The organism is Kitasatospora sp. NPDC015120, from assembly GCF_043080305.1.
Taxonomy (GTDB): Bacteria; Actinomycetota; Actinomycetes; order Streptomycetales; family Streptomycetaceae; genus Kitasatospora.
This window is the reverse complement of the sequence record NZ_JBIBVJ010000004.1, coordinates 162,664-257,658: the sequence shown is the minus strand read 5'-3', so window position 1 is coordinate 257,658 and position 94,995 is coordinate 162,664. Positions and strand designations below refer to the sequence as shown.

Here is a 94,995-nt window from a genome sequence, read left to right as displayed (position 1 = left end):
GGGTTGCGGGGCCGGGGGGGGGGGGTCGGGGGCCCGTGGGGGGGCCCCCCCGGCCGGGGGGGGGGCCCCCCCCCCCCCCCGGCCCCCCCCCCCGGGGGGGCCCCCCCCCCGGGGGGGGGGGGGGGCAAACACCGCCCGCCCGCCACATGTTTCACCGGCGTGACTGTTTACGGTGCAACCACCTCGGGTGCCACGTCGGGTGTCGCGTCGGACGCGGGCCGCCGGGTCGACGTCCTGGTGATCGGCGCAGGCCAGGCGGGCCTGTCCGCCGCCTACCACCTGCGCCGCCGCGGCTTCGCGCCGTACCGCGCGGGCTCCGACGGCGGTTTCGTCGTCCTCGACGCCGACCGCGCCCCCGGCGGCGCCTGGGCGCACCGCGCACCCTCCCTGCGGATGGCCACCGTGCACGGCTTCCACGACCTGCCCGACTTCGAACTCCCCGAACCGGACCCGCAGGCCCCCGCACGCACGGTCGTCCCGGGGTACTTCGCGGCGTACGAGGCGAAGCACGCGCTCCCCGTCGTACGCCCCGTCAAGGTGCTGGCGGTGCGCTCCGCGTCCGCCCGGCCGGACGCCCGGCTGCTGGTGACCACCGACTCCGGCACCTGGTCCGCCCGGGCGCTGATCAACGCCACCGGCACCTGGACCCGCCCCTTCCTGCCCCACTACCCCGGCCGCTTCGCCGGGCGCCAGCTGCACTACGCCGCCTACCGGGGCCCGGAGGAGTTCACCGGCAAGCGGGTGCTGGTGGTCGGCGGCGGGGCCTCGGCGATCCAGGTGCTGTCCGAGGTCGCGGCGGTCGGCGAGACCGTCTGGGTCACCCGCACCCCGCCCGTCCTGCACGACGGACCGTTCACCCCCGAGTACGGGCGCGCCGTGGTCGCCAAGGTCGAGGAGCGGGTCCGCCGGGGGCTGCCGGTGCGCAGCGTGGTGAGCGTGACCGGGCTCGGCCCGTCGGTCGCCCTCCGCCGGGCCGAGGAGCTGGGCGCGCTGCACCGCCGCCCGATGTTCGACCGGCTCACCGAGCACGGTGTCGCCTGGGGCGACCAGGAGCTCGCCGTCGACGCGATCGTCTGGGCCACCGGGTTCCGCCCCGAGGTCGGCCACCTCGCCCCGCTCGGCCTGCGCTCCCCCGGCGGCGGGATCGCCCTCACCGGCACCCGGGCCACCGCCGACCCCCGGGTCCACCTGGTCGGCTACGGGCCGTCCGCCAGCACCGTCGGTGCCAACCGGGCCGGCCGCGCGGCGGTCAACGAGATCGTCGCGCTGCTCGGCGCCCCGGCCGGCGCCGAGGGCGCACCCGGCGCCCCGGCCGGGGCCGCCGTGCCGGTGCCGGCCGTCGCGCCCGGGTAGCCGGGCCGGTGGTCAGCGGTCGTAGTCGACCGTCACCCGGTCCGTCACCGGGCGGGCCTGGCAGGTGAGGACGTAGCCGGCCGCCAGCTCCTTCTCCTCCAGGGCGAAGTTGCGCCGCATCTCCACCTCGCCCTCGGTCACCAGGGCGCGGCAGGTGCCGCAGACCCCGCCCTTGCAGGCGAACGGCAGGTCGGGGCGGGAGCGCTGGGCGCCGTCCAGGATGGAGCGGTCGCACGGGAGGGTGAGGGTGCTGCCGCGCCCGTCCAGGACGACGGTGACCTCGCTGTGCGCGCCGCCGGCGTCGGCGGCCGGGGTGTCGTCCGCGCGCCCGGCGACCGGCTCGTCCTCGGCGTGGAACAGCTCCTGGTGCACCCGCTCCGCCGGGACGCCCAGCCCGGCGAGCAGTTCCTTCGCCCCGGCGACCATGCCGAACGGCCCGCAGAGCCACCAGTGGCCGACCGCCGCCGTGTCCACCAGCGCCGCCAGCAGCGCCGCGACCCGCTCCGGGTCCAGCCGGCCGCTGAGCAGTTCGGCGTCCCTGGTCTCCCGGGAGAGCACGTGGACCAGCTGGAAGCGGCCCAGGTAGCGGTCCTTCAGGTCGGCCAGCTCGTCGGCGAACATCACGGTGTCGCTGCGCCGGTTGCCGTAGAGCAGGGTGACCGTGGAGGTGCGGTCGGCGGCCAGCACGGAGGCCGCGATCGACACCATCGGGGTGATGCCGGAGCCGGCCGCCAGCAGCACGTGGTCGGCGGGTTCGGCGAGGTCCGGGGTGAACAGGCCGGACGGCGTCAGCACCTCCACCTCCTCCCCCAACCGGGCCTCGCGCACCAGCCAGCGGGAGAACAGCCCGCCCGGCACCTCGCGCACGGCGATCCGCAGCGGGCCGCCGACGGGGGCGCAGATCGAGTACGAGCGGCGCTCGTCGACGCCGTCCACCACCCTGCGCAGCGTCAGCGTCTGCCCCGGCCGGAACGCGAACGCCTCCGCGAGCCCGTCCGGTACGGCGAAGGTCACCGCGACGGCGTCCTCGCAGAGCCGTTCCAGGCCGGCGATCCGCAGCGCGTGGAAGGACGGGCGGCGGGCGGGGCGCACGGCGGGCGGCTCGACGGCCGGGGCGGCGGGAAGGTCCGCGGAGGGGAGGGCGGCCATTCAGATCTCCTTGACGCGTTCGAAGGGCTCGCGGCAGTCCCGGCAGCGCCACAGCGCCTTGCAGGCGGTGGAGCCGAAGCGGGACAGCTCCTCGGTGTCGGTGCCGCCGCACAGCGGACAGCCGACGGGCGCGGCGGCGCCGGCGGCGGGAGCGCCGGCGGCGGCCGCGAGCCGGGTCGGGCCGAGGCTCAGCGGGGTGCTCCCGCCGCCGGTGCCGCGGCCGGCGGCGGCACCGGGCCGGGGCGGGGCGATGCCGGCCTCGGCGAGCTTGCGCCGGCCCTCGGGGGTGATCAGGTCGGTCGACCAGGGCGGGTCGAGCCGCAGCCGGACCCGGACGTCCGCGAACCCGGCCGCGCGCAGCCGCCGGTCCACGTCGGCGGCCATCTCGGCGACCGCGGGGCAGCCCGAGTACGTCGGGGTGAGCCACGCGGTCACGGTGCCGCCGTCCTGCGCGACCTCGGCCAGCACGCCCAGGTCCGCCAGGGTCAGCATCGGCAGCTCCGGGTCCGGCACGGCCGCCGCCACCTCCCAGGCCGCCGTCCCGCCCGGTGCGCGCGTCCCGGCCACGGCCGTCACCACCTCGCGCCGGGGTGCGCGCGGGCCAGCACCTGCAGCTCGGCCAGCAGCGGGCCGAGCGCCTCGGTGTGCACCCCGTCCCGGCCGGCCCGGCCGCCGACGGCCGCCAGCCCCGGCACCTGCGGCACCGTCAGCCCGGCCTCCGCGCACACCGCCGCCACCGCGCGCAGCACCGGCTCGCGCAGCGTGCCGGGGTCCACCCCGGCCCGCAGCTCCACCGGGTGCGCGGTGAACAGCTCCTCCAGCAGCGGCCACACGGCCTCCAGCCCGGCCTGCATCCGCGCGGCCGAGTACGGCGTGCCGTCGCCGAGCCGCAGCGTCCACGCCGTGGCGTACTCGCGGTGGTACGCCAGCTCCTTCGCCCCGCGCGCCGCGACCGCCGCCAGCACCGGGTCGGCGTGCCCGGCCAGCGCCTCGTAGAGCGCGCCGCGGGCGGTGGCGAACAGCAGCAGCCGGGCGATCGCGTGCGCGAAGTCCCCGTTCGGCGCCTCGACCAGGCGGACGTTGCGGAACTCGTGCTCCTCGCGCCAGTACGCGAGGTCGTCCTCGGTGCGCCCGGAGCCGTCCGCCTGCCCGGCCCGGGTGAGCAGCTGACGGGCCTGGCCGAGCAGGTCGAGGCCGAGGTTGGCGAGCGCGACCTCCTCCTCCAGCTCCGGCGCGCGGGTACACCACTCGATCAGCCGCTGGGCGAGGACGAGCGCGTCGTCGCCCAGCATCAGGCAGTAGGCCGCGAGGTCGGCGCCGTCCAGGCCGGGCGGCACGGCGGTGTCCACGCCGAGCAGCGGGTCGGCGAAGCCCGTCCCGTACGCCCAGCGGCCCTCGCCCTCGGGCTCGGGGGACGCCTCGGCGAGGCTCAGGTACACGTGGTCGTCGGTCATGGTTCGGCTGCTCCCGGTCAGATGTGCGGGACATCCTCGGGGATGTCGTAGAAGGTCGGGTGGCGGTAGACCTTGTCGCCGCTGGGCGTGAAGAAGGGATCGCGCTCGTCCGGGGTGGAGGCGGTGATCGCGTCGGAGCGGACCACCCAGAGGCTGACGCCCTCGTTGCGGCGGGTGTAGAGGTCGCGGGCGGCGAGCAGGGCCATCCGGTCGTCGGCGGCGTGCAGCGAACCGACGTGCACGTGGTTCAGGCCGCGCCGGGGGCGCACGAACACCTCGTAGAGCGGCCAGCCGGCCTTGGACTCGGTCACTTCCCGTTCTCCTGTTCCGCGTGCTGTGCCGTGTTCCGCACCGCGTGCCGTGCCGCTTCCGTCCCCGCGCCGGCCTCGGCGCGGCGCTTCGCCGCGTACGCCGTGGCCGCCTCGCGCACCCACGCGCCGTCCTCGTGCGCGGCCCGGCGGCGTTCCATCCGCTGGGCGTTGCACGGGCCCTGGCCGTGGATCACCCGGGTCAGCTCCGACCAGTCCGGCTCGCCGAAGTCCCAGCCGCCGCGCTCCTCGTTCCGGCGCAGCTCCGGGTCGGGGAGCGTGACGCCGAGGTGCTCGGCCTGCGGGACGGTCATGTCGACGAAGCGCTGCCGCAGTTCGTCGTTGGTGTGCCGCTTGATCCGCCAGGCCGTCGAGCGGGCGGTGTTCGGCGAGTCGGCGTCCGGGGGGCCGAACATCATCAGCGAGGGCCACCACCAGCGGTCCACCGCGTCCTGGACCATCCGGCGCTGGGCGTCGGTGCCGCGCATCATCGTCATCAGCAGCTCGTAGCCCTGGCGCTGGTGGAACGACTCCTCCTTGCAGATCCGGACCATCGCACGCGCGTACGGGCCGTAGCTGCAGCGGCAGAGCGGGACCTGGTTGCAGATCGCGGCGCCGTCGACCAGCCAGCCGATCACCCCGACGTCGGCGAAGGTGAGGGTCGGGTAGTTGAAGATCGACGAGTACTTCTGGCGGCCGGTGATCAGCTTCTCGGTGAGCTCGGCGCGGTCCACCCCGAGGGTCTCGGCGGCGGCGTACAGGTACAGGCCGTGGCCGGCCTCGTCCTGGGCCTTGGCGAGGAGGATCGCCTTGCGGCGCAGGGACGGGGCGCGAGTGAGCCAGTTGCCCTCGGGCTGCATGCCGATGATCTCGGAATGCGCGTGCTGGGCGATCTGGCGGACCAGGGTGGCCCGGTAGGCGTCGGGCATCCAGTCGCGGGGCTCGATCCGCTGCTCCGCGGCGATGACGGCCTCGAACGTCTCCTCGGGCGACGCCCCGGGCCGCTCGGCCACCTCTGCTGTCACCACGGTCCCCTTTCGCTGACTCCGTCCCCGCGGGCCTGTCGGGCACCCGGCGGCGGCAACCGACCAACCGTTCGGTCGGTACTATTGTGCGCGGCGAGGGGGCGGCTGACAAGGGAGCACCGCCGGTGGCGGGCCCTGCGTTCGGGGGCGCGGGCCGCGGGGGTCCGGCCCCTTCGGCTCCGGCCGCGCGGTCGGGGCTCCGGGGTCCGGCCGTGCGGGCGGAAAACCGGTGGCCCGGGCCCGGCCGCGGCGCGAGACTTCCCGGCATGACACTGCACGCGGACGAGATCGCGGCCGACGAGGAGCTGGTCCGCTCCCTGTTGCGGGCGCAGCGGCCGGAGTGGGCCGGCCTCGCCCTGGCACCGGCGGGCGCGGGCACGGACAACACCATGTACCGGCTGGGCGACGAGCTGCTCGTCCGGCTGCCGCGCACCCCGGACGCCGCACGGTCGGTGCGGAAGGAGCAGGAGTGGCTCCCGCGGCTGGGCCCGCTGCTGGGCCGGACCACCGTCCCCACCCCCGTCCACAGCGGCGCTCCCACCACGGCCTTCCCGCTCGCCTGGTCGGTCCACCGCTGGATCGACGGCGCGGAGGCCGGGCCGGCGAGCGTCCGGGACTGGGCCGGGCTCGGCCGTGACCTCGCGGCGTTCGTCCGGGAGCTGCACGGCCTGGACCTGATGGGCGCGGTCCGCGCGGGCGACCTCGGCTGGTACCGCGGCGGTTCCCTGCGGGACTGCGTCGAGTGGGGCACCCGGTGCCTGGCGGACTGCCGTGCGCTGGCGGGTCCCGGCACGGAGCTCCCCGACGGGGGCGGCGGGCTCGACGTCGACACGCTGGAGCGGCTGTGGCGGGCCGGGCTCGCGCTGCCGGATCCGGCCGGGCCGCACGTCTGGCTCCACGGCGACCTCAAGCCCACCAACCTGCTGGTCCGGGACGGCGGGCTGCGGGCGGTCATCGACTTCGGCTGCCTGTCGGTCGGCCACCCGGACGCCGAACACTCGACCGTCTGGGACCTGCCGCCCGAGGCGCGCCGGGCCTACCGGGACGCGCTGGACCTCGACGAGGCCATCTGGACCCGCGCCCGCGCCTGGGCGATCGTGGTCGGCGTCAGCGGGATCTCGTACTACTGGCACACCTATCCGGCCTTCGTCGCGGAGTGCCTGGCGCGCCTGCGGGCGATCCTCGCCGACGCCGCCGGGCTCGGGTAGGCGGCACCGGAGCCCCGGTGACGTCCTGCACCTCACCGCCGCAGCGCTCGCCGACCCCGGCGCCGCCGTCCGCGCACCGCTCGCGCCCTGCCGGCAGCCCGGGCCGTGCGCGGGGACGCGCCCGTGCCCGCGGTGACCGGGCTCCGGCCGCTGCTCGCGGGCGCCGACGGACGGTGGGCGGTGGATCCCGGGATCCACCGCCCACCGTCACGACCCACCCGCGCTGTCCCGCTCAGCCCTCCGAGCGGTCGCGCAGCCGGGGGAGCGGGACGGCCAGGAGCGCCGCCAGCAGGGCGATCCGCGGTGCCAGCTGGTCGATCCGAATATGCTCGTGCCGGGCGTGCGCACCCCCGCCGACGGCGCCGAAGCCGTCGAGCGTGGGCAGTCCGCGGGAACCCGGCAGGTTGGTGTCGCCCGCGCCGCCCGCCGGACCGCCGTCCAGCTGCTGCCCCAGGACCGCCGCGAGGGACCGGACGTGGCGCAGCAACGGATTGGCGGAGCGTTCGGGCCAGGCCGGCCTGCTCGACAGCACCTCGGTGCGGACCCGCGCGCCGGGCCGGAGCGCGGTCAGCCGGGCGAGGTTGTCGAGGGTCCGGCGTTGCGCCTCGGTGGTGGCGAAGCGCAGGCCGAGTTCGGCCTCGGCCCGGCCGGCGACCACGTTGGCCCGGCTGCCGCCGCTGATCCGGCCCGCGTTGAGCTCGGTGCCGGGCAGGCTGACCAGTCCGCGGACGGCCACCAGTTGGTCGACGAGTTCGTCGACCGCCGAGACCCCCTCGGCGGCGTCGTTGCCCGCGTGCGCCTCACGGCCGGTGACGGTGAGCCGGACCCGGGTGGAACCGCGGCGGGCGGTCTTGAGCCGGCCGTCCGGGTGCGGGGGTTCCAGGCCCAGGACGGCGGCGGCCCCGCGCAGTTGGCGCTCGACGAGACGCCGGCCGTCCGGGCTGCCGACCTCCTCGTCGGAGACCACGACCAGGCGGACGGTGCGGTGCGGGCGTTGGCCGAGGTCGGCGAGGAGGGCGAACGCGCCTTCGAGGATGGCGAGTCCGCCCTTCATGTCGACCACGCCGGGCCCGCTGAGGGTGCCGTCGCGTTCGGTGACCGGCCAGTCGGCGAGGATGCCGGCCGGCCAGACGGTGTCGTGGTGGCCGACCACGAGCAGGTGCGGCAGGCTCTCGTCCCGGCCGTCCCACTGGAGGACCAGGTGGTCGCCGGCCGGACCGGGCTCGCGTTGGACGGTGGCCCCGGTGGCGCGGAAGCCGGCCGACAATTCCTCGGCGAGGGCGTCGAGTCGGGGGGCGTCGCCGCTGGGGGACTCGATCCTGGCCAGGTCCGCGCAGCGCCTGCGGACGGCTCCGGCGAGGGTGCGGGCCCGGGTGGTGAGGGCCTGGGGCAGACCGGGGAGCGCGGCGGTGGGGCCGGACTGGCCCTCGCTGTCGGGGACGGCCGGAGCGTGGGGGGCCGCCGCGGTGGGTGGTGCGGCGGCGGAGGCGGGGGCGGCCGGGGCGAGGGCGGTTCGGACGGTGCCTGCGGTCCTGGTGGTGCCGGGCACGGCCGCGACGGGGGCGGCGCCGGGGGCCCCGGACGGTTCGGCCGCGGTGACCGCAGTGGCGCCCGCGACTGCCGCGACTGCCGCCGCGGCGGGGCCGGCGGGGCCGGCGGACGGCACGGGGGCCGGGGACGCTGCCGGCGCTGCGGTGAGCGTGCCGGCGGTGGCGCCCTGAGCGGCGCCCTGGGTGGTGGCGGCGGCAACGGCGGCGGTCGCGGGGGCCGCCGGGGCGGCGGACGGGCGGACGGCTTGAGGACTCAACGCTCGCCTCCGCGGCCGCCGCCGGTATAGAGCGGCCGGGCGGGCCGGCCGGACCGGGGTGCCGGGCGGACGGCTCCGGCCGCGACGGCGGGACAGCGGCGGGGGCCCTCCGGTCCAAGTGCGCTGGAACGGCTGGGCGGCGTCTGTGGCATGTACGTCCTCCTCGCTCGATCCGGTGGCCCCGATCGTCCCGGGGCCTCCGTGGACGGCGGCTTCCCTCGCGGCGGGCGCAGAACAGCGCGCCACTGCAGGGAAGCCGAGATGTGAGCCTAGAAGAACCGTTCGGTTTCCTGCGAGGTGGCCCTGCTCCCAGCGTGCCGGGACCGGGATCCGCCCCGGCGCGCGGCCGCGGGCCGCGGTCGGCGCACGGCGTACGGATCCTGCCCTGCGCGCGGGCGCGGTCGCCGGATCGCGCCACTTCCACCATGGACCCGGGGCGGGGGTTCGGCAGCGCGGGGCGCCAAGGCGCGCCTTTTCCAAGCCAGATGGGTGATGGCGGGCCGGTGGCGAGTACCGCGTGGCGCGGAGCGGACGCCGCCGGAACGGGATGATTCCTCCTCGACCGGGGCGGGTGCGGAGGAACCCGGGCGGAGCGGGCAACGGCGAGGGCCGGGGGCCCTCGTGGCGGGCGACGGTCGGTCAGGCCGGATCGTCGACCACCCCCGCGTCCCGGGCGAGCAGCGCCGCCTGGACGCGGTTGCCGACGCCCAGTCCGGTGAGGATCCGGCTGACATGCGCCTTGACGGTGCTCTCGCGCATGCCGAGGGCGAGCGCGATCTCGGCGTTGGAACGGCCGACGGCGAGTTCGCGCAGCACATCGGTCTCGCGCGGGGTGAGCGCGGCCAGCCGGGCCCGGGCGTCGACCGCACGCGGTGCGCCGGTGCGGTGGTAGCGGTCGATGAGCCGGCGGGCGGCGGCCGGGTGGAGCATGCCCTGTCCGCCTGCCACGACATGGACGGCGCGGGCGATCTCGGCGGGCGGGGTGTCCTTGAGCAGGAAGCCGTCGGCGCCCGCGGCGAGGGCCCGGTAGACGTACTCGTCGAGGTCGAAGGTGGTGAGCGCGATGACCCGCGGGGCGTCGGGAAGCTCGCGCAGTCGGCGGGTCGCGGCGATGCCGTCGAGCCGGGGCATCCGGATGTCCATCAGCGCGACGTCGATGCGGTGCCGTCCGGCGAGTTCGACGGCCTCCAGGCCGTCGGCGGCCTCGGCGACGACCGTGAGCTCGGGGTCCTGGGCGAGCAGGTCGACGAGCCCGAGCCGGACCAGCGCGTCGTCGTCGACGACCATCGTGCGGATCACGTCGCCTCGCTCGGTGGATTCGGGCCCGGACGCGGAGCCGGAGCCGGCGTCGCGGGCGGGGGCGGTACCGGGGGCAGGGGCGGTACCGGGGGCGGGTCGGCCGGGACGGCGCCGGGGCCGGGTGCGGGCCCGGGGGGAGTCCGGGCGGGCGGACGGGCGGGCGGACGGGCGGGCGGACGGACCGGAGGCCGGGGCGGGGCGGGGAGGCGGGCGGCCAGGCGGAAGCCGCCGCTGCCGTCGGGGCCCGCGTCGAAGTGCCCGCCCAGCGCGCCGATCCGTTCACCGAGCCCGACCAGACCGTAGCCGCCGCCCGTACAGGCACCGGAGGGCGCCGGGTCGCCCGCGCCGTTGTGCACCTCGACGGTCGTCGCGGGCGCGCCGTACTGGACGCGGACCGTGACCTGCGCGGTGTGCGCGTACTTGCGGGCGTTGGTCAGCGCCTCCTGGACGACGCGGTGAACGGCCAGCCGGTGGGTGGTCGGAATGCTCTCCGGGTCTCCGGTGAGGGCGAGTTCGACGCGCTGTCCCACGTCGGTGGCCTCGCCGACCAGCTCGGCGAGGTCGCGCAGCGCGGGCGCGGCGACGGGCCTGGGGTCCGGGCGCCGGTCGGGCGGTGCGTCGCCGTCGTCGGCGCTCCGCGCGGGGTCGGGCCGGGCGGCGGCGGACGGGCGGACGGACGGAGCCGGTGAGCCGCGCCGGGCCGGCAGGTCGGGCGGGTCGGACGGATCGGGCTGGTCCGGCTGCTCCGGCGGGTCGGCGCGGAGCGCGCCGAGGACGTCCCGCAGGTCGTCGAGCGACCGGGCGGCCGTCGCCCGGAGCAGTTCGAGGCGGTGGGCGAGGCGCTCGGGGTCGTCCGCCACGGTGCCGGCGCGGGCCTGGTCGCGCAGCACGCCGGTGTGCAGCACCAGGAGACTCAGCCGGTGGGCGAGGACGTCGTGCATCTCACGGGCGATCCGGGCCCGTTCGGCCGCGCGGGCCTGCTCGGCACGCAGCTCGCGTTCGCGGCGCAGCGCGTCGACCTTGCCGTGCAGGGTGCGGATCAGCACGCGGCGGCCGTGCAGCCACAGGCCGAGGCAGACGGCGGCGGTGTCGACGAGGAGTTGGGAGCCGGTGATGCCGACCCAGTCGAGCACGGAGTCGGCCCGGACCGCGCTGAGCGCCGCCATCGCGGCCCCGGCGGCGAAGGCCGGCCCGATGCGGCCCGTCGCGGCCAGGTGGAAGACGCTGAACAGGCCGGGGAAGGCGCGGTTGAGCAGTCCGCTGACGAGGACGGGCAGCACCGCGGCGGCGACCGGGTGGCGGCGGGTGAGCAGCAGGGAGAGCGGGGCGAGGGCCGCGCCGACGATCCGCAGCGGGCGCAGCGGCAGGTCGTGGTCGAGCCACTGGAAGACGATCTCCTCGGCGACGAGCGCGAGGACGGTCACCAGCAGCAGGGTCTCGGTCAGCCGGTTGCGGCCGGGGGCGTACCAGCCGAACAGCGCGGCGCGCCCGGGCCGCGGCTCCTGCGGCGGACGGGACGGAAGGGACGGAAGAGGCAGGCGAAGCAGGCGAGGCAGGCGGGACGACGGGGACGAACGGGCCGGACGGGGCGTGCGGGTCAGCTGATCGGCGGCCATCCGGCTCCTCCCTCCTCGGCGGTTCCAGGGCCCTGATGCTACGACGCGGCGGCGGGCCGTGGCCCCTGACGATCGGCCGGTGGCACCCTCGACTTTCGTCGGGGGTGCGGGCGGTCGGTCGGCCGATCCGGGGCGGCCGGGGCGTCTCTAGCTTCGGTGTCATGACGACCGATCAGCTCCGCCCGGACCCCGCCCCCGGCCCCGGCCCCGCTCCGGGCCCCGACTCCCCCACGCCCTCCGGTGCCGTCCGCCCGGACGCCCCGCCCGTCGTTCCGGGCGGGCCCCGGGCGGACGGGGACGGCGGCGGCGAGGGCTGGTTCTTCCTCTCCGAGGCGCTGCGCACCTTCCGCCTGACGGGCGCGGTGGCGCCGAGCGGGGCGGATCTGGTGAACGCGCTGGTGGTCCCCGCGACGAGCCGCCCCGACCGGCCGATCTCGGTGCTGGAGGTGGGCGCCGGCACCGGGGCGGTGACGCGCCGGCTGGTGCGGGTGCTGCGGGCGGGCGACCGGCTGCACGCGGTGGAGGCCAACCCCCGGTTCGCCCAACGGCTGCGTGCGGATCCGGAGTTGGCGCGGCGCGGGCCGGAGCTGGGGCTTCGGGTGTCGGAGTGCCGGGTGCAGGACCTTCCGGAGGCCCGCGCGGCGGAGTCGGGCGGGCGAGGGGGCGACGGCGGGGCCGGGCCGGCCGCCGAGCGGTACGACGTGATCGTGTCGGGCCTGCCGTTCACCAACTTCGCACCGGCGGAGGTCCAGCGCATTCTCGACCTCTACCTGAGGCTGCTGGTGCCCGGCGGCGAGCTGACCTACTTCTCCTACCTGGGGACGTCGGCGGCGCGGCTGCTGACGTCCGGGCCGCGCCGGGGGGCGCAGCACCGGGCGGTCGTGCGGTTGCTGCGGCGGTTCGACCGGGAGTACGGGCTGGGGGGCCGGACGGCGTGGCGGAACGTTCCACCGGCGCGGGCGCACCTGCTGCGCGCACCCGGCGGCCGCCGGGACGCCGCGCCGGGCGGAGGCGGCCCGACGGGCGGGGAGGCGCCCGCCGCCCGATGATGGACCGGGGCCGCCGGCCGCGGCTCCGTGCCGACACAGCAGTGAGGGAGCCACGATGACGGTCACGATCCGTGATGCCGAGCAGGCCCGCCGGTTCGAGGCGCGGGTGGGCGACACCCTGGCCGGGTTCGCCGAGTACCTGCGCAGCGACGAGCTGGTGGTGTACCCGCACACGGTGGTCGAGCCGGCCTACGAGGGGCAGGGCATCGGGGGGACGCTCGCGCGGGCGGCGCTGGACGACGCGCGGGCCCGGGGGCTGGCGGTGCTGGCGACGTGCCCGTTCATCAAGGCGTGGATGGCCAGGCACCCCGAGTACCTCGACCTGGCGTACGAGAACCGGAGCCGGGTGAGCGACTGACGGCCGAGGCCCCGTGCCCACCCCGCTCCCCCGCGTCCCGAGGCGCCCCCGGCCCGGCCGTCCGGCGCGCCCGCGCTCAGCTCCGGGAGTGCCCGAACACGAGCCGGTAGAGGATCAGCAGCACCAGGGCGCCGCCGATCGCGGCCCCCCAGGTCGCCAGGTCGAAGAAGTGGGCCGTCACCGGGCGGTGCAGGATCTTCGCGGAGAGCCAGCCGCCGACGAACGAACCGGCGATGCCGATCAGGGTGGTCACCACCAGGCCGCCCGGGTCCCGGCCCGGCAGCAGCAGTTTGGCCAGGGCTCCGGCCACCAGGCCCAGCACGATCCATGCGACGAAGCTCATCCGTGTCCTCCCGCCCTTCGCACCGTACGGCGGCGCCGTGCACGCCGTACTGCCGGAAAGGACGCCGCGCCGCCGTCCGGCGGTTCCCGCCCGGGCAGCGGGAACGGTCGGCGCGGCGCCCTTCCGCGCCCTCGGCTACCCCGCGATACTGCGGCCATGCGCATCCTGATCGCCACCGCCGGCTCCCGGGGCGACGTCGCACCCTTCACCGGACTCGGCGCCCGCCTGAGCGCGGCCGGCCATCAGGTGGCCCTCGCCGCCCACACCGCCTTCGCCGACTCCGTGCGCGCCGCCGGTCTGGAATTCCGCCCGCTGCCCGTCGACCCGCGCACCGAACTCGCCTCCGCCCGCGGCCAGCAGCTCCTGCGCACCGGGACCGGGCCGCTCGGCCTCGTCCGACTGGCCCGGATGGCCGGCTCGTTCCTGCCCGCCCTCGGCTCCGGCATCGCCGCCGCGGCCGAACCCGGCGCCGACCTCCTGCTCACCACCAGCACCACGGCCCATCTGGGCGAGGTGGTCGCCGAGGCCGCCGGCATCCCCAGCATCACCCTCACCCTCCAACCCCTCCTCCCCACCCGGGCGTTCGCCCCGCCCGTCATCGGCGCCCGCTCACTCGGCGGCCCCGGCAACCTGCTCGCGGGCCGGGCCGTCCAGGCCGCCGCCGACCGCTTCGCCGCCCCGGCGGTGCGCGCGCTGCGGCGCCGACTCGGCCTGCCCCCGCGCCCCATGACCCGCGACCTCGGCAACCACCCGATCCTGAACGGCTATTCGCGTCACGTCGTCCCGCGCCCCGCCGACTGGCGCCCGTCCCACGAGGTCGCCGGCTACTGGTGGCCGCACCCCGACCCCGGCTGGCAGCCGCCGCAGCGCCTCCTCGACTTCCTGGCCGCCGGACCGCCGCCCGTCTACCTCGGCTTCGGCAGCCTCGTCGTCCCCGACCCCGAACGCCTCAGCGCCACCCTCCTCGCCGCCGTCCGCACCGCCCGGGTCCGCGCCGTCGTCCAGTCCGGCTGGAGCGGCCTCGCCGCACCCGACGGCGCCGACGACGTCCTCACCATCGGCGACGCCCCGCACGACTGGCTCTTCCCCCGCACCTCCGTCACCGTCCACCACGCGGGCGCCGGCACCACCGCCGCGACCCTGCGCGCCGGCACCCCCACCGTGCCCGTCCCCGCCCAGCTCGACGCCCCCTTCTGGTCCGACCGCCTCACCCGCCTCGGCACCTCCCCCGGCCCGGTCCCCCTCGCCCGCCTCACCCCCGCCCGGCTCGCCGCCGCCATCCGCCGGGCCCTCGACGACCCCCGCCACCGCACCCGCGCCCGGCTCCTCGCCGACGCCCTGGCGAAGGAGGACGGCGCCGCCGCCGTCCTCACCCGCATCGACCGCATCGCCGAACGGCCCGGCGGGCCCGGACAGCGGTGAGCCGCGGCCGGCGCCGGCTCCTCGGCGGCGCCGCCGCGACCGCTCCGGCGGCCGCCCTCCCCACCGCGGGCCGGGCCTTCGCCCGGGGCGCGGGCACGGACACGGACGCACGCGGCCTCACCGGCCGGCTGCGGGCCCTGGAGCGGGCGCACGGGGCACGGCTGGGGGTCCTCGCCCGCGACTACGCCCGCCCCGCCTTCGGGACCGCCCTCGACGCCGCCGGCCGCCGCCTGACCGGCTGGCTGCTGCACACCACGACGGGCGCCCACCGCCTGCGCGCCGGCCTGCCCGAGGACCGGGCCGTCGCGGAGAGGACCGGCACCGGGGCCACGGCACCACCAACGACGTCGGCCTCGCCACGCCCCCGGCCGTCCTCCGATCGCCGTCGCGGTCCTCTCCGCCCGGCACGACCCCGCCGCCGCACCCGACGAGCCCCCGCTCGCCGCAACGGCCGCCCTGCCGGCCTCCGCACTCACCTGACCCCGGGAACCGCCGGCCGGATCACCGGCCCTCGCGGGCGAGGCGGTAGGGCCCCAGGTAGTAGCAGAGCGCCGCGTGCGACGGGCCGTCGGGCACCCCGCCGCCGACCAGCAGCCCGACCACCTCGGCCTGCGGCAGCCACTCCACCCTGGCCGCCTCGGAGATGTCCTGCGGTTCGCCGACCCGGGTGCAGCCCGTGACGTGGTAGCTGCGGAAGCGGGCGTCGCCGAGGCCGGGCATGGCGTCGTACTCCGTCATCGGCACGACCTTCCCGGGCCGCCAGCCGGTCTCCTCCTCCACCTCGCGGGCGACGGCGGCGGCCGGTTCCTCCCCGGGATCGGCCCAGCCGGCCGGGACCTCCCAGCCCCACCGGCCGGTGATGAAGCGGTGGCGGTGGATCAGCAGGAAGCGCCCGTCCTCGTCGGTGACGACCGCCGTGGTGGAGGCGCGGGGCATGCGGACGACGTGGTGCTCGCTCCGGCCGGTGCCGGGAACGTCCACGTCGTCGAGCCACAGCTCGACCCAGGGCGAGCCGTACAGCTGCCGACGACCGTGGACCTGCCGTTCCGGTGGCGTCACCGGGCCCTCCTTGCCTGTGTGCCTGCCGCTGCCCCGACTCTCCCACGGGCCCGCTGTCGTGGGCGGGTGGTCGCCCTGGTTCCCGTGAACACGGAGCCGGCCGGTCCGTGTGACCCTCGCCGGGGCGCCGCCGGGGGGGTCAGCGGGCGGCCGGCAGGTGGGGGATGACGGAGGTGCCGTAGGCGTCGATGGTGGGTTCGACGGCGTCGTGCATGGCGTAGACGGCGAACTGGTCGACGCCGAGGGCGCGGAGTTGGTCGAGGCGGGCGAGGTGGGCGGCGCTGGGGCCGATGAGGCAGAAGCGGTCGACGATCTCGTCGGGGACGAAGGCGGTGTCGGGGTTCCCGGCGCGGCCGTGGTGGCTGTAGTCGTAGCCCTGACGGTCCTTGATGTAGGCGGTGAGGGCGTCGGGGACGAGCCCGGAGTGCTCGCCGTAGTGGCGCACCAGGTCGGCGACGTGGTTGCCGACCATGCCGCCGAACCAGCGGCACTGTTCGCGGGCGTGGGCGAGGGCGGCCGGGGAGTCGTCGGCGGTGACGTAGGCCGGGGCGGCGACGCAGATGGTGAGCGCGTCGGGGTCGCGGCCGGCGTCGGCGGCGGCGCGGCGGACGGCCTTGACCATGTACTCGGTGAGGAAGGGGTCGGCGAGCTGGAGGATGAAGCCGTCGGCCTGGCGGCCGGTCAGGGCGAGGGCCTTGGGGCCGTAGGCGCCCATCCAGACCGGCAGGGCGGCGCCCTCGCCGACCCAGGGCAGGCGCAGTTCGGTGCCGTCGACCTCGGCGGTGCGCCCCTCGGCCAGTTCCTTGATGGCGTGCATGGCGCGGGAGAGCCGCTCCAGGGTGGCGGGCTCGCGGCCGGCGACGCGCATGGCGGAGTCGCCGCGGCCGATGCCGCACACGGTGCGGTTTCCGTACATGTCGTTGAGGGTGGCGAACAGGGAGGCGGTGACCTCCCAGGTGCGGGTGGAGGGGTTGGTGACCATCGGGCCGACGGTGAGGGTGCTGGTCTCGGCGAGGATGCGGCTGTAGATGACGAAGGGCTCCTGCCACAGCACGCAGGAGTCGAAGGTCCAGCCGTGGCTGAAGCCGGCCCGCTCGGCGCGGACCATGCGCTCGACGAGCAGGCGGGCGGGCGGGTCGGTCTGCAGCACGAGGCCGATGTCCATGGTGGGCTCCGGGAGGGGCGGGGAGGCAGGGGTGGGAGGGCAGGGGCGGGGAGGCGGCGGAAGGGGCGGGCTCAGCCGAGGTACTGACAGGTGTCGCGGCGCAGGAAGGTGCCGTGGCCGGCCCGGCCGAGCCAGGTGCCGCGGTCCAGGACGACGGTGCCCCGGGACAGCACGGTGCGGGCGCGGCCGGTGAGGGTGCGCCCCTCGTACGCCGAGTAGTCGACGTTCATGTGGTGGGTGGCGGCGGAGACGGTCTGCACGGCGGTGGGGTCGTAGACGACCACGTCGGCGTCGGCGCCGGGGGCGAGGGTGCCCTTGCGCGGGTGCAGGCCGAACATCCGGGCCGGCGTGGTGCAGGCGAGTTCGATCCAGCGGCGGCGGCCGATCCGTCCGTCGACGACGGCCTGGTGGAGCAGGTCCATCCGGTTCTCCACGCCCGGCAGGCCGTTGGGGATCTTCGAGAAGTCGCCGCGGCCGAGCTCCTTCTGGCCGGTGAAGCAGAACGGGCAGTGGTCGGTGGAGACCACCTGGAGGTCGTTGGTGCGCAGGCCCCGCCAGAGCGCCGCCTGGTGCTCGCGGGGGCGCAGCGGGGTGCTGCACACGTACTTGGCGCCCTCGAAGCCGTCCTCGCCCTCCTCGGCGAGGTTGTCGGTGGACAGGAAGAGGTACTGCGGGCAGGTCTCGCCGAAGACGGGGTGGCCGTCGTCGCGGGCGCGGGCGAGTTCGGCGAGGGCGGAGGCGGCGGAGACGTGGACGACGTAGAGCGGGCTGCCCGCGACCTGGGCGAGCCTGATCGCCCGGTGGGTGGCCTCGGCCTCCAGCAGTTCGCGGCGGACCTCGCCGTGGTGGCGGGGCGCGGTGCGGCCGGCGGCGAGGGCCTGTTCGACGAGGACGTCGATGGCGATGCCGTTCTCGGCGTGCATCATGATCAGCCCGCCGTTGGCGGCGGCGCGCTGCATGGCGCGCAGGATGCGTCCGTCGTCGCTGTAGAACACGCCGGGGTAGGCCATGAACAGCTTGAAGGAGGTGGACTCGCCGGAGTCGACGAGGGTGTCCATCTCCTTGAGGACGGCGTCGGTGACGTCGGAGACGATGGTGTGGAAGGCGTAGTCGATCGCGCAGGCGCCCTCGGCCTTGGCGTGCCAGGCGTCCAGTCCCTCGCGCAGGCTGCCGCCGACGGGTTGGACGGCGAAGTCGACGATGGTGGTGGTGCCGCCCCAGGCGGCGGCGCGGGTGCCGGTCTCGAAGGTGTCCGAGGCGTGGGTGCCGCCGAACGGCAGCTCCATGTGGGTGTGGACGTCGACGCCGCCCGGGACGACGTAGTGGCCGGTCGCGTCGATGACGGTGTCGGCGCTCCAGGAGAGGGCGGCGTCGCTGCCGGTGGCGGCGAGGGCGGCGATCCGCTCGCCCTCGATGAGGACGTCGGCGTGCAGTTCCTCGGTGGCGGTGACGACGAGTCCGCCGCGCACGGCGGTGCGGCGGGGTGCGGTGGTGGTCACAGGGGGTTCGCCTCCGTCAGGCCTCGGTCAGCGGGCCGTAGGCCTCGGGGCGGCGGTCGCGGTAGAACGCCCACTGCCGGCGGACCTCCTCGATGAGCCCGAGGTCGAGGTCGCGGACGACGAGCTCCTCCTCCTTGTCGGAGGCGACGTCGCCGACGAACCGGCCGCGCGGGTCGACGAAGTAGGAGGTGCCGTAGAAGTCGTTGTCGCCGTACTCCTCGGTGCCGACCCGGTTGATGGCGGCCACGTAGTAGGCGTTGGCGACGGCGGCGGCCGGCTGTTCGAGCTGCCAGAGGTAGGCGGAGAGGCTGCGGCTGGTCGCGGAGGGGTTGTAGACGATCTCGGCACCGGCCAGGCCCAGGGCGCGCCAGCCCTCGGGGAAGTGCCGGTCGTAGCAGATGTAGACGCCGACCTTGCCGACGGCGGTGTCGAAGACCGGCCAGCCGAGGTTGCCGGGCTTGAAGTAGTACTTCTCCCAGAAGCCCTTGACCTGCGGGATGTGGTGCTTGCGGTACTTGCCGAGGTAGCTGCCGTCGGCGTCGATCACGGCCGCGGTGTTGTAGGAGACGCCGGGCTGTTCCTCCTCGTAGACGGGGACGACGAGGACGAGGCCGAGCTCGCGGGCCAGGTCGCGCATCCGGCGCACGGTGGGGCCGTCGGGGACGGGCTCGGCCCAGCGGTAGTGCTCGGGCTCCTGGACCTGGCAGAAGTAGGGGGCGTTGAAGACCTCCTGGAAGCCGAGGATCTTCGCGCCCCGGGCGGCGGCCTCGCGGGCGTACCGCTCGTGGAGGGCGATCATGCTCTCCTGGTCGCCGGTCCAGCGGGTCTGGACGAGGGCGGCACGGACGATCTGCGACATGGGTACCTCCGCAACTCCGCGGCCCGTCCCGGGGGCGGGCCCGCGGTCCGAGGGTCGGCGGGCGGTGCTGCCTGCGGTGGATGTCTTCGGGCGGTCCGCGCGTGGTCCGCCGGCGCGGCCGGTGCGCGGTCTACGTGCGTAGAGGGTGGCTGCCTCGACCGTAGGCCCGGCCTCGGTCGCCTGACAATACGTCGGACGCGACGCGCCCGCGGCGATCCCGGTGCGCTGACACGCGGGGTCCGGCAGGTGGGGTGAATCGATGGGATGAAACGGTCATCTACCCCGGACCCGCCCTTCTTACTCATTCGGGTGAATCCAGGAGCGGAACCGCGTGGTGCGGGGCAGGAAGCCGGTGACACGAGGCGGCTGCCGAGGGGGAGGTGGACGGATGGGCCTGGCCGAGGGGGCGCGGGGGCCGGTGCGGGTGCCCGCCTGGGGCGGAGTGCTGCTCGGGCTCGGGGTGCCGGTGCCGGCGGTGCTCGGCTGGCTGCTGTTCGCCCGCCGGACGCCCGCCGGCCAGGGCACCCTGGACGTCCGGCTCCAGCTGGCCGGCTCGCGGGCCGCCGCCGAGGCCGTGCTCGCCGGGCGGGCCCCGGCCTTCCGCGCCTCGCTGGAGGCCGACCTGTGGCTGATCGGCGGCCTCGCCGTCACGCTGGCGGCGGCCGGGCTGCTCGGGGGCTATGTGTTCACCCGGGCGCACTGGCGGCGGACGGCGCTGGTCGCGGGCCTGGCCGGAGTGCTGGCCGGCTGCTGCGACCTGGCCGAGGACGTCCTGCTGGACGCCGGTCTCGGCCTCGTCGGCCCGGGACCGGCGGGCGGGGACGCGCCGTTCGCCGCGGCGGCCGCGTTCGCCACCGTCAAATGGCTGCTGCTGCCGCCCGCGGGCGCGGTCGCGGTCGTCGTCTGCGCCGCCACCGTCCACCGGGCGGTGCGCGCGCTGCTGCCCCGGCCGGCGGAGGAGGAGGGCGGCGCGTGCGGGGCGGGCCCCGCACTGATCCCGCCGTGGCCGGTGGCGACGGCGCGGGGCGGGCGGTGGCCGCCCGGCCCCCGGGCCCACGGGCCGCTCACCCGGCACGCCCGCTGGCGCAACGCCGCCAAGGTGCCGCCCGGCCGCGAGCACGCCCGGCTCGGCTTCTGCGTCTCCGGCGGCGGCATCCGCTCGGCCTGCGTCACCCTCGGCGCCCTGCAGGCGCTGCGCCCCTGGCTGCAGCAGGCCCGCTACCTGGTCGCCGTCTCCGGCGGCGGGTACACCGTCGGCGCGATGCAGCTGGCGCTGAGTGACTCCGCGCCGGGCGGTCCGGTCCGGGCCCGCTCCGGGCTGAGCGCCGACACCGTGCTCGAACCGGGCTCACCCGAGGAGGACCACCTGCGCCGCCACTCCAAGTACCTGGCGGACGGTGCGGGCGAGTGGCTGGTGGCGCTCGGCACCCTGCTGCGAGGGCTGGTCGCGGCGCTCTCCCTGCTGCTCGCCGCCGTCCTGGTCCTGGGCTTGGGGCTGAGCCGCTGCTACCACCTCGTCCCGCTCGCCGACCTGGACGGCCCGCCCGCGGTGCGCGCCCCCGCCCTGATCGCCCTCGCCGGGCTGCTGGCGGCCGCCGCCACGGGGTGGCTGCTGTGGCTGCTCACCTTCTCCTGGCTCGGCTGGAACACCCTGCTGCCGCGCGTCCTGCGCCGCCTCTCGCACGGCGCGCTGGCGCTGGCCGCGCTGACCGCCCTCGGGGTGCTGGCCGTCCCCGGCCTGGCGTGGGGCGCGGTCGCGCTGCAACGGGCGCTCGCGGTCGGCGCCCGGCAGACCGGGGCCGGCATCAGCCTCACCGTGCTGCTCAGCTACCTGGCGCTGCTGCTGGGCATCCTGTGGCACGGGCGGCGCGCCATCGGGCAGGGCGCCGCCGTGCTCGGCGGGGTGCTGCGCGGGGTGCGGCACGGCGCCGGGGTGCGGCGTCCCGGTGGCCTCACCGGGCGGATCACCGAGTACCTGGTGCTCTGGTCGGCGCTGACCGCGCTCACCTCGGGCACGCTGCTGACCTTCGGCTGGGCGGTGGCGACCGGGCACGCCTGGCCGGACGCGGTCCAGGTGCTGCTGCCGCTGGTGCTGGTCACGGTGGGGCTCAACCTCGACCAGACCTGGATGGGCCTGCACCCCTTCTACCGGCGCCGGCTCGCCTCGGCCTTCGCCGTCCGCCGGGTCGTCGAGGGCGGGGACGAGGACGGGGACGGAGGCGGGGGCAGCAGCGAGGCGGCCGGCGGGGACGGTGCCGGGGACGGGGCCGGGGATGGGGCCGGGGATGGGGCCGGGGCCGGGGAGGTGCTGGCCCGGCCGTACCACTTCTTCCGCGAGCAGACCCGGCTCAGCCACTACGGCGCCCGGCGGCCGGACTTCCCCCAGGTGATCTTCGCGGCGGCGGCGAACCTCTCCGGCAGCGCACGAACGCCGCCCGGGCGGCGGGCGGTGTCGTTCACCTTCTCCCACGACTACGTGGGCGGGCCGGACGTCGGGTACGCGCGCACCGACCTGCTGGAGCGGCGCACCCGGCGGCACATCGCGCGGGACCTCACCGTGCAGTCCGCGATGGCCGTCTCCGGTGCGGCGTTCTCCTCCGCGATGGGCCGCCGCTCCCGCGCCTACCAGGGGCTGTTCGCGGTGACCAACGCCCGGCTGGGCACCTGGCTGCCCAACCCGGCGGCGCTCGCCCCGCTCTGGGCCGCCGAGCGGGACTGGCGCTACGCGCCGCAGCCGGCCGTCCGGCGGCTCTCCTACCAGTTGCGGGAGGCCTGCGGGCGGTACCCGATGGACGCGCGGTTCCTGCTCACCACCGACGGCGGGCACTACGAGAACCTCGGGCTGGTCGAGCTGCTGCGGCACGGCGTGCGGACGGCGGTGTGCATCGACGCGAGCGGCGACTCCGCCTTCGCGGGCGCGCTCGCGGCGGCGATCACCCTGGCGCGGGAGGAGCTGGGCATCGCCATCACGCTGCGCGAGCCGGAGCTGCTGGTCCCGGGCAGCGCCGGGAGCAGCGGCACCTCGGGCGGGAGCGGGCCCGGCGGGAGCGGCCGGCCGCCGTTGCGCGGGCTGGCGGCGCGGCTGGCCGAACGGCTCTCCGCCCGGGCGGTGGTGGTCGGGGACATCGTGTACCCGTGGCCGTTGGAGCTCGGGGAGGCCGACGGCCCGCCGGGATCGGCCCGGCACGGCACGCTGATCGTCGCCCAGGCCGTCCTCACCCCGGGCATGCCGTACGAGCTGCACGCGTACGCGGCGGCGGATCCGGCCTTCCCCAACGACGGGGCCGGCGACCAGTGGTTCGACCACCGGCAGTTCGACGCGTACCAGACGCTCGGCCGGTACCTGGGCGAGCAGGCCGCGCCGGCGGTCACGGCGGCGCTGGCGGGCCCGGGGGAGGTCCCGGCGGAGGTCGTGGTGGAGGCTTCGGCGCAGGCTCCGGCGGCAGCGCCGTCGGCGACGGCGGACCCGGCGGAACCGGCAGGAGCCGCGGACCCGGCGGAACCGGCAGGAGCCGCGGAACCGGCGGCCCCGGCGGAACCGGCAGCGGCGGGGGACCCGGCGGGAGCGGCCGCGGTCCCCCCGGACCCCAAGTCCAACGCCCGGCGCCCGGGCCGGCCGGGAACCGTCCCCGCGCCCGTCCCCGCGCCCGGGCGCGCGCCCGGCGTGGAACGCGGGGCCACCGCACCCGACCAGGGGCGCAACGGGCGGGGGCCCGACGGAAGGGGTGACGGGCAGGTGTGACGGTGTGCGCTTGACTCCCACCGCTTCCGTCAGGAAGGATCCGGCTCATGGACACCGGCACCACTCTGGTCTGCCGCCTGCACGTCGACCTCCGACGCCAGGCGAGTTCCATCTGTGCCTGTTGTTGATCTCCCCCTCCCCCGCCGGCCCCGCCCTGTGACGCCCCCCAGGGTTCGCGCCGGACAGCCACACCCGTCTTCCTGACGCGCCTTCGCGCCGCGTTCGCCCCGCGCGAGCGCACCGTCCGCCGACGCCCGACCGGCGCGGTGGTGCGGTCCGGCGCGTACGCCCCCACGCTCCCGTTCCCCTCCGCCTTCTTCCGAGGACACCCACATGAGCCTGGACCTCGCCTTCGACACCCCCGCCCCCGGCGCACCCGCCCCCGGCACGCCCGCCCCGGCCGGGGACACCCGCGCACCGCTCACCCCGAACACCCTGCGGACGATCGTCCGCGAGCTGGCCGAACAACCCGACCAGTGGATCCACCACGTGCGGCTCTCCACCGAGGAGCGCTGGTACCGGCGGCTGGCCGCCGACGAGGACCACGAGGTCTGGCTGATCAGCTGGCTGCCGGGCCAGTCCACCGGCTTCCACGACCACGGCGGCTCGCGCGGCGCGTTCACCGTGGCGCTGGGCGAACTGGAGGAACTGTCGCTGGGCGGCCCCGAGCAGGGCCTGCTGATCCGGCGGGTGCAGTCCGGCACCGTCCGCGCGTTCGGCCCCGAGTACGTGCATGACGTCCGCAACACCGCGTCCGGCCCGGCCGTCACGCTGCACGCCTACTCGCCGCCGCTGAGCTCGATGGCGCACTACGAACTGCGGGCCGGCGGACTGGTCCGCACCTCCGAGGAAGGACCCGACCAGTGGTGACCACGATCGACGACCTGCTCGCCCGCTCCCGCGAGGGCGTCCACCGGCCCGGCGCGGAGGAGGCGCACCGCGCCCAGCGCGACGGCGCCCTCCTGGTGGACATCCGCCCGGCGGCGCAGCGCGCGGCCGAGGGGGAGATCCCCGGCGCGCTGATCATCGAGCGCAACGTCCTGGAGTGGCGGCTGGATCCGGCGGGAGGCCACCGGATCCCCGAGGCCACCGGGTACGACCTGGAGGTGATCCTGGTCTGCTCGGAGGGGTACGCGTCGAGCCTGGCGGCGGCATCGCTGCGTGAGCTGGGACTGCACCGGGCGACCGACCTGGACGGCGGCTTCGTCGGCTGGGCGGCGGCCGGACTGCCGACCCGTCAGGGCGGCTGAGCGGACCGCGCCGTGAACCCGGCCGGTGGTCGGATCCGTGCGGGGCCGCGGTGCCCGGCGGATCCGACCACGGCTGGGAAATCAGGGACACAAGGGTCGTCAGGTCATAGGCTGATCAGAGTTTCCACCGCCGCCAGGGCGGGCAGCCACGCGAGCGACAGGCACACCGACCGAGACCGACAGACCGACAGACGACACCACAGGCGCCGCCGCCGGGGGCCGCCGGGACGAGGAAACACCCCGTGATCAGATTCGACGGCGCGGGCAAGCGCCACCCCGACGGCACGGTCGCCGTCGAGGGCCTCGACCTCGACGTCCCCACCGGCCGGACCACCGTGCTGGTCGGCCCGTCCGGCTGCGGGAAGACCACCCTGCTGCGGATGGTCAACCGCATGGTCGAGCCGACCTCGGGCCGGGTCCTGCTGGACGGCACCGACGTGGCGGCGCTGGATCCGGCCAAGCTGCGGCGCGGCATCGGGTACGTGATCCAGCAGGCCGGGCTGTTCCCGCACCGCCGGGTGATCGACAACGTCGCGACCGTCCCCTACCTGCTCGGCTGGGACCGCAAGAAGGCCCGCGCCCGGGCGGCCGAGCTGCTCGACCTGGTGGGGCTCGCCCCCGAGACCGCCAAGCGGTACCCGTTCCAGCTCTCCGGCGGCCAGCAGCAGCGGGTCGGCGTGGCGCGGGCCCTGGCCGCCGATCCGCCGGTCCTGCTGATGGACGAACCGTTCAGCGCCGTCGACCCGGTGGTGCGGGCCGGGCTCCAGGAGGAGTTGCTGCGCCTGCAGTCCGAACTGCACAAGACGGTGCTGTTCGTGACGCACGACATCGAGGAGGCCGTCCGGCTCGGTGACCAGGTGGTGGTGCTGCGCGAGCGGGGCCGGATCGCCCAGCTGGCGGACCCGCACACGCTGCTCACCGCGCCCGCCGACGCGGACGTCGCCGCCTTCCTCGGCCGTGACCGGGGCCTGCGCGGGCTCGGGCTGCGGCCGGCCGCGGCGGTCGCCGTGCAGCCGATACCGGTCGGGACCGGCGGGGCGCTCCTCGGCGGATGGGAACTCGTGCTGGACGACGAGCGCCGCCCGATCGGGTGGACCGACCGCGACGCGGCGGGGGCCGCCCTGCAGCCGGCGCCCGCGTTCCGGCCCGGGACGGACACGTTGCGCGCGGCGCTGGACGCCGCCGTGCTCTCCCCCGCCGGGATCGCCGTCGCCCTGGACGACGACGGCCGGGTGACCGGTACGGCCGACCGCGAAGCCGTCCTGGCAGCGCTCGCCGCGCCCCCGCCCCCCGCGCCCGTCGTCGCCCTGGTCCCCCCGGCGGACCGGGCCGGCGCGGACACCGCCGGCGCACCCGGCGGGGGCACACCCGGCCCGGACGCACCGATCACGGACGCACCGGGCCCGGGCGCCCCCGGCGCCGGTGAGCCCGAGAAGGACGGAGCCACCGGTGGACGATGAACCGATCGTCCGCTGGTACTGGATCGGCGACCACCTCGGCTACCTCGGTGACCTGCTCGCCGACCACGCCGCGATCGCGCTGCTCCCGGTCCTGATCGGCCTGCTGCTGGCGGTCCCGCTCGGCCTGGCCTGCACCCGCTACCCGCGCCTCTACCAGCCGCTCGCCGCCGTCTTCAACATCGTCTACGCCCTGCCCTCGCTGGCCGTCTTCGTGGTGCTCATCCCGTACACGGGGCTCGCCACCCAGGCCACCGTGATGATCCCGCTCACCTTCTACGCACTCGCCGTCCTGCTGCCCACCACCGTGGACGGACTGCGCGCCGTGCCCGACCCGGTGCGCCAGGCCGCGACCGCGATGGGGTACGGGCCGTGGCACCGGCTCGCCGCGGTGGAACTGCCCGCCGCCGTCCCCTATCTGGTGGCCGGTCTGCGGGTGGCCGCCGTCTCCAGCATCTCGCTGGCCTCGGTGGGCGCACTGGTCGGGCGCGGCGGACTCGGCTACCTGTTCGTCGACGGCTTCCAGCGCACCTTCCCGACCCCGATCGTGGCCGGAATCGTGCTGATCGCCGCGCTCGCCCTGGCCGTGGACCTGCTGCTGGTCGGCGCCCGCCGGCTGCTGGCCCCCTGGGCCGTGCGGGAGAGGGGGGCGGGCCGGTGAACTGGCTCACCTGGCTGGGGGACTTCTTCTCCGACCCGGACCGCCGCAGCGGCCCGAACTCGATCGTCAACCGGATCGCCGAGCACCTGCTGTTCTCCGGCGAGGCGCTGCTCTTCGCCGCGCTGCTGGCCGTTCCGCTCGGGCTGCTGATCGGCTACACCGGGCGCGGCGTCACCGCGGTGACCGCGCTGGCCGGCGCCGCCCGCGCGCTGCCGACGCTCGGGCTGGTGACGCTGGCGGTGCTGCTCGCCGGGGTCGGCGACACCGCCGTCCTGGTGCCGCTGGTCGCGCTGGCCGCGCCGCCGCTGCTGGTCGCCGCCGTCGAGGGGGTGCGCGGCACCGACCCGGACGTGCGGGACGCGGCGCGCGGCGTCGGGCTGACGCACCCGCAGGTGCTGTGGCAGGTCTGCGTGCCGTCCGCGCTGCCGACCCTGCTGGCCGGCTTCCGGACCGCGACCGTGCAGGTGATCGCGACGGCGACGGTGGCCGCGTACGTCGGGCTCGGCGGTCTGGGCCGGTACGTCGTCGACGGCCTGGCCACCCGGGACTACGCGATGACGGTCGGCGGCGCACTGCTGGTCGTGCTGCTCGCCGTCGGGGCCCAGGCCTTCTTCGCCCTGCTCGCCCGCTACGCGCTGCCGCCCGGGCTGCGCGCCCAGCAACTGGCCGCGGCCCGGCAGCCGACGTGACCGTTCCGGCCCGCCGGGCCCGCCGCCCCGCTCCCCTCGCTTCCTTCGACCCCTCCGTCCCCTTCGCTTCTCCGGCTCCTCTGTCTCCTTCGACTCCTTCGGCTCCTTCGACTCCTTCGACTCCTTCGACCGACCGTGACGTCCACCTCGAAAGGACACTCCTCACCATGTCGACATCCGTCTCCACGCCGCTGAGAACGGTGCGGGCCGGCCGCCGGGCCGCCTCGCTGGCCGCCCTCGCCGCGCTCGCCCTGACCGCGACCGCCTGCTCCTCCTCCGGCGGCGACCCGCTCGGCGGCAAGGACTCGGCGGCCCCGGCGCCCGGCGCCAGCACCTCCGCGGGTGCCCCGGCCGGCGGGACGGTCGTGGTCGGCTCGGCCAACTTCCCCGAGAACGTGCTGCTCGGCTCGATCTACTCGCAGGCGCTCAAGGCCAAGGGCGTGAAGGTCGAGGAGAAGTTCAACATCGGCAGCCGCGAGGTGCTCTACGGACAGCTGCTGAGCGGCAGCCTGTCCGTGCTGCCCGAGTACAACGGCTCGCTGCTCGCCTACCTCGGCGGCAAGTCCGCCGATCCGGGCACGAGCGCCGTCAACGCCGAGCTGGCCAAGACGCTGCCCGCCTCGCTCGCGGTCCTGGACTCCTCCCCCGCCGAGGACAAGGACACCTTGAGCGTCAGCCAGGAGACCGCCGACAAGTACGGGCTGAAGTCGATCGCCGACCTGGCCGGCAAGGCGGGCGAGTTGACCATCGGCGGGCCGCCGGAGTTCAAGTCGCGCCAGGAGCAGCCGCTCAAGGACGTCTACGGCGTGACGTTCAAGGAGTGGAAGTCGACCGGCGAGACCACCGCCAACGCCGTCAAGGACGGCTCGGTGCAGGTCGGCAACGTCTTCTCCACCGACCCGAAGATCACGCAGCTGAAGCTCGTCCCGCTGACCGATCCGAAGAACCTGTTCGCCGCCCAGAACGTCACGCCGCTGGTCAACAAGGCCGAGGTGGACGCGACGGCGACCGCCGCGCTCAACGCGGTGTCGGCCAAGCTGGACACGGCGGGGCTGCTGGCGCTGATGAAGAAGGTCGCGGTCGACAAGGAGGACCCGTCGGCGGTGGCCAAGGGCTGGCTGAAGAGCAACGGGCTCTCCTGACCACGCCGGACGCCGGGCCCGGGAGCCGATCCCGGGCCCGGCGGACCTTCCCTGGAACGGCGCGAACATGACAGTGTGACGGCATGCGCACTCGTCTTCTCGCCGCCACCCTCACGGCCCTGGCCACGGTGAGCCTCGCCGCGTGCTCCAGCTCCGGCTCGGGCTCCACCACCGCGGCCGGCACCACCCCGGCCGGAACCGCCACGGCCGGCCCCACCGAAGCCGCCGCGCCGGGCGCCCCCGCGCCGTCGGGGACGGCGGCCGCGCCGCCCGGCGCGACCGCCTCCGCCCCGGCAGCGGGCGCCCCCGACGCCCCGGTCGCGTCGGGCACGGTCCCGCCCCGCCCCGGCGGCACGGCCGGCGCGCCGGCCACCGCGCCCACGGCCGCGACCGTGCCCCCGGCGCCCCCCGCGACGGGGGCCACCGGCACCGCACCGGCGGCCGGCTCCCCCACCGACCCCCCGGCGCCGCCGAAGCCGGCGCCCCCCGCCGATGCCGGGCTGCCGCCCGAGCCGGCCGCGGACGTCACCGCGCAGTTGATCGCCGCACTGGAGGCGATCGACCCGGCGATCGTCGGCGGCAAGCCCGAACAGGCCGTCGACCGGGCCCGCAACCAGTGCCAGGCGATGTACCGGTTCCCCAAGGACCGGGCCAAGTTGGCCGACCTGGCCAACCAGCGCTTCACGGATCCCTCCCATCCCCAGGGTTTCGGACCGGAGAAGGCGGAGAAGATCCTGGACGCGCTGCGCACCACCCTCTGTCCGCCGGCCTGAGCCGCCGGCCCCCCGAACGGCCCGGTGTCCTGAGCTCCGGGCCACCGTGGCCGCGCGCGACGACCACCGCGCGGCCACGGCCCACCCCCTGGCTCAGACCAGGCTCCAGGCGGTGTCCTTGTCGTCGGACGAGATGAAGTCCACGGGTTCCTCCTTTCCGGGGGTCGACAGGCACGGGAACGCACGGCCAGGGAGCGCACCGTCATGGCGTCGCGGCGCCGGCCAGGGGCGGGCGCACGGGCGCGGTGGTGCGCCTTGCAGGCGCCCGGCGCACGGGCGTGCGGGAGTACGGGAGTACGGGAGTGAAGAGCCGTCCACGGCGGCGCACGCCCGGGAAGGCGGGCGCCCGCAGGCACGGGAGGGCGAAGGATCGGACGAACGGGCGAACGGACGAACGGACGCGGGAGCAGGAGCGGACGGGGCCGGTCCGGCCGTCGGCCGCCGGTGGCGGCGGGCCGGGACCCGGGTGCCGGGGGCTCACCGGTGCGGGCGGCAGCCGCCCTCTCTGTCGGACTTCCAGTCGAGGTCTCGCATGCCCCGATGATGTCGGAGCGGCCGACCGGGCCACAAGCGGATTTGCGGGCGGTTGACCCTCACTCGGCCAACCTCGAACGGGCTCCGGTTCGCTGACGAACTGTAAGGACTCTTGACAGACGAGTGGTCTAGTCCAACCATAGGCATGTCGATCCGACCGGGATGCACTGTGGGGGTGTGACCACCGGCGGCTGAGGCAACTGCCCTGCCATGCCCTGCTCCGCTCCGCCCCCAGGCCCCGTCACGGCGTACGCGCGTCCGCGCACGCCGTCCGTCCGTGCCGCGCGCCTGCGGGTCCCGCACGCCCCCGCGCCACCGTCCCGCCGCACGGCCCTCTCCCCTACGAGGGTTCCGCACGCCCCCGCACGCCCCCGCACGATCCGCAGCGCAGTTCCGCACGCTTCACCAACGCCCTGCCCCACCACGTCTGTTGGAGAATCCATGCGTCTACACAGAACAGTTCGGGCCGCCCTGACGGCCTGCGCCACGCTCGTCGCCTCGGCCGGCCTGGTCGCCGGCTCGGTGTCGGCCGGCGCAGCCCCGGTGAACCAGGTCACCGTCGAGGCCGCGGCCCCGGTCGCCGCCGCCCCGACCCCGATCCCCAGCCGGGTGTTCGCCCCCTACTTCGAGTCCTGGACCGGCGAGAGCCCCGCCGCGCTGTCCGCCCAGTCCGGGGCCAAGCACCTGACGATGGCGTTCCTGCAGACCGCCACCAAGGGCTCCTGCACGCCGTACTGGAACGGCGACACCTCGCTGCCGGTCGCGCAGTCGTCGTTCGGCGCCGACTTCGCCACCATCCGGGCCAACGGCGGCGACGTGATCCCGTCGTTCGGCGGCTACACCGCCGACACCACCGGCACCGAACTGGCCGACAGCTGCACCGACGTCAACCAGATCGCGGCCGCCTACCAGAAGCTGATCACCACCTACGACATCACCCGGATCGACCTCGACATCGAGGCCGACTCGCTGGACAACGCCGCGGGTGTCGACCGCCGCAACAAGGCGATCAAGCTGACCCAGGACTGGGCCGCCGCCAACGGCCGCCAGGTCCAGTTCGCCTACACGCTGCCGACCACGACCAGCGGCCTCGCCTCCAACGGCCTCGCGCTGCTGCGCAACGCCGTCACCAACAACGCGCGGGTCGACGTCGTCAACATCATGACGTTCGACTACTACGACAACGCCACGCACGACATGGCCGCCGACACCCAGACCGCGGCGACCGGCCTGTACAACCAGCTGGCCAAGCTCTACCCGACCAAGACCCCCTCGCAGCTCTGGGGCTCGATCGGCATCATCGAGATGCCCGGCATCGACGACTTCGGCCCGGCCGAGACCTTCACGCTGGCCAACGCGGCCACGGTCTACAACTGGGCGCTGTCCCGGGGCATCAGCACCCTGTCGTTCTGGGCGCTGCAGCGCGACACCGGCAAGTGCCCCGGCGTCGGCGGCCGCGACGACTGCTCCGGGATCCAGCAGAACACCTGGGACTTCAGCAAGATCTTCGCGCCCTTCACCAGCAGCATCCCGTCCACCAATGACTTCGCGCTCAGCCTGAACCCCGCCACCGGCACCGTGACGGCCGGTTCCTCCACCACCGCCACCGTGCTCACCGCCGAGGTGGCCCCGCCCGGCGGCTCCACCGGCACCGCGCCGAGCATCAACCTGAGCGTCAGCGGCGCGCCGGCCGGCGTCACCGCCACGGTCAACCCCGGGACGGTCCTGGCCGGTACGCCCGCGACGCTGACCGTCACCACCACGGCCGCCGCCGCCCCGGGCAGCTACCCGCTGGTCGTCACCGGCACCGCCGCCAGCGGCACCCGCACCGCCACCTACACGCTGAAGGTGACGAGCACCCAGCCCGGCAACGACTTCTCGGTCGCCGTGAGCCCGGCCGCCGGTTCGGTCACGGCCGGCTCCGCCGCCAGCGCCACCGTCAACACGGGTGTCGTCGCCGGCTCCGCGCAGAGCGTCGCCCTCAGCGTCAGCGGCGCGCCGGCGGGCGTCACCGCCACGGTCAACCCCGGCAGCGTCACCGCCGGTTCGCCCGCGACGCTGAACATCGCCACCGCGGCCACCACCACCCCGGGCAGCTACCCGCTCACCATCACCGGGACCGCCGCCTCCGGCAGCCACACCGCCACCTACACCCTGACCGTCACCGGGGTCACCCCGCCCGGCGGTCTGGTCAACGGCGGCCTGGAGACCGGCAGCCTGGGCCCGTGGACCTGCCAGGCCGGCGGCTCCGTGGTGAGCACCCCGGTCCACTCCGGCTCCTACGCGCTCCAGGCGGCGGCCACCGGCTCGCAGACCGGTGAGTGCGCCCAGACCGTGACGCTCGCGCCCAACAAGGCGTACACGCTGACCGGCTGGGTCCAGGGCAGCTACTCCTACATCGGCGTGAGCGGCGGCGCCACCGGCTCCGCGTGGACCAGCGGCTCCGGCTGGACCAAGCTCTCCGTCCCGTTCACCACCGGCGCCTCCGGCACGGTGACGGTCTACCTGCACGGCTGGTACGGCCAGGGCAACGTCTTCGGCGACGACTTCTCGATCGCCTGACGGCCGCAGGCCCCCGCTCCACTCCCCCGCCGGGGTGCCGCGACCCTCGGGTCGTGGCACCCCGGCGGGTCCCTTTCCGGCGGACCGCCGCACCCGCGCCGACGGTGCCGCCGCCGTCGACGCCGACCGCACCGCGACCGGTCACGCCGCGGCCTCACACCGCGGCGGGCTCCGGGGCGGACCGTCCCGGCCGCAGGAGCAGCAGGTAGGACGCCGCCGCGAGCAGCGAGCAGCCGAGCACGACGACCGCGAGCAGCACCGCCGAGGGGTTCCCGCCCAGGCTGCTGAGCGGGGCGACCACGGCGCCGCAGAGGAAGTTGGCGGTGCCGAGGAGGGCGGAGGCCGAGCCGGCGGTCTGCGGGGACACCACGCTCAGCGCCCGGGCGGCCGAGTTCGGCAGGACGATGCCGAGGCCCGCCATCATCACGAACAGCGAGGCGCAGACGGCGGCCAGCCCGAGGTCCCAGACGGCGGTGGCCAGGACCAGGAACGTCCCGGCGGCGATCAGGACCGCCAGGCCCGTCCGCATCAGGGTGGCGGCGGCGAAGCGGGGGGCGAGCACCCGTCCGTTCACCTGGGTGGCGGCGACGATGGCCACCGAGTTGAGCCCGAACAGCAGGCTGTAGGTCTGCGGGGACACGTGGTAGACGTGCTGCAGCACCACCGAGGAGCCGCTGATGTAGCCGAACAGCGCGCCGAAGGCGAAGGTGCTGGTCAGCAGCAGGCCGAGGAAGGGCACGTCACGCAGCAGCCCGCCCATCGTGCGCAGGGTGGCGGCCAGGCCGCCGCCGCGCCGGGCGGACGCCGGGAGGGTCTCGCGCAGCGCGCCGAAGGCCACCAGGGTGAGCAGCAGGCCGAGCGCGGCCAGGGCGCCGAAGGTGCCGCGCCAGGAGGTGACGCGCAGCAGTTGCGCGCCGAACAGCGGGGCGAGGATCGGGGCCAGACCGGATATCAGGGTGATCGAGGCGAGGAAGCGGATCATCGCGACGCCCTCGAAGCGGTCGCGGGCGACGGCGCGGCCGATGACCAGTCCGGCGGCGCCCGCGGCGCCCTGGACGAAGCGGGCGGCGATCAGCACCGGCAGGCTGGGTGCGACCACGCAGGCGACGCTGGCGAGGGTGTAGACGACGAGTCCGGCCAGCAGCGGCGGACGGCGGCCGAAGCGGTCGCTGAGCGGTCCGAAGAGCAGCTGGCCGGCGGCGACGCCGAACATCGAGAAGGTGAGGGTGAGCTGGACGGCGGCCGGTTCGGCGGCGAGGTCGTCGGCGATCGCGGGCAGGCCGGGCAGGTAGAGGTCGGTGGTGAGGGGGCCGAGGGCGACCAGGCCGCCGAGGACGCCGATGGTGGCGCGGCCGCCGGGGCCGCCGCCCGGCCGGGCCTTGGCGGGGCCGGGGCCGGCGGGGTCGGAGAGATCAGCGGGGCCGGAGAGGTCGGCGGGGCCGGAAGGTCCGGCGGCTTCGGCGGGGGCGAGGGAGTCGGTGCCGGTGAGGGAGTCGGCGGGAGTGGCGGAGGCGGCGGTCGACGTGTCACCGGCGGGGCCGGCGGTCGGACCAGGCATGGGGCTCCTCTCGGAACGGGCACGGCGTTCGTGCTCGCTCCGTCCTACCGCAGCTCCCGGGGCCGCCGACAGTCGGGGGTCGGCCGCCCTTGCGCCGCGGGGCGGGGCGGCCGGCCTCCGGTGACGCCGTCTCAGCGCGCGAGCCGCTCGGCCCGCAGGGCGGCCTGGACGGCGGCGCCGTCCTGCCAGGCGTAGAGCTGGTTGCCGGTCAGCGTGACGTGGTAGTGCCCGCAGGAGCCGGTGACCTTGTCGGTGACGCCCTCCGGGAACCAGCCCGCCCGCAGCGAGACCGGCGCGGGGTGGCTGCCCCTTCCGGGTTCGCCCGCCCGGCAGCCGGCGGGCAGCCGGCCCTCGGGGAGGGTGGCGGTCAGCAGGCGGTCGTCGCCGGTGGTGGACCTCAGGTAGCGGACGGAGGAGGCGTTGTCGGGCAGCCAGGCCGGGACGGCCTGCCCGTCGGCCTTGGCCGCGCTGCCGCTGGCGTAGCTGGACTGCTCCTGGTGCCGGCCGTCGTACCACTCGGCGACCCTCGGCCCCGCCACCACGGCGGCGACGGCGACGGCCATGCCGGTGCCCGCCACTCCGAGTGCGATCCTGCCCGCGATGCCGTTCATGCCCGACTGTCCTCTCCCGTGCGGTCCTGTGGTGCGGTGGTGCGGTGGTGCGTCCGGTGCCGGTCCCGCGGCTCCGCCCCGTACTCCCGGTGTGTTCCCATCCTGGCGCGCGCCGGGGTGCCGGATCGTCACCGGCAGGTCGCGACCTGCCGCCGTCCTTGGGGGGTGGGTCCTCCACCTTGAGGCGTATGCGCGCCCGGCCGGTGTCGGGGTTCCCCCTGGTCGAGCCTGGCCCGCCGGGGCCGGTGGCGCAGCCCGGCCGCACCCGCCCGGGTGCCGGCGGGTGCGGCGGCCACCCGGTCGCCGGATACTGCCGGCCCGGGGCGCCGGCGCCGGTGCAGGGGTGTCAGAGCGCCGCCGGGGCGGCGGCGGCGAGCGGGAAGGGCCGGCCGTCCAGCGTCCAGTGCGGGTCGATCGGGCGGCCGAGCGCGGCGTACACCTGGGCGGCGACGTCGGGGTGGCGGATCTCGCCGACGGGCGGGGCGGCCGGGATCCCGGGACCGGCGCAGGCGACCCAGGCGGTGCGCTCCTCGGGCGTGCGCCCGCCGTGGCCGCCGGTGTCGACGTGGCCGTGGTCGGTGACGACGATGACCGTCCACTCCTCCCCGGCGTACCCGGGCCGGGCGCGCAGCGCGTCCAGCAGGCGGCCGAGGCGCTCGTCGGCGGCCCGCATCGCGGCGCGGTACTCCTCGCCGCAGCCGAGGAAGTGGGCGGTCTCGTCGACGGCGCCGAGGTAGACGAAGGAGGCCTCGGGGTCGGCGTCGCGCAGCACGTGGACGGCCTCCCGGGTGACCTCCTCGTCGACGGCCTCCCAGGCCTCGGGGGTGTCCTCGGCGGGGGCGACGTAGCAGAGCCGGCCGGGGGCGCGGAACAGCGGTCCGCCGGACTCGCCGATGACCAGCGGGTCCCACCCGGCGGCGACGAAGGTGCGGCGCCCCTCGCCGCGGGCGAGGCGGGTGGTGAAGTCGGGGAAGACGTCGAGGCGGTTGCCGCCCAGGTGGTTGCCCCACACGCCGTGCTTGGCGGGCTCGACGCCGGTGACGATGGTGGCCCAGCAGGGGCCGGACATGGTGGGCGTGGAGTCCGCGACCGTCACGGGCGCGAGGAACCCGGCCGCGGCGACCTCCGCCAGCCTCGGCATCGGCACCCGCTCCAGCTGGTCGTACCGGACGCCGTCGATCCCGACGACGAGGACGCGGGGGCGCGGCAGCGGCGGTGTGGACATGAGGGGCGGTTCCTTTCACGGTGCGGGCGCCGGCCGCGCCCGCACCGGGGCGGGCGGCGGCGACCGCGCCATGCTTCACGCCCCGCCGGACCGCCGGGTGTCCTGGAGGGGACGGCCGGGTGGACGGGCGGCGTCCGGAATCCCCTCCTCCGCCCCGTGGCCCGCGGCGCAGCACCACGGCCGGCACCCGCGCCGGGCCGGCGGCGCAGCAGTGGGCGAACCACGGCGGGCCGGGCAAGGGCGCGGCCATGAACGGCCCGGCGGCGGCCCCGGGACCGGCGGGCTCAGCGGTAGGCGGACTCGCCGGTGATGGCCTCGCCGAGGACGAGGGTGTGGATCTCGCTGGTGCCTTCGTAGGTGAGCACCGACTCCAGGTTGTTGGCGTGCCGCAGGACCGGGTAGGCGGTGGTGATGCCGTTGGCGCCGAGCACGGTGCGGGCGCTGCGGGCGATCTCCAGGGCGGCGCGGACGTTGTTGAGCTTGCCGAAGCTGATGTGCGCCGGGCGGGCCGCGCCCTCGTCCTTGAGGCGGCCGATCCGCAGCGCGACCAGGTAGGCCTTCTCGACCTCCAGCATCATCTCGACCAGCTTCTGCTGGGTGAGCTGGAAGCCGGCGATCGGGCGCTCGAACTGGACGCGGCTCTTGGCGTAGTCGAGGGCGGCGGTGTAGCAGTCGCGGGCGGCGCCGACGGTGCCCCAGAGGATCCCGTAGCGGGCCTCGTTGAGGGAGGAGAGCGGTCCGCGCAGGCCGGTGACGCCGGGCAGGACGGCGTCGGCGGGCAGGACGACGTCGTCGAAGGCGAGCGAGCTGGTCACCGAGGCGCGCAGGGACAGCTTCCCGGGCACGTCGGTGGTGGTGAAGCCGGGAGTGCCGGGTTCGACCAGGAAGCCGCGCACGCCGTCCTCGGTCTGCGCCCAGACCACCGCGACGTCGCAGATGCCGCCGTTGGTGATCCACGTCTTGGAGCCGGACAGCACCCAGTCCGCGCCCTCGCCGGAGCCCTTGCGGCGCGCGCGGGTGCGCATGTTTGCGGGGTCGGAGCCGAAGTCCGGTTCGGTCAGGGCGAAGCAGCCGATCAGCTCGCCGGCGGCGAGGCCGGGCAGCCAGCGCTGCTTCTGCTCCTCGGAGCCGAAGGCGTGGATCGAGCGCATGGCGAGTGAGCCCTGGACGGAGACGAAGCTGCGCAGGCCGGAGTCGGCGGCCTCCAGCTCCATGCAGGCGACGCCGTAGGCGACGGCACCGGAGCCGGCGCAGCCGTAGCCGTCGAGGTGCATGCCGAGCAGGCCGAGGGCGCCGAGCTCGGGGGCGAGTTCGCGGGCCGGGAAGACGCCGCGCTCGAACCACTCGCCGATGTGCGGGCGGATCCGGTCGTCGGCGAACCTGCGGACGGTGTCGCGGACGAGGCGCTCCTCGTCGGTGAGCAGGTCACCGACGGCGAGCAGGTCGGCGGGGTCGATCCTGGTCGGCTTCGCCATGGAAGCTCCTTGTAGTCTCGGCGGGTGCGAACCGTCGCGGCGTTGAGTACCGGCGAGTATGGCGCACCCGGCCGACGCCGGACCGCGGACGAAGGAGTGACCATGTACACAGTCCGGCAGCTGACGGCACAGGAACTGCGCGGGTCGGCGCAGCGGCTGGGCGACCTGCTGGCGGACACCGTCGACACCGGCGCCTCGGTCGGCTTCCTCGCCCCGCTGGACCGCGTCGCGGCGGCCGGCTGGTGGCGGGCGCTGGCCCCGGACGTGGCGGCGGGGCGGCTGCTGGTCTGGGTGGCCGAACCCGGCCCGGCGGGCGGGGAGGGCGGGTCGGACCGGATCGCCGGGACGGTGCAGCTGCGTCCGGCGACGGCGGCCAACGGCCGGCACCGGGCGGACGTCGCCAAGCTGATGGTGCACCGGGCGGACCGGGGGCGCGGGCTGGCCGGGCGGCTGCTGGCGGCCCTGGAGTCGGCGGCCGTCGCACGCGGGCTGCGGACGCTGGTGCTGGACACCGAGACGGACAGCCCCGCCGAGCGGATGTACGCGGCGGCGGGCTGGACCAGGGTCGGCACGGTGCCGGACTTCGCGACCGATCCGGCGGGGGTCCCGCGCGGGACGACCGTCTTCTACAAGGCGCTGGACGGCGCGGGGGCCGCGTCGCCGCGCTGACGCCCCCGCGCAGGGCGGGGCGTGGAACGAACCGGAAGGGTGGTGGACCGTGGGCCGGTGGGCCGTGGTCGTGCAGGAGACCGAGGGCATCGGGGAGAACCGGATCTGGGGCCCCAAGGTGCTCGCCGAGGTCGAGGGCGCCCGGGAGGACGCGCTCGCCGAGCTGCGGCGGATCGTTCCCGGGTACACCCCGCAGCACCCGTTCAACGGGCGGCGGAGGCGGCTGCTGCGGAACGGCGACGACTATCTGCTGATCACCGAGGGGAGCATGCGGGACTACCACTGCGTGTTCACGGTGTGGGAGCTGCTGTGGGACAGCGAGCGGCCCGAGGTGCAGCGCGAGCGGCTCGCGGCGGCCGGGGGCGACGCCGGCTGAGCGGCGGAGCGCGGCCGCCCGGCGGGTGGTCAGGAGACGCCGCAGAGGCGCAGCAACGCGGTGGTCGCGGCGGCCGCGACCACCACCAGCGGGAACGGCGCGCGGCGCACCGCGAGCACGCCCGCGACCAGGACGCCGGCCGGGCGGGCCCATCCGGCGAAGCCGTGGCCCTGGGTGAGCGCGCCGGTGGCCACCAGGGCGACCAGCAGCACGGCGGCGGAGACGGTGAGCAGGTGGCGCAGGCGGTCGGAGACGGTGAGGCGGCCGCCGAGCAGCGGTCCGGCGACGCGGAAGGCGTAGGTTCCGGCGGCGAGCAGCAGGATGGCGGTCAGGGGCATCAGCGGACCTCCTCGGCGAGGCGCACGGCACGGTCGGGGGCGGCCCCGGCTTCCCCGTGGACGGTTCCGGGGGCCCCGGCGGCCGGGGCGTCCGGGGTGCCCGGGGTGCCCGGGCGGGCGGCGAACAGCAGCCCGGCGAGCGCGAGCAGCACGGGCAGGCCCGCCGGGACGTACGGGGTGGCGGCCACCGCGACGGCGGCGCCGGCCAGGGCGGCGGTGCGGGTGCGGCGCTCGCCGAGCGCGGGCAGCACGAGGGCGAGCAGTACGGCGGGGAACGCGGCGTCCAGGCCGAGGGCGTCGGTGTCGCCGATCAGTCCCCCCGCGGCGGCGCCGGCCACGACGGAGAGGTTCCAGATCACGAACAGGGCCAGGCCGCTGATCCAGTACGCGGCCCGGCGCCGTCGTGGCCCGGACTGCAGCAGGGTGAACGCCGCGGACTCGTCGGTCAGCAGCTGGGCGCCGAGCAGCCGGCGCCACCGGGGGCCGTCCAGGACGTCGGTGACGGTGAAGCCGAAGGGCAGCAGGCGGGCGTTGAGGACGAGACCGGTGACGACGGCGGCAAGCGGGCCGCCGCCGGAGAGCACGATGCCGACCGCGGCGAACTGCGAGCCTCCGGCGAAGACCAGCACGGACATGGCGACGGGCACCCAGAGCGGGAGGCCGCCGGAGACGGAGATCGCCCCGAACGAGGCGCCGACCAGGGCGTCCGCGAGGCAGACCAGGGCGATGTCGCGCAGGGTGGCGCGTTCGAGGGTTCGAAGGAGCGAACGCATGTCCAGTAGAATGAACGCCATCACGGCCGTTCGTCAAGGCGAACGCCTGGCAGTATGGAGCGAACGCGGATGAGTGGACACAACGGTGCGGGCCCCTCGGGGAGCGAGCTGATCGAGCTGATCGCGGCCTCGATCCGGCGCGAGCGCGAGCGCGCCGGACTGTCGATGGCCGAGCTGGCCCGGCGGGCGGGGATCGCCAAGTCGACGCTCTCGCAACTGGAATCGGGCGCCGGCAACCCGAGCGTCGAGACGCTCTGGGCGCTCGGCGTGGCCCTGGACGTGCCGTTCAGCCGACTGGTCGACCCGCCCCGTCCGGTGGTCCGGGTGGTGCGGGCCGGCGAGGGCCCCGTCACCCACTCCGAGCGGGCCGACTACGCCGCGACCCTGCTCGCCTCCTGCCCGCCGAACGCCCGGCGGGACATCTACCGGATCGACGCCGAGCCGGGCGAGACCCGGGCCTCCGACCCGCACATGCCGGGCACCGTGGAGCACGTGCTGCTCGGCGCCGGCCGGGCACTGGCCGGTCCGACGCAGGCGCCCGTCGAACTCGGCCCGGGCGACTACGTCAGCTATCCCGGCGACGTCCCGCACGTCTTCCGGGCCCTGGCGCCGGGCACCCTCGCGGTGATCGTGATGGAGCACGTCTGACGGGCCGCCGGGCGGGGGCGCCCGGCACCGGCACATTTCACCCGAACGGGTGCGGCTTGCCGGGCCGGCGGTGGGCTTCATAGGTTGATCGTGATCGCCACCCCCGGTCACCCCCGCGCACCCGCGCCCGCTCACCCCCGGAGGCCCCACCGTGCCCGCGCCCGCTCCCCTGGCCGTCGCCGTCGCCCAGCCCGCCTGCCACCCCTCGGGGCGGCCGGAGACCGTCGCGGTCAACGTCGAACGGCACGCCGCCGCGGTCCGGGCGGCCGGGGCGGTGCGCCTGGTGGTGTTCCCGGAGTTCTCGCTGACCGGCTACGACCTGGCCGCGCCCGCCGTCGACCCGTCCGACGAACGGCTCGCGCCCCTGGTCGCCGCCTGCGCCGCGACCGGCGCCACCGCCCTGGTCGGCGCGCCGGTGGCCGCGGCGGACGGCCGCGCGTGGATCGCCACGCTCGCCGTCACCGGCGCGGGCGCCTCGGTGGCCTGCCGCAAGACCCGCCTCTACGGGCGGGAGACCCAGCGCTTCACCCCCGCCGAGCAGCCGTCCGTCCTGGAGCTGGACGGCCGGCGGCTGGGCCTGGCGATCTGCGCGGACGCCGCCGACCCCGGGCACGCGCAGCAGCTGGTCGCGCTCGGCGCCGACGCCTATGTCGCCTCCACGCTGTACGGGGCGGGCGCCGAGGCCCTGGCCACCAAGGCGGCCCGCTACCCCGCGCGCGCGGCGGACAACGGCGTGTGGGTGGTGCTGGCCACCGCCGCCGGGCCGAGCGGCGAGTTCGCCGCGACCTCGGGCGGCTCGGGCGTCTGGGCGCCGGACGGCACCGAGGTCGCCAGGGCGGGCACGGCACCGGACGAGGTCGTGACCGCCGTCCTGGGCTGAGGGCCTGCACGCCGCTTCTCCCGGCCCGGGCGCCGGCCCGGAAATACCCGGGGCCCGCACGCGGCTGTGGTGTGCGGAAGCCGTACCCGGCCGGGCACGGGGCCCCGGGCCCGAAGGGGCCCCGTGCCGGCCGGGACCGTTCAGGAGGTGCAGCGCACGATGGGTGACGAGCAGATGACCGGCGACTACCGGATCGAGCACGACTCGATGGGCGAGGTCCGGGTGCCGGCCGGGGCGAAGTGGCAGGCGCAGACGCAGCGGGCGGTGGAGAACTTCCCGGTGTCCGGCCAGCGCCTGGAGCGGGCGCACATCGCCGCGCTGGCCCGGATCAAGGCCGCCGCCGCGCGGGTCAACGCCCGGCTCGGCGTGCTGGACGAGGAGACCGCCGCCGCGATCGCCGCCGCCGCCGAGGAGGTGGCGGCGGGGCGCTGGGACGCCGAGTTCCCGGTGGACGTCTTCCAGACCGGCTCGGGCACCTCGTCCAACATGAACACCAACGAGGTGATCGCCACCCTGGCCGGCGAACGCCTCGGCCGGCCGGTCCACCCCAACGACCACGTCAACGCGAGCCAGTCGTCCAACGACGTCTTCCCGTCCTCGATCCACATCGCCGCCACCGCCGCCGTCAGCCAGGAGCTGATCCCGGCGCTGGAGCACCTGGCGGAGGCACTGGAGCGCAAGGCGGCGGAGTTCGCGGACGTCGTCAAGGCGGGGCGCACCCATCTGATGGACGCCACGCCCGTCACCCTCGGCCAGGAGTTCGGCGGCTACGCGGCGCAGGTGCGGCACGGGCGGGAGCGGCTGCTCGCCACCCTCCCCCGGGTCGCCGAACTGCCGCTGGGCGGCACCGCGGTGGGCACCGGCATCAACACCCCGCCCGGGTTCGCGGCGGCGGTGATCGAGGAGGTCGCGCGCACCACCGGGCTGCCGCTGACGGAGGCCCGCGACCACTTCGAGGCGCAGGGCGCGCGGGACGGCCTGGTCGAGCTGAGCGGCCAGCTGCGCACCGTCGCCGTCGGGTTCACCAAGATCGCGAACGACCTGCGGTGGATGGGCTCGGGGCCGCGCACCGGTCTCGGCGAGCTGAACCTGCCGGACCTCCAGCCCGGCTCCTCGATCATGCCGGGCAAGGTGAACCCGGTGCTGCCCGAGGTGGTGCTGATGGTCGCCGCCCAGGTGATCGGCAACGACGCCACCGTCACGGTGGCCGGGGCGAGCGGCAACTTCGAGCTCAACGTGATGCTGCCGGTGATCGCCCGCAACGTCCTGGAGTCGGTCCGGCTGCTCGCCGCCGGCGCCCGGCTGCTGGCCGACCGCGCGGTGGACGGGATCACGGCCAACGCCGAGCGGGCCCGGGAGTACGCGGAGTCCTCGCCGTCGGTGGTGACGCCGCTGAACCGGTACATCGGGTACGAGGAGGCCGCCAAGGTCGCCAAGCAGGCGCTCGCCGAGCGCAAGACCATCCGTCAGGTGGTGCTGGAGCGCGGCTACGTCGAGCAGGGGCGGCTCACGCTGGAGCAGCTGGACGAGGCACTGGACGTGCTGCGGATGACCCGGCCGTAGCCGCCGGACGGGGTCGCGCGCCCGGGGCGCGGAGCGGCGCTGCCGCCCTCCGCGCCCCGGGTGTCGGGCTCGCGGTGACCGTCAGCCCCTGGCCCGGCCGGCCCGGCCGCGCCGCATCGCCGCCCCGTTCGACGTCATCGTCGCCATCGAGATGGCGGCGAGCCCCAGCAGGAACATGACGGCACCCGTGATCAGGCAGGTGACGATGTTCCGGCCGCGGTCCACCTCACCGGAGACGACCCACGGGGAGATGATCGTCCACGCGCCGAGCAGGGTCGCCGCCCAGGCCCGTGCGTGGGTGCGCTCGTACGCCGAGCCGTAGCCGGCCATCAGCACGCAGTAGGCGATGCCGACGATCAGGCAGGTGACGGTGAGCGTGGTGAACGCGGTGAAGCCGACGATCCACGGCGAGGCCGCCAGGAACAGGCCGGCCAGAACGGCCAGGGCCTCGACGGCCTGGGCCCGCGGGGTCAGGGTGACCCGCTCGTAGTGCTCCCGGAGTTCGACGATGTCCGGATGGTGCTCCATGCCCATCGGCGTTTGGGTCGACACCGATACCACCTCCTCGGTTGCGAACATGGAGGGCTCTAGCCCAGTACCATTCTGGCGCCCTTCAACCGTTTTGCACCTTTTGAGCTGGGCGATTACCCTTCCGCGCCCTGCCGCTGCGGCGGGTGAGCTCCGTCTCACCCCCGGCCGCCGCCCTTGCCTATGCAACTCGTTGCATAGCAGGATTCCGCCCATGGCACTGGAGCACGCGATCCTCGTCTCGCTGCTGGAACGGCCCGGTTCCGGCTACGAACTGGCCCGGCGCTTCGACCGGTCCATCGGCCGCTTCTGGACCGCCACCCACCAGCAGATCTACCGGGTGCTGCGGCGGATGGAGGCGGACGGCTGGGTCCGCGCCGAGGAGGTCGCCCAGGACGGCCGGCCGGACAAGAAGGTGTACTCGGCGGCCCCGCCCGGCCGGGCCGCGCTCGCCGCCTGGCTGCGCGAACCCGTCGAGCCGGAGACCGTCCGGCACGAGCTGGCCGTCCGGATCCGGGCGGCGGCCTTCGACGACCCGGCCGCGCTGATCCCCGAGGTCGAACGCCACCGGGAGGGCCACGCCGCCCTGCTCGCCCGTTATCTGCACGGCGAGCGGCGCGACTTCCCGGGCGCCGGCGGCCCGGCCGCGGCCCCGGACGCGCTCGACGCGCTCGACGCGCAGCAGCGCCTCCAGCACGTGGTGCTGCGCGGCGGCATCGAGTACGAGCGGATGACGATCGCCTGGCTCGACGACGTGCTCGCCACCCTGCGCGAGCTGGCCGGCGGCCCGGGCGCCCCCGGCCGCTGACCACCGCCCCACCCACCCACCCCACCCCTCACCCGCACCCTCGACCCCCGGGAGCCCGCGATGCTCTTCAACCCGCGCACCTACGACCCCGCACAGTTCGACGAGCCGACCCGGCGGCTGCTGCGCGCGACCGTCGACTGGTTCGAGTCGCGCGGGAAGAAGGCGCTGATCGACACCTACATCGACCGCACCTGGTACGCCGACTTCCTCGAATTCGCTGCCGGGGAAGGCCTGTTCGCCGAGTTCCTGACCCCCTCCGCCGCCGATCCGGCCAAGCGCTGGGACACCGCCCGGATCGCCGAGCTGAACGAGATCCTCGGCTTCTACGGCCTCGGCTACTGGTACACCTGGCAGGTCACCATCCTGGGCCTGGGCCCGGTGTGGCAGAGCGAGAACGAGGCCGTACGGGCGCGCGCCGCCCGGCTCCTGGCGGAGGGCCACGTCATGGCCTTCGGCCTCTCCGAGCGCGGCCACGGCGCCGACATCTACTCGACGGACATGATCCTCACCCCGGACGGCGAGGGCGGCTTCACCGCCACCGGCTCCAAGTACTACATCGGCAACGGCAACGTCGCCGGGCTGGTCTCGGTCTTCGGCCGCCGCTCGGACGTCGAGGGGCCGGAGGGCTACGTCTTCTTCGCCGCCGACAGCCGCCACGAGGCGTACCACCTGGTGAAGAACGTGGTGAACGCCCAGATGTACGTCAGCGAGTTCCGGCTGGAGGAGTACCCGGTCCGCGCCGAGGACGTGCTGCACACCGGCAGGGCGGCCTTCGACGCCGCGCTGAACACCGTGAACGTCGGCAAGTTCAACCTGTGCACCGCCTCGGTCGGCATCTGCGAGCACGCCATGTACGAGGCCGTGACGCACGCCCGCAACCGGGTGCTGTACGGCAAGCCGGTCACCGACTTCCCGCACGTGCGCCGCGAGCTGACCGACGCCTACGCACGGCTGGTGGCGATGAAGCTGTTCTCCGCGCGGGCGGTGGACTACTTCCGCACCGCCTCCCCCGAGGACCGCCGCTACCTGCTCTTCAACCCGATGACCAAGATGAAGGTCACCACCGAGGGCGAGAAGGTCATCGACCTCCTGTGGGACGTCATCGCGGCCAAGGGCTTCGAGGCGGACACCTACTTCGACAAGGCCGCCAAGGACATCCGCGGCCTGCCGAAGCTGGAGGGCACCGTCCACGTCAACCTGGCGCTGATCCTCAAGTTCATGGCGAACTACCTGTTCGACCCGGCCGAGTACGCCCCGGTGCCGACCCGGCAGGACGCCGCCGACGACGTCTTCCTGTTCCGGCAGGGCCCGGCCCGCGGGCTCGGCGCGATCCGCTTCCACGACTGGCGGGCCGCCTACGACGCCCACGGCCATCTGCCGAACGTCGCCCGGTTCCGCGAACAGGCCGACGGCTTCTGCGAGTTGCTGCTCAGCCACGCGCCGGGCGCGGAGCAGCAGGCGGACCTCGACTTCCTGCTGGAGATCGGCCAGCTGTTCGCACTGATCGTCTACGGGCAGCTGGTGCTGGAGCAGGCCGCGCTCACCGGGCTGGACGCGGACCTGCTGGACCAGGTCTTCGACGCGCTGGTGCGGGACTTCTCCGCGCACGCCACCGAGCTGCACGGCAAGGCGTCCACCAGTGAGGCCCAGGCGGCGTGGGCGCTGGCGCACGTGCGCCGCCCGGTCGCGGACGGCGCACGGGCGGCGAAGGTGTGGGGCATGGTCGAGGCGCTCTCCGGCGCGTACGAGATGGCCCCGTAGGCGGACCTCCGGGGGTGCCGGCCGCGCGGCGGACCGGCGCCCCCGGGGTCGCCCGGCGTTTCCGTCAGAAGGTGAGCTTCCAGCTGTCGATGTAGCCGGTGTCCTGCGGGCCCACGTCCTGGACCTTGAGCTTCCAGGTGCCGTCGGCCGGCACGGCGGAGGCGTTCACGGTGTACGTGGTCTGCACGTTCGCCGCGGAGTCGTTGCTGGAGGACTTGAGGCGGAAGGCGGTGCCGTTCGGCGCGACCAGGTCGATGACGAGGTCGCCGCGGAAGGTGTGCTTGATGTCCACGCCGACCTGGAGCGCGGCCGGGGCGTTGCCGGGGCGGCCGGTGACGGTGACGTCGGAGGTCACCGCCGAGCCGTAGTCGGGGATCTGGACGTCGGCCGTGTTCTCGAAGACGGTGCCGGTGGGCGGGGTGGTGCTGCCGGCGGCGAGGGTCCAGATCGCGTACGCGATGGCGTCGCTCATCCGGTCCAGCGCGGTGTCGTTGATGTTGGCGCTGGTGTCGCAGGAGGAGTGGTAGCAGCGGTCGAAGGGCTGGCCCGCCGTTCCGCCCCACTTGGCGGCCTGGGCGCTGGTCTTGGTGTAGTCGGCGCCGCTGAACAGGCCGCCGACGCGGATGCCGGCGTTCTGGAACGGGGCGTGGTCGGAGCGGCCGTCGCCCTCGAAGTCCTGCTCGGTGCTGATGCCGAGGCCGGCGAAGTAGTCGCGGAACAGGGCGTCGAGCGCGCTGTCGTAGCGGTAGGTGAAGTAGCCGGGGTTGGGCGAGCCGATCATGTCGAAGTTGAGGTAGGTCTCGATCTTCGCCCGCTCGGTGGCACCGAGGCCGTTGACGTAGTTCTTGGAGCCGACCATGCCGTACTCCTCGGCGCCCCACCAGCCGAACCGCAGGTGCTTGGCGGGCTTGAGGCCGGCCCGCGAGACGGCGAGCGCGGTCTCCAGGACGCCGGCCGAGCCGGAGCCGTTGTCGTTGATGCCCGGGCCGCCGCTGACGGAGTCGAGGTGGGCACCGGCCATCACCACGTGCGAGGTGTCGCCGCCCGGCCAGTCGGCGATCAGGTTGTAGCCGGTCGAGCCGTTGTAGCTGAAGGTCAGCAGGGTGGTGGTGTAGCCGGCCGCGTCCAGCTTGCCCTTCACGTAGTCGATCGAGGCCTTGTAGCCGGTGCGGCCGTGGGCGCGGTTGCCGCCGTTGGCGGTGGCTATCGACTGGAGCTGGGCCAGGTGCGCCTTGACGTTGGCGACCGGGATGTCGGGGGCGGCGGCCACCGCCGGCGCGGCGGGGGCGGCGGGCGCGGGGGCCGCCGAGGCGGCGGGGACGAGGAAGGCGGCCGCGAGGGTGACGGCGGCAGCGGCGGACAGGGCGGTTCGGCGCAGGCGGGATCGCCGCGGGGCGCGCTCGGTCAATGGGGGCTCCGGTATCCGGTGGGGCAGAACGGAAGCGCGCCACCTCGCGGGCGGCGGAGGGGTACTGAGGGGGTGTGGGGCCGCCGGCCGCGCGGAAAAGTTGACGCGACCATGATGATTGGGCGAAGCGAGGTCCCCGTCAAGGGGCGGCGGGGCGGCGGCGGCCGATATCCGTCGGCCGCCGGGGGTCAGGCCTCGGCGGTCAGGCGTCGACCGGCGGGAGCTCGGGAGTGCGCGGCAGCACGGCCCGGACGACGGCGCCGCCGTCGTGGTCGGCCGCCTCGAACCGGCCGCCCAGCTCCTCGGCCCGCTCGGCCATCGACCGCAGCCCGACGCCCGAACCGGCCCGCCGCACGGCCCCCGCCCCTTCCCCGCCGCCCGCGTGGAAGCCGCGGCCGTCGTCCCGGATCTCCAGCACCACCGCCTCCGGACGCACCCGCAGCGTCAGCCGGGCCCGCCCCGCCCCCGAGTGGCGCAGCACGTTGTGCAGCGCCTCGCCGCTGATCCGCAGCGCCGCCACCTCGACGGCCGCCGGCAACGCGGGCGGCGGGTCCGGATCCAGCACCAGCGAGATCCTCACCCGCGCCCCGTCCAGCTCCCCGACCAGCCGCCGCAGCGCCACCGCGAGCCCCTCCCCCGCCAGCGCGGCGGGCGCCAGCCCCTCGGTGATCCGGCGCAGTTCGTCGATCGCCTGCCCGATCCCGGCCGACACCGCGAGCAGCGAGCGCGCCGCCGGGGAGTCCTCGGGCACGGCGGCCCGCGCGGTGTCGACGCCGAGCCGCAGGCCCGACAGGGTCGGCCCGAGGCCGTCGTGCAGATCGTGCCGCAGGCGCCGGCGCTCCTCCTCCCGGGCGAGCACGATCTGCCGCCGCCCGCGCTGGAGTTCCTCGTACATCCGCAGCGAGGCGATCGCGGGCGCGGCCTGGTCGGCGAGGAAGCGCAGCACCTCGTGGTCCTGGGCGTCGAGTTCGGGCTGACCGGTGCGCGGCGGCGCGTAGAGGTCCCCGATCACCGTGCCCTCGTAGCTGAGCGGGAAGACCTGGCTGGCGGGCCCGAGGGTGCCGACGGAGGCGAGTTCGTGCGGGCCGGTGCGGGTGTGCAGCACGACCCGGGCGCCGGGCAGGCCGAGGGCGGTGACCACGGTGTCGCAGAGCAGGGGCGGCGCGTCGGCGGGGCTGACGGCGCGGCTCAGCCGTTCCGCGAGCGCCCGCACCACCTGGTAGGGGCGGGCGCGGTCGCCGTAGTAGAAGCGGTCGACGGCCCGCACCACCCAGCGGGTGGTGGGCCCGAGCAGGCCGCCGATGGCCAGCGCCGCGGCGGCGAGCAGTTGCGCGGGGGCGCTGCTGGCCTGCGGCACGGCGCGGCGCAGCAGCAGTACGACGCCGAGGTAGCCGGCGATCAGCAGGGCGGTGAGGGCGAGGACGCTGAGCATCCGGCGGGTCGCCCGGTCGAGGTAGCGGGAGCGGTCGCGGGTGAAGGCGTAGCCGACCGCCCCGAGCATCCACAGCGCGGAGCCGGCGAAGTAGGCGACCGCCGCGACGCTCTCCGAGCTGCCGAGCCGCAGCGCGATGTTGGTGGTGACCAGCCAGACCAGGTAGGGCACCAGGACGGCGGTCACGCTGCGGTGCGGCCGGGCGGAGCGCCGCCAGCGGACGGCGGCGACGGCCAGGCTGGCGGCGACCAGTCCCCAGGCGACCAGGGTGGCGTGCCATTCGTCCAGCGGCAGGCCTCGCCCGGGCGGCAGCAGGACGTCGCCGTGGTAGGGCAGCGGGCTGCGCAGGCGGACGGCGCACGCGTGCACGGCGCTCCACAGCGCGACGGCCGCGACGAAGGCCCGGCCCGCTCCGCCGGGCAGCCGCCCCTCGGGCAGCCAGAGCGGGAGGGCGAGCGAGACGAAGATGAACAGGGCGACGGAGGCCAGCAGCAGGGCCGCGCCGAGGGCCTCGGCCACCGGTCCGGCGTCGGTGACCGCGGCGGCGAGGAGGGCGAAGCGGGACAGGCAGCCGCCGAGCCCGGCGGCGAGCAGGCAGCGGCCGAGGCTGCGGCCGGCGGGCGCTCCGGCGGCGGGGGCCGGGGCGGTGCCGTCGGGGGCGGGGGCGGCGCGGTGGGCGAGGATGAGCAGCCCGGAGAGCGCGAAGGCGAAGCCCAGGAGGACGGTCTCGCCGTCGTGGAGGTAGAACGGGGCGGTCCACGGGGCGTTGGGGTGGGTGACGGCGAGCAGGACCCAGCCGAGCCCGCTGAGCAGGGTCGCGACGCAGACCCAGGCCGCCGGGCCGAGGACGGCGTGCCGGGGTGCGGCCGGGTGCGGCGCCGGGGGCGCCGTGGTGGCGGACGAGCCCGCCGGGCCGTGCGGGCGGGCGGGCGTGGTGACCGGGCCCGCGGTGTGCCGGGCCACGGCGGTGGCCGGGGTCGCGGCCGGTTCGCTCATGATGAGGGCCTCCTCCCCCGCATCCTGCGGGTCCCGTCGTCCCGGCGGCGCGGGACGACGGTCCGGTCCCGGCCCCGGCCCGGCCAGCCCGGGGGTGGCGGCGGCGCGCCCGCGGGGCGGCTCAGCCGTCGCCGAGTCCCATGTCGCGGGCCCGGGCGACGGCCTCGGCACGGGTCGCGACGTGCAGCTTCTCGAAGATGTGGGTGACGTGGTTGCGGACCGTCTTCTCCGCGACCACCAGCTCCCGGGCGATCCGGCGGTTGTCCAGTCCGCGCGCCACCAGGTCGAGGACCTCGGCCTCGCGGGCGGTGAGCGCCGGGAAGAGCTGGCCGGCCTCCCGCACCCGGGCCCCGGCGAGCAGGGTGGTGATCCGCTCGGCGACGTCCGCGCCGAACACCGCTCCGCCCGCCGCGACGGTGCGCACCGCGTGCAGCACCTCCTCGCGGCCCGCGCCCTTGACCAGGTAGCCGCGGGCCCCGGCCTGGAGGGCGGCGAGCAGGCTGCCGTCGTCGTCCGCCATGGTGAGCATCAGCACCGGCGGGGCCGGCTGGTCGGCGGAGAGCCGGCGGGTGGCCTCCAGCCCGGAGCCGTCCGGCAGCGAGAGGTCCATCACGACCATGTCCGGGTGGTGGCGGGCGACCGCCTCCGGTACGTCGCCGGCGCGTTCGGCCTCGGCGACGACGACGATGCCCTCGGCGCTCTCCAGGGCGGCCTTCAGGCCTTCGCGGAACAGCGGGTGGTCGTCGACGATCAGGACCCGGACCGGCGCGGGCGCCCGTTCCTCGTCCGCCCGGCCCTCCGGCTGCCGCGGTTCTTCGGCTGGCTGGTTTTCCTCCACGTGGCCGACACTACCAGCGATATCTTCGCAACTTTGCGTGACGACGGTGACGGCGGGTGCCCGTCCGGCGGACGGGCCGTCGCCGGGGGGCGCCCCCCGGCCGGGGCGGACGAGACCACGGCCCCATGCGCCCGGGACGGCGGGCGGCCGACACTGGAGCAAAGCGCGCCCGGCCCCGCGACCGGCCGTCGGTGGCCCGTTCCCCACCCGTCCCTAGGCGGTGCCATGACCACGGTGATCCCCTCCCGCCCCCGGCCGCACACCCGGGCCGGGGCTCCGCCACGCCGGACGCCCGCCCAGCGCCGGCTCACCGGCGCCGCCGCGCTCACCGTGCTCTGCCTGGCGGTCGCCACCCTCTGGATCTGCTACGTCCTGGTGCACCTCGGCGACTCCGGGGTGGAGGGCCCGCGGGACCAGCTCGCGATCCTGGTCTACGCCCTGCCGACGGCGGCGGCGGGCATGCTGCTGCACGCCCACCGGCCCGGAAATCCGCTCGGTTGGGTGATGCTCCTCTACGCGCTGACGTCCATGCTGCCGAGCGCCGTCGCCGCACCCGTCTCGGTGCAGGTCACCGATCCCGGGCTGGTGGGCGCCGCCGCGGTGGTGCGCGCGGTCTGCGACACCGTCAGCGTGACCCTGTTCTACGTGCTGCCGCTCTGGCTGCCGGCCGCCCGGCTGACCACCCGCCGGTGGTGGTGGTACATCGGTGCCGTCACCCTCTGGGTGATCCCGGACACGATGTCCTTCCTGGACCGCCCGACCGTCTACGGCCGGCCCAACCCGCTCGCCGGCAGCGCGCCCGCGGACTTCTTCGGCTCCGTGGCCGACCGGGTCGGCGGCCTCTACGACGCCACCAACTACCTGCTGATCGGGATCGCCGCCACCGTGCTGCTGGTGCGGCTGCTGCGGCGCAGCGCGCCCCGGCGGCGCGCGCACCTGGCCGGGATGCTGGGCGCCTACCTGCTCTGGGCGGGCATGCAGGAGTACTACGAGCGCCGCTACGCGTACGAGTACTGGCTGAGCTACTCGCTGTTCACGGCGGCCGGCGCGGTGTGGGCGGTGGCCGTCGCCTTCCTGGTGGTCCGGGACGGCGGGTGGCGGCTGGACCGGGCGGCCCGCTCCGTCCTGACCGGGCTGCTGCTCGCCACCGGGCTCACCGTGCTGTTCGTGGCGTGCGCGGCGGTGCTGTCCGCGTGGCTGGTGCCCGGACGGGGCGCCGCCGCGCTGCTGCTGATCGCGCTGGTCTTCGCACTGGGCGCGGGCCTGCCGCGGGCCGCCCGGTGGGCGGTGGGCCTGGTGGACCGGCTCTACTACGGCGACCGCGCCCAGCCCTACCAGGTGCTGCGGACGCTGGCCGGGCAGGTCCGGCAGGTGGTCGAGCCGCAACGGCTGCCGGCCGCGCTGTGCACGGCCGTCGCGGAGGAGCTCAGGCTGCCGGGCGTGGCGCTGGCCGTCTCCACCCGGGCCGGGCGCCGGCCGCTCGCGGCGGTGGGGCGGCTGGACGGGCCGGTGCGCGGCTTCGAGCTGGTCCACCACGGGGTGGTGATCGGGGAGTTGACGGTGGGGCTGCGGGCGGGCGAGGAGCAGCTGGAGCCGAGCGACGCCGACATCCTGCGCTCGCTGGCCGACCAGGCCTCGCCGGCCGTCGCCTCGCTGCGGCTGGCGGAGGACCTCCAGGCCAGCCGCGAGCAGATCGTCGCCGCGCGCGAGGAGGAGCGGCGCTGCCTGCGGCGGGACATCCACGACGGGCTCGGCCCGGCGCTGGCCGGGCTGCGGCTGCGGGTCGACAACGCGGCCTCGGCGGCCGGGGCGACGGCGGACGCGGGGGCTGCGGGGACGGCCGGGACGGCGGGCGGGACGGGCCCGGCGGCGGGGACGGCGGCGGGCGGCGGGACGGCGGCGGGCGGCGGGACGGGCACCGGTGAGGACGCCGGGGTCGCGGCCGCGGAGATCGCGCGGACGCTGCAGGGCATCTCGGGCGACCTCGCGATGACGATCAAGGAGGTGCGGCGGATCACCGACCGGCTCGGGCCCGCGCCGCTCGGCGAGTTCGGCCTCACCCGGGCCGTGCAGCACCTGGCCGCCTCGTTCAGCACCGACGGGCTCGCCGTCACGGCCACCCTGGACCCGGACCCGCTGCCGGACCTGCCCGCCGCCGTGGAGGTGGCCGCGTACCGGATCACCGCCGAGGCGCTCAACAACGTGCTGCGGCACGCCGACGCCCGGCACGCCCGGGTGACGATGCGGGTGGACGACGCGGACCTGACGCTGACCGTCCAGGACGACGGGATCGGCCTCGGCGTCCCGCAGCCGCCCGAGGAGGGCTCCCCGGCTCCGCCGGGGTCCGCGGGCACGGACCTGGCGCGGCCGGGGCCGTCCGGCGGGGTCGGGCTGCGGTCGATGGCGGACCGGGCGGCCGAGATCGGCGGACACTGCACCATCGCCCGGCTCACGCAGCAGAGCGGGACCCAGGTGCTGGCCGTCCTCCCCCGGCACCCCTCGCAGCGGCGCGCCCCCGCTTCCTGAGGAACGGCGCACCACGCCCCCCGCCCCCGCTCCCGGTACGACCGGGAGCGGGGGCGGGGGGTCGGGGGGTGGCTCGGGCAGGGGCTGCGGCGAAGCGGTCACGGGTGACCGGGTCAGCAGTCCTTCTGGCCCGGCTTGCAGTGGCGCTCGGGTTCCGCGGCGGAACCCGCCTTCGCGGCGGCCGGCTTGGCCGCCGCGCCGACGACGGCGCTCCTGATGACCGCGGTCGCCGCGGCGACGCCGACGAGGGCGGACGCGACGCCGAGCGTCTTCGAGGTCGTGTTCGTTGCCATGGGATGGGTGCTCCAGATTCTTCGGCTCCGGGCGGTCGAGCCGGTCAACCGCTCCGCACTCCACTCTGGTCGGCGCCGCGCCCCGGGCACATGGGCCCGCCGTCCCGTTCCGGTCCCAGAACGGGACGGCGGGCGGGACGGCGGGCCATCGGCGCAGCTCAGGGCAGCATCAGCACCGGCTTCACCACCTCCCCGGCCTCCGCCGCCGCGGCCGCCTCCTCGACCGCCGCGAACGGGAACGTCCGCACCAGCCGGTCCACCGGCAGCCGTCCCGCCCGGAACAGGTCCACCAGCACCGGCAGGAACCGCTGCGGCACGCTCGCCCCCTGGTTCACCCCGATGATCCTGGGCGCCCGGGCGAGCAGCCCGGGGGCGTCCAGGCCCACCTCGCTGCCGGCCGGCGGCGCGCCCACCACCCCGCAGGTCCCGCCGACCGCCAGCGCCTCCACGGCCTGGCGCAGCGCGCGGACGCTGCCGCTGGTCTCCAGGGTGTGCTGTGCGCCGCGCCCGCCGGTGAGGTCGCGGAGCGCCGCCACCGGGTCCGCGGCGCCCGCGTCGACCACGTCGGTGGCACCGAGCTCCCGGGCCAGGGCGAGCCGCTCGGGGCGCAGGTCGACGGCGACGATCCGCACCACCGGGGTCGACCGGGCCGCCAGGACGGCGGCCAGTCCCACCGCGCCCGCGCCGAACACCGCCAGGGTGTCGCCGGGTTCGGGCCGCAGCACGTGGAGGACGGCGCCCGCGCCGGTCTGCACGCCGCAGCCGAGCGGCGCCAGCACCTCGAACGGCACCGGCGGGCCGGTGACGGGCACGGCGTTGCGCTCGTCGGCGAGGGCGTGCGCCGCGAAGGAGGACTGGCCGAAGAAGTGGCCGTGCAGCGCGGTGCCGCGGTGGCGGCCCGTGCCGTGCACGGTGGCGCTGCCGTCCAGCCGGGAGCCGCCGGACAGGTTCAGCGCGGCCCAGTGGTCGCAGCGCACCGGCAGCCCGGCCCGGCAGGGCGGACAGGCGCCGCAGGAGTCGAAGGTCAGCACGACGCGGTCGCCGGGCCGCAGCCGGGTGACGGCGGCGCCGACCGCCTCGACGGTGCCCGCGCCCTCGTGGCCGAGGACGGCGGGCAGCGGTGCGGGCGTGCGGCCGGCCCGCACGCTCAGGTCGGTGTGGCAGATGCCGACGGCGCGGATCCGGACCAGCACCTCGTCCGCGCGGGGGCCGTCCAGCCGGACGGTCTCCGGGCGGAACGGCCCACCGGTCTCCCGCACCACGGCGGCGGTGGTCCCGATCATGACGGACCGGCCCCGTCCGGCGGCGCGCCGGCGCCGTCCCACGGCCCCTGGGGCGTGAACAGCCGGTCCGGGGTGGAGCGTTCGTAGGGCATGCCGGGCGGCATCGCGAGCACCTCCAGCTGCAGCCCCCAGGGCGCGCGGACGTACACCCAGCGGTCGCCGTCGATCGGTCCGCCGTCGGTGATCGTCTGCGGCTCGCCCAGCACCTCGACGCCGGGCCGGCGCCGCAAATGGGCGACGGCGCGGTCCACGTCGTCGACGGCGATCGCGAGGTGGTGGCCGCCCCAGTCGCTGTTGGCGGGCTGCTCGCGGCGCTGGCCCGGGGCGGTGTACTGGAACAGCTCCAGGTTGCTGACCGGGCCCAGGCGCAGCATCGCGATGTACGCCACCGCCGAGCGGTGGACGCCGAGTTGGCGGCTCATCCAGTCCTCGTCCCCGGGCGGCGCGGCGACCGGCCCGAGGCGGTAGAGCAGGCGGGCGCCGAGCACCTCGGTGAAGAACGCCACCGCCTGGTCGAGGTCGGGGACGGTGTAGGCGACGTGGTGCACGGCGCGCGCGCCGGGAATGCCGGTCATCGGGCGCTCCTTCCGGGAGGTGCTGGGGCTTCGGAGGTTTCCGGGGCTTCCGGGGTTTCCAGGGCGTCGGGTGCCCCCGGGCGCGGGGCCCGTTCGTGGGAGGCGTCGCGCTGGTTGGCGATCGCGCTCATCAGGCTGAGGCCGCCGTCGACGGTGAGCGACACGCCGGTGGTGTACCCGGCGTCCGGGCCGGTCAGGTGGACGATGGCCGCCGCGACCTCGGCCGCCCGGCCGGGCCGGCCCACCGGGATGGCGGGCCGGGCGAGTGCGCCGAGGTCGCGGCCGTCCAGGGCGCGGTCGTCCAGGACGCCGTTCATCCGGGTGGCGGTCTCGCCGGGGCTGACCGCGTTGACGGTGATCCCGTACGGCGCCAGCTCCAGGGCCATCACCCGGGTGAGCGCGCCGAGCGCGCCCTTGGCCGCGCAGTAGGCGGAGCCGCCCAGGATCGGGGTGAACTCGTGGACGGAGGTGACGTTGACGATCCGCCCGCCGCGCCCCTGGCCGACCATCCGGCGGGCGGCCGCCTGGGCGCAGGCGAAGGGGCCGGTGAGGTCCACCGCGAGGATCCGCCGCCAGTCGTCCAGATTCTCCTCCAGGAGCGGTGAACGGTGGTTGATCCCGGCCGAGTTGACCAGGATGTCGATGCCGCCCAGCCGTTCGGCGGCGCCGTGCACGGCCCGCGCCGCGCCCGCCGGGTCGGCGAGGTCCAGCGGCAGCAGCACGGTCCGCCCGCCCGCCAGTTCGGCGGTCCGGCGGGCGGCGGCCAGGTCGGTGCGGTAGCCGATCGCCACCGCGTGCCCGGCCCGGGCCAGGGCGACGGCGGTGGCCCGGCCGATGCCGGAGCTGGCCCCGGTGACGACGGCCACCGTGGGCGTCCGCGCGCCGCCGTCGAGGTGGCGGTGGTGCGGCCCGGGGATGCTCATCGGGGCACCTCCGCCGCGGCGGCGGGGCGGACCTGGTAGCCGGCCCGGGCGAGGCTCGGCGCGCCCAGGTAGCCGTAGAGGGCGGCGGTGGGACCGGCCGGGCCGGTGCGGAAGCCGTGCCACTCGCCGGCCGGGACGAACACCAGGTCCCCGGCGCGGACCGGGATCCCGGTGGTCTCCGTGAGGTGGGTGCCGCCGCCGGTGAGGACGAGGAAGAACTCGTCGGCGTGCGGGTGCCGGTGCAGGTCGTGGCTGCCCCCGGCGCCGAACCGCGAGGCGGCGACGGTGAGCCGCAGGGCGCCGACCGTCTCGTCGGTGGCGAGCCAGTGCACCGCCATGCCGGCCGAGCCGGCGACCGGTGTGCTCCCGGCGCCGGCACGGGCGTGGGTGCGGGTGTCGGCGTCGGTGTGGTGGTGGGTGCGGGTGTCGCTGCTGCGGGCGGCGGGCACCGCCGGGGCGGGCGGGTCCGGGGCGTCGCCGGGGGAGCGGGGGCCGGGCCCCGGCGGCGCGAGCGGGACGGGGTGGGGGCGCGGCGCGGGCCGGTCGCCCGGCACCGCGAGCGGCCGGACGGTCAGCACGGCGGCGGGCGCGCCGGGCAGGGCGGTGAGTCCGCAGACGCTGCCGGGCGGGTGGTAGAGGCCCTCGCCCGGGCCGAGCACGCGCCCGGCCGAGCGGATCCCGCCGGAGAGCACCAGCGTCACGGATTCGCCCACCCGGGAGGGGTGGTGCTCGACGCGGACACCGGGCGGCAGGGTCTCGACGGTCAGCCCGCCGTGCACGGACGGCAGGTGCTGCGGGTCGATCAGCCGCCGGAACGCGGGGGCCGTCCGGGGGACGGCGGCGGGTACGAGGATCACGCGGGATCTCCTTCGGGGGGAGGGGTGGGCGCCGCGTCGCCGACGCGGCCGAAGTCGAGGAGCACCTTGGGCGGGCCGCTGCGGCCGCCCGCCAGCAGCCGGAACGCCTCCGGCCCGGCGGCCGGCGGCAGCACGGCGGCGATCAGCGGCTCGGCCGCCAGCACGCCGTCCCGGAGCAGCCGCAGGGTGCGGTCGTAGTGGTCCAGACCGTGCCGGACGCCGATCACCTCCAGCCCGCGCAGGGCGAGCCGGCCCGGATCGAAGTCCGGGCACGGGCCGCCGCCCACGCCGATCACGGCGAGCCGGCCGCCCGGTTCGAGCAGGTCGAGACCGAGCGCGAACGCCGGGGCCGCGCCCGACGCCTCGACCGCGAGCGAGTAGCGGTCGGTGCCGGCGGCGCGCGCCTGCTCGGGGCTCAGCGCGCGGCGCGCGCCGCAGCGCAGCGCGAGCCGCCGCCCGGCCGGGTCGATGCCCACCGCGTCCACCGACTCGCCCAGCCGGGCGGCGAGTTGGACGGCGAGCAGGCCGATGGTGCCGGTGCCGAGGACGACCACCCGGTCACCGAGCCGGCATCCGGACCGTTCCAGTCCGGCCACCACGGTCACCGCCGGTTCGGTCAGCACGGCGGCCCGGTCCGGCAGCCGGCCGGGAATCCGGGACAGCGCGCGTTCCGGCAGCACCACGTACTCGGCGGCGGCGCCCTGGCGGCCGTAGAGGCCGACCTCGGTGAGGCGCTCGCACAGCGGTCGGCGCCCGCGCCGGCACATCCGGCACAGGCCGCAGTGCACCATGGTCTGGCCCACCACCCGGTCGCCGGGCACGAACTCGGTGACCTCGCGGCCGATTTCGGCGACCGTTCCGCACCATTCGTGCCCCGGGACGAGCGGGAAGCGGGCCCGCCCGTCGCGCAGGTAGGCGGCGGTGCCGTGGAGGAGTTCGAGGTCGGTGCCGCAGAGGCCGACCAGGGAGGTGCGCACGGTGACGGCGTCCGGCCCGGGCGGCGCCGGCCGGGGCACCCGGGCGAGCACGACCCGGTGCGGCGCCTCGAACCGCAGCGCCGCCATGGTGGCGGCGCTGCGGTCCGGGGCACCGGCGGCCCCCGCCGTGCGGGCGGGGGCCTCGGTGCGGGCCGCGGCTGCCGTCTCGGCGGGGCCGGTCACGGCCGGCTCCGCCGTTCGGCGCGCCGCCGGGCCAGGGAGCGCCTGGTCGCGGTGGTGCGGCGGGGCGCGGCCAGGGCGAGGCAGAGCACCTCGGCGCCGAGCGGACCGGCCTCCAGGAGCAGTTCCCGGCCCCGGGTCGCCAGCAGCAGATCGCCGTCGGCGGCCAGGTGGTCCGGCTCGTCGGCGGTCCGGCCGACGAGCAGGGAGCCGCGCACCACGAACAGGACGGTCTCGGTGTCGGGCCGACCCGGCAGCAGGTGGTGGGCACCGGGGCTCAGCCGCAGGTGGTCGAAGCTCTCGCAGGCACTGGCGAGCATGGAGCGGCGCGCCAGGCAGCGCAGGCGCACGCGCTCGCCGTTCGGGCCGAGGATGACGGCGGCCGAGGCCGTGGCGGTGGTGACGATCACCTTGGCTCGCCTCCCTTCGGGCTCGGAGGGGTGTCGGGGTGGTCGGGGTGGCCGGCGGCGGGGCGTCCGGTCGTCGGGCGTCCGGTCGTGGGGCGTCCGGTCGTGGGGCGTTCGGCATCGGGATGGCCGGTGTCGGGGTGGCCGGCGTCGGGGTGGTCGGTCTCCGGTCGTCCGGCGGCCGGGCGGCCGTCCGCCGGGCGTTCGGTGCTCGGCCGGTCCGCCGCCGGGTGGGCCAGGGCCCGGCCCGGGTGGCCGGCCACGGCGAGCACCGCGTGGAAGTACTCCAGACCGGCGGTGCCGGCCGTGAGCACGGTGCGCGCGCCGAGCGGCAGGGTCACGGCGGTGCCCTCGACCAGCGGGATCCCGGAGTCGGCGGCCGCCGACGGCTCACTCCCGGCGTCGGCCCCGGGCCCGGCCCCGGCCTCGGGCACCGTGGCGGTGCCCGAGCCGGCCGTGATGTACAGGGCGCGTTCGACGCCCTCGGCGGTGACCTCGACGCTGCGGCCGGGATCGAGCCACTGCAGTCCGACGGCGCGCAGCGGTCCGGTCAGCACCCGGCTGGGGTCGACGGCGCCGCGGCGGCGGAGGTCGGTGATGACGGTGCCCGGCATGACGGGAGCTCCTTCTGTGTCCTGCGGTCCGTACTGGACCGTTTCCGATCTCCACGATGTGGCGCCTGTCGTCCCGGTCGCACGGGAGCCGGGTCCTGTCCCGCTCCCGGCCTGCGCCCGGCCCGCTCCCGGCCTGCGCCCGGGCCCCGGTCCCCGCGTCCTCACGACGTGCCCGGGACCGGTCCGGCGCCCCGGAGCGCGACGGCCCGGGCGGGCTCCGCGACGGCGGTGCGGCTGCGCGGGACGCCCGCCCCCGCACCGTCGGCCAGGCCGTCGACCGCGGCCCTCAGCACCGTGCCGTCCACCGGGGTCAGCAGCCTGCCACCGGCGCAGTACGGGCGGCCGGGCTCGGCGAGGAGCAGCAGCCCGGGCGCGCTCGCGACGGCGAGCGCGGCGGTCAGCCGGTCCGGGTCGACCCCGCCGGGCAGGGCGGTCGCCGAACCGTTGCGGGCCAGCAGCTCCCGGTGGGCCCAGCCCGTGGCGCCGTCCGCCAGCCCGAGCCGCGCCGCCACCCGGGCGGCGAGCAGCAGGCCCAGCGCCTCGGCGTCGCCGGGCGCGAGGTCGGGACCGGCGGCGGCCCGCACGGCACCGGCGAGGCCGCGGCCGTAGCCGAGGGCCAGCGCGGGGCCGGTCTCCTCGGGGTCGAAGCAGACCAGGGCGGCCCGCGCGTCGGCGCACAGGGCGAGCAGGGCGGTGAGCGTCGGCTCGTCGTACCGCGCCCCGGGGTGGAGGAGGGCGGCGAGCACCGGGTAGTGGGCCGGGCAGACAGCGAGCACGTGGCGCACGACGGCGACCATCCCGGCGCGGGTCCACGCGGCGGGACGCTCCGCGAGGACGTCGGCCCGCACCCAGGCCAGCGCGGCGGCCGGGACCGGCCGGTGCAGGGCCGCCGCCGGACCGCACGCGGCGGCCAGGTCGGTGGGCACCCGCACGTCCGCCGGGTACCCACAGGCGCGTTCACCGCCGACGGCGACCACGACGGCCCCGGCGGGGGCGGCGGGCAGCGGTCCGTCGCGCAGGTCGTGCACGGTGGTGGGCGCCAGGCCGGCGGCGAGCGCGCGGACCCGGCCCAGCGGACCGGCGGGCGCCGTACCGTCCGTCACCACGACGAACCGGCCGGCCCCGAACCCGTCGAGCCGCGCCCCGAGTTCGGCCCACGACGCCTCGCCGCTGCGCACCGCCAGCGAGACCTGTGCGGCACCGGCCTGGATGCGGCGATCGAGCCGGACGCCTCGACGCATGGCGGCCTCCTCCCGTCCGGACGACTCCGGACTGCGGCCTCCACGCTGCGCCACCCACCGCCCCGCCCACCTGAGCCCCCGGCCCCCACCACGCCCCGCTCCCCCGCCCGGGACGCCCGGGGGCAGGCCCTGGGGCATCCCGGGCGGCCCCCGGCCTCCGGCCCGGGCCGGTTGGCCGACCCCCGCACCCGGGGCGGCTCCCCGGGCCCCCACCCCTGGACCGGGCGACGCCCGGACCGGAAGCCGGCCCCGACCCACACCCCACGAAGCGCCGTCGGCGAGCACCAACCACCCACCCGCTCCTCCACACGAGCCCGCGCGATCCGTCCCCGCCCCCCAGGACGCCCGACTCCCCGCCGCCCACCCCCTGGACCGGGCGACGCCCAGGCCCGGGGCCGACCCCAGCCCACACCCCACGGACACCGTCGATGGACGCCGACCACCCACCCGGGCGGGTCACCCTCCGGCACAGGCCCGCACGATCCGTCCCGACCCGCACCCCGGAGCGCCCGATGCCCCACCGCCCACCCCCTGGACCGGGCGACGCCCAGGCCCGGGGCCGACCCCAGCCGCACCCCGCGAACACCATCGGCGAACGCCAACCACCCACCCGGGCCCGGGCCACCCGCCCCTCAGCACGAACCCGGACGGCCCGTCCCGGCCCGCGCCGGGGCCGGTCCCGGGACGGCCGCCGACCCGCCGCCACCCCCGCCGAGCACCGTGCCCCGGCCGAGCTGCGGCCGGCGTTCCGGCAGGGCGGCGCTCACCTCGTCCGGCAGGACGGTGAGGCAGAGCAGTTCCGCGCCGAGCGGGCCGCCGTGCAGGTGGACGGACTCGCCGTGCGGGGCGAGCAGGAGGGTGCCGCGGTCGAGCAGCCGCAGCGGGTGGTCCGGGCAGTCGACCAGGACGACGGGGCCGCGCAGCACGTACCAGGCCGCCTCGGTGGAGTCGCGGCCGGTGAGGTCGTAGCAGGCGCCCGGCCCGAGGCCGATGTGCTCGAAGGCCTCGCACTCGCTGTGCAGCATGCCGCGGCGGGCGAGGCAGCGGGTGCGGATCCGCTGGGCGCCGGGGCCGAGGAGCAGGCGGGGCGCGGCCGTCCGGGTGACGATCATCGCCGCCCCCCGCTCGTCGGCACGACTTCCGCGTGCAGGTAGACGAGCCCGCCGGGGCCGGCCGCGAGGTGGAGGTCGGTGCCGAGCGGCAGGGTGAACGCGGTGCCGGGGCGCAGCGGCACCCGGATGTCCGCGGTGCCCGCCCGGCCGGTGCCGCCGAGGACGAAGACGGTGTGCTCGACGCCGTCGGCGAGCAGGAAGTCACGCTCCCCGGTGGCGAGTTCGACGTGCCGCAGCAGGCGCAGCGGTCCGCCGATGACGGCGGACGGGTCGAGCGGACCGGTGCGTCGCAGGTCGCGGACCACGGTGCTGCCCACCGGGGCGGCGGCCGTCGGGTCACTGCGCAGGTCGTCGCGCAGGTCGGCGGGCAGTTCGATCACCAGCCAGTCCAGCGGCCCCGTTCCGGTGTTGCGCAGCCCGTGCCGGGTGCCGACCGCCGTGAGGACGGCGTCGCCCGCGCGGACGGTGTGCGGGCGGCCGTCGAGGGTGACCTCGCCCTCCCCGGCGAGCAGCACGTACACCTCGCGGGTGCGGGTGTGGAGGTGTTCGCCGCTGACGCCGCCCGCCGGGATGCGCGCCCATTCGACGGCTTCCCAGTCCCCGGCGAGTCCGGCGCGGCGGGCGAGGCAGGTCCACTGGGTGGTCCCGGCGGCGCCGTGCACCCCGTGGACGTCGGCCGGTGCGGTGGTGTCGGCGATCACGACGGCGCTACGCACGCGTCCCCCTCCCCTCCACGGCCCCCGCCGCGCCCGCACCGGAGCCCGCCCCGGCACCGTCCCCGGCCGACCAGGTGCGCAGCCACCCGGCCGCGTCGGCGAGTTCGGCCCCGTCGAGGTCGTCGACGAAGACGCCCGCCCCGATCCCGCGGGGCAGCGGCAGCCGTTGCCGCCCGTCGCGGTGACGGACGGTGTCGGCGAGCGCCTCGCCGAGCGTGACGGGCTCCATCAGCGGGTGCCAGACGGGCAGTTCGAGCCGCCGCATCAGCCGCAGGATCCGTTCGGCCTGCCCGGCGTCGACCAGGCCGCGGCGGCGGGCGACGACGGTGGTGAGCGCCATGTCGGCGCAGACCGCCTCGCCGTGCAGGAGTTCGGGCAGCGCACGCATCTCGACGGTCGGGCTGAACGAGTGGCCGTAGTCCATCAGGCGTTCCAGGCGGTGTTCCCAGAGGTTGGGCTGGAGCTCCTGGAGCATGCCGTGGACGGCGCGGCCGAGCACGGCGGCGCCGGCGCCCGGGGACTGGAAGCCGGTGTCGAGCAGGTCGCGGCCGTGGCGTTCCAGCAGGACGAAGAGGTCGGCGTCCTTGATCAGCGCCACCTTGAGGATCTCGGCGAGCCCGTTGCCGATGTGGCGGCGGTCCAGGGTGGCGAGGAAGGCCGGGTCGAGCAGGGTGTCGACGGCGGGGTGGTAGGTGCCGAGGCGGTTCTTGTGGCGGCCGTGGTTCACGCCGGTCTTGGCGCCGACGCCCGCGTCGACCAGGCCGATCAGCGTGGTGGGGACGCGCACGAAGGGCGTGGAGCGGCGGTAGAGGCTGCAGGCGAGGCCGACGACGTCGGTGAGCACGCCCCCGCCGACCGCGATCACCGGCTCGCCGCGGCGGGAGATCCCGAAGGAGTCCATCCGGTCGGCGACCTGGAAGACCGCGTCCATGGTCTTCACCTGCTCGTGGGCGAGCAGGACGTGCGTCTCGTGCTCGACTCCCTGGGCGGCCAGGTAGCGGCGCAGGCGCTCGCCGTGCAGGTCGTGGACGTGGGCGTCGACGACGACGAGCCGGCGCCCGGGCGGGCCGCCGGCCCGGGCGAGCGCCGGGTTGCGCGGGTCCAGCACCCCGGGGGTGAAGCGGACCCGGTAGCTGACGGGCAGCGCGGTGGCGACGGTCCAGCCGGTGGCGGGGGCACCGTTCACCGGGTCGCCGGTGGCGTGCAGGCCGGGGGCGTGCGCGGCGGGGTCGTGCGGCGCCGGGACGTGCGGCGCGGGGACGTGCGCGGCGGCGTCGGGGGCGGGGTGGTGGTGGTGCGGGCGGGGGAAGGACACGGGTCGGCTCCTTCGGCGGGGTCGGCGGGTCGGACGGCCCGGTGGGTGAGGGAGGGCCCACCGGGCCGGTGTGCACCACGCTGGACCGCCCGTCGTCCCGGACGCACGGGCGGCCGGCCCCATCCGCGTCCCGGGCCTTCCCGGCCCCGCCCGGGACCGGACAGGGCGGGCCGGGACGGTCCGGGCACATCCGGGCACGTCCGGGCCGGGACGGGACCCCCGGAACCTCCCGTCCCGCCGCGCACCGCCCCGGCGACGTACGGTGGAACCGGAGGCCGACACCATGCACGCCACCGGTACCCGCTTCACCGACCGCACCGACGCCGGACGCCGGCTGGCCGCCCGGCTGGGCCACCTGCGCGGCCCCCGCACCGTCGTGGTGGCCCTGCCGCGCGGCGGCGTCCCGGTGGCCGCCGAGGTGGCCGCCGCGCTCGGCGCGCCGCTGGACATCTGCGTGATCCGCAAGCTGGGCGTCCCGTACCAGCCGGAGCTGGGCATGGGGGCGATCGGCGAGGACGGGGTGCGGGTGATCAACGACCACGTGCTGCGCCCCGCCGGGGTGACGCCGGAGCAGCTGGCCGTGGTGGAGGCCCGTGAGCGGACCGAGCTGGAACGCCGGGCGCGCCGCTACCGGGGCGGGCGCCCGCCGGTGGACCTGCACGGGCGGACGGTGGTCGTGGTCGACGACGGCATCGCGACCGGCTCGACCGCCCGGGCCGCCTGCCTGATCGTGCGGGCGCGCGGGGCGGAGCGGGTGGTGCTCGCCGTACCGGTGGCGCCGCCGGAGTGGACGGAGCGGCTGAGCGGGGTCGCCGACGAGCTGGTGTGCGTGGGCACGCCGTCGCCGTTCTTCGCGATCGGCGAGTTCTACGCGGACTTCTCGCAGACCGAGGACGCGGAGGTGCTGCGCCACCTCGCCGCGGCCCGCGCCGACGAAGCGGGGTCAGCCGCCCGGCCGGGGTCCGACGACGAAGCGGGGTCCGCCGAACGGCCGGGAACCGGCAGCGCCGGGGTGCCCGGGTCCGACGAGGCGGTCCCGGCGTCCGACCGCGAGCTGACGCTCCCCGCCGCCGGTGCCCGGCTGACCGGCCGGCTGACGGTGCCCGCCGATGCCCACGGCATCGTGGTGTTCGCGCACGGCAGCGGCAGCGGCCGGCACAGCCCGCGCAACCGCCACGTGGCCGCCCGGCTGAACGACGCCGGGCTGGCCACCTTCCTGTTCGACCTGCTCACCGAGGACGAGGAGGAGGACCGGCGCAACGTCTTCGACGTCGAGCTGCTGGGCGCCCGGCTGACCGACGTGGCCCGCGCACTGCCCGCCGAGCAGGCCCGGGCGACCGGGGGCGCGTTCCTGCCGCTCGGGCTGTTCGGCGCGAGCACCGGCGCCGCCGCCGCGCTGTGGACGGCCGCCCGGCTCGGGCACGGGGTGGGCGCGGTGGTCTCCCGGGGCGGTCGGCCGGACCTCGCCGGCGAGCAGGCGCTGGGCACGGTGCTCGCGCCGACGCTGCTGATCGTCGGCGGCCGGGACGAGGTGGTGATCGACCTCAACCGGCGGGCGCGCGAGCGGCTGCGCTGCGAGAGCGAGCTGGCGGTCGTCCCGAACGCCGGTCACCTGTTCGAGGAGCCCGGGGCGCTGGACCGGGTCGCCGAGCTGGCCCGCGAGTGGTTCGACGGCCACCTCCTGCCCTGCACGCCCCCGCCCTGAGCCGTTCCGGCCGCCCTCCACCGCCGTCCACCGCCCTCCACCGCCCTGACCAGCACACTCGCCCGGTCGGGGCCGATGCGCAGAACTCGTGAAACCCCCCGGATCCACCGAGCATTCTGCACAGCCTGACCAGCGATTTCCTGATCACCTTGTACACATTGAACAGTGAAAACCCGATCTGTTGCTCAATCCGCCCGGCTGGAGCAAGCTCTCCGCTCAGCCGCCCGCATCCGCCCTCACCCCGGCACCGCGGCGCGGCAGCCTCAAGCGGATGCCTCAATGCCGAGGCCTCAATGTGGAGGAACGACCGATGACCCCGCAGTCCCACGCCCTTGAGCTGACCCCCGAGGAACGCGAGGCCGGTCTCGACGCCGAGCAGCTGCGCCGCCTCGTCGGCCTCGTCGAGCACAACCCCGCCGGCGACCCGTTCCCGGTCACCGCGCAGGACGCCGTCGTGTTCGTGGTCGGCAACGCCACCCAGACGGCCCAGTTCTACCAGGCCGTCTTCGGCATGGAGCTGGTCGCCTACTCCGGCCCGGAGACCGGCCGCCGCGACCGCAAGGCCTTCGTGCTGCGCTCCGGCTCCTGCCGCTTCGTGATCAAGGGCGGTGTCTCCCCCGACAGCCCGCTGCTGGACCACCACCGCCGCCACGGCGACGGCGTCGTCGACCTGGCCCTGGAGGTCCCGGACGTCGACAAGTGCATCGCTCACGCCCGCGCCCAGGGCGCCACCGTCCTGGAGGAGCCGAACGACGTCTCCGACGAGAACGGCACCGTGCGCCGCGCGGCGATCGCCACCTACGGCGAGACCCGCCACACCCTGATCGACCGCTCCCGCTACACCGGCCCGTACCTGCCCGGCTACATCGCCGCCCAGAGCAAGGTGCAGCACCCGGAGGGCTCGCCGCGCCGCCTGTTCCAGGCCCTGGACCACGCGGTCGGCAACGTCGAGCTCGGCAAGATGGACGAGTGGGTCACCTTCTACAACAAGGTCATGGGCTTCGTGAACATGGCCGAGTTCGTGGGCGACGACATCGCCACCGACTACTCCGCGCTGATGTCCAAGGTCGTCGCCAGCGGCAACCACCGGGTGAAGTTCCCGCTGAACGAGCCGGCCGTCGCCAAGAAGAAGTCCCAGATCGACGAGTACCTGGAGTTCTACACCGGCGCGGGCTGCCAGCACATGGCGCTGGCCACCAACGACATCCTCACCACCGTCGACGTGCTGCGCTCGCGCGGCGTCGAGTTCCTCAACACCCCCGACTCGTACTACGACGACCCCGAGCTGCGCGAGCGGATCGGCAAGGTCCGGGTGCCGATCGAGGAGCTGAAGAGCCGCGGCATCCTGGTCGACCGCGACGAGGACGGCTACCTGCTGCAGATCTTCACCAAGCCGATCGGCGACCGTCCGACCGTCTTCTACGAGTTCATCGAGCGGCATGGTTCGCTGGGCTTCGGGAAGGGCAACTTCAAGGCGCTCTTCGAGGCCATCGAGCGCGAGCAGGAGCGCCGCGGCAACCTCTGAGGCGGCCGCCCCGGAGGCCGCCGGTCTCCGGGGCCGGCGTGCTCCGGGGCCGGCGGGCCCCGGAGCACGCGGCCACCGCTGGAGCCGTAGGAAGCGCTGGGCCACAGGAAGGTCCGGGAGGAGCAGGGACGATGGCGTACTACCGGCAGCTGGGCAGCATCCCGCCCAAGCGGCACACGCAGCACCGCACGCCCGAGGGCGGTCTGTACTACGAGGAGTTGATGGGCGAGGAGGGGTTCTCCTCGGACTCCTCACTGCTCTACCACCGGGGCATCCCCTCGGCCGTCGTGAACGCCGTGCCGTGGGAGCTGCCCGACCAGTCGACGGTGCCCAACCATCCCCTGCTCCCCCGCCACCTCAAGCTGCACGAGCTGTTCGCGGGCCAGGAGTGGAAGTCCGCGGACGTCGTGGCCGGGCGCCGGCTCGTCCTCGGCAACGGCGACGTGCGGATCTCCTACGTCGCCGCCGGGGCGCCGAGCGAGCTCTACCGCAACGGGCTCGGCGACGAGTGCGTGTACGTGGAGTCCGGCACCGGCACCGTGGAGACGGTCTTCGGCGCGCTGGAGGTCGGCCAGGGCGACTACGTGGTCATCCCCCGGGCGACCACCCACCGCTGGGTGCCGTCCGGCGACGAGCCGCTGCGCGCCTACTGCATCGAGGCGAACAGCCACATCACCCCGGTCAAGCGCTACCTCTCCAAGTACGGCCAGCTGCTGGAGCACGCGCCGTACTGCGAGCGGGACCTCCGCGGCCCGTCCGGCCCGCTGCTCGTCGACGGCAGCGACGTCGACGTCCTGGTCAAGCACCGGGGCCCGAACGGGATCTCCGGCACCCGGTACACCGTGCCGCACCACCCGTTCGACGTGGTCGGCTGGGACGGGTGCCTGTACCCGTACGCGTTCAACATCCGGGACTTCGAGCCGATCACCGGGCGGATCCACCAGCCGCCGCCGGCCCACCAGGTGTTCGAGGGCAACGGGTTCGTGATCTGCAACTTCGTTCCCCGCAAGGTGGACTACCACCCGCTGTCGATCCCGGTGCCGTACTACCACGCCAACGTGGACAGCGACGAGGTCATGTTCTACTGCGGCGGCGACTACGCGGCGCGCAAGGGCTCGGGCATCGGCCAGGGCTCGATCTCGCTGCACCCGGGCGGCCACACCCACGGCCCGCAGCCGGGGGCGTACGAGCGGTCCATCGGCGTGGAGTTCTTCGACGAGCTCGCGGTCATGGTGGACACCTTCCGCCCGCTGGAGCTCGGCGAGGGCGGCCGCGCCTCGGAGGACTCCGGCTACGCCTGGACGTGGGCCGGTCGGGGGCCGCAGCAGTGAGCAGCACCACCCCCGTGATCCCGCCGCTGTTCCAGGGACTCTTCGACGACGCGGCGGTGTTCCCGCCGGGGAACCTGCCGGTCGCCGAGGCGGTGCCCGCGCACCGCGCGCACCGCACCGCCTGGTACGCCGAGGCGGTCGGCCCGTTGCTCTGCGGGGCGGGCCGGCTGGGCGAGCTGGCGGCCGCGGCGCAGGGCGCCGGCCCCGCCGCGCCCCAGGACCCCGCCCCCGTCCTCCGGGTCGGGCTGGTGCTGCCGGGGGGCAGCTCCGAGCTCGGCCCGGCACTGGCCGCCGCCGCCCCGTTCGAGGTGGCCGGCGTCGAACTCGCCACCCGGGACGCCCGGGAGGCGGTCGCCGCGCTCGACCTGCTGCTGCCGGCCGATGTGCCCGCCGCCGTCGAGCTGCCGCGCGAACTGCTGCGCGGCGACGGCCTGGACGAGGTCCTGGACGTGCTGGTCGACAGCCCTTACCGGGCCAAGTTCCGCACCGGCGGGATCGTCGCCGGTGCCTTCCCGGACGAGCGGGAGCTGGCCGGCTTCCTCACCGGGTGCGCGCAGCGCGGCCTGCCGTACAAGTGCACGGCCGGACTGCACCACGCCGTCCGGCACACCGACCCGGTGACCGGCTTCGAGCACCACGGCTTCCTGAACGTCCTGCTGGCCGCCCAGGAGACCGACCCGGCCGCGGCCGCCGAGGTGCTCGCCGAGCGCTCCGGCGAGGTGCTCGCCAAGGCGGTGCGCACCCTGAGCGACCGTCAGGTCACGGTGATCCGCAACTCGTTCACCGCGTTCGGCACCTGCAGCATCGCCGAGCCCCTGGACGACCTGGCCGCCCTCGGCCTGCTGTCGCCCGACCCGACGCCCCAGGAGGACCGTTGACCACCCCCCGCAGCTGGCTCGCCCCCGCGAACGACTCGCCGTTCGGCGTGCACAACCTGCCGTACGGCGTCTTCACGGCCGGCGACCGGCCGGGGCAGCGGCGGATCGGCGTGCGCGTCGGCGACTTCGTCCTGGACGCCGGCGCCGCCGCCCGCGCCGCCGGGGAGCCGTCGGTGCTCCTCGACGCGGACTCGCTCAACCCGCTGCTGGCCGCCGGCCGCCCGGTGTGGACCGAGGTGCGGGCCTCGCTCACCCGCTGGCTGACCGAGGAGTCCCACCGCGAGGCCCTCACCCCGCTGCTGCTGCCGCTCGCCGAGGTGGAACTGCACCTGCCGTTCGAGGTCGCCGACTATGTCGACTTCTACGCCTCCGAGCACCACGCCACCAACCTGGGCCGGATCTTCCGCCCCGGCTCCGAGCCGCTCACGCCCAACTGGAAACACCTGCCGATCGGTTACCACGGCCGCTCCGGCACCGTGGTGGTCTCCGGCACGCCGGTGGTCCGCCCGCACGGCCAGCGCAAGGCACCGGCGGACGCCGTTCCGTCCTTCGGCCCGACCCGCCGGCTGGACATCGAGGCCGAGGTCGGCTTCGTCGTCGGCGCGCCCTCCGCGCTCGGCGAGCCCGTCCCCCTGGACGCCTTCCGCGAGCACGTCTTCGGCGTCTGCCTGGTCAACGACTGGTCCGCGCGCGACATCCAGGCCTGGGAGTACGTGCCACTCGGCCCGTTCCTCGGCAAGTCCTTCGCCACTTCCGTCTCGCCGTGGATCGTGCCGCTGGACGCCCTGGAGCACGCCCGGGTCACCCCGCCGGCCCGCGACGTCGAGCCGCTCCCCTACCTCGACGACCGCGGCGGCGAGCCGTGGGGCCTGGACCTCGCGATGGAGGTCCGCCTCAACGGCCACACCGTCTCCCGCCCGCCGTTCGCCTCCATGTACTGGACGGCGGCCCAGCAGCTCACCCACATGACGGTCAACGGCGCCTCCCTGCGCACCGGCGACCTCTTCGCCTCCGGCACCGTCAGCGGCCCCGCGCCCGAGACCCGCGGCGCCCTCATCGAGCTCACCTGGAACGGCGAGAACCCGCTCAAGCTCCCGGACGGCACGACCCGCACCTTCCTGGAGAACGACGACGAGGTGACCATCACCGCCACCGCCCCAGGCCCCGGCGGCACCGTCGTCGGCTTCGGCGAAGTCACCGGCCGCATCCTCCCCTGAGGACCACCCGAACCATTCTCCCCCGCCGGACGAAGGGCGGCCCCGGTCACCACCGGAGCCGCCCTTCGTGCTCGTCCGGGAACCCTGGGATCCTGACATCCTGAGGCCTTGAGGTGGTTGCAGGCCGTGAAGTCTCGAAGCGAGTACGGCCGGCGAGGACGAACGGGAGTGGGGACGATGGCTGACGAGGTGCGGGCGTCGCGGGACGGCGGGGTGGGGCGGATCGTGCTCGACCGGCCGAGGGCGCTCAACTCGCTGACGCACGGGATGGTCGTGCGGATGCGGACGGTGCTGGAGGAGTGGGCCGGGGACGACGCGGTGCGGGTGGTGGTGCTGACCGGGGCCGGGGAGCGCGGGCTGTGCGCGGGCGGCGACATCCGGACGATGCACGACGACGCCAAGGCGGGCGGGGCCGGGACGCGCGCGTTCTTCCGGGACGAGTACCGGCTGAACGCGCTGGTCTCCCGCTACCCCAAGCCCTATGTCGCGGTGATGGACGGCATCACCATGGGCGGCGGCGTCGGGGTGTCCGCCCACGGGTCGGTGCGGATCGTCACCGAGCGCTCGGTGGTGGCCATGCCGGAGACCCGGATCGGCCTGGTGCCGGACGTCGGCGGGACGTGGCTGCTGTCGCGCGCGCCGGGCGAGCTGGGCACCCACCTGGGGCTCACCGCCGCCTCGATGACCGCCGGGGACGCGCTGCTGTGCGGGTTCGCCGACCACTTCGTGCCGTCGGCGAAGCTGCCGGCACTGCTGGCCGGCCTGGCCGACGCGCCCGTCGAGGAGGTCCTCGGCCGGCACGCGGAACCCGCCCCGGCGGCGCCGCTCGCCGCCCGGCGCGACTGGATCGACGCCTGCTACGCGGCCGACTCCGTCGAGGAGATCGTCGCGCGGCTGACGGCGAGCGGCGTCCCCGAGGCCAAGCAGGCCGCCGAGGAGCTCGCCGAGCGCTCGCCGACCATGCTGAAGGTCACGCTGGCCGCCCTGCGCCGGGCCCGGACGCACGGCTCGCTGGAGGAGTGCCTGACGCAGGAGTACCGGGTGTCCTGCGCCGCGCTCGGCCACCACGACCTGGTCGAGGGCATCCGCGCCCAGGTCGTCGACAAGGACCGCGACCCGCACTGGTCGCCGGCCACCCTCGCCGGGGTCGATCCGCGGACGGTGGCCGCGTTCTTCGAGCCGCCGCACGGTGGTGACCTGCGGCTCGGGTGACGACCGTCTCGCGGATCGAGACTGGCGCGAGGCGGGCCGGTTCGGAGATCGTTGGGTCCGTCGGAGCACAACGGAATGGGAGTCAACGGCGATGACCGAGACCTACGAGACGATCCTGGTGGACCGCAAGGGCCGGGTCGGGCTGATCACGCTCAACCGGCCGGAGGCGCTCAACGCGCTCAACAACCAGCTGATGAACGAGGTCGTGGCCGCGGCCACCGCCTTCGACCGGGACCCGGGGATCGGCTGTCTGGTCATCACCGGCTCGGCGAAGGCCTTCGCGGCGGGCGCCGACATCAAGGAGATGCAGGGCAACCGGTTCCCCGACGTCTACCTGGACGACTGGCTGGGCCCGTGGGACCGCCTGGGCGAGCTGCGCAAGCCGGTCGTCGCGGCGGTGGCCGGCTTCGCCCTCGGCGGCGGCTGCGAGCTGGCGATGCTCTGCGACATCCTGATCGCCGCCGACACCGCCAAGTTCGGCCAGCCGGAGATCAAGCTCGGGGTGATCCCGGGCATCGGCGGCTCCCAGCGCCTCACCCGGGCGGTCGGCAAGGCCAAGGCCATGGAACTGTGCCTCACCGGCCGGATGATGGGCGCCGAGGAGGCCGAACGCGCCGGCCTGGTCTCCCGCATCGTCCCCGCCGACGACCTCCTCGCCGAGGCCCTCGCCACCGCCGAGAAGGTCGCCGAGATGTCCACCCCGGCCGCGATCATGATGAAGGAGAGCGTCAACCGCGCCTTCGAGACCACCCTCGCCGAGGGCGTCCGCTTCGAACGCCGCCTCTTCCACGCCGCCTTCGCCACCGCCGACCAGAAGGAAGGCATGACCGCCTTCGCCGAGAAGCGCCCGGCGGTCTTCAAGCACCGCTGACACGCCGTCGGAGAGCCCCTTCGTCCTGAGGACGAAGGGGCCCCGGGGCCGGGGGTTGAGTGATCGGGATGGGTGATCGGGATGGGTGATCGGGCTGACGGGGGCGGGGGCGGGGCTCTTCGGGTCGCGTTGAGCCGGACGGCGGAGGGGCTCGGGCTCGTACTGCCCGAGGCGGAGGAGACGCCGGGCGCGGGCGTGACGTACGTCGACGCGGGGAGCGGGCGGCGGGTGCGGGTGGACCCGCCCGCCGGGAGGCGGCGGACCTTCGGGGTGAGCCTCCAGGACCGCGGCACGCGCCTGGCCCACGGGCGGACCTCGGACCCGGCCCAGGTGGTCGGGGCGACGGCGGCGTGGCTGGACGGGGAGGGGCTGGAGAGGACCAGGGCGCGCGCCCCGTTCGTCCGGTTCCGGCCCTGGGCCCTCGCCCATGAGCGGGAGCCCTTCGTGGGCGTCGAGTTGACGTGGCTGGTCAAGCTCGACCGCGTCCACGTGCCGCCCTACGACCGGCATCCGCGGGCCCACGCGCTGCTGGCGGCCGCGTACGCCCAGCCGGTGCTCCGCCGGCTGATGCCGGTCAACAGCCACTTCGACCTCTGGTTCTCCACCCGGATCGAGCAGCCCTGGAAGGCGCAGGTCGGCCCGGTGATCGCCCTGGACCACGACGGGCCGTACTCGGTCCGGAACCGGGGCGACCTCGTGGCCCGCACGGCGACCGCGGAGGAGGCCGTCGCCCTGGTGGTGGCCGCCCTGCCCGAGGGGACCGGGCCGGCGCGCTGAGGCGGGGGCGGGGAGCGCCGGCGGGACGCCGGCCGGGGGGGTGTCGCTCAGGGGCCGGTCGGTTCGAGGACGAAGACCGGGATCACGCGGTCGGTCTTCTCCTGGTACTCGGCGTACGTCGGATACGCGGCGACCGCGCGCTCCCACCACCGGTCCTTCTCGTCGCCGGTGAGCTCACGGGCCGTCATGCTCCGGACCTCCGGGCCGTCCTGGAGGTCCACCTCGGGGTTGGCCTTGAGGTTGAAGTACCAGTCCGGGTGGGTCGCGTAGCCGCCCTTCGTGGCCACCGCCGCGTACCGCCCCTCGTGCTCCACGCGCATCAGCGGGATCTTGCGGATCCGGCCGCTCCTCGCCCCGCGCATCGTGACGATGACGACCGGCAGGCCGGTGTGCCAGAGCGTCGTGCCCCGGGTGCCGCCCGAGCTCTCGTACAGCTCGACCTGATCGCGCACCCACTGCGCCGGACTCGGGTCGTACTCGCCCTCAAGAGGCACCGCCTGCACCCTTTCGCTCCGCGGACGGCTTCAGGGGGCAGGGTATCCGTGGTGGGGGGGGGGGGGGGGGGGGCCCCCCCCCCCGCGCCCCCCCCCCCCCCCGCCCCCCCCCCCCCCGGGGGGGGGGGGGGGGGGGGGTTTCGGGGGGGGGGGGGGGGGGGGCCCCCCCCCCCCCCCCACCCCACCCATGCGGCCTACCGGCTCAGCCGTGCCGGCGACGGCGGCGGCCGAAGGCGACGGCGAGGCCGCCGAGGACCAGCAGGGCGGCGCTGATCGTCGCCGTGGTGAACGCGGTGGAACCGGTGTCGGCGAGGCTGCCGCCCGACGGCCTCCGGGGCACCGAGGCCACCGGAGCGACCTGGGAAACCGGAGCGACCGGAGCAACCGGAGCGACTGGAGCGACCGGGGCCTGCGGAGCCGCCGGGGCGGGGGCGGCCGGGCCGGGGGCGGCCGGGCCGGGTCCGGGGGCGGGAGCGCCGGGCGTCTGGCCGCCACCGGTCGACGACGGCGAAGGCGTGGGCGTCGGCGTGGCCGTGGGCGTCGGCGTGGCCGTCGGCGACGGGGTGCTTCCGGCCCGGGCCGTGTGGTCGGTCTCGCAGCCCTTCTCGGTGGCGCAGGTGCCGCGCCTGCCGTCCGTCGTGGTCACGGCATTGTGCAGCTTGGCGTCGCCGCCCGCGTTGACGGTCACGGAGTAGGTGATCGTCACGACGCCGCCCACCGGCAGGTCGCCGGTCCACGTCAGCCTGCCGTCCTTGACCTCGGCGGTACCTGCGTCGGCCTTGACGTCACCGTTGTAGGCGGCGTCGTCCAGGACCATGGAGAGGTCGTCGACGATCGCAGCACCCTTGACCTCGGCCGTGCCCTGCTGGGTCACGGTGACGGTGTAGGTCACCCTGTCGCCCGCGTTCACCGTCGAACCCGATTGCGGATCGGCGGACTTGGCGAAGACGTAGGAGCCTTCCTCGTAGGTGTACTTCGCGGCCGGGCTGGTGCCACCGGGCGTGGTGACGGTGACATCGACCGGACCGGCAACAGTCCCGGCCGGGACGGTCGCCGTGATCCGGGTGCCGCTGACGACCGTGAACGCCGACGCCGGAACACCCCCGAACGCCACCGCACTCGCACCCGACAAATCACTACCCGTCAACGTCACGACCGTGCCACCCGCCAACGGACCGTGATCCGGCGCAACCGCCGTCACCACGGGAGCCGGAACGTCATACGTGTACCGCACGGCCGGGCTGGTGCCGCCGGGCGTCGTGACGGTCACATCCACCCCACCGGCAACACTCCCGGCCGGAACGGTCGCCGTGATCCGGGTACCGCTGACGACCGTGAACGCCGACGCCGGAACACCCCCGAACGCCACCGCACTCGCACCCGACAAATCACCACCCGTCAACGTCACGACCGTGCCACCCGCCAACGGACCGTGATCCGGCGCGACCGCCGTCACCACGGGAGCGGGAGCGTCGTAGGTGTACGTCCCGGCGGCGAGGTCGCGGCCCGCGACGGTCGCGGTGACGTCGACGGCACCGGCGGCGTGCGCCGGGGCGGTCGCGGTGACGGTGGTGCGGTCGACCACCGTCACGTCGGTCGCCGGGGTGCCGCCGAAGGTGACCGCGGTGGTGCCGGTCAGGAACGTGCCGGTGAGGGTGACGGTGGTGCCGCCGGCGACCGGACCGTGGGCGGGGCTGATGCCGGTGACCGCCGGCTGGGCGAGCTTGCCGATCGCGGAGCCGTACGGGGATGTGCCGGTGGGGACGGTTCCGGTGACGGTGTTGGTCGCGGTGTCGATCACCGAGACCGTGTTGTCGTTGAAGTTGGCGACGTAGACGTGGGAGCCGTCCACGTCGACCGAGGCCGAGATCGGCCGGCCGCCGACCGGCACGCTGCCGACGACGGTGAGGGTCGTGAGGTCCAGGACCGTCACCGAGTTGGACGAGCCGTTGGCGACGTACGCGACCGCGCCGTCCGGCGAGACGGCCACGTCCTGCGGCTGGGAGCCGACGGCGACGGTCGCCACGACGGTGTTCCCGGCGGTGTCGATGACCGCGAGGTTGTTGGTGGCCGCGAAGGGGACGAGCGCGAGCTTGCCGTTGGGGGTGATCGCCACCCCGCTCGGCTTGCTGGCACCGCTGGGCGGGGTGATGGTGGCGACGACCGTGTTACTGGCCGTGTCGATCGCCGACACCGTGTCGGCCCCGAAGTCGGCGGTGTAGACCCGGCTGCCGTCCGGGGTCACCGCCAGCGCGGCCGCCTGGCGGCCGGCCTGGACCCGGGCGACAACCGTCCGGGTCGCGGTGTCGAGCACGGTGACCGTGGCGATGCCGCTGTAGTTGGCCAGGTAGGCGTACTTGCCGTCCGGCGAGAAGGCCGCCGCGAACGGGGAGAGGTCGACCGTGATCGTGGCCGCGACGGTGTTGGTCGCGGTGTCGATCACCGACACGTTGCCGTTGTTGGTGTTGGGGACGTACACCTCCGAACCGTCCGGCGACATGGCGGGGTTCTGCGGGCGGCGGCCGACCGGGACGGTGGCGACCACCGACCTGGCCGCCGGATCGTAGACGGTGACCGTGTTCGCGGCCGAGTTGGCGATGTAGAGGAGCTTCGCCGGGGGTGCCGCGTGCCCGGTCGAGGCCGGGACGACCGCGCCCAGGGTGCCCAGCACCATGGCCGTCACCGCCGCCGCCGTACCGCGCCGCAGCCTTCGCCAGCGGCCCGAACGCGTCGCCCCGATGTCGGGGACCAGTGCCATGTACTCCGCCTCTCCGCGGGTCAGGACCGTCCGGCCCCCCGGCCGGACGGTGTCAAATCGCGTCATGCTCACGAAATTTGACGACTCTTAGGATGACGGATGATGACCGTTTCCGTCCATTCACAAACGGAATGCGACCCTCCACCGTGATCCCGCGCGGCCGCGCCGGTCTCCGGGCCCCGGCTCAGCCGCCGGCGGCCAGCGTGGTGTTGAGCCGGGCCAGGCCGCCGCGGGTGGCGGCGACCACGACGCTGTCGCCGGGCTCCAGGGCGCGGCTGCGGTCGGCGTACCGCCACTGGTAGAGCCGGGGGCTGCGGGCCAGCCGGACGGCGAGGACGCGGACGCCGCCGCTGTCCTCCAGGTCGTGGCGGTTGAGGCCGATCAGGCCGCTGCCGAGCTCGGCGGGCAGTTCGGCGATCAGCAGCACGTGCCGGAACACCGAGAGCGTGCCGAGCACCTCGCGGCCCATCAGCGCGGCGGCGAACGCCGGGGCGGCGAGGTAGGAGGTGGAGCGCGAGGCCGCGTTGTCCAGGGTGGCGTAGACGTGGCTCGCGAAGCTGTCGTCGAACAATCGCAGCACCACCCGGACGTCGGGCCGTTCGGCGCGCGCCTCCAGGGCCGCCTCCAGGTTGGTCGCGTCGTCGCCGCTGACGGCGACCACCGCGCGGCTGTGCTTGAGGCGGGCCCGGCGCAGCTGTTCGGCGAGCGGTCCGTCGTCGACGACCACCGGGACGCCGAGCGCGCGGACGGCGGAGATGCCGCGGGCCTGGGGGTCGCTCTCCAGGCCGACCACCGGCACGCCGAGGCCGTGCAGCCGGCTGACCACCCGGGTGCCGACGTTGCCGAGGCCGACCACGACGACGTGGTCACGGGTGCCGACGCCCGGGTTGCGGGGCTGGCCGCGGCGGCCGGAGGCGAGCACCTCGACGGCGATGGCGGTGGCGACCGGCGCGAAGGTGATGCCGCAGAAGGTGATCACGACCTGGGCGACCCGCTGCCAGCTGCCGCCGGTTCCGCCGGGCTCGCCGGGCTGGTCCGGCTGGGCGGCGCCGGCGAGGTCGAGCAGTGCGGTGTAGAGCGTCCAGGCGACGTTCCCGTTGAGGTACCAGAGCAGGCCGAAGGCGAGCAGCACGGCGGCGAGGGCGGTGATCAGCACCACGCGCAGCCGGACGCTGGTGAAGAAGCGCAGGGTGTCGAGCAGCCGCCAGCGCAGCCGCCGCCACCAGGGGATCCGGACGGCGGGGTCGCCGCGCAGGGTCTGGAGGGCGGCGATGCCGCCGGTCAGGGCTTCGGACCCGCTCCCGGCGGCGCGGCGGGCCTCGGCGGCGGAGCGGATCGGCCCGTCGTCGCCGAACTCGCTGGCCAGCCGGACGAAGGAGGCGGAGTCGCCCTCCTGCTCGGGCAGCAGCCGGATCCGGCCGAGGTCCTGGCGGTCGATCCGGTCGGCGACGATGCAGAGCCGGTCGGACCGGATGTCGTCGTCGTAGGCGATGTGCAGGAAGCGGTCGCCGACCTGGACGGAGTTGGGGCGCGAGAGGGCGGCGTCGGCGAAGGCGGGGGCGGCGGTGGCGGAGCCGGACAGCGCGGCGCCGTTCCTGAGCAGGCGCTCGATGTTGGCGCCGAGCCGCTGGTTGAACATCCGCAGGACGATGCGGATGGCGGGGTTGTGTCCTTGCGCGGACAGCGCGGCGTGGATGTTCTCCTGGTCGTTGCCGTCGACGAAGGCGATGCCGCGGGCGGTCTCCACCCGGACGGCGCGCAGCGCCTCCTCGGTGACGCTGGTGTACTCGACGACGGCGGCGACGCCCTCCAGTTGTTCGATCCGGGGCGCGTGGTCGCGGGCGCGGTCCGGGACGAGGACGACGACCGGGACGTCGTAGTGCTCGACGAGTTCGACGGCCAGGCGGTGGGCGAGCGCATTGCCGCCGCAGACGATGTAGTGCTGGCTGATCGGCTCGACCGGAGGGGTCCCCCACCCTTCAGAAGTCATATCGCCGGATCCTATCGACGGCACATGAGGCCCAGATGGCGTTCCGGGAATCCCGGGGGAAACCCGCCGGGTCGCCCGAACGGGCGTATCCGACGCGCGGGTGGGGGCACGTGGGGCGATTGTGAGGAGCGCCCGAAACCCGCACGCCGAGGGCGCCCGCGCACACGCCGGGGCGTCCACTCCCCTGGAGGACGCCCTGTGGTCTCCCCGATCATCACTCCCGACGGCTCCCCGGTCCGGGGCCCGCTCGGGCTGCTCGCCAAGGCCGCCTGGCAGGTCCTGCTGGTCGCCGGACTCGTCTCGCTGGGCCTCGGGATCGTCGTGTTCGTGTGGCCGGAGGAGACGTTGCTGGTGGTCGGCGTGCTGTTCGGCCTCTATCTGCTGGTCATCGGCATCGTCCAGCTGGTCGCCGCGTTCGGCACGCACGCCGCCACCGCGATGCGGGTGCTGGCGTTCATCAGCGGCGCGATCTGCGTGCTGCTCGGCCTGCTCTGCTTCCGCAGCGCGGCGCAGTCGGTGCTGCTGCTCGCGATCTGGATCGGCATCGGCTGGCTGTTCCGGGGCATCACGCAGGTCGCCGCCGCCCTCTCGGACGAGGCGATGCCGGCCCGCGGCTGGCAGGCGTTCGCGGGCGCGGCGAACACGCTGGCCGGGGTGCTGCTGATGGTCTGGCCGGCCGGTTCGATCACCGCGTTGACCGTGCTGGCCGGCTGCTGGCTGGTGATCCTGGGGCTGATCGAGATCGTGACGGCGTTCCAGGTGCGGAGCACCGCCCGGCAGATCCCCTCCGGCGTCTGAGCCCGCCGGCCGGTCCTCAGGACCAGCGCGGCGCGTCCGTGCCCCAGCGCCCCGGCGGGCGGCTCCAGTCCGCCGGGGCGCCGTCGTACCCGACGGGCGGCAGCGCGTACCGGAGCCGGCCGTACGGCGCGTCCGTCTCGGTGAGCCACCGGGCGGGGTCGTAGCGCTCCTCGTCGGGCGGCAGGTGCGGGTCGGCGGTGGGGGCGATGCCGTGCAGCAGCCAGGAGGCCGTGCCGGCCAGGGAGTAGCGCAGGTGGCGCCCGCCGGGCCGGCCGGTGCGCTGCTCGGTGAGGGCGCGCAGCACGCCGGCCGCGACCAGGTAGCCGGTGCCGTGGTCGAGGGCCTGGGCGGGCAGGGCGCCGGGGCGGCCGTCGGCGCCGGCCTCGGTCGCGGCGATGCCGCAGCCGGCCTGGACCAGGCTGTCGAAGCCCCGCCGCCCGGCCCACGGGCCGCTCCAGCCCCAGGCGTTCAGCTCGGCGACGACCAGGCCCGGCCGGCGGGCGAGCAGGGCCCCGGCGGCCAGCCCGTACGCGTCGAGCGCGCCGGGGCGGTAGCCGGTGACCACGACGTCGGCGGTGGCGAGCAGGTCCTCGAAGGCGGCCCGCCCGGCGCCGTCGGCGAGGTCGAGGCGGGCGGAGCGCTTGCCGAAGCCGGTGTCGGCGTGGGCGTCGTCGGCCTCGGGCAGGCGCGGCGGGTCGAGGCGCAGCACCTCGGCGCCGAGCAGGGCGAGGGTGCGGGTGGCGACCGGGCCGGCGATCACCCGGGTGAGGTCGAGGACGCGGATCCCGGCGGCGGGCTGCCCGACGGAGGCGGGGGCGAGCGGGCGGGGCGCGGTCGTGTCGACGGCGCGGACGTCGACCAGCGGCAGCACGGTGTCCCGGACCGGCGCGACCGCGACGGCGAGCGCCCCCGCCGCGTACGCGCGCTCCTGGACGGCCGCGGCGGGGAGCTCGCGCAGCACGGCGGCGAGCCGTTCGGGCCCGGTGTCACCGGGCAGGCCGAGGGCGGTGAGCAGCCGGTCGCGGTGGTGGGGGTAGTTGGCGTGGGTGCGCAGCCAGCCGTCGGTGGTCGGCCAGAAGCCGGAGAGCGGCGCGAAGGAGACCGGGGCGCGGCCGTCGATCCGCAGGTGGCGCTCGCTGACGAAGGCCGTGGCGACGGCGCCCTGGTCGATCCGCACCCGGGGCACGGGGCCGCCGGAGCGCAGCGCGGCGAGTTCGGCGGCGGCCAGCGAGCAGGCGGCGACGGTGGCCCGGGCGAGGCGCCGGACGGGCAGCCGGGAGGGCAGCACGGCGTCGGGGCCGTGGAAGGAGACCCGCTCCAGCAGTTCGGCCGGTCCGCCGAGGGCGCGCCAGGCGTCGGCGGTGGGGAGGTCGGCCGCGGGGGCGCCCGGGGCGGGGAGGTCCGCGCCGGGGAGGCCGGCCGGCGGCGGAAGCCGGTCGTCGGGGCCGGACGGTGCGGGGAGCGGACGGTCGGTCATGCCGGCATTGTGCTCCGTGGGGTGGGTAGACGCAGTGACGTCCGCCACCACGCCCCCCAGGAGGAGCAGCATGACCGACTCCCGCCCCGGCCCGGCCTCCGCGATCCGGCGGCTCGACCTCGGCTACTTCGTCCGTCCGGCCGGGGAGGCCGGCAACCCGGAGCCCCGGGTGGAGCCGGTGCTGGCGTACCTGGTGCGCCGGCCGGAGGGGCTGCTGCTGTTCGACACCGGTCTCGGCGAGGGCGATCCGGAGGCGGACGCGCACTACCGCCCGGTGCGGCGGCCGTTGACGGCGGCGCTGGCGGCGGCGGGTGCGGCACCGGGCGACGTGGACGCGGTCGTCAACTGCCATCTGCACTTCGACCACTGCGGCGGCAACCCGCTGCTGGCGGGGGTGCCGGTGTGGACGCAGGCGGCGGAGCTGGCGGCGGCCCGGGCGGGCGGCTACACGATCGACGCGCTGGTGGACCCGCCGGGCGGGCGCCACCGGGAGCTGGACGGGGAGGCGCAGGTGTGGCCGGGTGTGCGGGTGGTGCCGACGCCCGGTCACACCGCCGGGCACCAGTCGCTGGTGGTGACCGGTCCGGAGGGCTGCACGGTGCTGGCCGGCCAGGCGTTCGACACGGCGTCCGCGTTCGGTGCGGCGGTGCTGGCGCGGCGGGCGGCCCGGGAGGGGGTGGTCGGCGCGCCGCTGCCCGGGTACCCGGCCTGGCTGGACCGGCTGGCGGAGTTCGGGCCGCGCCGGGTGCTGTTCGCCCATGACCACGCGGTCTGGGAGCCGGCCGCGCAGGGGTGAGCGGCCGGGACCGGGACGGGGTCAGAAGGTGAACCGGAGCGCGCGGATCCGGTGGTCGAAGCTGGAGGGGACGAACTCCGGTTCGCCGAGCGAGCGGACCTCGGGGAGCCGGGTGAACAGCTCCCGGTAGAGCACCTTCATCTCCTGGCGGGCGAGGTGCGCGCCGAGGCAGTAGTGCGGCCCGCCACCGCCGAAGCCGAGGTGGGGGTTGGGGCTGCGGGTGATGTCGAAGGCCTCGGGGTCGGCGAAGACGGTCTCGTCGCGGTTGGCGGAGCCGTAGTAGAGCACCACCTTCTCCCCCGCCCGCAGCAGCGGGCCGTCGGGGCCACCGAGCCGGTGGTCGACGGCCAGGGTGCGGCGGAACTGGATGATCGGGGTGGCGTGGCGGACGATCTCGTCGACCGCGCCGCCGAGGTGCCCGTCGAGGTCGCCGAGGAGCAGGGCGCGCTGGCCGGGGTGGGCGGTGAGCAGGTGCAGGCCGTGCGCGAGGGCGTTGCGGGTGGTCTCGACGCCGGCGACGAGCAGCAGGGAGAAGAAGGCGCCGAGTTCGCGGCCGGTGAGGCGGCGGCCGTCGACGTCGGCGGTGACCAGGGCGGAGATCAGGTCGTCGGTGGGCCGGCGGCGGCGTTCGCGGCCGAGGTCGGCGACCATGCCCTGCATCCGGGCCAGGGCCCGCAGTCCGCGGCCGGGCATCCGGATCCGCCGGAGCAGCGGGCGCCGGACGCCGGTGTGCTCGGAGGCGTGGTCGATCTGGTCGAGCACGGCGCGGCGGGGCTCCTCGGGGATGCCCATCATGTTGCAGATCACCCGGAAGGGGAGTTCGGCGGCGACCGCCTTGACGAAGTCCGCCGGGCGCTCGCGCTCGACGCGGTCGACCAGCTCGGCGGCGACCAGGCGGATGTCGTCCTCGACGCGGGAGATCAGGCGCGGGGTGAAGGCGCGGGAGACGATGCGGCGCAGCTGGGCGTGCCGGGGGTCGTCCAGGTTGACCATCGAGTCGCCGAACAGCAGGCGCACCCAGCGGGCCGGTTCGGGAGTGGTGACGCCGGGTCCGCTGAGGAAGACGGCGGGGTTGCGGCTGGCCTCGACGACGTCGGCGTGCCGGACGAGGGCGTGGAAGCCCGGGGCGTCGCCGAAGCGGGCCGGGGCGGGCAGACGGCGCAGCGCGGCGAAGGCGGCGGCGCGGTCCCGGTCGGGCAGCGCCCAGAACGCGGGGTCGGCGAGGTCGGCGTCGGGTGCCGGGGGCACGGCGGCCGCCGGTACGGTGCCGGCCCCGGGTGCGGTGCCGGCCTCGGGTGCGGTGGTGTCCATGTGGGGTCTGTCTCCTGTTGCCTGTCGCCTGTCGCCGTCGACGCCCCTCCTGTGTGTGCGCCGTCACATTCGGGGCGTCACATTCAGTACGTATCTGCACGGAGGTGTCAAACCGATATGACGGCATGAAGAGCATCTTCCGGGAGCAGTCCGGCACGCTGCGCACCGTGGTCACCCGCGCACCGTCAGGATCCGGCCACCGCACCGTCACCGCTCCCACCAGCGCCCCCACCGGCCCCGGGGCGGGGCGGTGCCCGAACGGCTTGCCCGGACGGAGCGCGCCCCGGATGCCCGGACCTGCCCCGGCAGGGGCGGAACCGGCCAATACCGGAGGGTGCGGTACAGGTCGGCGGAGGCGGGTGCGACGATGAGTGTCATCGTGATGACCGACCGGATCCGCTCGCTGCGCGCCGTGGTCTTCGCCGCGCTCTGCGTGGCGCTGGCCGCCACGGCGCACGTCGCCATGGCCGGTTCCGGGGTCTCGGCCCCGGTCCTGGCGGGCGCGTTCGGTCTCACCCTCGGCCTCACCTGGCTGCTGGCCGGCCGGCGCCGGGGGCTCACGGTGATCAGCTGCTGGATGGTGGCCGCGCAGACCGGGCTGCACCTGACGTTCGAACAGGCGGGCTCGCTGTTCGGGGGTGGCGGCCTCGCCGGCGCTCCGGCGACGGACTGGGCCTCGCTGCTGCTGTGCAATCCGGACGCGACGCCCACCGGGATGTCCTCGGACGACCTGGCGCTGATGGCCGGGCTGGACCCGGACGTGCCGCCGGCCGGCGCCACCGCCGTCGCCCACGCCCACGGGGCGGCGCCCGCCGCCGATCTCACGGCCGCCACGGGCACGCCGGTGCCGGGCTCCGGCTCCGCGGCCGCGTCCGGGATGGCCGGGCACGGGATGAGCGGGATGACCGGCATCACCGGAGCGGGCGGGTCGAGCGGGATGGGCGGCCACGACATGGCCGCGCACGGCATGTCCACCGGCATGATCACGGCGCACGTGGTCGCCGCGCTGGCCTGCGCGCTGCTGCTGTGGCGCGGCGAGACGGCACTGGTGCGGTTGTTCGAACTGCTCGGCGCGCTGGGCTCGGTGCTGGCGGGGGCGCTGCTGACGCCGCTGCTCGTGCTGTTCGCCCGTTCGGCCGGCTTCCGGCCGCCCGACGCGCCCAGACCCGTCGGCCACCGGGCCCGGCTGCCGCGGTCGGTGCTGCTCGCGCACGCCCTGGCCCGCCGCGGACCTCCCGCGGCCGCGTTCGCCCGCTGACGCGCCCGCCGCCCGCCGCGGACACCGCCGGTGTCCGCCGCGCGGCGGGCAGGTCGCCCCGCGCCGCAGTCGCGCCGCCGGGTACCGCCGCCCGCCCCCGGACGACCGCCGACCGACCGTGCTCCCCCGCCCTCCCGTGCCGTGCGCCGGGACGGCCGGGGCCGCCACGGACGGCCGGTGCGCCGGGACCGGGACAGCCGCCGGTGCCGACGGAGGCCACTGCCGCCGGGCCCGGGCCCGCGCGTGCCGACCGTCCCCGCCGCTGTGCCGGCCGGGGCCGGGAGCCGCGCGGCCGCCCTCCGACGCCGCCGGTGCCGCCCGCAGCGGCACCGCACCCGTCTTCCCCTCAGGACCTCTTCATGCCTGACTTCGACGGCGCACCGGCCTCGCCCGGCGCCACCGTCCTACCGCGTCCGACCGCCGTCCCCCTGCCCGGGACGGCCCTCTCCGGCTCCACCGTCCCCGACCCCGCCGGCGTTCTCCTCGCCGAGGCCCGCGATGCGCGCGAGGAGCCCGGCCGTCCACTGCGCCGACGGCCCGTCGGCGCCGTCCGCGAGCAGCGGGGTGCGCAGTCGCTCCGCCCGCTCCAGCCACTCCCGGCACACCGCGCACCGCGCGACGTGCTTGTCCAGCCGGCGGTCCGGCACACCGGCCGGTTCACCGTCGAGGCGGGCGGACAGAGCGGTACGGAGTTGCGCGCATCTCATATGACCATCGTCCCGCACCTTCTCCGAGCTGGGACCGACCGGGTGGGGGGCCGTCGTGGATGACGAGCAGCTGACCGCGCTCGCCCTGGCCGCCCGCGAGGGCCGGGCCGCCGACGTCGAGGCCTTCGTCCGGGCCACCCAGCGGGACGTGTGGCGGTTCGTCGCCCACCTCACCGACGTGCAGTCCGCCGACGACCTCGCCCAGGAGACCTTCCTGCGGGCCCTGCGCAGCCTGCCCGGGTTCGCCGGACGCTCCTCCGCCCGCACCTGGCTGCTGTCCATCGCCCGGCGGACCGTCATCGACCGCTACCGCACCGCCGCCGCCCGGCCGCGCTGCGCCGCCCTGCCGGACTGGCAGGAGGCCGCCGAACGGCAGGGCACCGCGCCCGCCGCGGGCTTCGAGGACGGTGTGGCGCTGGGCGACCTGCTGGACCGGGTGCCCGCCCAGCGGCGCGAGGCCTTCGTGCTCACCCAGGTCGTCGGGCTGAGCTACGCCGAGGCCGCCGAGGTGGCCGGCTGCCCGGTCGGCACCGTCCGCTCCCGGGTGGCCCGGGCGCGCGAGGAGCTGATAGCCCGGCTGCGGGCGGCCGAGGCCGGGGAGCCGGCACCGGCCTCGGCGGCCGAACTGGCGGCCGTCGGCTGAGGACCGCCGGGCGGACCCGCCCGCCGGCCCCCGCGCACCCCGGGGCCGGCGGGCGGCGCTCCGGACGGGCGGGCAAGATCGGCCACCGTCGTCATGATCCGGCCAAGCCGCAAAAATCCCCCACCTGTTCGGAACTGGGGCCCGCGTGCCTCCGACTGCTGTACCGGACGCCGCCGCCGAGGTGGCGTCCGGACAGCACGGGGGAACGGAGGATGACCCATGGCAACGCAGCAGTCGCCCGCGACCGGCACACCGGGTGACGACTCGGCCGGGGTGGCGGACCGGTGGAGTCTGGTCTTCGCCGCGGGCCTGATCTCCTTCGTCGCGATGCTCGACATGAACGTCGTCAACCTCGCGCTCACGGACATCGCGAACGCCCTCGACGTCTCGCCCACCACCGCCCAGTGGGCCGTGCTCGGCTACCAGCTCCCGCTGGTCGCCCTGCTGCTGCCCGCCGGGCGGTGGCTGGACCAGGTCGGCCTGCGGACCGCCCTGCTGCTGTCCGTCGGCTGCTTCGCGCTCTGCAGCGCGCTGGCCGCGGCGGCACCCTGGGCGAGCTGGCTGATCGCCGCCCGCCTCGCCCAGGGCGCGTTCGGCGCCGTGCTGTTCGTCCTGATGCCGGTCCTCGCCGCCACCGCCGTCCGCCCGGAGCTGCGCGGACGGGCGATGAGCGTGCCCGCCACCCTGGGCCCGCTCGGCGCGGTGCTCGGCCCGGTGATCGGCGGCCTGCTGCTGGACCACGTCGGCTGGCGGGCGATCTTCCTGGTCAAGCTGCCGATCTGCCTGGCCGCCTGGCTGATCGCCCACCGCGACGCCCCGCGCGGCGGCGGGCGGCTGCGGCTGCCCGACCGCGGTTCGCTCGGCGACGCCGCGCTGATCGGCTCGGCGATCGCCGCCGTGCTGCTCGGCCTCACCCTCGCCCCCGACGCCCCGCTGTGGCTGCTGCTCGCGCTGCCCTCGGTGCCGCTGGTGCTGTTCTGGCTGCGCCGCCCCGGCGGGCGCCCGGTCGCCACCGTGCTGCGCGCCTCCGGCACCGCCGCCGTGAACGGCTCGGTGCTGGCGCTCGCCGCCGGGTTCGCGGCCAACCACTTCCTGCTCGCCCAGTACCTGCGCCGGGAGGACGGCGAGAGCGCGACCGCCACCGCCGTCACCATGCTGGCGTTCCCGCTCGGCATGGTGGTGGCCGGCCGCTTCGGCGGACGGCTCGCGGACCGCTGGGGCGCCCGTCCGACCGCGCTCACCGGCGCCGCCGTGACCGCCCTCGGCCTGCTGCTGCTCGTCCCGGTGGACACCGGCTGGTCCTCGCCCGACATCGCCTGGCGGCTCCTGGTGGCCGGCGTCGGCATGGGCCTCAACGGCGGCCCGGTCCAGGCCCTGGTGATGACCTCGGCCCCGCCGGACCAGCTCGCCACCGCCGGCTCGGCCGTCCAGCTGTCACGCAGCCTCGGCTTCGCGCTCGGCCCCGCGCTGGCCACCGCCGCCACCCTGTACGGCACCACCGAGACGGCCGGCGTCCGGGCCGGCCTTGCCCTCGCCGCGACCGCCGCCGCCCTCGCCGTGGCCCTGCTGACCCTGCGCCGCCGCACCGACCGGGGCGCCGAGCCCACCGACCGCACCACCGGCACCGCCGAGAGCACCCCGGCGAACGAAGAGAACGACCGGACGATCGGCAGCCCGGCCTGACGCAGCGTCACGGCCGGGCCTGCACACCACAGATCCACACCGGAGGAACATCCGCAATGACCGACACCGTCCACGAGCCGACCGCGGCCGGCGAGGCCCCCGACGGGCCCCGCTGCCCGTTCGGCTACGACGAACTCCCCGACCCCGTGCCACTGTTCGGCCCGGAGTACAAGAGCGACCCCTACCCCCTGTACCGGCGGATGCGGGCGGCGGGCCCCGTCCACCGGGTGACCTTCCCGAGCGGCGTCGGCGCCTGGCTGGTCACCGGCTACAAGGCCGCCCACGAGACCCTCAACGACCCCCGGCTCGGCAAGAACCACGCACTCGGCAACGACAAGTGGCGCCGGCTCGCCTCGATCATGCCCGAGCCGCAGCACTCCCAGCTCCAGGTCCACCTGCTGCACCAGGACCCGCCGAAGCACACCACGATGCGCAAGCTCGTCCTGGAGGCCTTCTCACCGCGCCGGGTGGAGGCACTGCGCCCGCGCATCCAGGAGCTCGCCGACGCCCTGATCGACGAGCTGCCGCCGACCGCCCCGGCCGGGGGCAGCGACCTGGTGGCCGGTTTCGCGGCCCACTACCCCTTCCGGGTGCTGGCCGAGGTGATCGGCCTCCCGCAGGAGCTGGCGGTCAAGTTCGACCGCGACTGGGGCAAGGTGGTGCAACCGGTCGGTCCGCAGGACCCGGGCCGGCCGGCGTACGAGGGCCGGCTGCGCGGCCTGCAGACCTACATCGCCGACGTGGTCGCCCACAAGCGCGCCACCCACGACCCCGCCGGGCCGGGCGTGGACCTGCTCGGCCGGCTCGTCGCGGCCTGCGACGCCGGCGAGTTGAGCCCCGAGGAGCTCGACTCGATGGTGTTCCAGCTGCTGGTCGCCGGCCAGGAGCCGGTCACCAACCAGATCACCACCATGCTGATCACCCTGCTGCGCCACCCGGAGCAGCTCGACCGGCTGCGCGCCTCCCTCGACCCCGCGAACCCCGGCGCCGAGCCGGGCCTGCTCACCCGGGCGATCGAGGAACTGCTCCGCTACGACGGCGCGTTCGAGCTGACCACCTGGCGCTTCTTCGCCACCGACAGCGACCTGCACGGCACCACCGTCCCGGCCGGCGACTCGGTGATCGTCTCGCTCGGCGCCGCCAACCGGGACGAGGAGCAGTTCACGGACACCGACGTCCTGGACTTCGACCGCTCCCCCAACGCCCACCTGGCCTTCGGCCACGGCATCCACTTCTGCCCCGGCGCCGCCCTGGCCCGGGCCGAACTCCAGATCGCCATCGGCACCCTGCTCACCCGGCTGCCCGGGCTGCGGCCCTCGGCCGCCGACGACGAGCGCATCGACGCGCTCGCCTGGGTGCCCGCCGTCCTGGCCCGCGGGGTGAACCGGCTCCCGGTCGCCTACGACCGGCGGGTCTGAGCACCTGCGAAGGGCCGACCACGCCTCTCCCTGCACCCACCACAGCGTCCCGGCGAACACCGCCGGGGCGTGGCTCCGCCTGCCCGAAGCCCGTTCGACGTTCCATGGAGGACCACCATGCCGCGCGCCGGCACCGTCACCACCGACTCCAGCAACTCCCAGGCCGACAGCCACGAGAGCAACGTGACCACCGCGCACAGCACCACCGGGTACACCGTCCCCGACCAGCAGACCGTGACCCGGCTCTCGGCCGAGATCCTCGACCTGCTGCTGCCGCACCGCCGCGCCTCCGACCCCGAGGTCGACGCCGCGCCCGCCGACTTCCCGCTCCAGATGGAGCAGTTGGCGGACTTCATCACGGCCGGCGACCCGATCCTGTTCACCCTGCCGGGGTTCCCCTGCAAGTCCCCCAACCTCGCCAAGGTGCTCGGCCACCTGCCCGACGAGGGCGAGCGGCTCTCGCTCACCTTCCTCAACGGCCTCGCCCAGCAGATCGGCAAGATCTACGAGCCCGGGGCCAAGATCCTGATCTGCTCCGACGGCCACATCTTCGGTGACCTCATCCACGTCCCCGACGACCACATCGACCAGTACTCCGACGAGCTGTCCGCACTGATCGAGCGCGAGGGCCTGGCCCACCTCGACACCTTCGACCTGCGGGCCGTCCTCGGCGACCTGCCCTTCGACGAGAAGCGCGCCCGGGTGCACGCCCAGTACGCGCCGACCAAGGAGGAGCTGCGCGAGCAGGTGCTGACCGACGAGGAGACCGCCAAGCTCTATCGCGGCATCACCCGCTTCCTCACCGAGGACACCTTCGGCTGGACCGGCACCAAGTCCGCCCTGCAGAAGGACTGCCGCCAGCGTGCCTACGGCGTCATCCAGCGCAGCCGCGCCTGGGGCGACCTCATCGCCGAGCAGCACCCCCGCTCGTTCCGGCTCTCCATCCACCCGCAGAAGGTCGGCGTGCTGAAGTTCGGCATCCGGCTGCTGGAGCACGCGGACATGTGGATGACGCCGTGGCACTCCTCGGTGCTGCACCGCCAGGACGGCGGCTGGGAGCTGCTGCGCAGCGAGGAGGCCGCCAAGATCGGCCGGCTGGTCGAGCGCAACGGCCGTCCGAGCCACTACGAGACCTCCTGACGCTCGGGACAGCCCGGGGCGGCGGCGACCGGGAGTTCGGTGAACACCCGGTCCCCCGCCCCGGCCGGCAGCGCGACCGCCCCGGGGCCGCCGGCTCCGGGGGCGGTCACCGGTTCCGGCGCGCCGGCCGGCGTGCGGTGGTCGAACGCGATCAACGGGTCACCCGTCAAGGGGTGGTCGACCACCGCCGCCCGCACCCCGAACACCTCGGCGAGCAGCTCCGCGGTCAGCACCTCGCGCGGCTCCCCCGAGGCGACCAGCGTGCCGCGGTGCAGCACGTGCAGCCGGTCGCACACCGAGGCGGCCGCGTTCAGGTCGTGCAGCGCGACCAGCGTGGTGCGCCGTTGCCCGCGCAGCAGCGCCAGCAGCTCCACCTGGTGCCGGACGTCCAGGTGGTTGGTCGGCTCGTCCAGCACCAGGACGTCCGGCTGCTGGGCCAATGCCCGTGCCAGCAGCACCCGTTGGCGCTCGCCTCCGGAGAGCTGGGCGAACCGGCGGTCCGGCGCGTGCGCCATGCCGACCCGCTCCAGCGCCTCGGCGACCAGCCGGTGGTCCTCGGCGTCGTCCTTGGCGAACGCCCGCTTGTACGGGGTGCGGCCCATCGCGACCACCTCGCGGACGGTCAGCTCGAAGTCCCCGCCGCGCTCCTGCGGCAGTGCCCCGATGTGCCGGGCGGACTGCGCGGGGCTCAGCCCGGACAGCTCCCGCCCCGCCAGCAGCACCCGCCCCGCGCTCGGCCGCAGATGACGGTACACGGTGCGCAGCAGGCTGGACTTGCCACTGCCGTTGGGACCGACCAGGCCGGCGATCTCGCCCTCCTTGGCGACCAGGTGGACCCCGGCGACCACGGTCCGCCCGGCCAGGGCGACGCTCACGTCTTCGACGGCGATTCTCAATTCCGCTCCAGTCGTCGGTCCAGCAGGTAGAGCAGGGTGGGCGCGCCGAGCAGGGCGGTCACCACGCCGATCGGCACCTCCTGGCCGTCCAGCGCGGTGCGGGCGAGCAGGTCGACGACCACCAGCAGGACCGCGCCGGTGAGGGCGGACAGCGGCAGCAGCCGGCGGTGGTCGCCGCCGACCAGCATCCGGCACACGTGCGGAACCATCAGCCCGACGAAGCCGATCGCCCCGGAGACGGCGACCAGCACCCCGGTGAGCACGCTGGTGACGGCGAAGATCTCGCGGCGCAGCCGGGCCACGTCGACGCCGAGGCCGGCCGCCGTCTCGTCGCCCATCAGCATCGCGTTCAGCCCCCGGGCGCGGCCCTGGAGCAGGACCATGCCGAGGACCACGGCCACCGCGGGGACGGCGAGTTGGCCCCAGGTGGCCCCGCTCAGGCTGCCCATCAGCCAGAACAGCACGCCCCGGGTCTGCTGCTCGTCGCCGGTCTGCAGCACCAGGTAGCTGGTGAGGCCGGTGAGGAACTGGCCGATGCCGATGCCGGCCAGCACCAGGCGCAACGGGGAGAACCCGCCGCCGCGCCGGGCCAGCAGCCACACCAGCGAGAACGCGGCCAGCGCACCGAGGAAGGCCGCCACCGAGACGGTGATCCCGGCGATCCCCCCGATGGTCAGCTCCAGGCCCAGGCCGGAGCCGAGCACGATCACGCCGACCGCGCCGAGCGAGGCCCCGGAGGAGATGCCGAGCAGGAACGGGTCGGCGAGCGGATTGCGGACCAGCGCCTGCACGGCGGTGCCGACCACACCGAGCCCGGCACCCACCACGGCCGCCAGCAGGGCGCGGGGCACCCGCAGTTGCCAGACGATGAGGTCCCGGGTGCCGGCCGCCGCCCGCTGCCCGGTGATCCGGCGCCCGACCACCTCCCACACCTCGCCGGGCGGGATGTCCACCGCGCCGAGCGACACGGCGGCGGTCAGCGCCGCCACCAGGGCGGCGGCGAGCAGGGCGGCGAGCGGTCCGGCGGGCAGCGCCCGGACGCGTGTGCGCCGCACGGCGGTGCCCGTGGCACCGTCGTCGGCGGCTGCGGCGGCGGTGGTGGCCCCGGCCATCGGCTACTGCCCGTTCTTGACGAGCGCCGGGTGGAGCGCCGCGGCGATCTGCCGCACCGTGTCGGCGGTGCGGGTCCCGGCGATCGTGGTGACCTCGGAACCGATCCGCAGCAGGTGCCCCTCCTGCACGGCCTTCAGCCCCTGGGTGGCCGGGAACCCCTTGAGGAACGCCTCGGCCTCGTCGAACGCCTTGCGGTTCGCCTCCTCGCTGCCGCGGTTGCGCACCGCGAGCTGGATCCAGTCCGGGTTCTTGGCCACCACGTCCTCCCAGGAGACGGGCCGGAAGTCGGCGTCGCAGTCGGCGAACACGTTGTGAGCTCCGGCCAGGGTGATCACGGCGTTGGCGACCTGCTTGCCGCAGACGGCCATCGGTTGCTTTGTACCGGCGTCGAAGTCGAAGAGGAAGTACCCGGGACGCTGCGCCTCCGGTACGCCCGCGGTGGCGTTCTTGACGTCCGTGATCTGCTTCTCCATCGCACCGACCAGTTCCTCGGCCCGGGCGGCCGTCCCGGTGACCGCACCGAGGCGGCGGACGTCGTCCTCGACCGCGGCGAGGTCGGTGCGCGGCCCCTGGGCGGCCTTGGGGCCGGTGGCACAGGCCGTGGAGAGCAGCAGCACGTGCTGGATGCCGACCGCCTTGAGCTCCTCCTCGCTCGGCCCGGCGCCCGCCGCGCCCATCCCCGGCATCGGCCCGAAGGTGTCCACGTACAGATCGGCGCCGGAGCCGAGCAGCTTCTCCTTCGGGATCAGCGTGTCGCCCAGCACCGGCACCTTGGCGCCCCGGTCGGCGAGGGCGGCCGGCAGGCTGCCCTTCCCGGGCGGGAACCCGGTGCCGATGACCCGGTCGCCGGCGCCGAGCTGGAGCAGCATCTCCAGTCCGGCCGCGTCACTGGTGACGATCCGCTGCGGCGCCTGCTTGACGCTGGTCTCCTTGCCGGCGCAGTCGGCCACCTTGACCGGGAACGCGCCGCCGGCCCCCGCCTGCTGCGTGCTCCCGCCGCCCCCCGCAGCGTCCCCGCCCCCGTCACCGCCGCCGGAGCAGGCCGTCGCGAACAGGGCGACAGCGGCCGCGATACCGCAGAAGACGCGAGGACGCATCAGAAACTCTCCTGGTCAATGGTTGTGCTCGGGTCCGTGCGGTGAACCCGGACCAGTAGTCGGCCACTGTGCCCGGCCGGTTCCCGTGAGTTTGCCCGTACGGGCGGCATCCGGGAAGCGGTCGGGTGACGATGGGGTGACGGCCGGGGTGGTTAGGGTGGTGCGATGACGTCCCTCCACGCGCCCGGCGGTCCCCCGGTGGTCGACGACCTCGGGTCGGCGGTGCCGCTCGGCGCCGGGCCGGTGCGCCGGGTGGTGTCGCTGGTGCCCTCGCTCACCGAGGCGGTCGCCGCCACCGCACCCGGGCTGCTGGCCGGGGCCACCGACTGGTGCAGCCACCCCGCCGGCCTGGACGTGCCCCGGATCGGCGGCACCAAGAACCCGGACGTGGCCCGGATCGTGGCGCTCGCCCCGGACCTCGTGATCGCCAACGACGAGGAGAACCGCCGCCCCGACCTGGACGCCCTGCGGGCGGCCGGCCTGCCGGTCTGGGTCACCGACATCCGCACCCTCGACCAGGCGGTCCGCTCACTGGACCGGCTGCTCACCGCCGGCTGCGGCCTGCCCCGCCCGCCCTGGCTGGACGCCGCCGAGGCCGCCTGGGGCGCGGTCCGCCCGCTGCCCGGCCCGGCCCGCCGGGCGGTGGTGCCGATCTGGCGCCGTCCCTGGATGGTGCTCGGCCACGACACCTTCGCCGGCGACCTGCTGCGCCGCCTCGGACTGCACCTGCCGCACGCCGAGGACCCGGCCCGCCCGGAGCGCTACCCCGCCGTGCCGCTCCCCGACCTGCTCGCCTCCCGGCCGGAGTTGGTGGTCCTGCCCGACGAGCCCTACCGCTTCACCGCCGACGACGGCCCCGAGGCCTTCCCCGGCGTCCCGGCGGCCCTGGTCAGCGGCCGCCACCTCACCTGGTACGGACCGTCGCTGGTGGAGGCCCCGGCAGTGCTGGCGGCGCAGCTCGGGGCGGGGCGGGGGTGATCGGCCGTCGACCGTGATCCCTCGCACCGTGATTCCTCGCACCGTCATCCCTCGCACCGTGATCCCGGACCGTGCTTCCGGACCGCCGTGTCTGCGGGAGGGCCCCAGCGCCCGCGTCAGCGCGGGGCGACGGCCGGTTCGTCCAGGCTCAGGGTGCGGGCGGTCGCGTCGACGGTGGCACGGACGCCGAGCGGCAGGGGCAGGTTGGGGCCGGCGTGGCCGAGCTCCAGCCCGCCGAGCACCGGCAGCGGCCGGTCGCCGAGCACGTCGAGCACGACCTCGCGCAGCGACGGCGCCGGGGCGTCGTCCGCGCAGCCGGCCGTGGTGACCAGGTGCGGCACCCCGACGACCATCGCGGCGATCCGGTCGAGCACGCCGGACATCCGGAGCAGGTGGAGGTCCTGCCACACGGCGGAGAGCGGCCGCTCCACCTCCTCCCAGAACAGCACCGCCCCGTCGAAGCGTTCGGCGGGCAGCGCGTAGGGCGTCGCCTGGAGCGCGACCAGCCGCCCGAGCAGGCCGCCGAGCAGCGGTCCGGACGCCAGCCCCGGCCGCCAGCACTCCCGGCCGCCGCCGGGCGTGCGGAGTTCCGGGAGCGGCCCGAGCGGCGCCGCCGGATCGGTGAGGGCGCGGCGGTAGAGGCCGGCGAGCGTCGTGGCGGTCGGCGCGGGGGCGTCGTGCCAGGAGCCGCCGAGGCCGTAGGTCGCCATGTCGCCGTGCAGACCGGCCAGGCCGGTGCGGGCGTGCAGCGCGAGCAGGAGCAGCGAGACGTCGCTGCACCCGAGCACCGGCTTGGGATCGGCGCGCACGGCGTCGACGTCCACCCGGTCCAGCCAGCCGGCGGTGGCCTGCCCGCCGGTGTGCGCGACGACCGCCCGGACCTCGGGGTCGCGCAGCAGCCGGTTGAACTCCTCGGCCTGCGCGTCGGGCCCGTCCGCCGCCCACCAGCGGCGCCGCCCCGGCTCGGTCAGCGGTGTGCGGCGCACCCGGAAGCCCATGGCCGTGAGCGTGGCGACGCCGCGCTCCAGCAGCGGCGCGGCGTCGGCCTCCAGCGGTCCGGCGGGCGCCGCGACGGCGACGAGGTCGCCGGGGGCCAGGGCGCGGGGGCGCAGGACGTCGGGCACGGGCGGGCTCCGCTCGGTCGGGGTCGGTCGGGGTCGCCCGTCCGACCGGCCGACCCTCGCCGAGTCTCAACGGCCCGCGGGCGCCCGGCAATCGGGTTTCAGTGGGTGGACATGCGGAAGGCCCCGGGCGGCGCGGTCGGTGAACGACCGGGCCGCCCGGGGCCTTCCCGCGTGCGCGTCAGCCGCGTGCGGCGGCGACGGCGCCGCCGAGCGCCTCCTTGATGCGCGGCCCGAGGCGGGCGAAGCCGAGCTCCTTCATCGCCGCGCGCAGCAGCTCCTCGTCACTCCGCTCGACCCCGTCGCCGTCGACCCAGCGCACGATCGCGAGCAGTTCCTCCGCCGAGTACGCGGTCACCGGCCGCCCCGGCGTGAAGTCCGGCTTCTCCGGCCGCCCACCGACCGCGGGGGCGGGGGCGGGCTCGGCGGCCGGGGACTCGGTGACCGGCTCCGTCACAACGGCCTCGACGACCTCGGCAGCGACCTCGGCAACCGGCTCGGCCGACGCTTCGACGGCGGCCTCAGCCTCGACGGCCACCTCAGCCACCGGCTCGGCCTCGGGCGCAACCTCCGCCTTCGCGGCGGGCTCCGGCTCCACCTCGGCGGGAGCGGTCACCGGCTCGGCCGACTCCTCGACCGGGGCTTCCGCAGCAGCCTCGACAGCAACCTCGGCCTCGACCGGCGCCTTGGCCACCGGCTCCGCACCGACCGCGACGGCAACCTCGGTAACCTCGACGTCGGGCTCGGCCGACTCCTCTACGACGGCCTTCGGCTCCACCTCGACAGCAGAAACCACCGCCTCGGCCGACTCCTCGACCGCGGTCTCCGCCACCGGCTCCGCAACAACCTCGCCAGCAGCCTCGACGACGGCCTCGCTCTCGACCACCACCTCAGCCACCGGCTCGACCTCGGCCGCAACCCCCGCCTTCGCGGCGGGCTCCGACTCCACCTCGACAGCAGAAACCACCGACTCGGCCGACTCCTCGACCGGGGCCTCCGCCACCGGCTCCGCAACAACCTCGCCAGCAGCCTCGACGACGGCCTCGCTCTCGACCACCACCTCAGCCACCGGCTCGACCTCGGCCGCAACCCCCGCCTTCGCGGCGGGCTCC

The 94,995-nt window shown here is 75.9% G+C and carries 85 protein-coding genes; 39 read left to right on the top strand and 46 right to left on the bottom strand.

Annotated elements, in window-relative coordinates:
* Window positions 1–159: 159 nt before the first annotated feature.
* Complete coding sequence (locus ACF1AK_RS12815) at window positions 160–1,353, top strand: NAD(P)-binding domain-containing protein (RefSeq protein ID WP_391498817.1); 1,194 nt, start codon at window positions 160–162, stop codon at window positions 1,351–1,353.
* Window positions 1,354–1,365: 12 nt separating this feature from the next.
* Here ACF1AK_RS12815 and paaE read toward each other — a convergent pair whose 3' ends face one another.
* Genes paaE through paaA form a run of 5 tightly spaced genes read right to left on the bottom strand, consistent with a single transcriptional unit; the run spans window position 1,366 to window position 5,289 of the window.
* Window positions 1,366–2,502, bottom strand: coding sequence for a 1,2-phenylacetyl-CoA epoxidase subunit PaaE (gene paaE, locus ACF1AK_RS12810; RefSeq protein ID WP_391498816.1), 1,137 nt, complete (start codon window positions 2,500–2,502; stop codon window positions 1,366–1,368).
* Window positions 2,503–3,081: a 1,2-phenylacetyl-CoA epoxidase subunit PaaD gene (gene paaD, locus ACF1AK_RS12805; protein WP_391498815.1), complete on the bottom strand. Its 579-nt coding sequence runs from the start codon at window positions 3,079–3,081 to the stop codon at window positions 2,503–2,505. It abuts the gene before it with no gap.
* Window positions 3,075–3,956: a 1,2-phenylacetyl-CoA epoxidase subunit PaaC gene (gene paaC / locus ACF1AK_RS12800; RefSeq protein WP_391498814.1), complete on the bottom strand. Its 882-nt coding sequence runs from the start codon at window positions 3,954–3,956 to the stop codon at window positions 3,075–3,077. The genes paaD and paaC overlap by 7 nt, the downstream gene beginning before the upstream one ends.
* 17 nt (window positions 3,957–3,973) lie before the next feature.
* Complete coding sequence (paaB, locus tag ACF1AK_RS12795) at window positions 3,974–4,267, bottom strand: 1,2-phenylacetyl-CoA epoxidase subunit PaaB (protein WP_391498813.1); 294 nt, start codon at window positions 4,265–4,267, stop codon at window positions 3,974–3,976.
* Window positions 4,264–5,289: a 1,2-phenylacetyl-CoA epoxidase subunit PaaA gene (paaA, locus tag ACF1AK_RS12790; RefSeq protein ID WP_391498812.1), complete on the bottom strand. Its 1,026-nt coding sequence runs from the start codon at window positions 5,287–5,289 to the stop codon at window positions 4,264–4,266. Before paaA ends, paaB begins: the two co-directional genes overlap by 4 nt.
* A gap of 266 nt (window positions 5,290–5,555) precedes the next feature.
* Between paaA and ACF1AK_RS12785 the strand changes: the two genes are divergently transcribed.
* Complete coding sequence (locus ACF1AK_RS12785; RefSeq protein WP_391498811.1) at window positions 5,556–6,497, top strand: aminoglycoside phosphotransferase family protein; 942 nt, start codon at window positions 5,556–5,558, stop codon at window positions 6,495–6,497.
* A gap of 232 nt (window positions 6,498–6,729) precedes the next feature.
* Here ACF1AK_RS12785 and ACF1AK_RS12780 read toward each other — a convergent pair whose 3' ends face one another.
* From ACF1AK_RS12780 to ACF1AK_RS12770, 3 genes are all read right to left on the bottom strand, one after another.
* Window positions 6,730–8,304, bottom strand: a complete 1,575-nt coding sequence (locus tag ACF1AK_RS12780; RefSeq protein ID WP_391498810.1) for a M20/M25/M40 family metallo-hydrolase — start codon at window positions 8,302–8,304, stop codon at window positions 6,730–6,732.
* Between the two features lie 639 nt (window positions 8,305–8,943).
* Window positions 8,944–9,603, bottom strand: coding sequence for a response regulator (locus ACF1AK_RS12775; protein ID WP_391498809.1), 660 nt, complete (start codon window positions 9,601–9,603; stop codon window positions 8,944–8,946).
* Entirely contained in the window at window positions 9,600–11,219 is a 1,620-nt protein-coding gene (locus ACF1AK_RS12770; RefSeq protein WP_391498808.1) for a sensor histidine kinase, read from the bottom strand. The genes ACF1AK_RS12775 and ACF1AK_RS12770 overlap by 4 nt, the downstream gene beginning before the upstream one ends.
* Before the next feature lie 161 nt (window positions 11,220–11,380).
* On the opposite strand from ACF1AK_RS12770, the gene ACF1AK_RS12765 reads away from it, so the two are divergent.
* Together ACF1AK_RS12765 and ACF1AK_RS12760 are read left to right on the top strand one after the other, a co-directional pair.
* On the top strand, window positions 11,381–12,268 hold the full coding sequence (locus tag ACF1AK_RS12765; protein WP_391498807.1) for a class I SAM-dependent methyltransferase: 888 nt from the start codon (window positions 11,381–11,383) through the stop codon (window positions 12,266–12,268).
* A 55-nt stretch (window positions 12,269–12,323) separates the two neighbouring features.
* Window positions 12,324–12,626: a GNAT family N-acetyltransferase gene (locus tag ACF1AK_RS12760; protein ID WP_391498806.1), complete on the top strand. Its 303-nt coding sequence runs from the start codon at window positions 12,324–12,326 to the stop codon at window positions 12,624–12,626.
* Between the two features lie 76 nt (window positions 12,627–12,702).
* On the opposite strand, the gene ACF1AK_RS12755 is transcribed toward ACF1AK_RS12760, so the two are convergent.
* Window positions 12,703–12,969: a GlsB/YeaQ/YmgE family stress response membrane protein gene (locus ACF1AK_RS12755; protein ID WP_391498805.1), complete on the bottom strand. Its 267-nt coding sequence runs from the start codon at window positions 12,967–12,969 to the stop codon at window positions 12,703–12,705.
* A gap of 156 nt (window positions 12,970–13,125) precedes the next feature.
* Between ACF1AK_RS12755 and ACF1AK_RS12750 the strand changes: the two genes are divergently transcribed.
* Entirely contained in the window at window positions 13,126–14,391 is a 1,266-nt protein-coding gene (locus tag ACF1AK_RS12750) for a glycosyltransferase (RefSeq protein ID WP_391498804.1), read from the top strand.
* Window positions 14,392–14,892: 501 nt separating this feature from the next.
* Here ACF1AK_RS12750 and ACF1AK_RS12745 read toward each other — a convergent pair.
* The 4 genes from ACF1AK_RS12745 to ACF1AK_RS12730 all read right to left on the bottom strand — a co-directional run bounded on the left by ACF1AK_RS12745 (window position 14,893) and on the right by ACF1AK_RS12730 (window position 18,973).
* Window positions 14,893–15,450: an NUDIX hydrolase gene (locus ACF1AK_RS12745; protein WP_391498803.1), complete on the bottom strand. Its 558-nt coding sequence runs from the start codon at window positions 15,448–15,450 to the stop codon at window positions 14,893–14,895.
* A gap of 139 nt (window positions 15,451–15,589) precedes the next feature.
* Window positions 15,590–16,615, bottom strand: coding sequence for a TIGR03842 family LLM class F420-dependent oxidoreductase (locus tag ACF1AK_RS12740; protein ID WP_391498802.1), 1,026 nt, complete (start codon window positions 16,613–16,615; stop codon window positions 15,590–15,592).
* A gap of 71 nt (window positions 16,616–16,686) precedes the next feature.
* Window positions 16,687–18,114, bottom strand: coding sequence for a dihydropyrimidinase (hydA, locus tag ACF1AK_RS12735; protein ID WP_391498801.1), 1,428 nt, complete (start codon window positions 18,112–18,114; stop codon window positions 16,687–16,689).
* A gap of 16 nt (window positions 18,115–18,130) precedes the next feature.
* Window positions 18,131–18,973, bottom strand: coding sequence for a nitrilase-related carbon-nitrogen hydrolase (locus ACF1AK_RS12730; RefSeq protein WP_391498800.1), 843 nt, complete (start codon window positions 18,971–18,973; stop codon window positions 18,131–18,133).
* A gap of 388 nt (window positions 18,974–19,361) precedes the next feature.
* Between ACF1AK_RS12730 and ACF1AK_RS12725 the strand changes: the two genes are divergently transcribed.
* The 10 genes from ACF1AK_RS12725 to ACF1AK_RS12680 all read left to right on the top strand — a co-directional run bounded on the left by ACF1AK_RS12725 (window position 19,362) and on the right by ACF1AK_RS12680 (window position 31,783).
* A complete protein-coding gene (locus ACF1AK_RS12725; protein WP_391498799.1) occupies window positions 19,362–22,715 on the top strand; it encodes a hypothetical protein in 3,354 nt (1,117 codons plus the stop codon).
* 47 nt (window positions 22,716–22,762) lie between these two features.
* Complete coding sequence (locus ACF1AK_RS12720) at window positions 22,763–22,843, top strand: putative leader peptide (RefSeq protein WP_350561156.1); 81 nt, start codon at window positions 22,763–22,765, stop codon at window positions 22,841–22,843.
* A gap of 205 nt (window positions 22,844–23,048) precedes the next feature.
* Window positions 23,049–23,585: a cysteine dioxygenase gene (locus ACF1AK_RS12715; protein ID WP_380297147.1), complete on the top strand. Its 537-nt coding sequence runs from the start codon at window positions 23,049–23,051 to the stop codon at window positions 23,583–23,585.
* A complete protein-coding gene (locus ACF1AK_RS12710) occupies window positions 23,579–23,965 on the top strand; it encodes a rhodanese-like domain-containing protein (protein WP_391498798.1) in 387 nt (128 codons plus the stop codon). Before ACF1AK_RS12715 ends, ACF1AK_RS12710 begins: the two co-directional genes overlap by 7 nt.
* A 242-nt stretch (window positions 23,966–24,207) precedes the next feature.
* Window positions 24,208–25,425 (top strand): ABC transporter ATP-binding protein, encoded by a 1,218-nt coding sequence (locus tag ACF1AK_RS12705; protein ID WP_391498797.1) that lies wholly within the window; start codon window positions 24,208–24,210, stop codon window positions 25,423–25,425.
* Complete coding sequence (locus ACF1AK_RS12700; protein WP_387671868.1) at window positions 25,415–26,083, top strand: ABC transporter permease; 669 nt, start codon at window positions 25,415–25,417, stop codon at window positions 26,081–26,083. Before ACF1AK_RS12705 ends, ACF1AK_RS12700 begins: the two co-directional genes overlap by 11 nt.
* On the top strand, window positions 26,080–26,772 hold the full coding sequence (locus ACF1AK_RS12695; RefSeq protein WP_391498796.1) for an ABC transporter permease: 693 nt from the start codon (window positions 26,080–26,082) through the stop codon (window positions 26,770–26,772). Before ACF1AK_RS12700 ends, ACF1AK_RS12695 begins: the two co-directional genes overlap by 4 nt.
* A gap of 167 nt (window positions 26,773–26,939) precedes the next feature.
* The gene (locus ACF1AK_RS12690) at window positions 26,940–27,914 is read left to right on the top strand and encodes an ABC transporter substrate-binding protein (protein WP_391498795.1); all 975 of its coding nucleotides are present in this window, start codon (window positions 26,940–26,942) and stop codon (window positions 27,912–27,914) included.
* 83 nt (window positions 27,915–27,997) lie between these two features.
* Entirely contained in the window at window positions 27,998–28,687 is a 690-nt protein-coding gene (locus tag ACF1AK_RS12685; RefSeq protein WP_391498794.1) for a hypothetical protein, read from the top strand.
* Between the two features lie 975 nt (window positions 28,688–29,662).
* Complete coding sequence (locus tag ACF1AK_RS12680; RefSeq protein WP_391498793.1) at window positions 29,663–31,783, top strand: glycosyl hydrolase family 18 protein; 2,121 nt, start codon at window positions 29,663–29,665, stop codon at window positions 31,781–31,783.
* A gap of 154 nt (window positions 31,784–31,937) precedes the next feature.
* Here the strand turns inward: ACF1AK_RS12680 and ACF1AK_RS12675 are convergent, their stop codons facing one another.
* The 4 genes from ACF1AK_RS12675 to ACF1AK_RS12660 form a co-directional block, all read right to left on the bottom strand.
* Window positions 31,938–33,341 carry a multidrug effflux MFS transporter gene (locus ACF1AK_RS12675; protein ID WP_391498792.1) on the bottom strand — a complete coding sequence of 468 codons (1,404 nt, stop codon included), beginning with the start codon at window positions 33,339–33,341 and terminating at the stop codon, window positions 31,938–31,940.
* Window positions 33,342–33,472: 131 nt separating this feature from the next.
* Window positions 33,473–33,952 carry a hypothetical protein gene (locus ACF1AK_RS12670; protein WP_391498791.1) on the bottom strand — a complete coding sequence of 160 codons (480 nt, stop codon included), beginning with the start codon at window positions 33,950–33,952 and terminating at the stop codon, window positions 33,473–33,475.
* Between the two features lie 346 nt (window positions 33,953–34,298).
* The gene (locus ACF1AK_RS12665) at window positions 34,299–35,177 is read right to left on the bottom strand and encodes an alkaline phosphatase family protein (RefSeq protein ID WP_391498790.1); all 879 of its coding nucleotides are present in this window, start codon (window positions 35,175–35,177) and stop codon (window positions 34,299–34,301) included.
* 284 nt (window positions 35,178–35,461) lie between these two features.
* Window positions 35,462–36,652, bottom strand: a complete 1,191-nt coding sequence (locus ACF1AK_RS12660) for an acyl-CoA dehydrogenase family protein (protein ID WP_391498789.1) — start codon at window positions 36,650–36,652, stop codon at window positions 35,462–35,464.
* Window positions 36,653–36,754: 102 nt separating this feature from the next.
* On the opposite strand from ACF1AK_RS12660, the gene ACF1AK_RS12655 reads away from it, so the two are divergent.
* Both ACF1AK_RS12655 and ACF1AK_RS12650 read left to right on the top strand, forming a co-directional pair.
* On the top strand, window positions 36,755–37,321 hold the full coding sequence (locus tag ACF1AK_RS12655; protein WP_391498788.1) for a GNAT family N-acetyltransferase: 567 nt from the start codon (window positions 36,755–36,757) through the stop codon (window positions 37,319–37,321).
* 49 nt (window positions 37,322–37,370) lie between these two features.
* Entirely contained in the window at window positions 37,371–37,697 is a 327-nt protein-coding gene (locus tag ACF1AK_RS12650) for a hypothetical protein (protein WP_391498787.1), read from the top strand.
* 29 nt (window positions 37,698–37,726) lie between these two features.
* On the opposite strand, the gene ACF1AK_RS12645 is transcribed toward ACF1AK_RS12650, so the two are convergent.
* Window positions 37,727–38,035 carry an AzlD domain-containing protein gene (locus ACF1AK_RS12645; RefSeq protein ID WP_391498786.1) on the bottom strand — a complete coding sequence of 103 codons (309 nt, stop codon included), beginning with the start codon at window positions 38,033–38,035 and terminating at the stop codon, window positions 37,727–37,729.
* Window positions 38,035–38,808 (bottom strand): AzlC family ABC transporter permease, encoded by a 774-nt coding sequence (locus ACF1AK_RS12640; protein WP_391498785.1) that lies wholly within the window; start codon window positions 38,806–38,808, stop codon window positions 38,035–38,037. Before ACF1AK_RS12640 ends, ACF1AK_RS12645 begins: the two co-directional genes overlap by 1 nt.
* A gap of 69 nt (window positions 38,809–38,877) precedes the next feature.
* On the opposite strand from ACF1AK_RS12640, the gene ACF1AK_RS12635 reads away from it, so the two are divergent.
* From ACF1AK_RS12635 to ACF1AK_RS12625, 3 genes are all read left to right on the top strand, one after another.
* Window positions 38,878–39,456 (top strand): helix-turn-helix domain-containing protein, encoded by a 579-nt coding sequence (locus ACF1AK_RS12635; RefSeq protein WP_391498784.1) that lies wholly within the window; start codon window positions 38,878–38,880, stop codon window positions 39,454–39,456.
* A 151-nt stretch (window positions 39,457–39,607) separates the two neighbouring features.
* Entirely contained in the window at window positions 39,608–40,336 is a 729-nt protein-coding gene (locus ACF1AK_RS12630; RefSeq protein WP_391498783.1) for a carbon-nitrogen hydrolase family protein, read from the top strand.
* Between the two features lie 159 nt (window positions 40,337–40,495).
* The gene (locus tag ACF1AK_RS12625) at window positions 40,496–41,899 is read left to right on the top strand and encodes a class II fumarate hydratase (RefSeq protein WP_391499056.1); all 1,404 of its coding nucleotides are present in this window, start codon (window positions 40,496–40,498) and stop codon (window positions 41,897–41,899) included.
* 81 nt (window positions 41,900–41,980) lie between these two features.
* On the opposite strand, the gene ACF1AK_RS12620 is transcribed toward ACF1AK_RS12625, so the two are convergent.
* Window positions 41,981–42,451, bottom strand: coding sequence for an SPW repeat protein (locus tag ACF1AK_RS12620; RefSeq protein WP_391498782.1), 471 nt, complete (start codon window positions 42,449–42,451; stop codon window positions 41,981–41,983).
* 190 nt (window positions 42,452–42,641) lie between these two features.
* On the opposite strand from ACF1AK_RS12620, the gene ACF1AK_RS12615 reads away from it, so the two are divergent.
* Together ACF1AK_RS12615 and ACF1AK_RS12610 are read left to right on the top strand one after the other, a co-directional pair.
* Window positions 42,642–43,235 carry a PadR family transcriptional regulator gene (locus tag ACF1AK_RS12615; protein ID WP_391498781.1) on the top strand — a complete coding sequence of 198 codons (594 nt, stop codon included), beginning with the start codon at window positions 42,642–42,644 and terminating at the stop codon, window positions 43,233–43,235.
* Window positions 43,236–43,295: 60 nt separating this feature from the next.
* Window positions 43,296–44,996 (top strand): acyl-CoA dehydrogenase family protein, encoded by a 1,701-nt coding sequence (locus ACF1AK_RS12610; RefSeq protein ID WP_391498780.1) that lies wholly within the window; start codon window positions 43,296–43,298, stop codon window positions 44,994–44,996.
* A 64-nt stretch (window positions 44,997–45,060) separates the two neighbouring features.
* Here ACF1AK_RS12610 and ACF1AK_RS12605 read toward each other — a convergent pair whose 3' ends face one another.
* From ACF1AK_RS12605 to ACF1AK_RS12595, 3 genes are all read right to left on the bottom strand, one after another.
* Window positions 45,061–46,359, bottom strand: coding sequence for a M28 family metallopeptidase (locus ACF1AK_RS12605; protein ID WP_391499055.1), 1,299 nt, complete (start codon window positions 46,357–46,359; stop codon window positions 45,061–45,063).
* 247 nt (window positions 46,360–46,606) lie between these two features.
* A complete protein-coding gene (locus tag ACF1AK_RS12600) occupies window positions 46,607–48,832 on the bottom strand; it encodes a sensor histidine kinase (RefSeq protein WP_391498779.1) in 2,226 nt (741 codons plus the stop codon).
* Window positions 48,833–48,953: 121 nt separating this feature from the next.
* A complete protein-coding gene (locus ACF1AK_RS12595) occupies window positions 48,954–49,586 on the bottom strand; it encodes a response regulator (protein ID WP_391499054.1) in 633 nt (210 codons plus the stop codon).
* A gap of 309 nt (window positions 49,587–49,895) precedes the next feature.
* On the opposite strand from ACF1AK_RS12595, the gene ACF1AK_RS12590 reads away from it, so the two are divergent.
* Window positions 49,896–52,196: a sensor histidine kinase gene (locus ACF1AK_RS12590; RefSeq protein ID WP_391498778.1), complete on the top strand. Its 2,301-nt coding sequence runs from the start codon at window positions 49,896–49,898 to the stop codon at window positions 52,194–52,196.
* A 113-nt stretch (window positions 52,197–52,309) separates the two neighbouring features.
* Here ACF1AK_RS12590 and ACF1AK_RS12585 read toward each other — a convergent pair whose 3' ends face one another.
* From ACF1AK_RS12585 to ACF1AK_RS12530, 12 genes are all read right to left on the bottom strand, one after another.
* Window positions 52,310–52,489: a hypothetical protein gene (locus ACF1AK_RS12585; protein ID WP_391498777.1), complete on the bottom strand. Its 180-nt coding sequence runs from the start codon at window positions 52,487–52,489 to the stop codon at window positions 52,310–52,312.
* A 158-nt stretch (window positions 52,490–52,647) separates the two neighbouring features.
* A complete protein-coding gene (locus ACF1AK_RS12580) occupies window positions 52,648–53,772 on the bottom strand; it encodes an NAD(P)-dependent alcohol dehydrogenase (protein WP_391498776.1) in 1,125 nt (374 codons plus the stop codon).
* Window positions 53,769–54,347 carry a VOC family protein gene (locus ACF1AK_RS12575; protein ID WP_391498775.1) on the bottom strand — a complete coding sequence of 193 codons (579 nt, stop codon included), beginning with the start codon at window positions 54,345–54,347 and terminating at the stop codon, window positions 53,769–53,771. Before ACF1AK_RS12575 ends, ACF1AK_RS12580 begins: the two co-directional genes overlap by 4 nt.
* Window positions 54,344–55,270, bottom strand: coding sequence for an SDR family oxidoreductase (locus ACF1AK_RS12570; RefSeq protein ID WP_391498774.1), 927 nt, complete (start codon window positions 55,268–55,270; stop codon window positions 54,344–54,346). The genes ACF1AK_RS12575 and ACF1AK_RS12570 overlap by 4 nt, the downstream gene beginning before the upstream one ends.
* Window positions 55,267–56,127: a cupin domain-containing protein gene (locus ACF1AK_RS12565; protein WP_391498773.1), complete on the bottom strand. Its 861-nt coding sequence runs from the start codon at window positions 56,125–56,127 to the stop codon at window positions 55,267–55,269. Before ACF1AK_RS12565 ends, ACF1AK_RS12570 begins: the two co-directional genes overlap by 4 nt.
* Window positions 56,124–57,287 (bottom strand): zinc-binding dehydrogenase, encoded by a 1,164-nt coding sequence (locus ACF1AK_RS12560; protein WP_391498772.1) that lies wholly within the window; start codon window positions 57,285–57,287, stop codon window positions 56,124–56,126. The genes ACF1AK_RS12565 and ACF1AK_RS12560 overlap by 4 nt, the downstream gene beginning before the upstream one ends.
* Entirely contained in the window at window positions 57,284–57,694 is a 411-nt protein-coding gene (locus tag ACF1AK_RS12555) for a hypothetical protein (RefSeq protein ID WP_391498771.1), read from the bottom strand. The genes ACF1AK_RS12560 and ACF1AK_RS12555 overlap by 4 nt, the downstream gene beginning before the upstream one ends.
* Window positions 57,691–58,305: a hypothetical protein gene (locus ACF1AK_RS12550; RefSeq protein WP_391498770.1), complete on the bottom strand. Its 615-nt coding sequence runs from the start codon at window positions 58,303–58,305 to the stop codon at window positions 57,691–57,693. The genes ACF1AK_RS12555 and ACF1AK_RS12550 overlap by 4 nt, the downstream gene beginning before the upstream one ends.
* Window positions 58,306–58,466: 161 nt before the next feature.
* On the bottom strand, window positions 58,467–59,546 hold the full coding sequence (locus tag ACF1AK_RS12545) for a hypothetical protein (protein ID WP_391498769.1): 1,080 nt from the start codon (window positions 59,544–59,546) through the stop codon (window positions 58,467–58,469).
* Window positions 59,547–60,178: 632 nt separating this feature from the next.
* Entirely contained in the window at window positions 60,179–60,658 is a 480-nt protein-coding gene (locus ACF1AK_RS12540) for a hypothetical protein (RefSeq protein ID WP_391498768.1), read from the bottom strand.
* The gene (locus ACF1AK_RS12535) at window positions 60,655–61,374 is read right to left on the bottom strand and encodes a cupin domain-containing protein (protein ID WP_391498767.1); all 720 of its coding nucleotides are present in this window, start codon (window positions 61,372–61,374) and stop codon (window positions 60,655–60,657) included. The genes ACF1AK_RS12540 and ACF1AK_RS12535 overlap by 4 nt, the downstream gene beginning before the upstream one ends.
* On the bottom strand, window positions 61,367–62,581 hold the full coding sequence (locus ACF1AK_RS12530; RefSeq protein ID WP_391499053.1) for a sedoheptulose 7-phosphate cyclase: 1,215 nt from the start codon (window positions 62,579–62,581) through the stop codon (window positions 61,367–61,369). The genes ACF1AK_RS12535 and ACF1AK_RS12530 overlap by 8 nt, the downstream gene beginning before the upstream one ends.
* A gap of 391 nt (window positions 62,582–62,972) precedes the next feature.
* Between ACF1AK_RS12530 and ACF1AK_RS12525 the strand changes: the two genes are divergently transcribed.
* From ACF1AK_RS12525 to ACF1AK_RS12490, 8 genes are all read left to right on the top strand, one after another.
* The gene (locus ACF1AK_RS12525; protein WP_391498766.1) at window positions 62,973–64,394 is read left to right on the top strand and encodes a phosphoribosyltransferase family protein; all 1,422 of its coding nucleotides are present in this window, start codon (window positions 62,973–62,975) and stop codon (window positions 64,392–64,394) included.
* A 310-nt stretch (window positions 64,395–64,704) separates the two neighbouring features.
* Window positions 64,705–65,919, top strand: a complete 1,215-nt coding sequence (gene hppD, locus ACF1AK_RS12520) for a 4-hydroxyphenylpyruvate dioxygenase (RefSeq protein ID WP_391498765.1) — start codon at window positions 64,705–64,707, stop codon at window positions 65,917–65,919.
* 131 nt (window positions 65,920–66,050) lie between these two features.
* Window positions 66,051–67,250 (top strand): homogentisate 1,2-dioxygenase, encoded by a 1,200-nt coding sequence (locus tag ACF1AK_RS12515; RefSeq protein WP_391498764.1) that lies wholly within the window; start codon window positions 66,051–66,053, stop codon window positions 67,248–67,250.
* Window positions 67,247–68,128, top strand: coding sequence for a hypothetical protein (locus ACF1AK_RS12510; RefSeq protein ID WP_391498763.1), 882 nt, complete (start codon window positions 67,247–67,249; stop codon window positions 68,126–68,128). The genes ACF1AK_RS12515 and ACF1AK_RS12510 overlap by 4 nt, the downstream gene beginning before the upstream one ends.
* Window positions 68,125–69,345, top strand: a complete 1,221-nt coding sequence (gene fahA, locus ACF1AK_RS12505) for a fumarylacetoacetase (RefSeq protein WP_391498762.1) — start codon at window positions 68,125–68,127, stop codon at window positions 69,343–69,345. Before ACF1AK_RS12510 ends, fahA begins: the two co-directional genes overlap by 4 nt.
* A 177-nt stretch (window positions 69,346–69,522) precedes the next feature.
* Window positions 69,523–70,557, top strand: coding sequence for an enoyl-CoA hydratase/isomerase family protein (locus tag ACF1AK_RS12500; protein ID WP_391498761.1), 1,035 nt, complete (start codon window positions 69,523–69,525; stop codon window positions 70,555–70,557).
* 91 nt (window positions 70,558–70,648) lie between these two features.
* Entirely contained in the window at window positions 70,649–71,428 is a 780-nt protein-coding gene (locus ACF1AK_RS12495; protein WP_391498760.1) for an enoyl-CoA hydratase, read from the top strand.
* 195 nt (window positions 71,429–71,623) lie between these two features.
* Window positions 71,624–72,205: a DUF6193 family natural product biosynthesis protein gene (locus ACF1AK_RS12490; protein ID WP_391498759.1), complete on the top strand. Its 582-nt coding sequence runs from the start codon at window positions 71,624–71,626 to the stop codon at window positions 72,203–72,205.
* A 47-nt stretch (window positions 72,206–72,252) separates the two neighbouring features.
* On the opposite strand, the gene ACF1AK_RS12485 is transcribed toward ACF1AK_RS12490, so the two are convergent.
* The 3 genes from ACF1AK_RS12485 to ACF1AK_RS12475 all read right to left on the bottom strand — a co-directional run bounded on the left by ACF1AK_RS12485 (window position 72,253) and on the right by ACF1AK_RS12475 (window position 77,447).
* Window positions 72,253–72,699, bottom strand: a complete 447-nt coding sequence (locus tag ACF1AK_RS12485) for a nitroreductase family deazaflavin-dependent oxidoreductase (protein ID WP_391498758.1) — start codon at window positions 72,697–72,699, stop codon at window positions 72,253–72,255.
* A 202-nt stretch (window positions 72,700–72,901) separates the two neighbouring features.
* Window positions 72,902–75,457, bottom strand: coding sequence for an IPT/TIG domain-containing protein (locus ACF1AK_RS12480; protein WP_391498757.1), 2,556 nt, complete (start codon window positions 75,455–75,457; stop codon window positions 72,902–72,904).
* A gap of 184 nt (window positions 75,458–75,641) precedes the next feature.
* Window positions 75,642–77,447: an NAD-binding protein gene (locus ACF1AK_RS12475; RefSeq protein ID WP_391498756.1), complete on the bottom strand. Its 1,806-nt coding sequence runs from the start codon at window positions 77,445–77,447 to the stop codon at window positions 75,642–75,644.
* Between the two features lie 198 nt (window positions 77,448–77,645).
* Here ACF1AK_RS12475 and ACF1AK_RS12470 point away from each other — a divergent pair, with 198 nt between their 5' ends.
* The gene (locus ACF1AK_RS12470; RefSeq protein WP_391498755.1) at window positions 77,646–78,245 is read left to right on the top strand and encodes an HdeD family acid-resistance protein; all 600 of its coding nucleotides are present in this window, start codon (window positions 77,646–77,648) and stop codon (window positions 78,243–78,245) included.
* A 16-nt stretch (window positions 78,246–78,261) separates the two neighbouring features.
* Here ACF1AK_RS12470 and ACF1AK_RS12465 read toward each other — a convergent pair whose 3' ends face one another.
* Window positions 78,262–79,722, bottom strand: coding sequence for a CoA transferase (locus tag ACF1AK_RS12465; protein WP_391498754.1), 1,461 nt, complete (start codon window positions 79,720–79,722; stop codon window positions 78,262–78,264).
* A gap of 70 nt (window positions 79,723–79,792) precedes the next feature.
* Between ACF1AK_RS12465 and ACF1AK_RS12460 the strand changes: the two genes are divergently transcribed.
* Entirely contained in the window at window positions 79,793–80,518 is a 726-nt protein-coding gene (locus ACF1AK_RS12460) for an MBL fold metallo-hydrolase (protein WP_391498753.1), read from the top strand.
* Between the two features lie 21 nt (window positions 80,519–80,539).
* Here the strand turns inward: ACF1AK_RS12460 and ACF1AK_RS12455 are convergent, their stop codons facing one another.
* Window positions 80,540–81,829, bottom strand: a complete 1,290-nt coding sequence (locus ACF1AK_RS12455; RefSeq protein WP_391498752.1) for a cytochrome P450 — start codon at window positions 81,827–81,829, stop codon at window positions 80,540–80,542.
* Window positions 81,830–82,196: 367 nt separating this feature from the next.
* On the opposite strand from ACF1AK_RS12455, the gene ACF1AK_RS12450 reads away from it, so the two are divergent.
* On the top strand, window positions 82,197–83,087 hold the full coding sequence (locus ACF1AK_RS12450; RefSeq protein WP_391498751.1) for a hypothetical protein: 891 nt from the start codon (window positions 82,197–82,199) through the stop codon (window positions 83,085–83,087).
* A 404-nt stretch (window positions 83,088–83,491) separates the two neighbouring features.
* On the opposite strand, the gene ACF1AK_RS12445 is transcribed toward ACF1AK_RS12450, so the two are convergent.
* A complete protein-coding gene (locus tag ACF1AK_RS12445; RefSeq protein WP_391498750.1) occupies window positions 83,492–83,794 on the bottom strand; it encodes a zf-HC2 domain-containing protein in 303 nt (100 codons plus the stop codon).
* A 55-nt stretch (window positions 83,795–83,849) separates the two neighbouring features.
* On the opposite strand from ACF1AK_RS12445, the gene ACF1AK_RS12440 reads away from it, so the two are divergent.
* From ACF1AK_RS12440 to ACF1AK_RS12425, 4 genes are all read left to right on the top strand, one after another.
* A complete protein-coding gene (locus ACF1AK_RS12440; protein WP_391498749.1) occupies window positions 83,850–84,437 on the top strand; it encodes a sigma-70 family RNA polymerase sigma factor in 588 nt (195 codons plus the stop codon).
* A gap of 219 nt (window positions 84,438–84,656) precedes the next feature.
* Entirely contained in the window at window positions 84,657–86,120 is a 1,464-nt protein-coding gene (locus ACF1AK_RS12435; RefSeq protein WP_391498748.1) for an MFS transporter, read from the top strand.
* Between the two features lie 56 nt (window positions 86,121–86,176).
* Complete coding sequence (locus ACF1AK_RS12430) at window positions 86,177–87,538, top strand: cytochrome P450 (protein ID WP_391498747.1); 1,362 nt, start codon at window positions 86,177–86,179, stop codon at window positions 87,536–87,538.
* Window positions 87,539–87,655: 117 nt separating this feature from the next.
* Window positions 87,656–88,678, top strand: coding sequence for an L-tyrosine/L-tryptophan isonitrile synthase family protein (locus ACF1AK_RS12425; RefSeq protein WP_391498746.1), 1,023 nt, complete (start codon window positions 87,656–87,658; stop codon window positions 88,676–88,678).
* Here ACF1AK_RS12425 and ACF1AK_RS12420 read toward each other — a convergent pair.
* From ACF1AK_RS12420 to ACF1AK_RS12410, 3 genes are read right to left on the bottom strand one after another with little or no spacing between them, the layout of a single operon-like run.
* Window positions 88,663–89,574: an ABC transporter ATP-binding protein gene (locus tag ACF1AK_RS12420; RefSeq protein ID WP_391498745.1), complete on the bottom strand. Its 912-nt coding sequence runs from the start codon at window positions 89,572–89,574 to the stop codon at window positions 88,663–88,665. The two genes, ACF1AK_RS12425 and ACF1AK_RS12420, sit on opposite strands and share 16 nt — an antisense overlap.
* Window positions 89,571–90,686, bottom strand: coding sequence for a FecCD family ABC transporter permease (locus ACF1AK_RS12415; RefSeq protein WP_391498744.1), 1,116 nt, complete (start codon window positions 90,684–90,686; stop codon window positions 89,571–89,573). The genes ACF1AK_RS12420 and ACF1AK_RS12415 overlap by 4 nt, the downstream gene beginning before the upstream one ends.
* 3 nt (window positions 90,687–90,689) lie before the next feature.
* Window positions 90,690–91,784, bottom strand: coding sequence for an ABC transporter substrate-binding protein (locus ACF1AK_RS12410; RefSeq protein WP_391498743.1), 1,095 nt, complete (start codon window positions 91,782–91,784; stop codon window positions 90,690–90,692).
* Window positions 91,785–91,949: 165 nt separating this feature from the next.
* Between ACF1AK_RS12410 and ACF1AK_RS12405 the strand changes: the two genes are divergently transcribed.
* The gene (locus ACF1AK_RS12405; protein ID WP_391498742.1) at window positions 91,950–92,762 is read left to right on the top strand and encodes a helical backbone metal receptor; all 813 of its coding nucleotides are present in this window, start codon (window positions 91,950–91,952) and stop codon (window positions 92,760–92,762) included.
* A 116-nt stretch (window positions 92,763–92,878) separates the two neighbouring features.
* On the opposite strand, the gene ACF1AK_RS12400 is transcribed toward ACF1AK_RS12405, so the two are convergent.
* Together ACF1AK_RS12400 and ACF1AK_RS12395 are read right to left on the bottom strand one after the other, a co-directional pair.
* Complete coding sequence (locus tag ACF1AK_RS12400) at window positions 92,879–93,886, bottom strand: LD-carboxypeptidase (protein ID WP_391498741.1); 1,008 nt, start codon at window positions 93,884–93,886, stop codon at window positions 92,879–92,881.
* Window positions 93,887–94,064: 178 nt separating this feature from the next.
* Window positions 94,065–94,995: hypothetical protein (locus ACF1AK_RS12395; protein ID WP_391498740.1), on the bottom strand; the 931-nt coding region annotated here is incomplete at its 5' end.

Coding starts and splice junctions, on each gene's coding strand:
- paaE (WP_391498816.1), bottom strand. CDS start 2,502: ATGGCCGCCCTCCCCTCCGCGGACCTTCCCGCCGCCCCGGCCGTCGAG.
- paaC (WP_391498814.1), bottom strand. CDS start 3,956: ATGACCGACGACCACGTGTACCTGAGCCTCGCCGAGGCGTCCCCCGAG.
- ACF1AK_RS12785 (WP_391498811.1), top strand. CDS start 5,556: ATGACACTGCACGCGGACGAGATCGCGGCCGACGAGGAGCTGGTCCGC.
- ACF1AK_RS12770 (WP_391498808.1), bottom strand. CDS start 11,219: ATGGCCGCCGATCAGCTGACCCGCACGCCCCGTCCGGCCCGTTCGTCC.
- ACF1AK_RS12765 (WP_391498807.1), top strand. CDS start 11,381: ATGACGACCGATCAGCTCCGCCCGGACCCCGCCCCCGGCCCCGGCCCC.
- ACF1AK_RS12760 (WP_391498806.1), top strand. CDS start 12,324: ATGACGGTCACGATCCGTGATGCCGAGCAGGCCCGCCGGTTCGAGGCG.
- ACF1AK_RS12755 (WP_391498805.1), bottom strand. CDS start 12,969: ATGAGCTTCGTCGCATGGATCGTGCTGGGCCTGGTGGCCGGAGCCCTG.
- ACF1AK_RS12750 (WP_391498804.1), top strand. CDS start 13,126: ATGCGCATCCTGATCGCCACCGCCGGCTCCCGGGGCGACGTCGCACCC.
- ACF1AK_RS12740 (WP_391498802.1), bottom strand. CDS start 16,615: ATGGACATCGGCCTCGTGCTGCAGACCGACCCGCCCGCCCGCCTGCTC.
- ACF1AK_RS12730 (WP_391498800.1), bottom strand. CDS start 18,973: ATGTCGCAGATCGTCCGTGCCGCCCTCGTCCAGACCCGCTGGACCGGC.
- ACF1AK_RS12725 (WP_391498799.1), top strand. CDS start 19,362: ATGGGCCTGGCCGAGGGGGCGCGGGGGCCGGTGCGGGTGCCCGCCTGG.
- ACF1AK_RS12720 (WP_350561156.1), top strand. CDS start 22,763: ATGGACACCGGCACCACTCTGGTCTGCCGCCTGCACGTCGACCTCCGA.
- ACF1AK_RS12715 (WP_380297147.1), top strand. CDS start 23,049: ATGAGCCTGGACCTCGCCTTCGACACCCCCGCCCCCGGCGCACCCGCC.
- ACF1AK_RS12690 (WP_391498795.1), top strand. CDS start 26,940: ATGTCGACATCCGTCTCCACGCCGCTGAGAACGGTGCGGGCCGGCCGC.
- ACF1AK_RS12685 (WP_391498794.1), top strand. CDS start 27,998: ATGCGCACTCGTCTTCTCGCCGCCACCCTCACGGCCCTGGCCACGGTG.
- ACF1AK_RS12680 (WP_391498793.1), top strand. CDS start 29,663: ATGCGTCTACACAGAACAGTTCGGGCCGCCCTGACGGCCTGCGCCACG.
- ACF1AK_RS12675 (WP_391498792.1), bottom strand. CDS start 33,341: ATGCCTGGTCCGACCGCCGGCCCCGCCGGTGACACGTCGACCGCCGCC.
- ACF1AK_RS12670 (WP_391498791.1), bottom strand. CDS start 33,952: ATGAACGGCATCGCGGGCAGGATCGCACTCGGAGTGGCGGGCACCGGC.
- ACF1AK_RS12665 (WP_391498790.1), bottom strand. CDS start 35,177: ATGTCCACACCGCCGCTGCCGCGCCCCCGCGTCCTCGTCGTCGGGATC.
- ACF1AK_RS12660 (WP_391498789.1), bottom strand. CDS start 36,652: ATGGCGAAGCCGACCAGGATCGACCCCGCCGACCTGCTCGCCGTCGGT.
- ACF1AK_RS12655 (WP_391498788.1), top strand. CDS start 36,755: ATGTACACAGTCCGGCAGCTGACGGCACAGGAACTGCGCGGGTCGGCG.
- ACF1AK_RS12645 (WP_391498786.1), bottom strand. CDS start 38,035: ATGCCCCTGACCGCCATCCTGCTGCTCGCCGCCGGAACCTACGCCTTC.
- ACF1AK_RS12640 (WP_391498785.1), bottom strand. CDS start 38,808: ATGCGTTCGCTCCTTCGAACCCTCGAACGCGCCACCCTGCGCGACATC.
- ACF1AK_RS12635 (WP_391498784.1), top strand. CDS start 38,878: ATGAGTGGACACAACGGTGCGGGCCCCTCGGGGAGCGAGCTGATCGAG.
- ACF1AK_RS12625 (WP_391499056.1), top strand. CDS start 40,496: ATGGGTGACGAGCAGATGACCGGCGACTACCGGATCGAGCACGACTCG.
- ACF1AK_RS12615 (WP_391498781.1), top strand. CDS start 42,642: ATGGCACTGGAGCACGCGATCCTCGTCTCGCTGCTGGAACGGCCCGGT.
- ACF1AK_RS12610 (WP_391498780.1), top strand. CDS start 43,296: ATGCTCTTCAACCCGCGCACCTACGACCCCGCACAGTTCGACGAGCCG.
- ACF1AK_RS12600 (WP_391498779.1), bottom strand. CDS start 48,832: ATGAGCGAACCGGCCGCGACCCCGGCCACCGCCGTGGCCCGGCACACC.
- ACF1AK_RS12590 (WP_391498778.1), top strand. CDS start 49,896: ATGACCACGGTGATCCCCTCCCGCCCCCGGCCGCACACCCGGGCCGGG.
- ACF1AK_RS12585 (WP_391498777.1), bottom strand. CDS start 52,489: ATGGCAACGAACACGACCTCGAAGACGCTCGGCGTCGCGTCCGCCCTC.
- ACF1AK_RS12580 (WP_391498776.1), bottom strand. CDS start 53,772: ATGATCGGGACCACCGCCGCCGTGGTGCGGGAGACCGGTGGGCCGTTC.
- ACF1AK_RS12575 (WP_391498775.1), bottom strand. CDS start 54,347: ATGACCGGCATTCCCGGCGCGCGCGCCGTGCACCACGTCGCCTACACC.
- ACF1AK_RS12570 (WP_391498774.1), bottom strand. CDS start 55,270: ATGAGCATCCCCGGGCCGCACCACCGCCACCTCGACGGCGGCGCGCGG.
- ACF1AK_RS12550 (WP_391498770.1), bottom strand. CDS start 58,305: ATGCCGGGCACCGTCATCACCGACCTCCGCCGCCGCGGCGCCGTCGAC.
- ACF1AK_RS12545 (WP_391498769.1), bottom strand. CDS start 59,546: ATGCGTCGAGGCGTCCGGCTCGATCGCCGCATCCAGGCCGGTGCCGCA.
- ACF1AK_RS12540 (WP_391498768.1), bottom strand. CDS start 60,658: ATGATCGTCACCCGGACGGCCGCGCCCCGCCTGCTCCTCGGCCCCGGC.
- ACF1AK_RS12525 (WP_391498766.1), top strand. CDS start 62,973: ATGCACGCCACCGGTACCCGCTTCACCGACCGCACCGACGCCGGACGC.
- hppD (WP_391498765.1), top strand. CDS start 64,705: ATGACCCCGCAGTCCCACGCCCTTGAGCTGACCCCCGAGGAACGCGAG.
- ACF1AK_RS12515 (WP_391498764.1), top strand. CDS start 66,051: ATGGCGTACTACCGGCAGCTGGGCAGCATCCCGCCCAAGCGGCACACG.
- ACF1AK_RS12500 (WP_391498761.1), top strand. CDS start 69,523: ATGGCTGACGAGGTGCGGGCGTCGCGGGACGGCGGGGTGGGGCGGATC.
- ACF1AK_RS12495 (WP_391498760.1), top strand. CDS start 70,649: ATGACCGAGACCTACGAGACGATCCTGGTGGACCGCAAGGGCCGGGTC.
- ACF1AK_RS12480 (WP_391498757.1), bottom strand. CDS start 75,457: ATGGCACTGGTCCCCGACATCGGGGCGACGCGTTCGGGCCGCTGGCGA.
- ACF1AK_RS12475 (WP_391498756.1), bottom strand. CDS start 77,447: ATGACTTCTGAAGGGTGGGGGACCCCTCCGGTCGAGCCGATCAGCCAG.
- ACF1AK_RS12465 (WP_391498754.1), bottom strand. CDS start 79,722: ATGACCGACCGTCCGCTCCCCGCACCGTCCGGCCCCGACGACCGGCTT.
- ACF1AK_RS12460 (WP_391498753.1), top strand. CDS start 79,793: ATGACCGACTCCCGCCCCGGCCCGGCCTCCGCGATCCGGCGGCTCGAC.
- ACF1AK_RS12455 (WP_391498752.1), bottom strand. CDS start 81,829: ATGGACACCACCGCACCCGAGGCCGGCACCGCACCCGGGGCCGGCACC.
- ACF1AK_RS12450 (WP_391498751.1), top strand. CDS start 82,197: ATGAGTGTCATCGTGATGACCGACCGGATCCGCTCGCTGCGCGCCGTG.
- ACF1AK_RS12445 (WP_391498750.1), bottom strand. CDS start 83,794: ATGAGATGCGCGCAACTCCGTACCGCTCTGTCCGCCCGCCTCGACGGT.
- ACF1AK_RS12435 (WP_391498748.1), top strand. CDS start 84,657: ATGGCAACGCAGCAGTCGCCCGCGACCGGCACACCGGGTGACGACTCG.
- ACF1AK_RS12430 (WP_391498747.1), top strand. CDS start 86,177: ATGACCGACACCGTCCACGAGCCGACCGCGGCCGGCGAGGCCCCCGAC.
- ACF1AK_RS12425 (WP_391498746.1), top strand. CDS start 87,656: ATGCCGCGCGCCGGCACCGTCACCACCGACTCCAGCAACTCCCAGGCC.
- ACF1AK_RS12415 (WP_391498744.1), bottom strand. CDS start 90,686: ATGGCCGGGGCCACCACCGCCGCCGCAGCCGCCGACGACGGTGCCACG.
- ACF1AK_RS12410 (WP_391498743.1), bottom strand. CDS start 91,784: ATGCGTCCTCGCGTCTTCTGCGGTATCGCGGCCGCTGTCGCCCTGTTC.
- ACF1AK_RS12405 (WP_391498742.1), top strand. CDS start 91,950: ATGACGTCCCTCCACGCGCCCGGCGGTCCCCCGGTGGTCGACGACCTC.